The sequence below is a fragment of the Gayadomonas joobiniege G7 genome (assembly GCF_000300815.1).
GTDB classification, from domain to species: Bacteria; Pseudomonadota; Gammaproteobacteria; order Enterobacterales; family Alteromonadaceae; genus Catenovulum; species Catenovulum joobiniege.
Genome location: NZ_AMRX01000002.1, coordinates 1 through 110179 on the forward strand (window position 1 = coordinate 1; position 110179 = coordinate 110179).

The following is a 110179-nucleotide window of genomic DNA, read 5'->3' on the forward strand; positions in this document are numbered from 1 at the left end:
CATCGGCATAAAAGCTCGCACGATACTATTGCGCCTGGGCCACTGGCAATTGTGTTTGGTTGTTTTTTGGGGATTACCAGCGCCTTCGGCGGCGCTGAATTTATTTACTCTTTGCCCGTATATAGTTCAAATACCTGTTGTCCGGTAAGTTTTTCGGTTTGGTTGCTAAAGCTGTAATATGTTGGCTTTTCGTCGATGAAAATTTCGTTGGATAAATTAAAGTCTTGATCTTGAAATAGTCCTGCAGTCAATACGTACTCGTTATTTGGTTTTAAATAATAAAATAGATGAGTGCCGCAATGAGTGCAAAATGCTCGTTCGGCCCATTCAGAGGAGTCGTATCTTTTTATCGTATCGCCACTGATTGTAACATTTGATCCCGCGTGTACTGCGAACATAGGGCCACCGGACCATCGTCGACACATAGCACAATGACATAATCCTAGCTCTGTTGTTGTTTCAGTTTCAATTTCTATTTTTCCACACAAACATTTACCTTTCATTGTCCTTGCTCCAATTAAAAATAGATTAATTTCTATGTTGTTGAGTTAGTTTAGTAAAGAGTAATATGAGAGGCTAAAAAATAGACGTAAAAATAATTGACATGACAGAGGTTGATGTCAATAATTTTAGACAAATATTTTGATTTCTGTCAGCTTATTTTACATGTTACTAAATGTGGGGCGCGATTTTTTTATAACCTATTGATTTTTATTTGATATTTAATTGTGGCCTCTATTTTGCTTAATAGATTTAGATTGAAGTTAATTTTTGTATGGTGTTTCAAGGGGTAAACCATGATTAAATCTATTTGTAAGTCTTTATTTGCTGTTTCATTTTTCCTATCTTCTATTTCACATGCATCTTTACTGGTTGAACAGTATGATGACTTTTGGAGTACAGATGTAAACCAACTGATCAGCTATGCTCAAAATAATAACGCTGACAGCTTTGGCTATTACGATATCATAGATTTTACTGATGATCCCAGCGGATTTGCTGGTAACATAGCAGGTAGCAATCTATGGCCATCCGCTGGTCAGGCAGGTGTATCAGGCGTTAATCATGATCTAAATAACACCTTTTTTGCTCATATTACAGGCGACTTTTTTATCGACACGCAGGACACATATACTTTTAAAACATATAACGATGATGGCGTATTTGTTTTTGTTGACGGTAATTTAGTTATTAATGATCCGACTCTTCATGCTGAAAAACAATTCACAGGTAATATAGATTTGAATGTTGGTATGCATAGTATTGAAGTTTATTTTTTCGAAAATGGCGGTGAAGCCTCGTTAGAATTAACAGTTGCAGACACAAGTTTAGATTTTACCCACTTTGGTGATGAATCCGGTGTCACTCGACTGGCTAAGGTGCCTGAACCTGCAGGAATTGCCTTATTTGCACTTGCCCTTGTTGTTACGCTTTATCGTGGACGTAAAAGGATTTCAACCACAAAATAGGTCGTTCTAACGTATTTAATCACAACGCCCGTTTAAAGCGGGCGTTGTTATTTTAATTAGTCGCCTTTATGGTGAATAAAGTATCCAGATCTCGCAGCAGATACAATGCCAAACAAGCTGCCCACATGGGCCATGCTGCAAAAAATAGCATGTTGTCATACGGCTCTAAGTAGCGTGGGAATGAAAATAGTGTTGAAGCCCCATGTATGATAAAAATTAAACCATAACTAATACGTTTTTTTATACCTAATAAAAAGGCAAAAACTAAAACCGCCTGCAGCACGCCAATCGCATAAGTTAAAGTAATGCTTAAACCTTCAATCGCGTAAAATTTCTCAAAGATCGCAATATTATGTGCGGGATTGACAAATTTGTCGGTCATCCAAACAAACATGACTATAAATACGCCAAGTCTTAGCGCCAATAAACTAACTTGAAGTGATTTTAACTGATTTTTTGTTATGTTGGTTTCCATATTTAGTCCTATATTTTAAACAACTCTGAAGTAAGACCTTTTGATTTCAGATTTAATTTCGAGGAATAAATTTTTTCTGTGGTCTGGCCATGAAATAAATCCCGTATAAGCTCGGTCATCTGATAATAAGTGGCGGTACGTCAACACATAATAATGCCCATAGGATTGCAAGATGCAAAAAAAGAATAAAATTTTAGTGCTCTCAGCGTTGTCGTTTTGGATATCAGTTTCAGTTCAGGCACAATCAAAAAATGATACTTCCGAGCTCGAAGTTATTGAGGTATACGGCAGTGCAAGCTCGGCTTTAATTAATCAAAAAGATGCAGTTGTCGATGGCCCTTTCGGAGCCAATCTAAATGCACTGGAAATCCCAAGAGCCTTAACAAGTTTAAGCAGCGAAACCATGTCACAGCTAAATATCACTGATTTACATGATGTTTTAGCCGTTACTCCAAATAGTTATTCTGCGAGTGGTTTTGGTAACCCTAGTTTGCCAAGCCTCCGAGGGCAGCTAGGAGATCTTTTTCAAGATGGCATGCGCCGTCAAGCGGGCAATAATGGTTTTGGAGTCCCTATTTCGTTTAATGCTATTGAGCAATTAGACATTGTTAAAGGACCAGCCCCCGTTCTATTAGGTACAACCCAACGCAACGGTGGTTTTGTTAACCTGATATCTAAAAAGGCACATTTGAACCAGTCGTTTGGTCAATTTAATTTTACCGCCGCTCGCTGGGATCAATATACAGCCCAGCTGGATTATAGTCATGCTTTTATGCCAGGTGAGCAAGCTTTACGGGTGAGTTACGAACATCAAGATAAAGGCAGCTTCTACGACCATAGTGCATTTTATAGTAATAGTTTTTATATAGCTTATGCCAACCAACTGGATGCAGATACGATTTGGAATTTAAACTTTGAATATTATGATGTTGATTATACTGATAACGCAGGGATTAACCGCCCGACCCAAAAGCTAATTGACGATGGGCTCTATATTCAAGGTCAAGGTCGCCAAAGCAATGGCAGCTTGGTCCCAGGCGCAGGTGCAGTCATATCGCCAACAGGCATAGTTAAAATTGCACGGGATAATGTTTATACTCATCCTGATGACATTAATGATGCGAGTACTTACTTACTACATAGTGACTATAAAACTGTATTGGAAAATGGGCTTGCGTTTAGAAATTTAAGTTACTTTCAGTATCTGACGCGCGAAGAAATAGCGAACAATAGCTTTGTTGAAATTATTGATGCCGCTTATACATTTGAAAACAGAAGCGAAATAGACTGGCTTTGGGATGATAAAAATACCTCTACTTTTGCATTAGATATACGCTATAACGATGTTTTAGGTTATAGCCAGTTTACAACTGAAGCAGATAACCCAGTTGATCTAACGGGGCCTTTGTCAAATCGTGAAATAGCTTTAACGGAAACACAAATAAACCGCCTCATACAACTTCGTCCGGGCGTCTATGTGTCGCCCGGTGGGCAGTACGATTTGGATAATGATGGTAGTGGCGACTTTTCTTTGTCGGACACAACGGATTCGCGCAGCTTGCAGATCGGCCTTGTTTGGCAGCATCAAAGCCGCCTAAGCGAGAAATTAAAGTTAGATCTGGGTTATCGCAGTGACTTTTATGATGTGGATGCAAAAGATCCTATCGCACCGGACGGTGCATCGGCAGTCAGTGATTCAACTCAAGAGTGGTTACAGTCTTATCAGGCTAGCCTGAGCTATCAAATATCTCAATCTTTTAATAGCTACCTCAGTTATAGCCATAACGACTCTACCTCAAATAGTATGGCGGGCGGTCATTCATTAGGGGCTGATAACCTCATCAGCCGACAAAACTTTGCTACCGAAAACGAGCTATTTGAGGTTGGTTTTAAATATGCCCCAGAAAATACAAACTGGTATTTAGATGCGGCTTTGTTTGAGCAAACGCGTAGTTTAAGAAACCGTGATGGCAGCAATACTGGCATTATTACTCAAGGCGCGGAGGCACAGCTTTGGTATACCCATGAGAACTATTGGTTTAACTTAAGCTACAGTTATTTAGATGCGCGTTACGATGACTCAACGTCTGCGCAAGGGACTCGCCAAGTTGCCGATGCGTTCGACAACTCTCGCCCCGATATTATCCAAGGGACTAGTCAAGGCTCCCCCGCGTATACGGTTTTTGCTGCATCTAATAACAAGGTTCAAGGATTGCCACCCCAGATGCTTGGCTTAAATGGAGGATATTGGGTGACTGACAACTGGCAAGTCGGTGCGTCAGCTGTCTATACTAAATCCTATCCACTCGATTATCTTGCAACTGTACAGATACGCGATCAACATAGCTTAAACCTTAATTCTCAGTACAAAATTACCGCGCAGTCCAGTGTTCGTGTGGATGTTATCAATGCAACAGATCAAGATAATTGGCAACCGGTTTTTGAAGGTGGATATTTTGGCGCAACTTTAGTGATGCCGAATGAACCTGTACACGCCAAAATCAGCTATCAACATATATTTTAACCAATACACAAGAGCCCGATATGCTTAAAAAACTTTTTTTAATTTTACTCATAGCCGTTGCTGTATTTTGCTTCTTCCACTTTGACTTGCATACACTATTGACCCTAGATGGCTTAAAATCATCTATGGCTGAGTTTGATCAGTACAAAGCGCAAAATCCAATTTTAATTACCGCCGGTTTTTTCTTATTTTATGTATTGGTGACGGCACTTTCCCTTCCAGGAGCCGCCATATTAACCCTTGCCGCTGGTGCTCTATTTGGTTTATTAGAAGGGTTAATTATTGTCTCTTTTGCCAGCAGCATAGGTGCTTTATTGGCGTTTTTGGTCGCTCGGTTTATTTTAAGAGATACGGTTAAAAGCAAATTCCCAGAAAAACTTAAAGCAATCGACAACGGGGTGCAAAAAGAAGGTGCGTTTTATTTATTTACGCTACGACTGGTCCCTGTTTTTCCATTCTTTTTAATCAACTTGTTAATGGGGGTTACCGCAATACGTAGCTGGACCTTCTATTGGGTCAGTCAGCTAGGCATGTTGGCGGGCACAGTTGTTTATGTTAACGCGGGTACACAACTGGCCAATTTAGACAGTTTATCTGGTATTTTATCGCCTAACCTTATTTTATCATTTGTTTTATTGGGCATTTTTCCTTGGATCGCAAAAGCCATTTTCAGCTTTGTTCAGCGTAAAAAAGTGTATGCAGGTTATAAAAAACCAGCCAAATTTGACCGTAATTTAATTGTGATAGGTGCAGGTGCTGGCGGTTTGGTCAGTAGTTATATTGCGGCAGCCGTTAAAGCTAAAGTCACCTTGGTTGAAGCCGGTGAAATGGGGGGAGACTGTTTAAATTATGGCTGTGTGCCCAGTAAAGCTATTATCAAATCTGCCAAATTGGCTTATCAGCAAAAACATGCAGACAAATATGGTTTAACACCAACGGACGCAGCCTTCTCATTTAAAAAGGTAATGCAAAGAGTTCATCAGGTGATTGCTGATATCGCACCGCATGATAGTGTTGAACGCTATACCAAGTTAGGGGTTGAGGTTAAAAAAGGCTATGCCAAAATGCTGGACCCTTGGACGGTAGAAATCAGCTTAAATGATGGTGGTAAAGAGGTTTTAACCAGTAAAAACATTGTTATTGCAACAGGCGCGAGACCTTTTGTGCCACCATTACCGGGTTTAGAAGAAGTTGGTTATGTGACCTCGGATACCTTGTGGCAAAAGTATGCTGATTTAGAGAGCGTACCAAAGCGCCTTGTGGTATTAGGTGGTGGCCCTATCGGCTGTGAATTGGCGCAAGCATTTGCTCGGCTTGGCAGTGAGGTTAGCCAAGTAGAAATGGCCGACCGTATTATGTTGCGTGAAGATCCTGAAGTCTCTGAGTTTGCGACTGAGACGTTAAAAAAATCCGGCGTTAATATTTTAACAGGCCATAAAGCTAAATCTTGCCGTCTTGAAAATGGCACCAAATTGATCACCTTAGAAACGTCGAAAGGTGAAAAAGAAATAGAGTTTGACTCATTAATATGTGCGGTAGGGCGCTCTGCTCGTTTAGAAGGTTTTGGCTTAAAAGAATTGGGGATAGAAACAGGTCGCACTATTCATACCAACGAATATTTGCAAACTAAGTATCCAAATATTTATGCGGTGGGCGATGTCGTCGGGCCTTATCAGTTTACTCATGTCGCAGGCCACCAAGCTTGGTATGCGGCAGTGAATGCTTTATTTGGGCGTTTTAAAAAGTTTAAAGTGGACTATCGTGTGATCCCTTGGACAACTTTTATCGACCCCGAAGTTGCCAGAGTGGGTTTAAACGAAACCGAAGCAAAAGAAAAAGGAATAGAGTACGAGGTGACTCGTTTTGAATTGGCCGAGCTGGATAGAGCAATAGCTGATAGTGCAACTGCAGGTTTTATTAAAATATTAACACCTCCTGGAAAAGATAAAATACTGGGTGTGACTTTAGTCAGTGAATATGGCGGAGATATTTTGGCTGAATTTGTGCTCGCAATGAAACATGGTCTTGGGTTAAACAAAATATTGGGCACAATTCACGCATATCCAACTTGGGCTGAAATTAACAAGTATGCAGCAGGGGAGTGGAAAAGAGCCAATGCACCCGAAAAGCTGCTCACTTGGGTTGAAAAATATCACAACTGGGTGCGCCGATAATGCAGAAAAAATTTATCCTTATACTAAGTTTTATGCTCACCTTAGCGACTCAAAGTGCTGTTTTTGCGGGTGATAATATTCATAGGCTTTGGGACCAGGTGTTAACCGAAAATGTGATAACTTTGCCTGGTGGGCATGCCACTCAGTTTGACTATCAAGCGGTTAAGAAAAACCCCAAACAGTTAACTGATTATTTAGCTGCTTTATCCGCCATTAAAAAATCTGATTTTGATCGTTGGGGCAAAGATAAGCGTCTAGCGTTTTTAATTAATGCTTATAATGCCTTTACCGTAAAATGGATTATTGACCACTACCCAATAGATTCAATTAAAGATACCGGCAGCTTTTTTTCTTCACCTTGGTCAAAAAAGTTTATCTCTTTGTTTGGGCAAAAAGTCAGCTTAGATACGATTGAGCATGACTGGATCCGAGGCAGCGGAAAATTTAACGATCCTAGAATTCATTTTGCCGTTAATTGCGCCAGCGTTGGCTGTCCTGCGCTGCGCGAAGAAGCTTATACGGCGGACAAATTAGCGCAGCAGCTGGCAGCGCAAGCGACACGTTTCATGTCTGATCGCTCGAGAAATTATGCGGATAAGGATGTAATATATCTATCTGCTATATTTGATTGGTACGAAGAAGACTTCGAGCAAGGCTGGTATTCAATAGCTAGCCTTTATCAATTTGTTTTAAAACATAAAAAAGATCTTTCTTTAAATCAAAAACAAACTCAGCAGGTGGTAGATGAGTCTGCCGAGATAGATTTTTTAGAATACGATTGGTCCTTAAATGATATCAAATCGAGATAATTTAACGCTAAGCTCAGTTGTTAATGGTTTGATATTTGCCCTGTATGTCATTTTGCATGCAGCGGCTTTTGCTGAGCAGACCGTTTATTTTTATGCTTGGGGAGGGAGCCCTCAGGTAAATCAGTATTTGCAATGGGCCAAACAAGAGTTGGCGACCGAAAAAGGTATTCATTTGCAACATGTAAAATTAGCAGATACCAGTGATGCAGTCAGCCGTATCCTTGCCGAAAAAGCAGCTGGTAACCTGCAAAGTGGAAGCGTTGATTTATTGTGGGTTAATGGTGAGAATTTTGCTTCTATGCTCAAGCATAATTTATTAGCTGAACCCTGGGTAGATCAGCTAAAAAACTTTAGCTTAACTCGTCCAGAGAAAAACCCTGCAGTATTAAAAGACTTTGGTATTGCGACCGAGAAGAGAGAGGCGCCATGGGGGAAAGCGGCCCTCGTTTTTTATTATCACAGCGGGCGGGTAAACCAGCCACCAAAACAACTATCTCAGCTAATCCCTTGGTTAAAAAAATATCCCGCTCGTTTTACCTATCCAAGACCGCCCGATTTTTATGCAACAAGCTTTTTAAAATATGCGATCAGCGTATTAAATGAGCATCAAGCGGACTCAATCAAACAACAGCTATATCAGCCGGTAACTGAAAAAAGCTTTAACATATTAGCCGCGCCTCTATGGCATTTTTTAGATGAGCTGCATCCACTTTTGTGGCGGCAAGGCCGTTATTTTCCATCCAGCGGCGCACAAATGCAGCGGTTAGTAGATGATCAAGCCATCTATCTTTCATATACTTTCACCGCAGCCGAAGTGCCTGCTGCAGTGTCACAATATAACTTGCCCCCTCAAATTAGAACCTATGCTATGCAAGACGGAAGTTTAAGCAACATTCATTTTGTGGCTATTCCGTTTAACGCTAAGCATAAAACAGCTGCTAAGCAGGTCGCTGATTTTTTACTATCACCAAAAGCACAAGCAAAAAAACAACAGATAGAGGTGTGGGGCGATCAAACTGTGCTGGATATGAGTGCACTAAACAATAGTCAAAGGGCGATGTTCAATACCCTTCAAAGACACCCCTCAGCATTGCCCGCAAATACAGAGTTTAAACTTTTAAGCGAGTTGCACCCCAGTTGGGTAGACAAGCTCAATTCAGCTTGGTTACAACGTTACGGGGTGTTTTAGTGTCATTTTTATATTATTTATTGTCAGCCCTCAGCCGACCTGTATTGTTTGGCATTATTTTAGTCCCTGTTGTGGCTGGCTTGTTGGGCGTATTACTGCCGGCGTTTAATTATTTTCCAGCGTTGGGAAGCAGCCAATTTTCGGGCGCAGCATTTACTCAGCTTTTGGCCACACCCGGGCTACTTAAAATGCTGTGTTTAAGTTTATTTTGTGGTTTTTTGGCAACTTGGATTGCGTTTAAGCTAAATATAATGATTTTAGCGAGCTTTTATCACACGCCTTGGCTCAATCGAATTGAGCAAGGACTGAGTCCAGTATTAGCTGTTCCCCATGCCGCTGCGGCGATTGCGATTGCATTTATTTTAACTCCTTCGGGGTGGCTCAGCCGATTGCTTTCGCCCTGGTTAACAGGGTCAAATATGGTAGGTGACAGTTGGCTACCGAATGATCCTTGGGGGATTTCAATTATTATTGGTTTGGTTTTTAAAGAGTTGCCATTTTTGTTATTGATGAGCCTGAGTGTATTAAAACAAGCCAACCTGCGCGTTAGGTTATTGCAAGAATATAAAGTTGCAATCAGTTTGGGTTATCAAGCCGAAGCAGCTTTTATTAAAGTGATTTTTCCACAGTTATATCCATTAATTCGATTGCCTGTGCTGGCTGTTTTGGCTTATGCCACTGCCAGTGTTGAGATCCCTTATATCTTAGGCCCCAATAACCCAGCAACATTAGCAGTGACCATTTTAAATTGGTTTAATCACAGTGATTTAGAATTGAGGTTTGTTGCAAGTGCTGCTGCTGTATTGCAAATAGTGTTGAGCTTAACAGTTATTTTAATCTGGCTTGGCGGCGAATATTTGTGGCGACGAGCCCGGTCGTTATTCATGGCGATTAATTTAAATCCTTGGGCGCCTTTTTATCGATTTTGCACAGGGGTAACCCTAATCTTATTTGCCGTCATCCTTATTGTATCGCTTGGCGGCCTAGTTGTATGGTCGTTTGCTGGTTATTGGCCGTATCCAGCCGCATTGCCAAACAGTATCACAGGTCTACACTGGCAAAATGCCTTTACTCAACTCGCAGAGCCAATAAGCAATAGCTTATTGATGGCTGTGAGTAGTAGTTTATTAGCATTGCTGATCAGTTTATTCGCATTAGAAGCGGCCAGTTATCGCACCGCCACAAAATCTTGGTTAGAGTATTTGATTTATTTACCTTTATTAGTGCCTGGCGTTGCTTTTTTATTTGGTTTGCTCTGGTTACAGCAAGCCTTGTTCAGTGATGCAGTATTTTTACCTGTGTTAATTAGCCATCTTGTTTATGTTATCCCCTACGTTTATTTATCGCTTGCGGTGAGCTATCACAATTTTAATCCAGCACTTATTCGTGTGGCGGCTAGTCTAGGCGCAAAACCATGCAAAGTATTTTGGCGTGTTAAGATCCCCCAATTATTTGCGGCCATTATGGTTGCCTTTGCTTTAGGTTTGGCAATCAGTTTAAGTCAGTATTTGCCCACATTGTTAGCGGGCGGTGGACGTTACCCAACTTTAACCACCGAAGCTGTGGCGCTGGCTAATGGAGCCAGTCGAAGAACCAGTGCTGTGTATGCCATTATGCAAATGGTTTTGCCATTGCTTGGATTTATGTTAGCGGCTTGGCTACCTAAGTGGGTATATCGAAAAGCCCAAGCTTAAAGGATATAGAATGTCAGCTTTAGAATTAAAAAATGTGAACATTTTTCGAGAACAAACATTAATGCTCTCCATTAATCAGGAGGTTGAAGGTGGGCAAGTGCTTACTATTATGGGGCCGTCCGGTGTTGGTAAGTCGACTCTGTTAAATTATGTGGCCGGTATGCTACCCAAGGCCTTTACTGCGACAGGAGAAGTTTATTTACAAGGGCATAGAATAGACCAAATGCCAGCTTGGCAGCGCAAAACGGGTTTATTGTTTCAGGATGCACTGTTATTTAACCATTTAACCGTGGCAGAAAATATTGCTTTTGCGATGCCCAAAAGTGAAGGCAATCGTCGGCAAAAAAGAGAAAAAATTCAAATAGCATTAGAGCAAATGTCGCTGGCCCAATTGGGTGATGCAGCTGTGAGTCAACTGTCTGGTGGGCAGCAGGCTCGTGTGGCCTTGTTGCGGGTTCTGTTTAGTCAACCCAAAGCCATTTTATTGGATGAAGCTTTCAGCAAACTAGATAGTCAGCTAAGGCAATCTATCCGGCAGCTTGTATTTGAGCAAATAAAACAGAAAAACTTGCCCGCATTAATGGTCACGCATGATTTAGCCGATGCCAACGCTGCCCAAGGGCCAGTTATTGAGGTGCAATCTTTATGTTAGACGCAAAATTAACGCCTGTGGTAAAAAGCTTATTAACACCGTTAGTTGTGTTATTAAATAAGTGCAAAATAAGTCCAGATCAGCTGACCTTTATTGGCTTTTTGATCGGGTTATTAGCGCTGCCTTTGTTAGCCATGCAGCATTGGATGGCAGCGCTTACCGTGATTATTATCAACCGCCTGTTTGATGGTTTAGATGGCCAGTTAGCGCGTTATCAAAAAGTCTCTAGTAGTGCCGGTGGCTTTTTAGATATTAGTTTAGATTTTTTATTTTATGCCGCTGTACCACTGGGTTTTGCATTTGCTGATCCAGGCGGAAATGCACTGCCAGCCGCCATTTTGTTGGTTAGTTTTATTGGCACGGGAAGCAGCTTTTTGGCCTTTGCGATAGCCGCTGAAAAGTACCAAATAGATAGGCCTCAATTTAAATACAAGAGTTTTTATTACCTGCAAGGGCTCACGGAAGGCACTGAAACCATTTTAATTTTTATTGTATTTTGTCTTTGGCCTGAATATTTCCCGATTTTAGCTATCAGCTTTGCGCTCTTGTGTTTTATCACTGTCGTGATGCGAATTTATGGGGGCTATAACACCCTTAAACAACTCAAAGCTAAGTCGTCATGATGACTGAAGCCGCTTGGCGCCTAAGTATTTTTTTATTGGTGTTTATTGCGATGGCCGTGTGGCAAACGGTTAAACCCGCACGGCAGGCTCCGCTGCCTCGTTGGAGGCATTGGCGGGGTAACTTGTTGCTTTTATTAACAGCAGCCGCTACTGTGCGTCTGATTATGCCTGCGGGTTTGGCCGGGGTCGCTATAGTTGCGGATGAACGTCAGTGGGGGCTGTTTAATCAATTAGATCTATTCCCTAGTGTGACTCTTATACTCAGCTGTCTAATTTTAGATTTCGCTATTTATTGGCAGCATAGGTGGATGCATAAATTTCCGCTACTGTGGAAACTACATAAAGTGCACCATGCCGACAGTCAGGTTGATGTCAGCACAGGTTTAAGGTTTCATCCAATAGAAATTGTTTTAAGTTTGTTTTATAAGGCGGTTTGGGTCTTGGTATTTGGCATGCCAGTGTTGGCCGTTTTATTATTTGAAATTGCACTCAATGCGTTTGCTATTTTTAATCATGCAAATGTTCGTTTAACCAACAAGTGGGAAAAGTATGCCCGTTTTTTGGTCATCACCCAAAGGTTGCATCGTATTCACCATAGCCAAAAAAAATCAGAAATGAATAGCAACTTCGGCTTTAGCCTTGTTTGGTGGGATCGGTTATTTAGCAGCTATAGCGCGCAGGCTTCTGAAAACGACAGGCAGATTAAACTGGGTTTACGACAATCATTCGATGCAAACAAGAACGCCGATTTATTTAACATGCTGAAAATGCCATTTGCAAAAAAATAACCCCTATTCGGTGTGCCTGTTTGTTAGCTAAAAAGTTCGCTAAAATAGGTGAAATTCATTTCGGAGAAGCTGCTAATGTCTGATTGTTGTGCAATAGAAGCAAAAAATCGACGAGAACGTCAATTGCTGTGGACTGTGTTAGTTTTAAACGCGGTGATGTTTTTTGTCGAATTTACAGCCGGCTGGTTGGCACGTTCAAGTGGTTTGTTAGCCGATTCACTGGATATGTTAGCTGATGCTATGGTTTACGCCATTAGTTTATATGCCGTTGGTAAAGCGATTAAACAAAAAGCTAAAGCAGCGATGGCAAACGGCATTTTACAGTTTTCGCTGGGGATACTCATTTTACTTGATGTTGGTAAACGAATCTATTTTGATGAGTATCCAACGACCGAAATCATGACATGGATTTCGTTGCTGGCATTAACCGTAAATATCATCTGTTTTACGATGCTTTACCAGCACCGCCAAGGGGATATTAATTTGCGGGCCAGTTGGATTTGTTCGCGAAATGATATGATAGCTAATGTCGGTGTTTTGTTAGCCGCCGTACTTGTGGTTAATTTAAATAGTGCTTGGCCTGATCGTTTAATAGGGCTGTTCATCGCTGCGATTATTGTTCGCTCTGCTATCCGTATTATCAGTGATGCTAAATACGCGATTAAACATAACAAAGAATTTAGCTCAGATAGCTGTTGCGGTTAACAGATATCTGATATTGGCACCCGATATTTTTGCGCAGGCGGGTGCCATTGGATGAACTAATTTTTTATCAGCTTAAATATTTTACCTGTATCCCCATCAGGGCCAACATTTTCTGATGTGAGAACCAAAACATCTCCACTTGCTGTTTGCGCAAAGCCTAAAATTTTGTCCTTTAAGCTAGGCACCTGAAGCTCAGCAAAATCATTTTCACCAGTCAGCACAAATAAGCGACCGCGTGCTAGTTTGTGGCTCATCCATTCAGCGAAGATAAACTTATCTTTTAATGCGTTGATTGGGCCCTGATAAACATGACCCGCAATGATAGAAATACCTTCTCCTCGGTCGTATTCAACATTTGGATCAGTTAATCCAGCCGGTAAATCAGCTTTATCGGCTGGAAACACAAAGCCGCCGCCTGTACCATTCATGTCAAAAGCAAATGACCCTTCTTTTAGCGGCCAACCTAAATTTTCGCCGCCTTTAACTAGCGTCAGTTCTTCAACGCTATTTTGTCCAACGTCAGCAACATAATAGGTACCTGAGTGATGACTGATACGGTATGGGTTTCGCACACCATAAACAAAAATTTCTGGGATAAACCCTTTTTTATTTATAAATGGATTATCTTTTGGAATGCCATAGTTCTGGTTGCGGCCATCTTTAGCTAATGGATCAATACGTAAAATAGAACCTAATGGATGGCTTGGGTCTTGGCCATTACCACCTTCTACATGACCAGGTCCCTGATCATCGGCTCGACCGCCATCGCCCAGTGACAATAGCAGCATCTTTTGATCATCAAAAATGAGGGTGCCGCCATTATGGTTAAATTGAGGTTGGGCAACGCGTAAAATTTCGCGAGGTGCTTCTGTTTTGATTTTAATGCCAGTGGTTTTGTCTGGGCGGGTTTGCCACTCTTGAACAACACCATGATGGTTCGCTTTAGCACCGTCTTTTAACTCAAAATCAGCTTGGCCTTTAGTGGGCTGCGAGCTATAGGTATACATTAAACCATTACTCGAAAAATCCGGGTGAAAAGCCAAACCCAACAAACCTCGTTCGTCAAAACCACTGCGCATAGACACTAAAAGATCAGATAGGTCGGCAACTAGCGTCAGTTTTTCAGAGCTCAAATTTAAACTATACACTTTTCCAATTTGATCTAAAACGAATACAAAATTATCCAAGCCGGGTGCATAAGTACCAGTCACAGGTGAGGTTAAGCCAGATGCAATGGCTTTCATATCTAGTTTAATCTCACTGCTGGTGATACTTTTTTTAATAGGATCAGATAATTTTAGATCATCGTTCGCTAGACTAAATAGAGGAAGGGCTATCAACAAGCTGGTCGCGATTGGTTTTAACATAATAAATCCTTGAGCGATATAAAGGTCACATGAGTCGAGATAAACAAGTATTAGCATAACTTTGTGTGTTATTTGCTGCAATATGATTACGTAGTCAGTTTGCTTGTCGATCTTTTCTGCTGTATTGATAGTGGTGTTATCAATCTCGCTTTAAACCCCTTGCTTTAGGTATAATCGTTTATATCTATTGCTGAGCTTTTCCAATAAGGTTGATATTTTGCAGTGTCCCCTTTGCCACTATGATAAGTGTGAGTTTTTTTACCAAGATAAAAAACGAAGCTATGTACAGTGTACCCGCTGTGCTCTTGTATTTGTGCCTAAAACCTTTCACTTAACGGCAGAATTAGAAAAAGCTGAGTACGATAAGCATGATAATCAAAACGACGACATAGGTTATCGCCGATTTTTATCTCGCACGTTAGACCCGTTATTGGCACGATTACCATCAACTCACTTGGGATTAGATTATGGTTGTGGGCAAGGGGCTGTGTTAAGCAAAATGGCCGGCGAGCAAGGTGTGAAAGTGGATAATTATGATCTGTTTTATTATCCAGAAACAGCACCATTAAAGCGCTCTTATGGCTTTATTACAATGACAGAGGTATTAGAGCATATTGCAGATCCAGCAGCTTTGCTGCCGCAGTTAGTGGCCATGTTACAACCTAATGGTGTGCTTGCGATTATGACTAAACGGGTACTTAATGTGCAAGCCTTTAGCCGTTGGCACTACAAAAATGATCCCACCCATATTTGTTTTTATTCTGAAAGGACTTTTTGGTGGTTGGCTAAAAAGTACTCGCTCAAGTTGGAATTTATTGCTGCAGACGTTGTATTTTTAACTAAGCTTAAATAATTAACAGCAATCAGAATACAGAGTATGAAAAAAGAAACTTACCTTAAAGAACTCCATAAATTACAAATTGAGCTGGTCAAATGGCATTATTGGGTGAAAAAAGAAGGCTTAAAGGTTGTTATTGTATTTGAAGGGCGGGATGCGGCAGGCAAGGGCGGTATCATTAAAGCGATCACAGAGCAACTTAACCCGAGGCAAGTAAAAACTGTCGCTTTATGTACCCCCACAGAGCGAGAAAAATCTCAGTGGTACTTTCAGCGCTATGTGGCGCACTTACCAAGTGCTGGAGAAATTTGTTTATTTGACCGCAGTTGGTACAACCGTGCTGGTGTTGAAAAAGTCATGGGCTTTTGCTCTGAGCAAGAATATCAGAGCTTTTTAAAGTCCTGCCCACTGTTTGAAAACATGCTGTTGGATTCAGGCATTATTTTGCTTAAATATTGGTTGTCTGTCTCTCCGGAAGAGCAAGAAAAACGTTTTAAAAAACGCCTGACAGATCCGCGCAAGCGCTGGAAATTTAGCGACATGGATCTGGCTGGGCGGGAACGCTGGTCTGAATATACCAAAGCAAAGTTAGCTATGATGGATGCTACAGACACAGAACAAAGCCCTTGGTATCAGGTTCCCGCCGACAATAAAAAGCTCGCGCGATTAAATTGTATTAAACATATTTTATCGCAGTTTGAATATACAAAAGTGAGCTTTCCAGATATAAAATTGCCGGAGGTAACCGCCACAGGATATGAAAAAGAGCCAGCTGCACATATTCAGATCCCTCAATTTTACGAATAACTTTTTTAAGGTGCCTATCAGCATTAGAAACTGACTTTAAGGCACCCTTTTATAAGTTGTATAGCCGTGTTTAGCTTTGGTATCTGGTGCCAAAAACATAAAACTCTTGGCAGGCAAAGTGACTTGAATCAGTCCAGCTTTGATGTAGATCTGGCTGTGAGCACCAGTCAAACAGTTTATTAAACCACCCATGTTCATTAAACTCGAATTGCTTGTCATTAGATATTCGCTAACCGGTTGTTCTGAAAAGTTAAATAGGCAAAACACTGAATCCGCGACTTTGTCAGTATAGCGCTCAAAGGCAATTAACCTCTCACTGTTTATAAAGCGTATATCGCCAATTTTTAATGCAGGGTAATTGTTTCGCATGTTGATGAGCGCAGTGAGATCATGTAGGTGAGGATTGTCTGGGGTATTTAACTGCCATTGCATAGGGCCGCGCATCTCTGGATCTTCGCCGCCTTGCATGCCGAGTTCACTGCCGTAATAAATATTCGGTGAGCCTGGCAGGCTCATCATTAATGCCCGTGCCAGTTGTTGTACCGAATATTCAGGCAGCATAGTTGCTAACCTTGGGGTATCATGGTTATCTAAAACCAGCCAAGATTTGAGTAATTTTTCTACGCCAATTTCGTCTACCATTTGTGCCAACATAGCTTGTGCAATAGCGGGTTTAATTTGTTTTAAACAAGTTCGCCAAATGATTTCACGTACTGTAAAGTTCATGACCCCATCCACAGAACCTTGCAGCCAGTCGTTGGGGTAACACCAAATTTCGCCAACGATTAAAGCGTCTGGTTTTACTTTATGGGCCGCTTGTGTCAATGATTTTAGCAGCTCATAGCCAATGTCATGAGCAACGTCTAAACGCCAGCCATCAATGCCTTGTTTTAAATAGCTTTGCACCACAGAGTCGTCGTCTGACCAAAGATGGGCTTGCACATCTGGGTTGTCTAAATTTAGTTCAGGTAAATTCGCTGCATTATTCCAGCATCTGTATCCTTCCGGTAAAGTATTGTCAAAAATAAACCAGTTCCTATATTGGCTCGTCTTGTCGGCAAGTGCCTGTTGGAAAATAGGCGCATTGCGGCCCATATGATTAAACACACCATCAAGCACTAATTTCATATCAAGGGCATGAATTTTCTCGGCCAATTTTAAAAGATCAGAGCGCTGGCCGAATTCAGGTGAAACTTTATTAAAGTCCAAGCTGTCATATTTATGGTTGGTAAAACCCAAATGCACGGGGTTGAGGTAAATCACGTCCATCGATAAGTTTTTTATGTAGTCGAGTCGAGTTGCCAAGCTGGCAAAATCACCTCCCCAAAACTCTACCTCGTGGCTCCATAGCTTACTGTCTGCTAAGTAGTGGCCGTGCTGCGGCGTTTGCTGCCAATCTTTAAGCACTTTCGGTGCTTCATATAAATGCTGTTTAGCGGTGAGCTTGTCTGAAGGGACAAAACGGTCGGGTAAAACTTGATAAATTAGAGCGCCATTTCGCCAATCTTGTTGTCGTTGTTGATATTTTAGTGTTTTATTCACAGCTTCACCTTGATCTTTTTCTCTGTTGCAACCCAATATAACAGCAGTTAAATACAAATATCATCTACTGCATTTTAGACAGGAGCCAATATGAGCTTGCAGGATTTACATTTAAGCTTAATTAATTTACAAGAATCTGACTATGCTCAGGTAAAACAACTAATGGACATGGTTTATACGGATATTGGCGGCGCTTGGCCCAAAGAAACGATAAGCCAGTTGATTCATGACTTTCCGGAAGGTCAACTGGGGTTAATGGATGATGACACGCTGATTGGTATTGCGCTTTCGGTGCAAGTGTCTTACGACCGTTTTTCTAACCCCCATACTTATGAGGATCTGATCGACAATAGCGAAAAAATTATTAATAACGCAAACGGAGATGCCATTTATGGGTTAGATCTTTTAATTCACCCTGAATATCGTGGTTACCGTCTAGGTCGGCGTTTATATGATGCGCGCAAAGAGCTATGTCGACAACATAATTTTAAAGCTATTTTGGCAGGTGGCCGTATTACCGAATACCATAAATATAGTGATGAACTGACGCCGTCCCAGTATATTCGCAGCGTAAAACGAAAAGAGATTTATGATCCGATTTTAACTTTCCAGCTATCCAATGATTTTCAGGTTAAACGGCTGCTAAAAAAATATTTACCGGAAGACACTAAATCGGCCGGTTATGCCACATTATTAGAGTGGAGTAATATTTTATACGAACCAGACTCGTTAGTGGTTGATACCACACCGACCCAAGTACGTTTAGGTGTGGTGCAATGGCAAATGCGTAAAGTCGAAAGCATTGAAGAAATGATGAATGCGGTTGAATATTTTGTTGATGCTTTGTCTGAGTATGAAAGTGATTTTGCACTATTCCCCGAGTTTTTTAATGCACCACTAATGGGACTTGCCCCAGATCCGCAGCGTACTGAAGCCATTCGATTTTTAGCCAGCTATACCGAAGAGTTTAAGCAGCAAATGTCGCGTATGGCGGTTAGTTATAACATTAACATTATTACCGGCAGTATGCCGCTGTTAGAAAATAACCGCCTATTTAATATCAGCTACATCTGTCACCGTGATGGGCGTGTTGAGGAGCAGCGTAAAATTCACATCACGCCGCATGAAAAATGGGATTGGGTCATTGAAGGCGGTGATAAGTTAAACGTATTTGAAACGGATGCAGGTCGTGTCGGAATTTTAATTTGTTATGACGTGGAGTTTCCTGAGTTGCCGCGTTTGCAGGCTGAGCAAGGTATGGATATTTTATTCGTGCCATTTTGGGTTGATACCAAAAATGCCTATTTACGGGTACGCCATTGTGCGCAAGCCAGAGCGATTGAAAACGAATGTTATGTTGCGATTGCTGGCAGTGTGGGTAATTTACCCAGTGTTGACAGCTTAGATGTACAATATGCACAGTCTGCGGTATTTACCCCATCTGATTTTGCGTTTCCGCATGATGCCGTCCTATCAGAATCGACCCCGAATACAGAAATGTTGATGTTTGCCGATTTAGATTTGGCTGCATTAAAAGTTTTGCGTGCAGAAGGGGCCGTGACCAATACCAAAGATAGACGTCACGACCTGTATCAAATTAACTGGTTAAAATAAAAACCATTAAGAGGCGCTTTTAATGCGCCTCGTCCCAGTTCTCACCGTGACCAGCTTCTACTAACAGTGGTACATCTAACTGAGCTGCATTTTGCATCAAGGCTTTTATTTCGCTTTCTGCAATTGGTAAAAAGTCTTCTTTAACTTCGAATACTAATTCATCGTGAACCTGCATTAACAACCTGATATTGCCTTCTTGCTGTTGCTTTAACCAAGCATGTACTGTCAGCATGGCTTTTTTTATAATATCGGCTGCTGTCCCTTGCATAGGTGCGTTGATAGCGGCACGTTGAGCGGCTTTACGCACCGCACCATTGCGCGCTTTAATATCAGGCAAATGCAAACGGCGGCCAAATAAGGTTTCTACATAACCTTTGTCTTCGGCAAAGGCGCGGGTGTCTTCCATATATTTTAAAACACCTGGATAGCGCTCAAAATATAAATCCATATATTTTTGCGACTCATGGCGTGGAATACCTAGTTGCCGAGACAAACCAAAAGCAGACATGCCATAAATTAAACCAAAGTTAATGGCTTTGGCACTTCGTCTTTGTTCGCTACTAACGTCATCTAATGAAATATCAAATACCTCAGCGGCAGTGGCTCTGTGGATATCCTTGCCTTCTGAAAATGCTGTTAATAACCCTTTATCCTGCGACAAGTGGGCCATAATTCTAAGTTCTATTTGTGAATAATCAGCGGCCATAATTTTATAGCCCTGCTGCGCAACAAAAGCTTTACGAACTTTACGGCCTTCTTCGTTACGGATAGGAATATTCTGCAAGTTCGGATCGGTTGACGATAAGCGGCCGGTTGCTGTTACTGCTTGGTGGTAAGAGGTATGCAGGCGACCCGTTTGACTGTTTACCATGCTCGGCAGCTTGTCTGTATAAGTACTTTTTAGCTTAGCTAACCCTCGGTATTCTATGATGAGCTTCGGGAGCGGATAGTCTAAAGCTAACTCTTGTAAAACTTCTTCCGCTGTTGATGGGGCACCTTTAGGCGTTTTTTTAATCACAGGGTGGCTTAGTTTTTCAAATAAGATCTGCTGCAGTTGTTTAGTTGAGCTTAGGTTAAATTGCTCGCCCGCAATTTCAAATGCTTTTTCTTCTAGTTCTGCTAACCTTTGTTCGATATCACGGCTCTGGCTAGCAAGCTGATGAATATCAATATAAACCCCGGTTCGCTCTATCTCGCAGAGTACTTCAATAAGCGGTTTTTCAATATCTTGATACACGCTTAATAACTTTTTATCTTCTTCTAGTGCTCGCCACAGATGTTGATGGAGCTGCAGACAGATGTCAGCATCCTCTGCAGCATAAGGCGCCGCGGTTGCCAAATCGATTTGATTGAAGGTGAGCTGTTTAGCACCTTTACCCGCTATATCTTCGAACTTGGTTGTTTTACGGCCTAAATATTTAAGCGCCAAACTGTCCATATCATGACGGCTGCCAACACTGCTAAAAACATAAGATTCAAGCATAGAGTCATATGCAATACCGTTTAGTTCGATATTGTGATTTTTTAATACGTGGCGGTCGTATTTTAAGTTCTGGCCGATCTTTTGGTAAGCCGGATCTTCCAACAAAGGTTTTAGTTCACCCAAAACAAATTCTTCACTGAGTTGCTCTGGCGCATCTGGGTAGTCATGAGCAAAAGGCACATAAGCGGCTTTGCCTGGCTCTACAGCAAAAGACACACCAACGACCTTGGCTTGCATATAGTTAAGTGAGGTGGTTTCTGTATCAAAGGCAAAACATTTGGCTTCTTTCAACCGACCAACCCAAAGGTTAAATTCAGTTTTGTCTAAAATGCAGCTATATTCAGCGTCGCTGGCTTGGTTAACCTGTTGAGCGGTAGCCGTTTTTTCATTTGTCTCACCGCCTAGTACATCATTTAGCCAACGTTTAAATTCCATTTTTTGGTACAACTCAATTAAAGCCGTTTGATCAGGCGCTTTAATATCTAATTGATCGTGGCTTAATTCCAGCTCACAATCAATTTTTATGGTGGCTAGTTGATAAGAAAGTTGCAATTGCTCTTGGTTATCTTTGATTTTTTGTGGCATAGATTTCGCACCGCGAAAGCCTAGCTCGGCGACTGCATCAGGGTTGGCAATAATTTTATCTACACCGCCCATGCCAAGTAACATTGCCAAAGCAGTTTTAGGGCCAACACCAGGTAGACCCGGGATATTATCAACTTTATCACCCATCAGAGCGAGATAATCTATGATGAGGTTGGCCGGGATACCAAATTTTTCTTCAACACCGGCTTCATCCATTATGGTGTCTGTCATCGTATTCACTAAGGTCACATGAGGGTTAACCAGTTGTGCCATGTCTTTATCGCCAGTGCTTATCAGGGTATGGCGACCATCTCGGCTAGCCAACGTTGATAGGGTACCGATAACGTCATCTGCTTCTACACCCTCGATGCAAATAAGGGGCAACCCCATCGCTTTGATAATTTCATGCAAAGGGGCAATTTGGCTGCGAAGTTCATCGGGCATAGGGGGGCGATTCGCTTTATAATCAGCATACATATCACTGCGAAAAGTTTTTCCTTTGGCATCAAAAATAACAGCCATTTGACTTGGCTGATATTTATTGATCAGGCTTTTGAGCATATTTACAACGCCATAGACAGCGCCAGTCGGTTCGCCTTTAGAGTTTGTTAAGTGAGGTGGCGCATGAAAGGCTCTAAATAAGTATGATGAGCCGTCAACAAGAACGAGCGGGTTGTCAGGGATTTGCGTCATAGAAATACTTTGTGAGTTGGATAAATTTATTCTTATTATACTTAAATATCGGGCACAGGCCATCCTGAGAAATAAATCCCTGAAGCTGTGGATAAGTATGTTGAAAAACTTCTATTGAGCCTGTTAATAGCTTTGCTTTGAATACCCTGGTTTTTTATTAAGGGTTTGTTTTATATATTGTTTTTTCTTTTTCATTAAGCTCATTGAAAAGCTACTGCTGATGTGAATAAAACTGAAAAAAGCACATTTAAATACTTGCTATTGCAAAAACAGTGGCGACCAATTTACGCTGATCAAAAGTATTTGACCAGTAATTTTATAATCTAAAATTATCTTTATAAATAAAATATAGTTATATATACGATATCATAAGCGCTGCAGGGGCATTTTTAAAAAGTGTATATCAGTAATAAAGATTTTTTGTTGGGGTAGGTGCATGGTATTAGAGAAGTTTGACCATATTTATCAGCGGGCTGCAGAGCGCAAAGGGGGCGTAGCCCACTTAGAAGCTCTACTTGGCCAGCCCTTATCAGCTGCAGAGTTGGCCACACTGGGCGATGATCGGGTATTAGCACAGTTAACTAAAAAGGTATTTAAGTCGGGTTTTGTTTGGCGAGTTGTAGAACAAAAATGGCCGGCTTTTGAAACTTTGTTTTTTAACTTTGAAATTGAAAAAATACTCATGATGCCGCCTGATATGTTAGAACGCAAAGCATCCGATCCTGCGATTATTCGCAATGCACGCAAAGTTAAAACCATTTACGACAATGCGTTAATGATTAAAGACGTGCAAACGCAAACGGGGCACTCCTTTGCAAAATTTATCGCACAATGGCCGAGCAATGATATTGTTTCATTATGGCGATATTTAAAACAGCATGGCCAACGGTTAGGTGGAAATACAGGGCCTTATGCGCTGCGCAGTTTAGGTAAAGATACTTTTTTATTAACTCAAGATGTCGAAGTTTATTTGCGAGCTAATCAGTTGATTGACGGCGGCTTAATGAGTTTACGCAGTTTATCGCAAAGCCAGGACTATTTTAATCAATGGCAGGCTGAATCTGGCCGCAGTTTGCAAGCGATAAGCCAGATCATTTCATTTAGTGTGGGTGACAATCGTGTAGGGTTAAGTTAATGCAAACACCTATAATAAGTGCGACAACAACCCCATATCTAGAGCAAGTTGCCGCTGAATTTCAACTGCCTTTGTTAACTGAAAGCGATGCGCCTTATCAATTACACTGGTCGCAAGAAAAAGATACTTTAGCTTTAGTACAAACCGATTTGCCAAAGCAGACGGGGGTCAAAGTCGACTTTTTAGACGCCGCAGTCAATTACCGGCGAGCGAATATCAGTGTTAAAAACGAGTTGATCGCTCGCGCCTGTGGATTAAAAGGCCAACAAAGGCCTAGCATTATTGATGCGACTGCAGGGTTAGGGCGAGATGCTTTTATTTTAGCTGCATTGGGCTGCAAGGTGACACTGATAGAGCGCACGCCCGCAGTGGCTGCGTTATTATTTGACGGCTTGCGCAGAGCTAGGTTGCATCCTGATTTAAGCGACTGGATAAGTCAGCGGATGCAGTTAATATATGCAAATGCGTTACAGTTAAGCGAAATCAAACAAAAACGCCAGTTGAAAGCAGACGTTGTTTATTTAGACCCTATGTTTCCACACAAAAAAAAGTCAGCCGCGGTTAAAAAAGAAATGAAATCATTTCAAGGACTGGTAGGCGCTGATGCTGATGCTGACCTGTTACTGCCACAAGCAAAATCCTGTGCCTCAAAGCGGGTAGTGGTAAAACGACCCGGATATGCTAACTTCATTAATGATGAAACCCCAGACTTTAGTGTGAAATCTAAAAAACATAGATTTGATGTATATTTAACAATGACTGAGCAGGAGAATTAAATGGGCTTATTTGATGCAATTTTGGGCAATGCCAGTGAAGCGAATGTGGAAGAAGTCGCGGCTGAATTAGCGCCTATTTTGGCTGATGACGAAACACTTGTATACGCAGCTAAAGAGATTCGAGATATGTATGTATTCACTGACCGGCGTTTATTGTTGATTGATAAACAGGGCGTAACCGGCAAAAAAGTTGAATACCACAGCATTCCATACCGAGCGATTAGTCACTTTATTATAGAAACAACAGGCCACTTTGATTTAGACGCTGAGCTAAAGATTTGGATCTCGGGTAGCGATGAAGCCATCGAAAAAGAGCTTAAAGGTGGTGAAACAACGGTCGCCATTCAAAAAGCGTTAGCGAATTACGCATTAAAAAAATAGTAGGAGAAAATAAATACAATGCCATCATTTGATATTGTCAGTGAAATAAATATTGAGTCAGCGCGCAATGCGGCTGACAACGCGCAACGAGAATTATCGACTCGGTTTGACTTTCGTGGTGTCGACGCCAGTTTTGAATACAGTGACGGTGTTGTAAAAATGCAAGCCGAAGCTGAGTTTCAGCTCAATCAAATGCAAGATATGTTGCGAGGTAAATTAGCTAAACAAAATGTTGATCCTCGCTCTGTAAAACCGGGAAAATTAGAACACTCAGGCAAAACTTTCCGGCAAAATATCACTTTTGTGCAAGGCATAGATGCTGCAACCGCTAAGAAGCTAACTAAGTTGATTAAAGACAGCAAAATTAAAGTACAAACTCAAATTCAAGGTGAGCAGGTTCGGGTAACAGGTAAAAAGCGAGACGATCTTCAGCAGGTTATGCAGTTGGTTCGTGAATCCGACTTAGAACAAGCTTTTCAGTTTAATAATTTTCGTGATTAAACTCTTACCACTTAGCAGGTTGTACACCTGCTAAGTGGATTGTTACTGTTTAACTTTTATTCATAACCGCGGATTTTTCAGGCCGCTTTATACTGGTGTCATCAAGTACATTTTGCTGCATAGAACGGCAAGGCTCACTACATCTAGGTACGCCAACTTGTTTCGCTGGCACCCCCACCACAGTCGTATGAGGCTTTACATGGTTAAGTACTACGCTGCCCGCGCCCACTTTAGAGTTACAGCCAATCTCTATATTACCAAGCACTTTAGCGCCGGCACCAATCATGACGCCGCGACGAACTTTCGGATGGCGGTCGCCGGACTGATTACCTGTCCCCCCCAAAGTGACGGACTGTAAGATAGAAACATCATCTTCTATCACTGCAGTTTCTCCAACGACTATTCCTGTAGCATGATCAAACATAACACCTTTGCCGATTTGACAAGCGGGGTGAATATCAACTGATAATACTTGGCTATTTTTACTTTGAATGAATAATGCCAATTCACGCCTGTCTGAGTGCCATAAATGGTGCGCTAACCTATGTATTTGAATCGCTTGAAACCCTTTTAAGTGCAAGAGAACGGTTAAATAAGAATGAATGGCCGGATCGCGATCAAAAACAGCTTTAATATCGTAACAGACAATATCTAAAGTAGCAGGTTCTTCTTGATAAAAGGCGTAAAATAGCTGACTGAGCTTTTCTACTGGCATTACATCATCTGCCAGCTTTTGAGCAAAAATAAAGGAAAATGCCTCAGCAGCAGAATTGTGCGTTAAAATACATTGTTGAATATAAGCTGACAGCAGAGGTTCTTTCTGCGACATCTGTCGAGCTTCTGATTGAATTAGAGTCCAAACTTGGTTACTTTGCATAGTCTTAGTCATTTTTTCGCAGATTAAGAGTTCAGGATAGGTTCTGAAGCCGTTGATATCAAGTTTGTCATTAAAACTTATTCAGATAAACCGTGTCGCTAAGGGTGCAAGTTATGATAAAACTCGTCTTATCTATATCTTTATTGGTATCTATTATTGCAAATCTTGCACTTTATCAAGCATGGCAAGAAGCTCGTCAAGTGATAGTTGCAACGCCACCAGAAGTAAGTTATCAAACAATAAGTGCACAGGCAAAACAGGCTTTTGTGAATGCTGATTATTTAACGGCTAGCCAGTTAGCCGCCATAGCGAGTGACAAAAAAGCAATAGAGCAAGCTTGGTACCAGCAAGCGGTGAAGGCGCTGACTGATCAGCAGCCAGATTTAGCCAAAAATATCCTTGAAGCCACTGCTGGTAAAATAACCAGACCCTGGCTGGTCAGATTGGCCCTACGATATCACCTTGCACTACAAAAATACTCAGAAGCCGCTGACATTATATATTCTCGAAGCCAAGCAGAGTTAACCGACATCGAGTATCAAAGTGAGTGGTTATATTTCGAAGCGCAAATGCTCGCTGTTTATGATGATCTGAAACAGCAAGGTCATTGGGAAAAAGCAGCGAAAATATTTGAAACCTTGTATTGGTATCAAGATGATCATCCAAAATTTAGCTTAGCCTTAGCTGAAAGCTACTATCATTTAGGAAAAAAGTCACAAGCGGAACAAATTTTATTATACGTGGCCGCTGATCCCGATTATCAAAGCCAAGCTGAAGCGTTGCAGGCTAAATTGTTGCAAAAGACAGTTAAATATCCGCTAAACCGGACTGGGGCGCATTATATTCTTGCAGTGAAAATTGGTCAGCAACCAGCTAACTTGATGATAGATACGGGGGCGAGCATTACTTCATTAAGTCGCCAGTTTGTTGAGCAATATATCACTGATTACCAACATCTTGGGTATAAAACGGTTAGCACGGCCAATGGCTTAGCGGAAGCAGAAGAAATTCTAGTCGCCGAGTTTACTTTGGGCACATTAACCCTAAATGATTTTACTTTGTTAATATTGGATAATTATTTTTCTCACAATGATGGCTTGTTGGGAATGAATTTTTTATCCAGATTTAAATTTAATATTGATCAGCAAGCCAGTATGCTAGTGTTGACTGAGCGTAAATCGAGCGATTAATAAATTTAATTCGCTTTTGGCCTTTTAATGCTCGACCTTTTATTTAAAGGTTTGTATTTTGTACCTATGATAAGTGAATGATAGATTTCTAATGCAGATTAACTTTACAAAAATGCATGGGCTTGGCAACGACTTTATGGTTGTTGACAACGTCACTCAAAACGTTTTTTTCTCTCCTGAGCAGGTGGCTAAACTAGCTAACCGTAATTTTGGTGTCGGCTTTGACCAATTGTTAGTGGTTGAGGCACCTTATGATCCAGAAGTTGATTTTCACTACCGGATTTTTAATTCAGATGGCAGTGAAGTAGAGCAATGTGGTAATGGTGCTCGCTGCTTTGCACGTTTTGTTCGATTAAAAGGGTTAACCAACAAACAGAACATATCTGTCAGCACAAAAAGTGGCAAGATAATTTTGCAAGTCGAGCGAGATGGGCAAGTGACGGTTGATATGGGGGTGCCCAAATTAGCACCCAAAGAAGTCCCATTTATTGCAAATACAGAAGAAAAAACTTACATCTTGCAAAGCAAAGGACAAAATGTTTTAGCTGGGGTTGCTTCGATGGGAAACCCACATTGTGTATTGACCGTAGAAGACGTAGACACTGCTCCTGTTGAAACTTTAGGACCAGAGCTAGAAAGCCATGAAAGATTTCCAGAAAAAGCGAACATTGGGTTTATGCAGGTTGTTGATCGCTCAAATATTCGCTTAAGAGTGTATGAGCGCGGAGCTGGGGAAACTTTAGCTTGTGGCACTGGGGCTTGTGCCGCTGTGGTTGTTGGTATTTTGCAAGGTAAACTAAACAATCAGGTTGAAGTAAAACTGCCAGGGGGCAAGTTAAACATTATCTGGCCAGGCGAAGGGCGATCGGTCAAAATGACTGGCCCAGTTGCTCACGTGTATGATGGGCAGATAAATATATGAGTCAGAACACAGATAAACATAAGCTTACAGAGCAGGCCATAGCAGACTATTTGTTAGCTAATCCAGATTTTTTGCTGCAAAGACAGGATGTACTCGAGCAGTTAAAATTAGTGCCTCCAATTGCTGGCACAGTTTCTTTGTTGGACCGACAGCAAGCGCTATTGCGTAAAAAAAACCAAAAACTAGAATCTGAAATGGCCGAGTTGATCAGCACAGCCAAACGCAATGAAAATATCTATAAGATATTTATTAAATTGTATATGCAGCTATTGGAGTGTCCTGACAGTGATAATTTGTTGTATTTACTCAACCAAGTTTTGCTCGATCAAATAGAACTGGATGGTTTAAAGCTAATTTTGTTTATTGCAGGCGGGGATGAAAAAACAGCTGCACTCGTAGTACCACGCCAAAACTACCAAAAAATTTTGCATGATAGGCTAAAACAAACGGACTTTTATTTTGGCCGTTTGAATCGACAAGAGATGGCCATGTTTTTTGATCCTGAAACAGATATACGTTCGGTTGCGTTGATCCGTTTAGGAGGCAATAAAGAGATGGGAATTCTGGCATTTGGTAGTCAAGATGAATTGCATTTTCAAGGCGATATGGATACGCTTTTTTTAACGCCAATGGTGACTTTGATCAACCGTTTATTGTTGGATTTTTCGAAAGAAAATAGAGAACTAGGCTAACCTTATGGTGACGTTTGACGAAGCATTAGAAGCTTATTGGGCGTATTTAAAGTTTCAAAAGCAAGTCTCTGAAAAAACCTTAATCAGTTACCAAAAACAGTTTCGCCAAATTTTGCAACTGCAACCTGCAAGCCAGCTCACTGAGCTCACTGTTCGTTATGTGCGCTCGGTTTTATCCAGCTTGCAATCAAAAGGCTATGCAGCGAGTAGCATTGCACAGGCATTGGCAGCCCTGCGTAGCTTTTGCCGCTTTGCAGTAAAACAAAATTGGCTGACAAGTAATCCAGCCGAACTGGTGCAGGCGCCGAAAGCGCCACGTAAATTGCCTAAAAACCTTGATGTAGATGAAATTCATCAATTATTAGATAGCTATAACCCAGATGATACTGTAAGTAAAAGAACCAATGTGATGATGGAATTAACCTATAGTTGCGGTTTGCGGGTTGCCGAACTAAGCGGACTTGATTGCGGTGATATCAATTGGTCAGAAAAAACAGTCAGAGTGCTGGGTAAAGGTGAAAAAGAGCGCGTATTGCCGGTTACACAAGTGGCATTAAATAAGCTCAAAAGCTGGTTGAAAGATCGTTCGATATGGTTAAAACAAGACACAGAGGCACTCTTTATATCTAATCGGGGTAATCGTTTAAGCGACCGAGTGATCCGAGAACACATGCGTAAAGCGGCAGTTGAGCAAGGGTTAAGTAAACATCTGCATCCGCATAAGTTGCGTCATTCGTTTGCAACTCATATGTTAGAAGCCAGCCGTGACCTGAGAGCCGTGCAAGAGTTGCTTGGCCACCAAAACTTATCGACAACTCAAATTTATACGCATTTAGACTTTTCCCATCTAGCTAAAGTTTATGACGAGGCACACCCAAGAGCTAAAAAACGAGGTACTTCATGATACGTTTTTACCGCAAATTTAAGCGGCCCAAGGTGCTTAGTTTTGATTTGGACGATACACTTTACGACAATGTGCCTATTATTTTGCGTGCAGAAGAAAGCTTATTATCATTTATCAACGATGAAGTAATGGATAAGCCGCTCACCGCTCAACAATGGTCACTGCATAAACAAACTTTCAGTAAGCAAAACCCACATTTAAGTCATGATGTTTCTGCCTTACGACAAGCTTTTTTGGTGGATTTTATTGCAAAACAGTTGCCTAAAAGCGAGCCCGAATTGGCGGCAAAAGCTTACCAGTTGTTTTTTGAGCAGCGTAATAATTTTAGCGTCGCAGATGCGCAAGTTGACTTGTTGCTCAGTTTAAAAAAACGCTATTTATTGGTGGCGTTAACAAACGGCAACGCCAGCCCTGATATGATTGGGTTAGGTGGCATCTTTGATTTGCAAGTCAGGCCAAACGCAGCATTAAAAATGAAACCGGATGGAAGCATTTTTAAACATACAGAACATTTGTTAGAGGTTGCCTCTGCTGATATTTTACATATTGGGGATAGCCCGCTAACAGACGTTAGCGGGGCGATTATAAACCAGTGGCAAGCGGCGTGGTACAATCCGAACAATAGTGCTTTAAATGGCGCACCCTTACCGCATTTTGAATACAGTCAGAGCGATGATTTACGCGCTTTATTATGCTGAACGATGCACTCATAAGCTGCTTGAATATCTTGGGTTTTTTCTTTTGCCATCAACACCGCCTGTTGTGGTACGCCTTGTGCACTTAATTTGTCTGGATGATGCTGTGACATTAAACGCTTATAGGCCCGTTTAACCTCTTTTAAGCTGCTTTGTTCCACTAAACCTAACACTTGATAAGCTTGGCTGATTGTCATCGCGCGGTTATATTTAGCTGAGTTATGATACTGGTTTGCGGCCATTGCCTGTTGAATTAATTGGTCTAGTTGTGTTTTGTCAAACGATAAAATTTTGCCGGCGGCATATAATAATTCTTTCGCTTTAGGGTGTAATGTCTGGTTAGCCACTGCAGCTTGAATTTGTATTTCCATATATAACTGCATGAATTCGCGGCGGCCAAAACAATAAGCTTTAAAGGTTTTTACTGTATCAGAAAATGCAAAGTCAGTATTTTTCCCGGCCCGATATGCCTGTTGAGCTTCCTGACGAACTTCATCTTTTAATTGCATGCGGTCCATTAAGGCAGATGCTAACGCGATGTCTTTTTCGGTAACGCGGCCAGAAGCTTTGGCAATATGCCCCATCACCGAAAATAATGAATGGAAGAATATTGCGCGATTTTTTAATTTAGACGACGGACTAAAAAGTCCCGAAAATCCCCCTTTTTCTTTAAAGGCTTTTGCATACCCTTTATCAAAGTAGTGTCCCAATAACAGGCCTAAAATTAAGCCGGGCCACTTTAAAAACATAAAACCAAAAATAGCGCCTAAAATTTTTCCCCAATTGCTCATTCTTCGTTCGCTCTTTGTAAAAATTTATTTAATTGCGCAAGCCGTTCAGGTGTGCCTATATCAAACCAGTTACCCAAGTAGTTATGTACTAAAACTTGCTTATTTTGGATGGCAGTTTTCAGAACTGGGCCCAAGGCTAACGGAAAACTATCATAGCCTTCGAATAAACTGGGAGCGAAAACGCCAATGCCTGCGTAGGTGAGTTTATGCTCTCCCGTGAGTGTTGCCAACTGCCCATGCTCGGCAAAGTCTCCTTGAGGATTGTGCGGCGGATTATTCACCATTACAATTAATGCTTTATGATTGCCTAGACTAACATGGCGTAATGGCGAAAAATGCATGTCTGTCCAGATATCCCCATTGACCAAAATAAAAGGCTTTTTGCCTAATAAAGGAAGGGCTTTAATAATGCCGCCTGCTGTTTCTAAGGTGCCAGGCGTTTCAAAACTATATTGAATTTTGCAGTTATAGGTGCTGCCATCCCCTAAGGTATCGGCAATTTGTTGGCCGTGCCAGCCGCAATTAATGACAATGTTTTTAATGCCCGCTTTTACCAAATCATGGATGCGATACTCAATTAGGGATTGCCCTGCAGCTTTTAATAAAGGTTTGGCGGTATGATCCGTCAACGAGCTCATCCGTTTGCCGCGACCGGCGGCCAGTATCATAGCAGTATCAATTAAAGGATTATTCATATTTGGTTCCAAACATTTGGGTGAATAAAGTGTGCTGCTGAGCCAGTTCAGAGTATTTTGCTGTCACTTCTAGAATATAGGTTTTTACTAAAGGCAGATGTTTTAGGTAGCTTGTTTTACCATCCCTTTTAGCTAAACGAACAAAGATGCCTAAACATTTTAGGTGACGTTGCAAGCCAGTCAAATCAAACCAGTATTGCCATTGTGTATCGTCGATATCCGGATAATAACTTGCCCTATATGCTTGCGAGAGCATACAGACTTGTGCTGGTGGCCATTGTTGATAACAATCTTTTAATAGTGAAACCAGATCGTATGTGAGTGGTCCTTGCACAGCCCCCTGATAATCTATTAGGGTGAGTTTATCATTAAGGTCATACATAAGATTGCGGCAATGGTAATCTCTGTGAACCAAAACTTGTTTTTGTTCGGCAAATACAGTTTGTAAACGCTCGTTTAAATTTGAGAGTATCTCTAGGTCTTTTTTTGAAAGTGTGTAATTACTTACTTCGGGTAAATACCAGTCCATAAAGATCTTGAACTCGGTGGCTATCATGGCGTTGGAATAGCTCGGCAAACCTTGTTGGTTTGCATCCAGTTGTTGAATTTGAGCGAGTTGTTGAAAACACTCTTGGTAACACTCAGCATAATTGTGTGCGTTTAAACGATCGGCTAAGTGGATTTGCGGCAAGAACTCCTGACGCATAAACCCTTGCTCAAGGTCAGCTGAGAGGACTTGGCTCACACGAATGCCTTGCTGCGTAAACCACTGGCTGAGGCGCACAAATAATGCATTGTCTTCAGTCTCTGGCGGGGCATCAACGGCAACCTGTTTAGTTTGATCGTTAAAATCGATTAAAAAATAGCGCCTAAAGCCAGCATCGGTCGAAAGTGGCGTTATGCTAAAAGGTCTATCAAGTGACAATTTAAGCCAGTCAGTCATGGCCTGAATACGATTTTTTTTCTGTGACATATAAATCTATAGGTTAAAATTAGCCGATAGTGGCTTTTTGTTTTATCATAGCCGTTTCATAGGAGTAGGGTAACCCTGCAAACCTCTCTTGTAAAAATAATAAATTGGTTAATTAGATATAGTGATTCGTTATTTTACCGCCTTGCTGAGTTTTTTCTCTTTCACCGTGACAGCGGCAGAAATGGCATGCTACGCATCAGCTAAGGTGCATAATACTAACATCAACAGCCAACAAAAAGCTTGGCCCGAAGCAGCTGATGATGCTTTGCAGATATTGTCTGATAGTACTGAAGTTGGGGTGGATCAGCCTGCGCGATTCAGAGGGCGAGTCAGTATTATCAATGGCGAAAACAGGATCACTGCTGATTCTGCTCAAATTTCGGCCAACCGGGATACACTAACCGCCCAAGGCGGAATAGAATTTATTACCCCGAATGTCACCGTTAAGAGTGATTCGCTTGATGCCAACATGGTCAATAAGGTCCTGCAATTGCATAATAGTAATTATCAGCTAGATAATTTTATGGGTCATGGAAGCGCTGAGACGTTTAAGGTCGATCAAATAAAGCGGCAAGTCTCATTAGCTGATGCCAGTTTTACGAATTGTCCACCGCAGAATCGACCCGACTGGCAAATTAAATCTACAGAAATACGGCTAGATATTGAAGAAGAATGGGGGCAAGCTTGGCACAGTCGAATTGAAGTTTTTGAAGTGCCAATACTCTATTTACCTTATTTATCATTTCCGTTGAGTGATAAAAGAAAATCTGGCTTTTTATATCCTTCGATATCTACTTCTTCTCAGCGCGGTTTAGATATTTCAGTCCCTTATTACTGGAATATAAAAGAAAATTTAGATGCCACTTTAACAACCAGAACGATGACCGATAGAGGCGTGCAATTAGGTAGCGAAGTAAGATACTTAGGGCAGGCGTACAATGGTGAATTATATCTTGAGTGGATGCCACATGATCGCCAGTTTGCGAGTTTGACTGACGGTTCATCGGCACAGCGTAGCGCTATGACATGGCAGCACCAAAATTATTTTGCCAATGATTGGCTGTTTGATGCAGATTTAACCTTTGTTAGTGATGATTCGTATGTTTCTGATTTAGAGTTTCGTGATATTAATAGTGTTGATACTTATGTTGAACGTGAACTAAATTTGCAAAAAATTGCTAAAGATTGGACGCTAGATATCAGTATCCGAGATTTTGAAGTGTTTGGACAGCATGTAAAACCTTATCGTACCTTGCCAGAAGTCAGATATTGGTATGGTGGAATGGCGCAGGCTTCTGGCTGGTCGTTTGAAATGCCGGTGGAGTTTGCTTGGTTTCAGGCACGGGATACGAGTTTACCTGAAGCCATTCGTAGCCATATAGAACCAGAACTAAGCTGGTCTATCTACCAGCCAGCGTGGGACTTTAGAGCCGAAACTTCGTTGCCTGCAACCTATTATCGGCAGGAGCAAATGCAAGACGGAGAGGTATTAAAAGATAACTACCAAACCATTACACGCGTTCTGCCTAGGTTTAGAATGAATGGGCGTTTGGTCTTTGAGCGACCACTTGATTGGTTTGGCAATATGATGGTCCAAACTTTGGAGCCCAGGGCGCAATATTTGTATGTGCCGTATCGCGATCAGTCTGATATCGGTCTGTATGATACCGCTTTGCTGCAAGACGATTATTTGGGGTTATTTCGCGAAAATCGTTTTAGTGGTTTAGATAGGATCCCTGAGTCTAACCAAATTACATTAGGGGTCACCACTCGCTTGTTAAATGACGAGAGTCGAGAAAAGCTGCGATTGTCGGTGGGCCAGATACTATTTTTAACAGAATCAAGAACGGATTTTGTTGACTACCGAGAAACAACAGAGCGAGGTGAATCAGCATTAGCTGCTGAGCTGGACTTTGATATTCGTAAAACTTGGTTTTTACATTATGGTTTGCAGTATGATACCGAAAACCAAGAGACGAGCAAAAGTCAATTAACAATAGATTATTATGTCGATGATGCTCATATAGTCCAACTTGGGCACAGGTATGTTCGTGATGTTTCTGGTAACCAGATTCAGCAAGTGAACTTAACATCGTTATGGCAATTAAATAGTCAGTGGCGGGGTTATGCCAGTTATCATTATGATTTAGAATTAGACAGAACTGTTGAGTCCCGCATTGGTCTATTATATGAATCGTGTTGTTGGCAATTATCATTTGGCTGGCAAAGTAAGATTAAAAGTGACCTAACAGCAGACGATAGTCAGTCGTCGGTTGCGACCGAACAGAGAGACTCTGGAATGTTGTTAAGCTTTACGATACGTGGATTTGGCGCCAACAGTACCCAATCTGCAAAAATTCTCGATGGTGGCATTTTTGGCTACCGCAAACCCTATTTTTTAAACCAGTGAGTTGTGCATGCTAAAAAGAACAAAATTAGTCGTCTGGATGCTGTGTTTTGCGACCTTATTAGTCGCCAACAATGTGCGCTCGGCCGAGTTACTTGACCGAGTTGCTGTTATTGTCAACCAAGACGTTATTCTAGAAAACCAAATAGAAAAAGCGATTGAAAATCTTAAACAACAAGCCGCTAGAAATGGCCAAGAGTTGCCGTCAGACAAGGCGTTACGGGTGCAAGTTACCGAAAAACTTATTTTAAACGCATTGCAACAGCAAATGGCTGAGCGGATTGGTTTGCAGGTAAGTGATGCTCAGGTGCAGCAAGCTGCGCAAAATATTGCTAAAGAACAAAAAATGTCGTTGGCTCAATTTCGCAATACCTTGATTGCACAGGGTGAAGATTATGAAGCTTTTTTAGACCAACTCAAACAAGAGATAACAGCCAACGAAGTGAAGCGTGCTATGGTCTCACGTAGAGTTTATGTCTCTCAGCAAGAAATAGATGGTTTGGTGACCTTGTTAAAAGAGCGTGGGCAACAATCTGAAGAATACCACTTAGGTCATATTTTGATCGGATTACCATCTGAACCAAAAGTCGAAGATGTAGATGCGGCAAAGCTACGTGCAGAAAAGGTACTTGAATTACTTCAAGACGATAGCAAAGACTTTAAAAAAGTTGCGATTGGTGCTTCATCTGGTCCAAAAGCTTTAGAAGGTGGCGATTTTGGTTGGATGAATATTAATGAAATGCCTACTCTGTTTGCCGAGGCTGTCACAGGTCAGAACAAAGGCAGTTTGATCGGGCCGATTCGAAGTGGCGCTGGTTTTCATATTTTAAAGATTTTTGACATTCGTGGCCGTCAATCGGTCGAAAAGTTTGAGGTAAATGCACGACATATTTTGATCAAACCGAATGTGATATTAAGTGACGCTAAAGCAAAAAATATGCTATCGGCTTTACTTCAACAGGTCGAAGCGGACGAAGCTGATTTTGCCGAATATGCGCGCTTAAATTCTGATGATCCAGGTTCAGCCGCTAAAGGAGGGGAGTTAGGTTGGGCCGATCCTGAGATGTATGTACCTGCGTTTAAAAATGCGTTGGCTGAATTAGAGCCGGGTGAATATTCAGAACCTTTCAAATCAGTTCATGGTTGGCATTTAGTACAGTTGTTAGATCGCAGAACCAGAGATGCGACAGAAACGGCTTATGAGGATCATGCTTATAGAATGTTGTTTAACCGAAAATTTAACGAAGAAGCTGAAGCATGGCTGCGAGAATTGCGCGAGCAAGGTTATGTTGAGGTTTTGGGAAAGGATAATTAATGACATATCGAATAGCGATAACCCCAGGTGAACCCGCTGGGATAGGACCAGATTTAATACTGCAGTTGGCGCAGCAAGCTTGGCCTGCGCAGCTGATAGCGGTTGCGTCGACTCAATTATTACAACAACGCGCTGAACAGTTAGGCATAGATATTACTTTATTGCCTTATGATGAAAATGAAACCGCTTCACCACAGCAAGCAGGGACTTTGCATATTATAGATGTGCCGCTGCAAGTGCCTGTGGTTTGTGGTCAACTAGATGCACAAAATGGCCATTATGTTGTAGAGACTATGCGTATCGCCTGCGAAAAAAATATGACAGGTGAGTTTGCTGCTATTGTTACTGGGCCGGTCAACAAAGGCATAATTAATAAGTCGGGGATCTCTTTTAGTGGACATACCGAATACTTTGCGCAAGAGTCTAATACGGCAGATGTGGTAATGATGTTAGCAACTGAGGGGTTGCGCGTTGCTTTAATGACTACTCATATACCTTTGGCATATGTGTCTAAAGCGATTACTTATGACAGAGTTATCAAAGTCACAGAGATTTTACATAGCGAGCTAAAAAACAAGTTTGGCATAAGCAATCCTTGTATTTATGTTTGTGGGTTAAACCCCCATGCAGGTGAAGATGGTCATTTAGGGACTGAAGAAATGACCACAATCACGCCAGCATTGGATCACTTGCGTACGCAAGGCATGGATATTGTTGGACCCTTGCCAGCTGATACCTTATTTCAAGAAAAATACCTGAAAAAAGCGGATGCCGTTTTATCTATGTACCACGACCAAGGTTTAACCGTGCTCAAATACAAAGGGTTTGGACGGGCAGTAAATATTACCCTAGGTCTTCCTTTTGTGCGTACTTCTGTTGACCATGGCACAGCGCTAGACTTAGCAGGCACAGGCGAAGCGGACTGTGGCAGCTTTAGAGTGGCATTAAACGAAGCAATAAAATTAGCGGCAGAGCATAATAATGACTGATGGTATTCATTTGGGACACAAGGCCCGCAAGCGCTTTGGACAAAACTTTTTAACCGACGATAATGTAATTGATAATATCGTTCACGCTATCGATCCAGATGATAAGCATATTATGGTTGAAATTGGGCCTGGACTTGGTGCGCTGACGTTTCCGGTTTTAGAATATTGCTCGCACCTAAATGTGGTGGAGTTAGATAAAGACTTAGTTGCGCGTTTTGAAGAAGATGCTTTGTTAGCCAGAAAAATGACCATCTATCAAGCCGACGCAATGAAGTTTGATTTTTCTAGCTTGTTACAAGCAGATCGAAAGCTAAAAGTATTCGGAAATTTACCCTACAATATCTCTACCCCTTTGATGTTCCATTTATTTAACTACTGTGATCAGATTGCACAGATGCACTTTATGTTGCAAAAAGAAGTTGTTGATCGCATGTGTGCTGAGCCAGGCAGCAAAGCTTTTGGTAAGCTTTCTGTGATGACTCAGTATTATTGCCACAACGAGGTGGTGATAAAAGTACCACCAACAAGTTTTAACCCCCCACCCAAAGTGGACTCAGCTGTAGTGAGGTTAACGCCAAAAGCCGAGCGTGCTGATATTGAGCCGGCAATCCTTGAGCGAGTGGCTGCTGCTGCTTTTAATCAGCGCCGTAAAACCATTCGCAATAGCTTAAAAGAGTTAATCTCAGCCGATCAGTTGATCGCATTAGATTTAGACCCAACTGCTCGAGCGGAAGCTTTGCAGTTGGATGATTTTGTTCGCATTGGTCAATTTATAAGTCGTAATCAATCATGAATGAAGAATTAGCAAAGCAGGTAAATGTCAGTACTGAAGTGCATTATATTGACGATCAGTCCGATCCTGAGCAAAATCGTTATGTATTTGCTTATACTATCAGTATTACTAATGAGAGTGAGGTTGCTACCCAGCTTAAATCTCGCGCTTGGGTGATCACAGACAGCAATGGTAAAGTTAGCGAGATTAGTGGTGAAGGCGTAGTCGGTAAACAGCCAGTGATAGCGCCTGGGAAAACTTTTGTGTACACAAGTGGCGCAGTGGTGGAAACGCCCGTTGCAACCATGCAAGGAAAGTACAATATGCTTGATACAGAGATAGGTGTGGGCTTTGAGGTGGATATTCCAGTGTTTCGTCTAGCGCAGCCTAATATTTTAAACTAATGGCACATTATTTTGTTGGCGATATACAGGGCTGTTATGACGAACTGAATCGTTTGTTAGAGCAGGTGCGTTTTGATCCAGCAAAAGATATTTTGTGTCCGGTTGGTGATTTAATTGCTCGCGGCCCAGCCTCAGAAAAAGTGGCTGATTTAATGCTGCAGCTAAAAAGTTCTGTGCTACCTGTGCTGGGTAATCACGATATTCATTTTTTATCGGTTTGCCACGGACTTTTTAAATTAAAAAAGAAAGACGGCTTGGCTAAGTTATTTGACTCAGCTTGGCGTGATGAATACACCCGTTGGCTCGTGCAGCAGCCCTTGATCCGTTACTTTCCACAGTTTGATCTTTATATGAGTCACGCGGGTTTACATCCTCAAGTCGCTTATACCCAGCAAATCGAGCTGGCTGAAGAAGCTATGCAGAATTTGCGAGGGAAACAGCAAAAAGAATGGCTTAGCCGTATGTACGGGGCTAAAACAGGATCTTATAACGAGCAACTGGGCAGAGCAGAGCGGTTTCGTTTTATTATTAATGTGACAACCCGGATGCGTTATTTACATGAAGATGGTTCGTTGGAGTTTGCCCATAAAGATGCGCCTGACAATACCCCTAATTTGGTACCCTGGTTTGATTACCCACAAAAGCATAATAATAACAGCCGCATAGTGTTTGGTCATTGGGCATCTCTGTTAGGTCATACACAAAGAGACGACAGGCTTGCGTTAGATACAGGCTGCGTTTGGGGCAACAAATTAACCGCCTATTGCCCCGAGCACAATAGATATTATTTTCAAGCATCGGCCAGCGGCTAAATTAATAACCATGAAGCTGTGCCGAGAAATGCAAAAATACCCACGATATCTGTTACAGTTGTTAATATTACACCGCCGGCTAATGCAGGATCTATTTTAAATTTTTTCAAAATAAGTGGCACAGCAACACCTGAAATACCTGCGGCTAACATATTCATCAGCATCGCAAACGCGATGACGCATGCTAACAAAACATCCTGTTTCCAAATCCCGACAATGCCGGCAATTAAAATGGCCCATATCATGCCATTTAACATCCCAATGGTGATCTCTTTTAACATTAAACTTCGGGTATTACTGCTGGACACATGGCCCAAAGCAATTGCGCGGATCACCAATGTTAGCGTTTGGTTTCCGGCAACTCCGCCCATGCTAGGGACTATGGTATTTAATATAGCTAATACTGCTAATTGACTTAAAACATCTTCAAATAAGCCACTAACCATAGCGGCAAGCAAGGCCGTGACTAGGTTAACAGCAAGCCAAATAGAACGTTTTTGAGTACTCTGTACAACAGGTGCAAAGGTATCTTCTTCATCGTCTAGACCCGCCATACTCATCATTGAATGTTCTGCGTCTTCACGAATAATATCCACCATATCATCGATCGTAATTCGGCCAAGCAGGTGGTTACGTTCGTTCACAACTGGGGCTGAAACCCAATTATGACGTTCAAACATCTTTGCAGCTTCTGTTTCTGATAAAGTTGCGGGAATGGCTAAAATATCTTGCTCCATTAAATTTGCAATTTCAGTTTCTGGCTGCGCGGTTAATAAATCACTTAAGGCGACTCGACCAATTAATACATCATCCTTATCAACCACAAATAGGCTATCGGTATCATTGGGTAATTTAGCGCGCATACGCAGATATCTCAGCACAACTTCTACCGTCACATCTGGCCTGATAGTGACAGTGTCGGTGCTCATAACCGAGCCGGCGGTAAACTCGTCATAAGCCAACGCCAGCTCTGCGCGATGTCTATCTTGGCTATCTAACGAGTTTAATACTTCTTGGTAGAGGTCATCAGGTAAGCTTCTCAGTAACTCAGCTAAGTCATCAGTCGCCATGCCTTCGGTTGCTTCAGCAACAGCTTCGGGCATCATTTGGCTCACAATGCTATTACGAACTTCTTCACTTAGCTCTTCAAGGATCTCACCATGAAACTCAGAGTCAATGAGTTGCCAAAATGCAGATCGGGTTTTAACCGGTGAAGATTCAAGGATGAAAGCAACATCACCGACCGGCATATTGTGGAGGGCATTACGCACGTGCACAAACATACCGCGGTTGAGGGCTGCGGTTAGTTCATGCAAGGTGTTACTGGAAAGAGTTTGCTCGTAAGCTTCAGACATATAACTGCCTTATTCCGTTGTGCAGTGAAATAATTGCAGATTAGTTTAACCAAAGTATTGGTAATTACCAGTTAATCTGCCTCATTAAATCCCGCTTCTATGAGCTGCTGCACAGCTTGCATGGCCGATTCAGCATCTGTGCCGGTGCAGCGAACCAGAATCTCACTGCCAGTGGCACCTGCCAGCATTAATAACGCCATCACACTATTTGCATTTGCTTTTTTATCACCACAAATAATTAAAACTTCACTTTGATAAGATTGTGATAATTGCACGAGTTGAGTGGCTGCTCTGGCGTGTAGTCCCAGTTTATTTTTAATATAAAGTGTTTTTTCAACAGTTCGCATTTGGTTTGTATTTATCTTCTTCTCGATGGATGGTTGAGACATCCACATTGTTATAACGCCCGTTAAAGTGCTTACCAAGTTGATCTGCAATATAAACAGATCTGTGTTTTCCACCAGTACATCCGATAGCCACAGTGACATAGCTGCGGTTATTTTGCTCTAACATGGGCAGCCAGGTTTCAATGCAGTCGGCTACTTTTTCAATAAAGTCGGGTACTTCTTTATGGCCAGATAAAAATGCCTGTACGTTTGCATCTAATCCTGTATTCGCCCTCAATGATTCATCCCAATGAGGGTTGGGTAAAAAGCGAGCATCAAATACATAATCAGCATCTGACGGTAAGCCAAATTTAAAACCAAATGATTGAAAAACTAACCTTAAATGACCTGCTCTTTTATTTAATACTTTTTGGGTAATTATCTTATTTAGGTCATGAATACTCAGCTCACTGGTATCTATTAATAAATTGCTAATTTCTTTAATCGGTGTGAGCAGCTCTGCTTCTTGACGGATAGCTTCTTCTAAATTTAGGCCTGCTTGTAGTAACGACAGAGGATGCACACGGCGTGTTTCTGAATATCTTTTCAGAAGCGATTTATCACTTGAGTCCATGTATATTACATTCACATCGTAGGACTTTTGTAAGCTAGTTAAAGTGCCTGTTAAATCATGCCGCCAATCTGAAAAGTTTCGGATATCTAGGTTTAATGCAACTCTAGGATACTTATTGTGCAGGGCCTCTGGTAAAAACTGAAGCAATTGAATTGGTATATTGTCAATGCAGTAAAAACCTGCATCTTCAAGTTGATCCAAGGCGGTTGATTTTCCCGAACCTGAGCGGCCGGAAATGATAACAAGTTGCAGCATGGCTTATTCCGTGATGGCGTTATATAACTCTTGGTTAGTTTCTGCACATCTTATCTTTTTTATTGTCTGTTTGTCAGATAATTTTTGCGCAACTGCAGCAAGTGACTTGAGATGGGCATTACACTCGCCATCTGGCACTAAAAGGGCAAAAAAAACATTCACTGGTTGGTTGTCTATCGCATCAAACTCAATGGGTGACTCTGTCGTAACCAAAACAGCAACAGGTTGACCTGCATTTGGCAAACGGCCATGCGGAAGTGCAATGCCATTGCCTATGCCTGTACTGCCGACACGCTCTCGATTTAACAGGGCATCTAAAATTTCTTGCTCGGTTAAATTGCTAACATGTTGAGCAGCGATTTGGCTCACGTGTTCGATGAGGCGTTTTTTACTAGAAACCGGCACTGCACACTCAGTGCAGTCCGGTGTAAGAAAAGATTTGATATCCATTAATGGCGTTTCATTTTTTCTTTATGTTTAATAACCTGGCGATCTAGCTTGTCGATTAAAGAATCGATAGCTGCATACATATCGTTGTGTTCAGCGTTGGCAAATACTTCACCACCGTTTAAATGCAAAGTTGCTTCGGCAATTTGATTGAGCTTCTCAACATTGAGGATGACATACACATTATTTATGTGGTCAAAATGACGCTCAAGCTTTGCAAACTTAGTGTCCACATAGTTTTTTAATGAGTCTGTAATATCTACATGTCGACCGGTTAAATTGATTTGCATAGGCTGTTTCCTTCTGGTTAAGACCTTCAAAGAAGGCTTTTACGTTGATTAGATGGCGGAATTGATAGCGACTCGCGGTATTTGGCAATGGTCCTTCGGGCCACCTTAATACCTTGATCGGCTAACAAATCTGCTATCTTACTGTCACTTAAAGGTTTTGCTGCGTTTTCAGCAGAAATCAATTTTTTAATTAACGCTCGAATTGCGGTTGATGAACACTCACCGCCATTTTCAGTACTCACATGACTTGAGAAAAAGTATTTCAACTCAAAAATGCCGCGTGGCGTATGCATATACTTTTGTGTCGTCACCCGTGATATGGTCGACTCATGCATTTCTACTTCTTCTGCAACGTCATTTAATACTAAAGGTTTCATAGCTTCATCGCCATGCTCAAAAAAACCTTGTTGTTGTTTTACAATACACCTTGCTACTTTTAACAGAGTTTCATTGCGACTTTCAAGGCTTTTTATAAACCATTTGGCTTCTTGCATGTGACTGCGGATAAATTGACCGTCTGCACTATTGCGCGCCGTTTTACTCAAAGCAGCATACTCAGAGTTAATTTTAAGTCTAGGAACACTGTCAGGGTTCAGCTCAACAACCCATTCATTTTTATTTTTAAAAACAGCGACATCCGGCACTATATATTGTGCTTCTTCGGCCACAACGGCATTGCCTGGGCGCGGATTAAGTGAATGAATTAATTTCATCACTTCTTTTAGGTCACTTTCTTTTAGTCTAGTCTTCCTTGCCAAAGTTCGATAGTCCCGATTGGCTAAAAGATCGATAAAATTTGCGATAATGTGTTTGGTTTCAGCTAGAAAAGGGGTTTCAGGTACAAATTGATTCAATTGTACTAATAAACATTCTTTTGTATCACGTGATGCAGCGCCAATTGGATCAAACATCTGAATACGTTTTAGAACCGCTTCAACTTCGTCTAACTCTATTTCTTCGTCACCTAAGCTGGCTAAAATATCTTCAATGGGGATGGTTAAATAACCTGAGTCGTCCACTGCGTCTATGATAGCGGTTGCAATACAGCGATCCGTTGGGCTAAAGGGAGTTAAATCCATCTGCCAAGCAAGATGGTCTCTGATCGAGGTAATGGTTTCACCTTGGTAAACTGAGTCATCATCTGGCATCACACCACCGGCAGCGCTGCTGCTACCTGAACTAAAATGGTCGTCCCAGTTACTGTCAGTTGGCAGGTCCTCGGGAATATCTTCGCGTGATATTTCGTCTCTGCTATCAGATTGTTTATCTATTTCATTGTCGTTATTAGCTTGTTTTTCTAATTTTTCTTGTTTTGCACTTAATGCATCAAGCGATTCAAATTCTTCGCTGTTTTCTTCGTTTTCTAACATTGGGTTGGCGTCTAGCGCCTCTTGAATCTCTTGCTGTAAATCCAATGTCGACAACTGCAGCAAGCGGATAGCCTGTTGCAGTTGTGGGGTCATTGTTAAGTTTTGACCAAATTTTAGTTGAATCGATTGCTTCATGAATGACTGCTTTTTATAACTTAAATTGTTCGCCCAAATAGACGCTGCGAACCTGCTGGTTATTTAACACGTCTTTTGGACTACCCGATGCAATAAGTTGTCCTTGACTAACTATATAAGCTTTTTCACAGACATCCAATGTTTCTCTTACGTTATGATCTGTGATCAGCACCCCTAAACCACGATCTCTTAAATGCGTGATGATCCTTTTTATATCTATTACTGAGATAGGATCAACGCCGGCAAAGGGTTCATCCAATAAAATAAACTTTGGATCCGCTGCTAATGCGCGGGCAATTTCAACTCGGCGACGTTCACCACCAGATAATGCCATTCCCTCACTATCTCTTATATGGGTGATATGAAACTCTTCAAGTAGTTCTTCCATTTTTGCTTGTTTTTCTTTTTTGTTTAGGTCTTTTCGCATCTCCAAAATGGAGTACAAATTTTGCGTGACGGTCAACTTGCGAAAGATAGAAGATTCTTGCGGTAAATATCCAACCCCTGCCCGAGCTCTTTCATGCATAGGAAAGTAGGTCATATCAACGTCGTTCATCAAGATTTTGCCTGCATCGTTTTCCACGAGGCCAACAATCATATAAAAGGTTGTCGTTTTACCAGCACCATTGGGCCCTAATAATCCAACAATGCTGCCGGAATCTACTTGCAAAGATACGTTTTTAACGACTTGGCGCTTTTTATAAGATTTAGCGAGGTTACTTGCGCTTAACGTAGCCATTATTCTTCCTGTTTACGAGGGGTTAATACGGTTCTAACTTTCTCGCCTGATTTTTGTTTACTAGAGGCAACCAGTTTTTGCTCATTCAGCTGATATTCAATTTTTTCACCGCTTATGTGACTGCCTGGTTGGCTTAATTTAGCTTGGCCGGTTAGCGTTAATATACGGGCCCCCACTTGGTAATGAATAGTTAGCGCTTCTGCGGTTAACTGCTCGCCATTATCTAATGTTTGGCGATAAATGGCTGGGGTGCCAGTTGCAATTAAAACATCTTGGCCTTGTTCTTCATTATCGGCTTTAATCACCTCTAACTTAACAGCTTGCATGCTGAGTGAGCCTTGTTGTACTTCTACTTCGCCGCTAAAAGTTAGGGTATTACTTTTAATATCCAGCTTTTGCTCATTCGCATCGATGACTATGTTTTGGTTAAAATCGCTTTGTACTGCGTAGCCGGGTAGAATATTCAACAAACACAGGATTAATACAAGTTTTTTATTCAACACTATATTGCGCCTTAACATTATTTTTTAGTTCAAACTCTTTAGTTTTTAAGTCACCCGTTAGCCCTTGGCCAGTAAAGGTAAGTCGTTGGGCTGTGCCTTTTACTTCAGACGTCGTGGATATTTTTTGGTTGTTTAAGTCGATCACCAAACGCTTAACATATAGGGTATCAAACCAAGGCGTAGGGGTTTGCGCAGCGACTTGTACATTACCTTCTAACTCTAATTTATTGTTTTCATAAATCACACTTTCATCTGAACTTATCTGCCAATTGTCTTTTTGCTGTTGCGAATAGAGAAAATATACTGGCTTTTTAAAATAGGTAAATTTTAGCTCTTGGTAATGCTCTAATGAGGCGGCACTAAGTTGCCTGAGTGGGGTACCTGATTCACTATATTCGCGCCGTGTTAGCTTTTCTAGTTTATAATCCGGTTGCACCACTTCTTCTTGTCGGTTTTGTTCCTGTTGCGGTTCACTCCAGCTTCGCCAAAAATATTGGCTAATTGCAATTATGATGACGACTGAAAGCAGTAACTGCTTCATACACTCATTCCTTGCGCCTGTAATAGTTGTCCACGGCTTTCTAATAATAAATCACAGATTTCACGAACCGCGCCAAAGCCACCACGTGTTTCGGTGGTATATTGACTTATGCGGTTAATGATTGGGTGCGCATCGGCCACGGCGATGGCAAGTCCAACCTGTTGCATGACCGAATAATCTGGCATGTCATCGCCAATATAAGCAATGTTTTGATCTTCTAGTTGGCAGGCTTGTTTGAGCTCGTTATAAGCAGACACTTTGTTTTCTTGACCTTGATAGATATGTTGAATGCCTAAACTATGCATTCGTTTTTCTACAATGTTAGATTTTCGCCCGGTGATCACTGCTACTTGTATACCCGCGTTAATAATTGCTTTTATACCAAAGCCATCGCGGGTGTGAAAGGCTTTAAGCTCTTCACCTTGATTGCCCAGATAGATACGACCATCTGAAAACACACCATCAATATCACAGATCAATAATTTTATATGGCTTAGCTGTTTAAAAAGTTTTTCTTCTATTGGTCCGTAAAGTGTATTTTTTATCATAGTTATCCCGCCTGATTAAAAAGTAAAAATTGGTAACCGACAAAACAAGCAAACAAGACACCACCTTCAATTCGGTTAATTTTTTTTACACCACGGTCAAACCCAACTGCAAGAATAATCAGCAGCAAAGTAACCCCTAACATGATCACACCGTCACGATTGACGGCAGCCGGGTCAATTGCACCTGGTGCAATAATGCCGGGTATGCATAACACTGCTAAGGCGTTAAAAATATTTGACCCAACTATATTTCCAAGGGCTAAGTCATCTTCGCCCTTTAAGACACCTGCAATCGAAGCAGCTAATTCAGGCAATGAGGTACCAATGGCAATAATAGTTAAGCCAATCACTAAATCGCTAATACCAAAATACTGGGCGATGAAAACAGCAGATTCGACTAAATAATGACTGCTGGCTAATAACAATATTAAACCAAATACAAGCCAAAAAATTGCCCTTGGCAAGGGCACATTGTCAGGTACTTCTTCGTTAACATCGCTGGCAAACTTATCTTCTGCTGTTTGTTTTTGCGCGCGAATCGAAGAAATGGCCAGCCAGCTCAGTGTGATGATAAACAAAACTGCCAAGCTAAAACCTTCAAACCGAGTAAAATTTAAGTCCCAAATACAATAAACGGCTATTATCGAAGTTAGCATTATGATTGGAAGTTCGCGGCGAATGGTCTGAGAACCCACTAACATCGGTTTTAACAAAGCGGTTGCACCTAATACTAAGGTAATATTTGTGATGTTGGAGCCAATCACATTACCTATCGCTGTATCTGGTTTGTCGGCTAAAGCAGCCGCAGCGGCGACCATCATTTCTGGGGCCGAAGAGCCCATAGCTACGATTGTTAAACCTATGATAAGTGGCGATAAACCAAAGTTACGGGCGAGTGCGGCAGCACCGTATACAAATTTATCGGCACTCCAAACTAAAATAGTTAAACTAATAAGCAGTAAAACAACGTTTAAAAGCATGCTGGTCCGTAATGATACAAAAAAAAGGGCTGTGCTGGCTATTATACTGATAACGCCAAGACTTGCATTAAATCTGTTTCCGGTACTTGCTCACAAAATCATTTGAAACTTTTAGCACTAAAAAGGGTTCTAGATATTTTAGCTTATCAGTAGGCTGCTTTTTGGTAGAATGCTGCCATAATTAACTTTTATTCATGTTCGTTAGGGAAATTGAATGTCCGCAGATAATATTGTCGAATTAAAAAAGGTCACTTTTTCACGGGGTGAGCGTGTTATTTATGATGCCATAGATCTGCACATTCCGCGGGGGAAAGTGGTTGCGGTAATGGGCCCTAGCGGGATAGGTAAAACAACCTTATTAAGACTGATTGCGGGTCAAATTAAACCAGATCAAGGGTCAATAAATTTTGATGGTCAGATTATTAATAAAATGTCTCGTCCTGAATTGTACGAAGCCCGTAAAAAAATGAGCATGTTGTTTCAATCTGGCGCTTTATTTACTGAAATGAATGTGTTCGACAATATTGCTTTTCCGATCCGTGAACATTTTGATTTGTGTCCTGATGTTTTGCAAAGCATGGTGTTAATGAAACTCAACTCAGTCGGTTTGCGTGGCGCTGCTGAGCTGATGCCAAGTGAACTTTCCGGTGGTATGGCACGCCGCGCCGCACTGGCTAGAGCGATAGCACTGGATCCCCAACTAATTATGTACGATGAGCCGTTTACTGGCCAAGATCCCATCTCTATGGGTGTATTATTAAAATTGATTCGACAATTAAATGATGCGTTAGGGTTAACCTCAATTATTGTCTCGCATGATGTCAGTGAAGTGATGAGCATTGCCGATTACGCTTATATTCTGGCGAATAAAAAAATTATTGGCCAAGGCACTCCAGACAAATTGTTCAAATCAGAATCACCCTTGATCCATCAGTTTTTAGCTGGTGAAGATGATGGGCCGGTTCCCTTTCATTATCCTGCTCAGCCGCTTGAGCAGCAACTCAAGGAGATTTTTGACTAATGCTAGGTAATGGGTTAGCAGCGCTCGGGCGCAATGGTACTAATATCATAATGGCATTAGGCCAATCGGGTTTGATGTTATTTAATGCAATTTGGGCGTTACCAAACTTTTCGAAAAATGCCCCTTTAGTGATTAAACAATTGTATGTGGTGGGGGTACAGTCACTGGCCATTATTCTGGTTAGTGGTTTGTTTATCGGCATGGTTTTGGGGTTGCAAGGTTATACCATTTTAATTGGGTATGGCGCTGAAAACAGCTTAGGACCAATGGTGGCATTGTCGCTATTAAGAGAGTTGGGGCCTGTGGTAACCGCATTGTTGTTTGCCGGTCGTGCCGGTTCAGCGTTAACAGCCGAAATCGGTTTAATGAAAGCGACAGAGCAGCTATCCAGTATGGAGCTAATGGCAGTGGATCCACTAAGACGAGTCATAGCGCCTAGATTTTGGGCTGGTTTTATAAGTATGCCCATTTTAGCATTGCTGTTTAGCTCAATCGGCATCATAGGTGGTCATTTAGTTGGTGTCGAGTGGCTAGGGGTGGATGTTGGTAATTTTTGGAGTGTCATGCAGGCTGCGGTAGATTTTCAGGATGACGTATTAAACGGTGTGATTAAGAGTTTAGTGTTCGCCTTTGTTGTGACTTGGATTGCGGTGTTTAGAGGGTATAGCTGTGAACCAACCTCCGAAGGCATCAGTAAAGCCACTACACAGACTGTTGTTCATGCATCGCTGGTCGTTTTGGGTATGGACTTTGTATTAACCTCTTTAATGTTTGGAGAATAAAGCAGGATGAATAACCGTAAAATTGAAATTTTGGTAGGTGGTTTTATCTGTATCGGGCTTGCAGCCTTGCTGTTTTTGGCGCTAAGTGTAGCCAATACCAGCTCGGTAACGAATGGTGAAACGTATCGTTTGTATGGAAAATTTGACAATATTGGTGGCTTAAAGGTGCGATCTCCCGTTAAAGTGGGGGGCGTAGTGGTCGGTCGTGTCACGGATATTTCGCTTGACCAAGAGTCTTATCTGGCAGTGGTATCTATGGATATATCGGGCCGATATAAAGGGTTTCCTGAAAGCAGCACGTTAAGCATTTTAACCGCAGGTTTGTTGGGTGAACAGTATTTAGGGTTAGAACCTGGATTCATTATGCCAGGCGAAGATCCCGAAAGTCAGATTTTGACCGATGGTGATACCATCCAAGATACCAAGTCGGCGTTAGTTTTAGAGGAACTAATTGGGCAATTTTTATTTAGTCAAAGCAGTGAAGATTAATAGGTATATTTATGCAGAGGTCAGCTAAGTTTTGGTCGTTCAATTGGATGAAAGCAGTATGTTTAGTACTTGCAATAATCGCGTATCCAGTCCGTAGCGAAACTATCGAACAAACAAACCCTTATCTGTTGTTTGATAAAGTAGCTCAACAGGCCTTTGTTCGTTTTAAACAAGAATGGCCTAAAGTAAAACAAGATCCAGATTATTTAAAAACCATCATCAAAGAAGAACTTATGCCTTATGTTGATCATGAATATGCAGCGTTTAAGGTGTTAGGTAAATATGCTCGTTCGATAAAAGCCGAAAAAAGACGTGAATTTGTTGATGTGTTTGAAGGGTATGTCGTGTCAGTGTATGCGAATCTATTTGCCCAATACCGCGAAACTCAAACGGTCCAAGTGGATACTTCTCCGGCAATGCCGGATGGGCGAATTGCCGTAGTGAGAGCTAAAATTGTTGAACCTGCGCGCCCAGATATCGATTTGATATTTAAGTTAATTAAACGAAACGACCGCTGGCGAGCGTTTGATATGGAGGCTGAAGGTATTTCAGTGTTAAATAATAAACGTAAAGAAATCGCGAGTGCCTATCGAAGTTTAGGGATTGATGGCATTATCAAAGATCTAAAAATGAAAGCAGAGCGTTCAATTACGTTAAAAGATAATGAAGGATAAACCATGGTCATTCAACTGACTGAGCAAAAGGTTGATCATCATTTCTGGAAAATGACTGGCGATTTAACCATTAAGAACAACCTTGAAACAATTCCAGATCTGCCTTGTAAAGAAGCTTGTAATATTGAAGTTTCTTTGCAAGAAGTTGGCAAAATTGACACTGCAGGTTTAGCTTACCTGATCAAATTAAAATTAAAGTTATTATCCCAATGCGATGTGAAAATTCGCTATATCCATGGAAAGGAGAATATTATCAATTTGGCAAAATTATACGGAGTATCAGAACTCCTGGAGTTAAATTAATGAACTTAGAAGTAATCAAACAATTAGTTGGTGACGCCATCGAGCACGATGAGTTAATTGTTGAGCACGAAGATAACTATTATTTAAACATTACGATAGTTTCACCCTTGTTTGAAGGTTTACGATCAGTAAAACGTCAGCAGATGGTCTACCAGCCACTAAATGACATGATTGCCGATGGCACAGTGCACGCAGTAAAAATTAAAGCTTTTACCGACGCAGAATGGCAAAAACACAAAAAGCTTAATTTTTAACTGGGGTTAGTGTTTTAGTATGGATAAATTTGTTATTCAAGGTGGCCGAGCGTTAAATGGCTCTGTGCGTATATCTGGCGCAAAAAATGCCGCGCTACCTATTTTGTTTGCCGCCATTTTAAACCCAGAGATAGTTGAGTTAAGCAATTTGCCGCAGTTGAAAGACATAGGCACCACAATCGCGTTGTTAAATGAGCTGGGTATTAGTAGCGAGTGTCAGGATGGACGATACCTGTTTAATGCCAGCAAGGTGACTTCTACAACGGCACCCTATGATTTGGTACGCAAGATGCGAGCCTCAATCTTAGCTCTAGGGCCTCTGGTTGCGCGCTTCGGTGAAGCAAGAGTTTCATTGCCAGGCGGCTGTGCCATTGGTGCTCGACCAGTAAATTTGCATATTAAAGGTTTGCAAAAAATGGGCGCTCAAGTTGAAGTTGAACATGGTTATATTGTTGCAACAACTAACGGGAAGCGTTTGCAAGGTGCGCACATCTTTTTTGATACAGTGACAGTTACAGGGACAGAAAACCTGCTAATGGCTGCTGTATTAGCAGACGGCGAAACCGTGTTAGAAAATGCGGCCCGCGAACCCGAAGTTGTCGATTTAGCCAACTGTTTAATCGCAATGGGGGCTAATATCAGTGGCGCTGGAACAGATACTATTGTTGTACAAGGTGTTGAATCTCTGCACGGCTGCCATCATTCGATCTTACCGGATCGCATTGAAACTGGTACTTTTTTAGTTGCGGCTGCAGTCACTGGCGGGCATATTAAGTGCACCCATACTAATGCTAAATTATTAGATGCGGTATTGGCAAAATTGACGCAAGCGGGGGCAAAAATAACCTGCAGCGATAACGAAATTAGCTTAGATATGCGCGGTCAGAAGCTTCAGGCTGTTAATGTTAAAACCGCACCTCACCCGGCTTTTCCAACAGATATGCAAGCGCAATTCACCGTGCTTAATTGTGTTGCGGAAGGTACAGGTACCATTCACGAAACGATTTTTGAAAATCGTTTTATGCATGTGCCTGAGTTGCATCGGATGGGCGCCGACATCGAATTAGAAGGCCACACGGCCATCGTTCGTGGTGTCGACAAGCTGACTGGCGCCGAGGTAATGGCTACTGATTTACGAGCTTCGGCCTGTTTAGTGATAGCTGGGTTGTTTTCAGAGGACGAAACCACCGTCAACCGTATCTATCACTTAGACCGAGGGTATGAGCAGTTGGAAGTTAAGCTGGCGGGTTTAGGCGCCAATGTTAAACGCGTTGCCGGGTAGCTCTAACACGGTCACTTCAAACTCAATTCTTACGCCTTGCCGAACAACCACAATGGGGACTATCGTACCTGGGGTTGTTTCGGCAATCAGATCTAATGTTTGAGCGCGGCTAGTCACTGACTGGCCATTAATCTCAACAATAATGTCATTGGGCATAATGCCTGACTGGGCTGCTGGGCCACCAGATTCAACACTGGTGACTAAAATACCCACAGGTGTGACTTGTTCGTTGCTGGTTTGAATAAAGGTTTCTTTGCCTGAAATACCCAAATAACCCCGAACGACCCGACCATCAGTCACAATTTTTTTCAACACAGTTAATGCGAGTTTTGCAGGAACCGCAAAAAAGATCCCTTGCGCTTGGTTATTTCGCCGAGCTGAGGCGTAGTTAAATGAGTTTATGCCAACTAAATAGCCGTCGCTGTCAACTAAAGCGCCACCAGAATTTCCATCATTAATGGCAGCGTCCATCTGAATAAAATCTGCATAATTAGAACTTAAACCAGCGCGTCCAGTAGCACTTACAATGCCTTGGGTAATGGTTTGGCCTAGGTTGTAAGGATTGCCTATTGCCAGCACTAGATCGCCTGGCTGCGATGTTAAATTGGGATCTATGGGGGCAACTGGCAAGTTATTGCTCTGCACGTATAACACGGCCAAATCTGTATAGGGATCGCTGCCAATCAATTGAGCTTCAAACTGACGGCCATCTTGCAAGGCGACTAATATTTGGTCTGCATTTTTGACTACATGTTCCGCGGTTAAAATAAAACCCCGTTTCGATACAATAACGCCCGAACCTAGGGTTCTTATGGTTCGTTTACTATTATAAAAACGCTCGTCTATTTCAAAACTCTGGGTATAGATATTAACCACCGCTGGGGCTGCGCGAGCGACCGCATGGGCAAATGAAACAGGTTTGCGCGTCGTTTGATCAGTGCCAACCAGATTTTGCCACAACAGGTTATTTTGCCGCGCTTCTGGAAAGAGAATAAATAAAATGAGGGTTAGGACGATGGCCAACGCCGAGGTATTAATAACAAATTGAAATAGTTTTAGGGGGTTTAGCTTCATGGGCTGACCTTAAAAAAAAGTGGCACCAAATGATGCCACTTTTTTGCCCTTAAATTCAAACCTTATCAGCGAATAACTAAATAAAGTTGAGTATTACCACGCATCACATTCAGCGCAATGATGCCATCTTTATATTCTTCTAATTTATCTCGAAGGACTGCGATATTAGTCACACGCTGGCGATTAACGCCAATGATCACATCACCATCTTCTAACCCGATAGACGCAGCTGCTGAACGCGGTAACACTGACTTAACGAGAACACCCGCGTCGCCTGATTGGGTTTCGCCATTTTCTAGTTCGGCACCTTTAAACGCTGGATGCATGCTTTCAGCGGCAACGGCTGAGCCTTTGGCTTCACGCAGAACGACATCCACTTCAATGTTTTTACCGTCGCGAATAATCCCTAAGGTCACTTTATTGCCCGCACCCATAGTGCCAATCTTGGCTCGCAATTCAAAGAAGGTTTGTACTTTGCGGCCGTTGATACTAATGATGGCATCACCCGGTTTAATGCCAGCTTCAGCTGCTGCTGTATTTTCAAATACTTGACGGACGATTGCCCCTTGCGAGGTTGGCAAATCAAACGCTTTTGCCATCGCCGCATCAATGTTTTCGCCTGAGATGCCCAAAATGCCACGTCGTACTTCGCCGTATTCTAAGATTTGGTCAACCAGGTTTTTCATCATATTACTTGGAATCGCAAAACCAATGCCTACATTACCGCCATTAGGACCTAGGATTGCCGTATTAATACCAATTAGTTCGCCATTCAAGTTGACTAAGGCACCACCTGAATTGCCACTATTAATCGCAGCATCCGTTTGGATGAAGTTTTCGTAACCTTCAATACCTAAACCGCTACGGCCCAAAGCACTGACAATGCCTGAGGTGACCGTTTGACCAATAGCAAAAGGGTTACCGATAGCGACAGCAAAATCACCTACTCTTAATTTATCAGAGTTGGCGAGTGGCAAGTCGGTAAGATTCTTGGCATCGATTTGAAGTAACGCGATATCGCTTTCTTTATCATGGCCTAGTTTGTTTGCTTCAAACTGACGGCCATCTTTTAGCGTGATTAATACTTCGTCGGTATCAGCGATTACATGATAGTTCGTTACTACGTAACCTTTTTCAGCATCAATAATCACCCCTGAACCCGCAGTCTGAAATGGCTGTTCTTTGACTTGGTTGTTTGGGCCATTAGGGCCAAAAAAATATCTAAAGATTTCTGGAACTCGCTGAGTATTTTGCTTCATCCCAGTTGCGGAAATATTAACCACAGCAGGGGTGGCTTTTTCCAGCATAGGTGCGAGCGTTGGTGTTTTCTGTTGGTCATCATTACCAAACCAAGGCAGCGCCGAGTTTGCTTGCAATGGAACTAGGGTAAGGCAACTAGTTAACACTGCAACTTCAAAAATTTTTTTAACTTTATTTTTCAATGCATGTCTCCTGAATTGACAGAGCTTAACAATAGTTATGTTTTCTAAAGACTGGTTGAAGCTTTATAAAGTTCACTTCTGTTTTTTCTCTTGTTCGCTAAAAATGCCCATTTTGTCATCAGAATAATCTAATGGTGCTGCTTCTGACGGGGTTTCTGTTGCACTTTTAGTTTCGCTTTGAGCTGGTTTAGTATTTTTCAACAGGTGCTCCGTATCGCCACCAAAATACGCTAAACCTTCATCTGCTTCTTCGGTTTTGGCATGATGCAGCTTCAATTGTTGTTTTTTTGCGTCTTCAGCAGCCATGCTGGCTTTTTCTGCAATGTCTGTCATGGTTTGTGCGTATTTGTTCAAACAACCTTCCATATCTTCTTTTAGCTGAGTTGACGCAGTTTGTTGCTGTTTTAGTTCGTTTGCTAATTGATAATGTTTGCCGCCGATCATCGGAGAAAAACGTGTGACTAACCAGCCTAACAATAAACCAGCTGCAAAAATACAAAGTCCAATTATCCATGTCATGGTGAATTACCTCGAAAAAAAGTTTAGGATTAATAGCATTATAAATTAACTATACGTGTTTTTGGCCAACAATGACCACCCCATTACAACAATATCAGGCAGATGTGAACTCGGGCAAACTATTACCTGATGCCGCGCAGGCGGCTGCGGTTGATGCGTTAGAGCGTCTTTATCATCAGCTTGTTGCATTACAAACGCAAAAAAATAGTATTTGGTCCAGATTTAAATATTTGTTTTCCGACGTAAAAAATCAAGCTCCACTCGGACTATATTTTTGGGGTGGGGTGGGAAGAGGAAAAACCTATCTGATGGACCTCTTTTATAGCCAGTTGCCTTTTGATGAAAAAATGCGCGTTCATTTTCATCGTTTCATGCATCAGGTTCACAGCGAACTTGAAGCGCTTAAACAGCAATCGGACCCTTTATTAGTGATTGCGGACAAGTTGGCGGCCAAGACCAAAATCATCTGCTTTGATGAGTTTTTTGTCTCTGATATTACAGATGCAATGATTTTAGGCGGATTGTTTGAAGCCTTGTTTGCCCGCGATGTGGTGTTGGTTGCAACTTCTAATATCGAACCGGAAAATTTATATAAAAACGGCCTGCAACGAGCCCGCTTCTTACCAGCAATTAAATTAATTCAAGCTCGTTGCGAAGTGATTAATGTGGATGCGGGCAAAGACTATAGATTGCGCCAATTGACCGGGGCAGATATTTACCATTGTCCACAGACCGCAGAAATTCGTGAGCAATTGGAAAATGCTTTTTTGCAAATGTCGGTGGGTGAGGTATCCAACCATACTTTTGTTGAGGTTAACAACCGCAAAATTGAAGCATTAAAAATTGCTCAAGACCTTGTTTGGTTTGAGTATTCTGACTTATGTGAAGGGCCGCGCAGTCAAAATGATTATATTGAATTAAGCCAGTGTTTTCATACTGTGTTTTTAACGGGCGTTAAACAGATGGGAGAAAAGAATGATGATGCAGCGCGTCGTTTTATTGCTTTAGTGGATGAGTTTTACGAGCGACATGTGAATTTAATCATTGCCGCAGAAGTTCCGCTAGCAGAATTATACAGCCATGGCCGACTGACATTTGAGTTTCAACGTTGTTTGAGTCGTTTGCAAGAGATGCAATCAAAAGAATATTTAGCGAAACCACATTTATCTTGAACACAAATTAACCGTCCTGTATACTGCGCGCCTCCCAAACCCGGTTAGGCTGAAAGAGTGCCTTTGTTTCAGAGTCTCGAAGGGGTCTTTGACATAAACTAGGGGAGGCAAATGCCTCTGAAATGTGGAATTTTTTTGTATTTAGGTCAAATTCGAAATGAAAACTTTCTCTGCAAAGCCTGAATCTGTAAAGCGTGACTGGTTCGTAGTTGACGCTGACGGTAAAACTTTAGGTCGACTGGCGACTGAAATCGCTCGTCGTTTACGTGGTAAGCATAAACCAGAATATACACCTCATGTAGATACTGGTGATTACATCGTTGTTATTAATGCTGAAAAAGTAGCGGTTACCGGTGCTAAGCGTAGCGACAAAATCTATTATTCTCATTCTGGTTTTCCAGGTGGTTTGAAGTCAATCAGCTTCGAAAAACTGCAAGCGAAAAAGCCTGAGATGATTATCGAAAGCGCTGTTAAAGGCATGCTTCCGAAAGGTCCTTTAGGTCGTGAAATGGCGCGTAAATTAAAAGTTTACGCAGGTGCTGAGCACAATCATCAAGCACAACAACCTCAAACTTTGGACATCTAATTCGGAGACAAGACTATGGCAGAAACTCAATACTATGGTACCGGTCGTCGTAAGAGCTCAACCGCTCGCGTCTTTTTAAGACCAGGCACAGGTAACATTACAATTAACAAGCGTTCTATTGAAACTTATTTTGGCCGTGAAACTTCTCGTATGGTTGTTCGTCAGCCATTAGAATTAGTTGAAATGGTAGAAAAGTTTGACTTATATATCACTGTCGCTGGCGGCGGTACTACAGGTCAAGCGGGTGCAATTCGCCACGGTATCACTCGTGCTTTAATGGAGTTTGACGAAAGTTTACGTCCTGCTCTACGTAAAGCAGGTTATGTGACTCGTGATGCACGTCGTGTTGAACGTAAAAAAATCGGTCTTAAGAAAGCGCGTAAGCGTCCACAATTCTCAAAACGTTAATACGTTTAGTACCGATTTTATTAAAACCCGGCTTAAGCCGGGTTTTTTATATGTGAAAAATAGTCGGGATAGTTTGATCCCAAGCAAAAATATTTGTCTTTTTAGCCTTTTTTTGCCCTTTTTGGGGGATTTCCTTGTCAGTTATCCGGTTTTTTTTATATCATTCGCATTATTTTTATTACAAGTCAGAGATACATAACAGACTTGCCTTTTTATAAATCTAGTCTCGGAGAAGATTGAATGAAGAATGCGCCTGTTGATAACGGTCGCCGTCGCTTCTTAACCGTCGCAACTTCGGTTGTTGGTGGGGTGGGTGCTGCCGGAGCAGTTGTTCCTTTCATCGCGTCCTGGAACCCGAGTGCCAAAGCAAAAGCTGCGGGTGCGCCGGTGGAAGTGAATATCAGTAAAATACAGCCTGGGCAAATGCTGCGCGTTGAATGGCGGGGTAAACCTGTCTGGATCGTGAAGCGAACTCAAGCTATGTTGGATGAGTTAGCTAACCACGAAGACCAGCTACGTGATTCAGAATCAGAAGTTGAGCAGCAACCAGAATATGCAAAAAACCGCTATCGCTCAATTGAACCTGAAATATTTGTTGCCGTGGGTATTTGTACTCACTTAGGTTGTTCACCTCAGTATTTACCAGATTCATTTTCTGGTCAGATCCAAGGGGTTGCATCTGGCTTTATGTGTCCTTGCCATGGTTCTAAATTTGATATGTCTGGACGTGTTTTCCAAAGTGTTCCAGCGCCAACTAACCTGGTGGTTCCACCTCATAAATATCTTGATGAGAAAACAATTCTTGTCGGTGATGACTCGGGAGTTGCATAATCATGTGGAAAAACTTACTTGATTGGATCGAATACCGCATTCCTATGATGCGCGTAGCAAATATGCATGCGCTGCAATATCCAGCACCCAAAAATATGAACTTTTGGTATGTGTTTGGTTTTATTGCAACAGTTGTATTAGTGAACCAGATCTTAACCGGTATTTGGTTAACCATGAACTATGTTCCGAGTGCCGAAGGTGCATTTGCATCAGTTGAATATATCATGCGTGATGTCGACTATGGTTGGGTATTGCGTTATATGCACTCAACAGGGGCGTCAGCCTTTTTTGTTGTTGTTTATCTACATATGTTCCGTGGCATGATGTATGGCTCTTACCAGAAACCTCGTGAGCTTTTATGGTTATTTGGTATGTTTATTTACCTAGCCCTGATGGCTGAAGCTTTTATGGGGTATTTATTACCTTGGGGGCAAATGTCATATTGGGGGGCTCAGGTCATCATCTCATTGTTCGGTGCTATTCCTGTTATCGGTGATGACTTAACCTTATGGATCCGAGGTGACTATGTTATTTCTGGCGCAACTCTAAACCGCTTTTTCGCCCTACATGTTATCGCGTTACCTTTAGTGATTGTGGTGTTGGTATTTTTACACATTGTTGCTCTGCATGAAGTGGGCTCAAATAACCCACAAGGGATTAACATCAAACATCCTAAAGGATCGTTAAAAGAAGAAGAAAAAACTAAGTATAAAATCCACGAATATTATACTGAAAAATACGACATCATTGACGATGTAGTGCCTTTTTTCCCCCATATAGTGTTGAAAGATCTGGTGGCATTTACATTGTTCTGTGCAGCTTGTGCTTATGTAATTTTCTTTAACCCAGCCATGGGCGGTTTATTCCTTGAGCCACCTAACTTTGAGCCGGCAAACCCGTTAAAAACACCAGAGCATATTGCACCTGTTTGGTATTTTACACCTTTCTACGCGATCTTGCGTGCGGTACCTGATAAGTTGTTAGGGGTTATCGCTATGTTTGGTGCGATTGTTATGTTGGCCTTGTTGCCTTGGATCGACCGCTGTAAAGTACGCTCGGTTAAGTATCGCTGTGGTTTCCATAAACTAAACTTGGCCATGTTTGTGGTTGTATTTGTATTATTGGGATGGTTAGGTCTTAAACCTGCAACACCAACTTTTACCTTGATGTCGCAAATTTGTACCTTGCTGTATTTCGGCTTCTTTGCTTTCTTATGGTTATACAGTAAGAACGAAAAAACCAAACCTTTACCAGCGAGAATTTCGAAATGAAAAAACTGATAATAACTTTTTTCGCCTTGTTACCGAGTCTAGCAGTGGCCGCAGGTGGTGGTTTTTCTTATCCTTTAGAAAAAGCCAATATCGATTTGCATGATAAAGCGTCTCTGCAACGAGGTGCCGCTTTGTTTGTAAACTATTGTTTGGGCTGTCACCAAATGCAGTACCAGCGCTATCAGCGAACAGCTGAAGATTTGGGCATTCCTGTTGATATTGCTAAAGACAACTTGATTTTTAGCGACCAAAAAGTGGGTGAGCAAATCACTAACGCAATGGAAAAAGAAGATTCGGCAAAGTGGTTTGGTAAGCAGCCACCGGATTTAACTCTGGTTTCACGCGTGCGTGGAGACGATTGGGTATATACTTATTTAAAAACCTTTTATGTTGACCCAAATAAAACATTTAAAGTAAATAATGCTGTGTTTAAAGACGTGGGTATGCCACATGTGCTTGAGCCCCTACAAGGAACTCAAGAAGCAGAGATGGTATATGAAACTTTGCACGGCGAAAAGGTACTTTCTGGAATAAAGCTGACTCAAAAAGAGCCTGGTGCATTGAACCCAGAAGAATATGATCAAGCGGTTCGCGACTTGGTTAACTTTCTAGCATATGTTGGTGAGCCTTCAAAGTTAGAATCGCATCGAATTGGTACTTGGGTGTTAGTCTTCTTGGCCGTATTTTTTGTTTTCATCTACTTGCTGAAAAAAGAATACTGGCGCGAAGTACATTAAAACAAATACCTAATTTGCTTTTTAAATGGGGGGCTTTATGCCCCCATTTGTCGTATATTATGGTCTGTAGTTTGGATCGGCCAATAAATCGATATTGGCATTTATAGTAATCTTTGGAGGAAATTCATGGCTGTTGCTGCCAATAAACGTTCGGTAATGACATTGTACGCAGATTCAGTGTCATTACACAGTCATCAGGTCAGAATTGTTTTGGCCGAAAAAGGGATCAGTGTTGAAATTAAATTTATTGATCCGACCAATAAACCTGAAGAATTGTTCGAGTTAAATCCCTATGGAACCATTCCAACGTTATTAGATCGCGAGCTGGTTCTTTATCAGTCTAATATCATTATGGAATATTTAGACGAAAGATTTCCTCATCCACCTTTAATGCCGGTTTATCCTGTTGCGAGAGGTACAAGTCGCTTGATGATGCATCGCATTGAAAATGATTGGTACAAACATGTTGTTACTATAGAAAATGGTACCTCAGAGCAAGCAATACAAGCACGTAAAGAGTTACGCGAAAGCATTTTGGCGATTGCCCCAATTTTTCAAGAAACGCCTTACTTTATGAGTGAAGAATTTAGCTTGGTCGATTGTGTCTTAGCTCCTTTATTATGGCGTTTACCAAAACTGGGTATAGAGCTGATTGGACAGGGCAGCAAAGAAGTTAAAGAGTATATGAGCCGTGTTTTTGAACGAGAATCTTTCCAAGCTTCATTAACCGATGACGAAAGAGAAATGAGAGGACAGTAAGTGTTATGACAGGCAATGATCTACAGATGACAAATTGTAAGCCTTATTTATTGAGAGCGATTTATCAATGGATTGAAGACAATGCCTGTACGCCTTACTTGTTGGTGGACGCCAACTATCCGGGCGTCCAGGTTCCGTTTGAATACGTTAAAGATGGCCAAATTGTTTTAAATGTTTCTAGTAGTGCTACGGGCAATTTTGTTATTGGCGACCAAGACGTTGAGTTTAATGCACGTTTTGGTGGTACACCTCGACATTTAATTGTTCCGGTTGCGGCTATTTTATTTTTATACGCTAAAGAAAATGGCGAAGGTATGCCATTTGCGCCGGAAGCTTACCCAGAAGCATCAGCGGATAAAAATATCTCTTTGCAACAGGTTGACAGTGGCTCTGATATAGAACAAGGCGATACAGAAAAATCAGAGACGGCTAAAAATAATAAAGTGTCTCATCTTAAAGTAATCAAATAATTGGGTTTATCTGAGCGGCGTTTGCAGTATTTAAAAATACTGCTACAGGCCAAGCTTTTGTTAATTTTTAGGATATGATTGTGGACACGAAAGCTCAATATGGTTTTTACCATGAAGTTGCACAAAGTTTTTGTTTATTTACCATAGTGGATGCTGCTGGCATTCCAACCCCAGCAAATGAAGACGGGCAAAAAACCATGCCGTTTTGGTCTAATGAAGAAAAAGCGCAAGCATTTATTCAGGCAAATCCAGACTTTGCTGGGTTTCAACCTTTGCGTGTTGACTGGGCGGTATTTGAAGACAAGTGGTTCGCTGGTATCGTGGCCGATGATTTAGTGGTGGGGTTGAATTGGTTAGATTATCAAAATGAAAATTTAATCATTGAAGTTGAGACGTTGCAAAAAGAAGTCCACAACATTATTAAAACTCAACCTCTTAAAAAGTAATTTAAACGAGTCCTTTTTTAATTAAATATTGAAAGGGACGAGTGTCTGTTTGTTTGGCTAACAAACTATGATCCATGAAACGACAAAAGCTTGGAATATCACGCGTTGTCGATGGGTCATCAGCCAAAATTAACAAAGTTTCGTTGTCTTGCATTTGTCGAACAGCTTTGCGCACCATCATGACTGGCTCAGGACATAATAGGCCACAAGCATCTAAGCGGTGATCTGGATTATCAAAAATAGACATAAACTCAACTCTTAATCTAAACAGGCAGCTAGTTTAGCAAAAGCTTGCCTTGAATTTAATTTTTTATGCAGCAACTTCTTGTTATTGGAACTGTTTGGCCCGAACCTAATTCTACGGCAGCTGGCCAGTATATGATGACTCTGCTGAGTTACTTTAAGCAGCAAGGGTATCGGATCACATTTGCGTCTAGCGCAGCGCCTAGCGCTCATAGTATAGATTTATCCGCACTTGGCATCGATTGCCAAGCGATTCAATTAAACTGTAGCAGCTTTGATGACTTTGTCGCAGACTTAAGGCCAGATATAGTGCTGTTTGACCGTTTTATGATAGAGGAGCAATATGGTTGGCGGGTGCAAAAATATTGTCCAGACGCCGTCCGTATTTTAGATCTAGAAGATTTACATGGTCTTCGTCAGGCACGTCACCAAGCGCATAAAGCTGGTCGTACAGTCGCAGCCAAAGATTATTTAAATGATACCTGCCTACGTGAAATTGCGGCGATTTGGCGCTCAGATCTGGCGCTCGTTATTTCAACCGCCGAGCTTAAAATTTTGCAAGACGTGTTTGCCGTTCCAGCAGAAAAATGCTGTTATTTGCCATTTGTATGTTCGCGACACCGGATTGCACAAATAGAACAGCAACCCAGCTACGAAGTACGCGAGCATTTTGTGACGATAGGGCACTTTAGACATGCTCCGAATTGGGACTCAGTCTTATTTTTAAAACAGCAGATTTGGCCTAAAATCCGAAAGCAACTCCCTTCGGCAGAGTTACACGTGTACGGAGCCTACCCAAGCAAAAAAGTTGTTCAACTGGATTGTATAAAAACAGGTTTTCGTATCAAAGGTTGGGCCGAAGATGCTTATCAAGTTATTCGCCAAGCTAGGTTGATGTTAGCACCACTAAGATTCGGGGCGGGTTTAAAAGGCAAGTTATTTGATGCTAGCTGTACGAATACACCTTTTGTCACGACAGATATCGGCGCAGAAGGCCTCTTGCAGCAAGGTTATATTGAATATTCTCAGCAAGTTGCAAATGATGCATCTGAGTTTGCCACTAAAGCTGTCCGTCTATATCAAGATGAAGTGCTATGGCGGCAAGTGCAAAATAGCCAATTTAAGAATTTAGTGGAGAATTTTGACCAAGCGGAACACCAACAAAGGTTAACTGAAACACTCCAACAGCTTAAACAAAACCTAGTCGATCATCGCCTGAAAAACTTTACCGGTGCAATGTTAATGCACCATACAATGAAAAGTACTCAATATATGGCACAATGGATTGAAGCTAAAAACAGGTCTTTGTGAAAGTAAAGCAGTGATGGCCCTTTGGGGCCATTTTTTGTTATGTTCGGTCAATTTCAATATTGTCTATTAAGCGGGTAGAGCCCATAAAAGCGGCAGCTAACAAGACTAAATGTTTATCTTCTTCATTGGCTGGTTGCATAGTGTCTCGGTTAGCAAATTCTATATAATCACAATCGAAACCCGCACTGGTTAGCTGATCTTTGATATAGCTAGTAGCTGTGCTTAACGTCCAGCTTTTTTCTTTAACTTGATCTGCCCCCCGACAGAGTGCTTTGTACAATAATGAAGCTTGCTCTTTCTGATCTGCTGAGAGGTAGCCATTGCGGCTACTCATGGCTAAACCGGAAGCTTCTCTGACAGTATCTACACCAATGATCTTTATGGGCATGCATAAATCTTCCACCATAGTTCGGATCACTTGTAATTGTTGGTAATCTTTTTTACCAAACATAGCATAGTCTGGCTGCACCAGGTTAAACAATTTATTAACAATGGTGGCAACTCCCCTAAAATGCCCATCTCGCGAAGCACCACAAAAGTGAGTTGAGATGCCTGGTACTTCAATATAGCTCTGATCGCTAAGAGGCTTGGGATAAATATCATTGGCTTGCGGGGTAAATAAAATATCTACAGCTAAACTCCTTAGGGCCGCTTCATCTGCTTCTGGGGTATGTGGGTAAGTATCAAGATCTTCGCCTGCGGCAAATTGCATGGGGTTAACAAAGATGCTTACAATCACTATATCCGCACGTTGTTTTGCCGCTTCAACTAATCTTAAGTGGCCTTTATGTAAGTTGCCCATGGTGGGTACAAAAGCGATAGTTTTTTGCACGACTTTTAGCTCGTGAACTGCTCTGCGAAGTTCACTTGGTTGGCTAATTTTTAACATCATTCACCTGTTATCAGAGTTTAGTTAAACCGTTTTTCGGGAGTTGCTTACAGAGATCACCAAGTCTAGTGCCACATGGCAAAATGAGTTCAGCGGCAAGTTCAGATAAGGGGTAAATCACAAACTCGCGAGTTTTCATTCCATAATGCGGCACTGTCAAGCGATCCGTTTTAATTATCTCATTGCCGAAGAGTAGAATATCTATGTCGAGGGTGCGAGGTCCCCAGCGTTCTTTTTTTCTAACCCGACCTTGAGAGTGCTCAATCTTCTGAGTGGCATCGAGTAGTTCGATTGCGCTTAACTGATAATTAAAGGCAACCACTGCATTGACATAGTCGGGTTGATCTTGCGGTCCCAGAGGTTGACTGGCATAAAAAGATGAAGCGACCAAATCGCTGACACCTGTTAAATTGCTCAGGGCCATTATTGCAGTGTTTAATTGCGTTAATGGCTCAGCTAAGTTACTGCCAAGACCAAGGTATACTTTAACCATATTATTCTGTTTTTACGTTTTTCCCAGCAGGTCGGCGTCTACGTCGAGGTCGACGTTTAGGCTGCTCTGCTTGAGCGGGTTTTACTGTTGGGTTATCTTTTTGTACTTGCGTCCACCAATTCGCCAATTCGGTTAAATCTGGTTCTACTTCGGCTCGTAATAATAAAAAGTCGTAAGCCGCTCTAAACCTCGGGTGCTCTAAAGTTTTTAAAGCCTTATTACCTCGGGAAAATTGTAATCTTAATTGTAAAATCCAGATTTCTCGGATGGTAGTAGCAAAGCGTTTAGGGATGACCACATTATAGGCACCTGAATCTAGAACAGCAGAAATTGCTAGATGGGCGGCATCCTGGTCGGGTAAAGCCTGTTGTTGATAATGGGCGAAAGCTTCTTGGTATTGGTACCATAATAAAACGGCAAAAATAAAGGCTGGGGTGATTCTAAGCCCTTGTTTTAAGCGTAAATCAGTGTTTTTCAGTGCTTGCTCAAACAACCGGCTTGTGGCACTTTTATCATTGTCAAGTTCTGGCAGGTTAGGAAATATCTGCTGAAATAATTGATAAAACATCAGCATCTTATATGTTTCTAAGCCTTGGCCAGACAACAACAGCTTTAGACACTCTTCAAACAAGCGCGCTTTGGGGATATTTTGTAATAAAGGTGCTAACGATTTAATTGGTTTAGCGGTGCGTTCGCTGATCTGCATTTCCAGCTTTACAGCAAAGCGGACGGCACGTAACATTCTTACCGGATCTTCACGGTAGCGTGTTTCAGGATCGCCAATTAAATCGAGATTGCGTTGCTCAATTGCTTCAACACCGCCCCAATAATCATAAATACTAAAATCAGCAATGTTGTAATAAAGCGCATTCGCGGAAAAGTCCCTGCGTTCTGCATCTTCATCTATGCTGCCGTATACGTTGTCAGAAAGAAGCTGCCCATGGTCCGATTGATTTTTACCTGCTGAGTCTTCGCTATGGTGGCCCCGGAAAGTTGCAACTTCAATGATTTCAGGCCCAAATACAATGTGGGCTAAACGAAAGCGTCGGCCAATTAAACGACAGTTACGAAATGTTTTTTTTATTTCTTCTGGCGTGGCATTGGTCACTATATCAAAATCTTTCGGTGCCAGGCCGAGTAAAATGTCACGGACACCACCGCCCACTAAGTATGCTTCGTATCCAGCATCTTTTAGACCATAGAGCACTCTGAGTGCATTTTTACTCAGATTTTTACGGGATATATTGTGCTCGGAGCGGGGAATTATGCGTAACTGAGGTCGCTCTGAGGATTTTCCCAGCGCCTTTTTACACAGTTTTATGACTTGGCGAATAATGTTGGTTTCCTTTAACTAACAAAACTCGCGCTATAATAACTCAAAAGATGTCAAATGGGTATATTAGCGCGTATTGGTGACTGTGGGTAATTGCCAGTTTTCCAGTGCCCAAGCCAACTGTTGGCTCGGTGACTCTATTTTTAATGCGGTAGGCGGGGCCAGTTGTAACGCATTTAAAGCGGCAAAACAGGTCTGTTTTGCATCTTGTGGACGTATACCTGGTGCACCGTTTTGTTTACTTAGTTTACGTCCACTCGCGTCGATAATAACAGGGATGTGTGCGTAGTTAGGCACAGGTGTGTTTAATGCTTGATATAAACTGCGTTGCCATAGAGTGGTTTCAAGTAAATCACTGCCGCGCACTATATGACTAATTTGTTGTGCGATATCATCCATAACCACAGCGATTTGATAGGCAATAAGACCATCTTTTCTGCGAATAATAAAATCTTGTCCCGCTACGTCCGCTGCCAAATTGACCTGGTTATAAATTCGATCAAAAAAGTGAGTCTCTTGTATGGTATTTTTGAAACGTACAGCTGCACCCTGTTGAGGGCGTTGTTTGTCTCGGCAGTAGCCATCATAAATATGCTTAAGCGATTTTAAGCGTTTGCGAGGGCATTGGCAGTAATAAGCTTGCCTATTTTGCAACCAGAGCTCAACTTGTTGCTGATAACTCGCTAAGCGATCACTTTGAAACGTGACAGCTTCATCGGATTGCAACGAGAGTGCAGCCAACTGCTCTAGGATAATGTCGCTGGCGCCTTCAACTTCTCTAGGCGGATCTATATCTTCAATACGAATTAGCCAATCACCATGCTGAGATTTAGCATCCAAATAACTGGCGATTGCAGTCACCACTGAACCGAAATGTAAAGGCCCCGATGGAGATGGGGCAAAACGGCCTCTATAACGCATATTGACTAAGCACTAATGATGAGCGCCAAGCTTTAAAAACCTGCGTTTTGTTTTTCTTTAATTTCGGACAAGGTTTTGCAATCAATACATAAGTCTGCAGTGGGACGAGCTTCTAAACGTCTGATACCTATCTCAACACCACACTCTTCACAATAACCGAACTCTTCATTTTCGATTAACTGAAGGGTTTTTTCGATCTTTTTGATGAGTTTGCGCTCGCGGTCTCGCGTCCGTAACTCAAGACTGAACTCCTCTTCTTGTGAGGCTCTATCAACTGGATCTGGAAAGTTAGCCGCTTCATCTTTCATATGGTGCATCGTTTTATCAACTTCAGCCCGAAGCTGGCTGCGCCAGGTTTTTAAAATTTTACGGAAATGCTCTAATTGAGCTTCATTCATATACTCTTCATCAGCTGAAGCCTGATACGGCTGTAATCCAGCCTGAGCTATAATGCCAGTTGCTTTGTTTTTTGTGCCAGCGGGCATTTCATGTCTCCTAAATTTCGCCAGCTTATTGCTAGGCGGCTATCTATATCAAAAACCATTAATAAGCGCAATTAATAAAAGTTTAAAAACTGAAATATTATCACTTATTTCACAGTTCAACTGTAAAGTGAACAGTCAATATGGGGACAAATTATGGTATTCAAATAGTTTGGCAGAACTTTTTTATTTTGCGAATCGAAATTGGACAAAGACGGTGTCAATAAAGCCCCTAAAAATAAGGGGCTGAAGAGCATCGGGGAAACGGACATCACTTATTGACGGATCCCTTCAACGTGTAGATGCAAATAAACGGTTTGCGACGCAGGGCCTAAATCTTTGTTGATAGAAAAGTCTTTTAGCTTGAGCTCGGTCGTACCACTAAATCCTGCACGGTATCCCCCCCATGGATCTTTCCCTTCACCGATTTTTTTTGCATTGATGACAATATCTTTAGTCACACCATGTAAGGTGAGTTTGCCATGGATGTTAAACTTTTCATTTTCTAGCGGTTCAATTTTAGTGCTGATAAATGTGGCTTTGGGATAATTTTTAACAGCTAAAAAATCATCGCTGCGCAGGTGTTTATCGCGCTCTGCATGATTAGAGTCAATACTGGCTGTATCTATGGTTATTTTAACCGAACTCTCTGCAAGCTTGCCATCTTCATAACTAAAATGGCCTTCAAAGTCGTTAAAGCGGCCAGTTAGCCAACTGTAACCTAAATGCTGAATCTTAAAATTAACGGCTGCATGAGCGCCTTTATCGTTGTCGTCGATAATGTAGTTTGCGGCATTAGCAGCGCCGCTCACTAAACACAAAGCGATTGCTGTTTGAGTTAAAAATTTCATTTTAAACCTCTATACTTAGATTAAATAATGCGTTTGAAGATAGCGTCTTTGTCAATAAAATGATGCTTAAGCGCGCCTATTGCATGCACCAATACTAACGCGATCAGGCTGTACGCAAGGTATTTATGCATAGCGCCAGCTAAATCAGCCTGCTCTGGTATCTCTGTTAATAACGCTGGCACCTCTATTAAATTAAACCATTGTATGCCTTGGCCTTTAGCAGTAGAAATTAAATAACCACTAAAAATAATAAAAAACACCAATAGGTATAATAAAATATGAGTGGCTGTTGCAGTCCTTCGTTCCCACTTTGCGCCAATGGGGGGAGGGGATTTAAGTATTAATTTGGCAAATAAACGTACCAGCATAACAACGAATAATACTAACCCAAAGTTTTTATGTTGTGCGGGGGCTTCATGGTACCATTCGCTGTAATAGCTCAGATCGACCATCCAAAAACCCACAGCAAAAAGCCCGATAATTAAAAAGGCGGCTAGCCAATGGCATATTTTTATTAGTTTTGGGTATTGCATAAATTACAGGTACCTTTTTTAAAAATTTATTTGATTTAATTAAGCGGTTAATTAATTGTTAGGTCAAGTACCTTTACAAAATTGACATAAACTATAGCTGGAACTTATTTTGCATAGTTCGCCTTTGTCATTTTGTGGTATTCGATTTTTTACAGGTTGATCGTTAAATTGACATAATTAGTAATAAGTCTAAATTTAATAAAAAATTTATTCCATGGGTCTTGAGTTTCGGCTGAGGTCGGAGCATTATTTTAAACCAGCCGATAAAGGCTGCTTCTAACGGTAAAAAAAGGAAACCAAGTATGGTTAAAAAATGTTTATTCCCCGCCGCTGGTTACGGTACGCGCTTTTTACCCGCGACTAAAGCTCAGGCGAAAGAGATGCTACCAATCGTTAACAAGCCTTTAATCCAATATGGGGTTGAAGAAGCGCTTGAAGCAGGTATGCAATATATAGGTTTTGTAACGGGACGTACTAAGAGAGCAATTGCTGATCACTTTGATATTTCTTACGAATTAGAAAACGAAATATCGGGCACCAGCAAAGAAAAGTTCTTAGAATCAGTTCGTTATGTTATGGATAATGGTATCTTTTCTTTCACTCGTCAGCCAGAGATGAAAGGTTTAGGTCACGCTATCTTGTGTGGTGAAACCTTAATGGGGAATGACGCATTCGGTGTCATTTTGGCTGATGATTTATGTTTGCCAGAAACACCAGGCAGTGACGGTGTTATGAAGCAAATGGAAAAAATTCACGCAGAAACTGGTTGTTCTGTGGTTGCGCTAATGGAAGTGCCAAAAGAAACTATTTCTAAATACGGGGTCATTGCCGGCGAAGATTTGGGCGATGGACGTTATCAAGTTTCTGATATGGTTGAAAAGCCAGCAGTCGAAGATGCACCTTCTAATCTAGCCATCATTGGTCGTTATATTTTAACACCCGATATTTTTGACATCATTCGTAATACACCACCAGGCAAAAATGGCGAAATCCAGTTAACTGACGCTCTGTTAGCTCAAGCACGCGAAGGTAAAGTAATAGGTTATAAATTTAAAGGACGACGCTTTGACTGCGGTAGCGTGAAGGGGTTTGTTGAAGCAACTAATTATGTTTATGAAAACATATATGAAGAAAAATAAAAATTAGTGGCGAATGAAACAGTGCAATACCAAGCGTTTTGCACTGTTTTGGTTCACTGTATCTGATAAATTAAGTTAAGCGAATGATCCTCTTTATTGATAGTGCAGCTAGCGCATAATGATTCGATCAATTTAAGTCCCCAACCAAAACAATCTTGATTATTCAAATCGGCTAAGTTTTTTGGCAAATCAAAACCGGTGCCAGAGTCTTTTACGGTAATAAAAAGCTGCTTTTGGTCAGCTTGATAGCGAATTACATAATTGACATAAGCAGACGATAAGTTCGCCAATCTTTGTTCTCTTTGCTGATAATAATATAACAAACCATCAGCTTCATTTTTAAGTTCTGAGTTGAGTTTTAGAATGCCGTGCTCAAGCGCATTATTATAAGTCTCAATGAGTATTGTATAGATAATAGAACGCTCGTTTTGCAGTTCAGGTGTTCGACATATTTGCTCAAGCAGAAAATCGATAGGATGTGTTTGGCGCATATCTGCTTCGTTAAAAGAAACTTCAATCGTAAAATTGACAGAAATTGCAGTATCACCATATTTTTTTTTATTGCTCATTAATGCAGGGTTAATTTGCAGGACAGAAATATCATCACAAGACATCTGGTTTGGAAAGTTATGTTGCATTTTTTCAATAATGTCTTGTGGTCCCATAGTGGGTTGCTCTACGATAATTTTTGCGAGATGTTCATCTGCAAAAAAGAGCTGTTCGGAGTGGGCTCTTTCAATTAAACCATCGGTATAGAAGGTAATTGTATGATCCGAGTTGGTGACAAAATTTTGTACACTTGCATCAAACGAGTGCTCGGGCAGTATGCCTAAAGACATGTGCTGGGCAACAATTTTATCCGTTTTTTGTTGCTGAGTATGGTAGATGATAGCGTTTGGCATACCGCCTGACCACAAAGTTAAATTCCCAGAGCCTGCGGCTAACTCTATGATGGTCGCAGCACAAAAGCGATCATTCGGTAATAGCTCTAATAAGCGACGGTTTAGGGTGGCTGCAATTTTTGCAACAGACTCGGCTTTGCTGGTGGCATCAAAAAAGCACTGGGCGACCGGGAGAATACCGATAGCTGCTGCTAAGCCATGCCCAGTAAAATCACCTATTAATAAATATTGATGACCGTTTGGTGCGATATCTGCGAGGATTAAATCGCCGTTAAAGCTCGAAGCGGCTTGCAAAGTAAAATTTACAACATCTGGATAATAGCGGTTTTGCTGATATAAATTGGCAAATACTTTTTCTACAATGGCGTGATCGCGCTCAACTTGTTTGCGGTATTGTGATAACTGCCGGTTTTGACTTCGGGTTTTTTCAGACAGCTCTATAGTGCGTTGTAATACTTTTATTTTGGCCGATAAAATCGCCATGTCATAAGGTTTACTTAAAAAATCATCGCCACCAGCTGCTAAACAATCTAAAGTGGATTGTTGATCATCTAACGACGTTAAAAAGATGATAGGTAAAAAGCGATCACCAGCGATTTTTTTAAGCTCTGGTGCGGTTTCTATGCCATTTTTTATCGGCATCATAACGTCTAATAAAACGATATCAAAAAGGCTCTGCTGAGCTTTGTCAATCGCCACAAGACCATTTTCAGCTTCAGCTACTGTATGGCCTTGAGATTGCAACATAGTCGCTAAAATATTGCGATTGATTGCTAGGTCGTCAACAATCAGAATATGCATTTAGCGTTTTATTCAACGTCAAACAATTTATCAAAACGCGCGATTTGCAGAATTTTTTTAATTTGAGGTTGAGCTCGGGTAATCAAAATACTGTCTACTTGGTTTTTGGTGTTTTTTTGCAGATTTAACAGCATACCCAACGCAGAAGAATCTATGTAGTCGGTATTATGCAAGTCTATCTCAATGGTTTTAACTGAGGTTGGTAAATCTCGGTAGGCTTCCCGAAAATCCTGGACCAGATTAAAATCAAATTTTCCACTAATTTGAATATCCAGTTTGTCTTTTAGATTAGACATTTCTTTTTTTAAAGTCATCGGCTTATCCCTAAAATGCAAGGTACTAATGCAGTATACTATTGCAAGTGTAACATGTTTTTTAATTTAGGTAGTTTTTTGCCACTTGAAAAAATATTTTTTTTGTTTTGAGGCAAATCTAAATGGGTGATAGAATATGCCGCCCTTTAATAAGGGGGTCGAGTTTTTGTTTTGGTCGCGAAGCAAAAACATATATTTAATTTATTGGAGATAACCATGTCTACTAAAATCGAATTATTAGCTAGCCTGCGTAGCGAAATAGGGAAAGGTGCGAGCCGCCGCCTACGTCACGCAGATAAAGTTCCTGCAGTTTTATATGGCGCAGGTCAAGATGCTGTTGCCTTATCATTAGATCACAATAAAGTTATCAAAGCGCAAGAAGAAGAGCAATTTTACTCTCAAATCATTAACTTAGTGGTTGATGGCAAGCCTGTTGATGTTATCGTGAAAGACATGCAGCGTCACCCGTTTAAGCGCAAAGTCACTCATATTGATTTTCAGCGTATTGTTGCTGGTGAAGAAATTCACACGACTGTTCCAGTTCACTTCATTAATGAAGATACTGCACCTGCGGTTAAATCAGAAGGTGGTGTTGTTTCTCACTTAATTAATGAAATTGAAATAAGCTGCTTACCAAAAGACTTACCAGAATTCATTGAAGTTGATGTCTCTGGTGTTGCTTTAGGTAGCACTTTACATTTATCTGACGTTAAATTGCCAGCAGGTGTGTCTTCTGTTGAATTGGCTAAAGGTGAAGAGCATGACGTAGCTGTTGTGTCTATCGACTTACCTAAAGCAGCCAAAGATGAAGACGAAGACGGCGGCGAAGAAGAAGCTTCAGAAGAGTAATTGAGCATTATCACTGATGAGTGACAAGGTTCAACTCATTGTGGGCCTGGGTAATCCAGGCTCACAATATGTCAACACCCGCCACAATGCAGGTGAATGGTATGTTCGTTCACTAGCAGAGTACCATCAAGCCCAACTCAAGTTCGATAATAAATTTTTCGGTTTTACCGGACTCGCACAAATTTCAGGTCAAGACGTTCGTTTATTAATCCCCACTACTTTTATGAATAAAAGCGGTCAAGCGATTGCCGCGCTAGCAAACTTTTATAAAATTCCACCTCAATCCATATTGGTTGCCCACGACGAGTTAGATATGCCGCCTGGGGTTGCTAAGTATAAAAAAGGCGGTGGCCATGGGGGACATAACGGCTTGCGTGATACGATTGCCCGCTTAGCCAATAATAAAGAATTTTTGCGGTTGCGGATAGGCATTGGTCATCCGGGACACAGTAGTCAAGTGACTGGTTATGTTTTGGGTAAAGCACCGCAGTCAGAGCAGGCATTAATAGATGCGGCTATTGATGAAGCGGTACGCTGCAGTGAAATTTTAATCAAAGACGGTTTATTGAAAGCCACAAACCGACTTCATAGTTTTAAAGCATAGGATAATCAGTATGGGTTTTAAATGTGGGATAGTAGGTTTGCCAAATGTTGGTAAATCAACCTTATTCAATGCCTTAACCAAAGCAGGAATCGAAGCGGCAAACTTTCCGTTTTGTACAATTGAGCCTAATACCGGAGTTGTGCCTGTTCCTGATATGCGCTTAGACGCATTAGCTGCAATTGTTAACCCGCAAAAAACAATAGCGACCACGATGGAATTTGTCGATATTGCTGGTTTGGTTGCAGGCGCTTCAAAAGGTGAAGGTTTAGGTAATCAGTTTTTAGCAAATATTCGTGAAACCGATGCAATCGGCCATGTGGTTCGCTGTTTTGAAAACGAAAATGTTGTGCATGTAGCGGGCAAAGTGGACCCAGCAGAAGACATTGATGTTATTAATACTGAGTTAGCTTTGGCAGACATGGACACGGCAGAAAAAGCCATATTAAGAGCCACCAAAAAAGCTAAAGGTGGCGACAAAGATGCAAAAGCCGAATTAGCTGTATTAGAAAAAATCAAACCTGCGTTAGACGAAGGCCAAATGCTCCGCTCGGTCGCTCTAAGCGATGATGAAAAAAAAGTGATCAGCCATTTTAACTTTTTAACCCTTAAGCCAACCATGTATATAGCTAATGTGAGCGAAGATGGTTTTGAGAATAATCCATATTTGGATAAAGTTAGAGCGATTGCAGAGCAAGAAAATGCCGTTGTTGTGCCTGTTTGTGCCGAGATAGAGGCTGAGCTGGCCGAGTTAGACGAAGAAGAGCGCACTGAGTTTATGGCTGATTTGGGTTTAACAGAACCAGGTTTAAACCGAGTGATCCGCGGTGGCTATCAACTATTAAACTTGCACACTTATTTTACCGCTGGTGTTAAAGAAGTCCGCGCGTGGACCATTAAAGTGAATTCTACGGCGCCACAAGCAGCTGGTAAAATTCATACGGACTTTGAAAAAGGGTTTATTCGTGCTGAAGTCATAGGTTATCAGGATTATATCGACCACCAAGGCGAAGCGGGTGCAAAAGACGCAGGTAAATGGCGTTTAGAAGGTAAAGACTATATTGTGAAAGATGGCGATGTCATTCACTTTAGATTTAATGTTTAATAGCTCTGGCTTAAAAATAGACAGTGTTTGATGCTTTTTTGACTGCTTAGATTAAAAATCGCATCAAATGCATAAAAAGTTTAAAAAAGGGGTTGACGCGTAAACCCCATATCAGCATAATACGCGCCACTCGCTGAGGCGAGGTTTAAAAAGTGGCTACATAGCTCAGCTGGTTAGAGCACAGCACTCATAATGCTGGGGTCGCAGGTTCGATTCCCGCTGTAGCCACCATTTTTTATGCGGAAGTGGCGGAATTGGTAGACGCGCTGGATTTAGGTTCCAGTACCTTCGGTGTGAGAGTTCAAGTCTCTCCTTCCGCACCAATGCTGGGGTATCGCCAAGCGGTAAGGCAGCGGGTTTTGATCCCGCCATTCCCAAGTTCGAATCTTGGTACCCCAGCCATTTTTTATACTATCCCTTTGCTGGGGTATCGCCAAGCGGTAAGGCAGCGGGTTTTGATCCCGCCATTCCCAAGTTCGAATCTTGGTACCCCAGCCATCTTAATTATCGAATTAACTTTCTAAAAACCGTTTTCCGAGCAATTAATACAATCACTAACATCCCAGAGAATGCAGTTAAATAACGCAATTCTAGGTAGATATCTGGATTAAACACAGTGCTTAGCAGTTCAAGGCTAATTATCAAATAGATAAAACGGCGCAAAAGGTTCTCGTTTAAACGACTCAACACATAACCACCTAATGGCGCACCCACAGCGACCACTAAACAAGAAGCCCACCAACTTTTTACAACGAATGCAGATAATGGCTGCGGATCTAAATAGACAAACCATAAACTGGCATACAGGGCGTTAAAAGCCATGCAAAAGACAGTGGTTGGAATGGCCTCTTTGATAGAATATTTTAATACATAGACCAAAACAAAAAAGAGTAATACATCGGCACCAGAGCCGATATTGGCCGATAAAAAGCTCCCGGCGGCACCCGCGACTAGTAGAATACTGATACGTCCAGGGTGCATATGGCGGCGTGCATGCAAGGTGTGGTTGCACAACCATATCACCCAAGCTGTTAATAAGATAAACTCGCTAAATAAAAATTTTAAAATCGCACCTTCAAGCGTCGTATAATTTAGTGCCAGCGGGATAACAAGCAAACTGATTGGTAAACAATATTTAAGCTCATGCCATAATAAAGGGATCCGGCGAGCAATAAAAAATAAGCTCGCAAAACTCATCCCAACGGCTTGAATGGCTAAGCTAAATAAACGTGCATCAGATGCATCGACAGCGAATAACTTAGTGAATACAGGGAAGGCGACAGCACCACCGCCAAGTGGCGTTAAACCAGCGACAAAAGAACCAAATAACATGGTTAAAGCTGAACCCCAATAATTTGAGTATAATTCAATTATTGCGTCTATCGGCCATTTAGAGAACCAGAATACAAAAAAAACCGATAAACAAAAAATATAGAGGTATGGCATTAATCTCAATGTGGAATCTTCCCAATAGCAAGCTTGAGTATTAACTGTTGTAAAGGTTTTATTTGTGCCGTGGTATTAAATAATATACTGCGTGCCGGTTTTAAAAAGGATAACTCCGGTTGGTTGCTGTAATATAATAAATCCATAGTGCTTGCCATGCTCTGCACGTCAAACCAACGTTTTACATTATAACTTAGCTGAAGATGCGTACGTTTGATGCCCTCTAAACCATGCTGTTTGATGAGCCGTATAAATTCTGCCGTATCTCTAAAACCTAAATTGACACCTTGGCCCGCTAATGGATGAATACTGTGTGCTGCATCGCCAATGACTAACGCTTGATTTTGCCACGGCGTTTTAACTTGGTATCTGTGTAATGGAAAGCTAGCCGCTTGAACAAAGTCAAAAGCTGGCAGGTGGTGCGTAAAAAGTTTGTTTAAGTATTGGCTTTGCTCAGCTTCACTCGATTGTTTAAGTTGTCTGACCTGTTCGGCGCTGCGATATAATATAAGGCTGGCATAGTTATCAAATAAAGGCAGTAGAGCGTGCGCGCCAGTGTTTGTAAAGGTTTGCCAAGTGTGGTCATTGACTGGGGCTGACAGCTTAACCAGAGCACAATAACAGCTCTGTGGATACTGATTACCTATACCGGCAAAACCGAGCTTATCTCTGAGATTGGAGTTAGCGCCCTCGGCAATCACCAAAAAGTCGCAGCTGAGGCTATTAAGTTCTGTTGTTAACTGCCATTGACCGTCTTTAAATTGGCTCGTTTGAATACGAGCCGGACTGACTTCTAATTCAGGCTGACGCCGAGCTGCGTCGGCAAGGTGCTGGTTTTCAACAAAACAGCCTAAATAGAGTTCATTGATGCTGGACGCATCAAACTGGCAATCACTACCCGCAACATCGCGTACACTAAGCACATTATAATATTTTAATCTTTGTGGTGTTAAGCGTTGCCATACGCCTTGTTGCTGCAACCATTTGATAGATGACAGTGAAATCGACGAGACCCGCATATCAGGTGTTTTAGCATCCATTTTAAATGGAGCGTTTTGAGGATCTAATAATAAACAGGTGTAACCAAGTTGATGAAGGGCGGCTGCTAAACTCGCACCAACCATGCCTGCACCTGAGATAACAAATTGATAATGGGATTTTTTAAAAGTCACTAAAAACCTACTGAGTGGGTTATTATGTATTTATCATAACACGCTTTTTATTTATAGGTTATGGAGGTTTTGCAATAAACGGTCCATAGCTCTATAACTAAGTGATTGAGCTAGATGGCTTTTTTTAACATCTTTTTGGCCTTCTAAATCAGCAATTGTACGAGCGACTTTGATAATTCTATGATAAGCGCGAACAGATAAAGCTAACTTTTCAATTGCTCGTTCGACAAAATCAGCATCAGACGGCGCAAGTTTAGCATGAGTGCTTAATTCACGGTTGTTTAACTGAGCATTCAATTTACCTTGCCGTGTCAATTGCAATTGATGTGCAGCCAGCACTCGTTTACGGATCACAGCGGAGCTTTCTCCTCTAAGTTTGTCGTTTTGTAGACTACCTTTGGCTAATTTAGGCACTTCGATCTGGATATCTATTCGGTCTAACAAAGGCCCCGATAACTTATTCAAATAGCGTAAGATCTGATCGGGCGTTGAGCGCATTTTTTCATCATTATAATGACCACAAGGGGAAGGGTTGAGGGCTGCAACCAACTGAAACTTGGCTGGAAACTCAACTTGACGAGCGGCTCGGCTAATTGTAATGCGAGCATTTTGTAGAGGCTCGCGCAATACCTCAAGCGATTTACGATTAAATTCGGGTAATTCGTCTAAAAATAATACGCCGTTGTGAGCTAAGGATATTTCGCCAGGTCTAGGATTACTTGAACCACCGACCAAAGCTACCGCAGAACAAGTATGGTGGGGGCTACGAAATGGTCGTTGGCGCCAATTAGTTGGGTTAAGTGTCGCCCCACAAACTGAATGTATGCTGGCACAGCTTAGTGCCTCTTCTTCGGATAATGGTGGCAAAATACCCGCTAGTCGTTCTGCCAGCATGGTTTTACCGGTTCCAGGAGGGCCCATCATTAAAATATGGTGTTGCCCGGCAGCCGCAATTTCAAGCGCTTTTTTGGCGTGCTGCTGGCCAATAACATCCATAAAATCTAACGAGGAAGATAGCCCTTGCTCTTGCTCAGGATCTTGATGTGGGAGTGCTTGCAGAGCTGGGCTCTGAGCTAAATGTTGGCAAACCTGTAATAAAGACTCAGCGCTGTAAACTTCTACGTGTTTAATGCAAGCAGCAGATAAAGCATTGCTCGGTGGTAAAATAATTGCTTTGTGGTGTTCGCGTGCAGCTATCGCGGCAGGGATCTCACCGACTATGGGTCTAAGCTCTCCTGAAAGCGCCAATTCGCCCATTAATTCGTATTTAACAATTTGGCTACTGTCAAGCTGCTCACTCGCGCCTAAAATGCCAACCGCGATGGCCAGATCGTAGCGGCCACCTTCTTTTGGTAAGTCTGCGGGTGCTAAATTGACAGTAATACGCCGATCAGGAAACTCAAATCCAGAGTTGATAATGGCACTGCGGACGCGATCACGTGCTTCTCTAACACTTGTTTCGGGTAAACCAACGATAGTAAATGCCGGCAAGCCATTCGATATATGAACCTCTATGGTGACAAGAGGTGCTTCGATAGCGACCCGGGCACGACTGTAAACTAGAGCTAAAGGCATAATCCAATTCAGCGTATCTATTTTGTATTGTTTTAAGTGTGGTCGTAAGTTGTTTAATTATCAATCTGAACTGACTGAGTATATGGCTTGCAAGCGGCTGATTGATATGCCCTAATAGAGATATACCAATTAAACAATGGAGTTAATGTGAAATTCAGCAAACCTATTCCAACCAACCTGATCACAGGTTTTTTAGGGGTTGGAAAAACGACTGCAATTAAACATTTGTTAAAACATAAACCAGAACAGGAAAACTGGGCCATTTTAGTAAATGAGTTTGGCGAAATTGGCGTTGATGGCAGCCTGTTAGAAAGTTCTGGTGCCGCGATTAAACAAGTCCCAGGCGGTTGTATGTGTTGTGTGCAAGGCGTGGGTATGCGAGTTGGTTTGAATGAGTTAATAAAACTAGAACCTGACCGCATATTGATTGAACCCACAGGCTTGGGTCACCCGAGACAGATTATGGACACTTTAACCGGTGAATATTTTGCTAAATACTTAGAGGTTAGGGCGACTATTACTATGCTTGATCCAGAGACTTTGCTGGATGAGCGTTATACTGAAAATGAAAACTTCATCGCGCAGGCCGAAATTGCCGATATGCTGGTTGCAAATAAAATAGAACAGGCCAGTGAACAAGCGATCGATGCTTTTTTAGCTTGGAGTACTCAGTACCCCAATGCGACTCAACTGGCGCAAATTAGTTTCGGTCAAATTGCGCCTGAGTGGTTAGATAGACCGGCCGAAGCTAAAGTGAACAATGTTGCGCTGAGTGCGCAACATACCCCAGAAGATAATCCAGAAATTCAAGCACTTGAACTACCAGAGCAACAAAACTGGGTAATGCGTTCGCATTTTTCCGATGACTTTTGGAGCTATGGTTGGTTGATTAGTGACAAGGTAGAATTCGAATTTAACGATTTATTAGATTGGATCACCAGTATTAAAGCCGATCGTGTTAAAGCTGTGATTAAAACAAATAAAGGGGTATTGCAAATTAATGCGGTTGGCCGCGACGTAAGATTTGAACCCAGCCAGCTTAACGGGCATGCGAAATTAGAGTTAGTGGTTCGCCGTCCGATTGACATACCCGATTTAGAGCTTATGTTGGCATAAATTAATAAAGTTATAAAAAAGTAAAAAATGTTGTTTTTAAAACTACCTTTTAATGTTTAAACAGGGTATGTTTGCCTGCAAACTGGACTGAGCGTGAGTAAATAAGTGTATGGTAGAGTCATTATTTTTGATGATCGTTAAACGCCCAATATGGTGCATTTTGTGTTGTTTATTACTTGTTTGCGGGCTCACTCTGGGAGCCAAAGACTTAGTATTCAGAGGTGATTACAAAGTGTTTTTTGCCCCAGATAATAAACAGCTTGCAACTTTTGAGCAAATGGAGGCTAGATTTAGTAAAAATGATAATGTTAGCATTATTATTGTCCCTCAGTCCGCAAATGTTTACACACCAGAAAGCTTAGCGATTATTCAAGAGGTTACTGAAGCTGCTTGGCAAATACCATTTTCTACTCGGGTCGACTCATTAACTAATTTTCAGCATACCGAAGCCGAGCAAGATGATTTATTAGTACGCCCGTTAGTGGATGAGTTTCAAGAGCATGAGATTAGTGTACAACAGGCCAAGCAGATTGAACAAATTGCACTAAATGAACCTAGTTTAATCAACCGGATAGTAGCACCAGATGGGAGTGCGAGCATGGTCAATGTGACCGTGCACTTGCCGGATGATTTGCAAAAAACTGCAAATATTATTCAAGTGGCCGAATTTGCTCGTGGTTTAAAATCGAAAATAGAAAAAAAATATTCAGACCATAAAGTGTACTTATCTGGCATAGTGATGCTGAACAATAGCCTATTTGAAGAAGCTTTAAAGGATATCTTTACCCTAGTTCCCGTGATGTTTTTATTAATCATGGTCTTGCTAGTGATTTTGCTGCGTTCTTTGTGGTTAACCTTGGCGACAGTGACAGTGATCACCTTTGCTGTGTTCTCTACAATGGGCTTTGCTGGCTGGATAGCCATCCAGTTGACGATAGCCACTATTAGTGTACCAACGGTCGTTATGACTCTGGCCGTTGCCGATAGTGTTCATGTTATTGTTTCGACACAGTATTTTTTAGCTCAAGGGAAAGATAAAACGAGCGCCATTCTGGCGGCGTTAAAAAGTAATTTAAGCCCTATTTTTATCACCAGTGCAACCACCGCGGTGGGCTTTTTAACCTTTAATTTTTCCGACGTACCTCCGCTGGTTGATCTGGGTAACTTGGTGGCCCTTGGGGTGATGTTAGCGTTTATTTTTTCGGTGACAGTGTTGCCCTCACTTTTATATTTTATTCCAATTGATAGCGCCAAAAGTAGCCAAGTTCGCCAGCAAAATTTGTGGATGCAAAAATACGCACAATGGGTTATTAAACATTATCGTCACCTATTGCCAGTGACTAGCATTGGTATTCTAGCGTTATCTGGGCTGATTTTTTTAAATCGAATTAATGATGTGCCAACGGATTATTTTGATAAAAATATAAAATTCAGGCAAGCCGCTGATTTTTCAGATGAGCATCTGACAGGGATGACGATGTTAGGCGTGGCGTTAGATACTGGCACTGGTGGTGGCATTAACAGCCCTAATTTTTTGGCAAAAGTTGAGCAGTTTGCAATTTGGATTAGAAAGCAACATGACGTCGACCATGTAGAAACACTTTCAGATACATATAAAAGACTCAATAAAAACATGCATGGTGATTTGGACGAATATTATCGTTTACCAGAGAGCCAGCCATTAGCGGCGCAGTTTTTATTATTATACGAAATGTCTCTGCCGTATGGTTTAGATTTAAATAACCAGCTAAACATAGATAAATCATCGATCCGGTTAACCATAGCGATGGACAACCTTGGTTCAAGCCGCATCCTAGAGCTAGAGTCTATGATTCATCAATGGTTTAAAACTAATGCACCTGAAGTAGAAGTAACTACTTCGAGCCCGTCATTAATGTTTGCCCATATAGGGCAAGCCAATATGCAAAGTATGTTGGTCGGCAGCGTATTAGCACTGGTTTTGATTTCTGTCTTGCTCATATTTGCGCTTAAGTCGATCCGTTACGGTTGCATTAGTTTGATACCTAATTTAGTGCCTGCAGCAATAGGTTTTGGTATCTGGGGATTGTTTCACGGGCAGATTAATTTAGGTTTATCTGTGGTGACAAGCTTATGTTTGGGCATAGTTGTTGATGACACCGTCCACTTTTTAAAAAAATATAAATTGGCCCGCGATCAAGGAAACAATGCTCAGCAGGCGGTTGAATTTGCGTTTGCAAGCGTAGGTCGTGCGCTTTGGATCACAACCTTAGTGCTTGCGAGTGGATTTTTTGTGCTTGCTCAATCAGACTTCGCATTAAATGGCGACATGGGGCTATTGACAGCACTGATTATTGTTATAGCGCTTGTGGTTGATTTTATATTTTTACCGGCATTTTTATTATTGTTTGATAAAAAACATGCAGCATCTGAGGTATCCGATTATGCAACAAATAAATAGAGCTTTGAGTTTTGCTAAATTCGTTTTAGTGAGCTGTTTATTGACTAGTTTTTCAGCACAAGCTGAAACTCCAGAAGAAAAAGGCTTACGGATTGCGCAAGAGCGTAAAGCCAGTGATCAAGGTTGGGGCAACTCTGAATCTCACACTTTGATGATTTTACGCAATGCAAGTGGAGATGAAAGCGTGCGCGAGATGCGCATCCGGGCTCTTGAAGTTTCCGGCGATGGCGATAAAGGGCTGACCATTTTTGATAAACCTAGAGATGTTGCTGGTACCCTTTTTTTGAACCACTCGCATATTAATGAAGCGGATGATCAATGGCTATATTTACCGGCGCTCAAACGTATTAAACGCATTGCTTCACGTAATAAATCAGGCCCTTTTATGGGAAGTGAGTTTTCGTATGAAGACTTAGTTTCTTTTGAAGTGGAAAAATTCACCTATAAATTTTTACGTGAAGAAGACTATCAAGTCTTTAAAACAGACGTGGTTGAGTCGATACCGACTGATAAGTATTCTGGTTATAGTAGGCAAATTAGCTGGATAGATCAAAAACATGCAAGAGTTCATAAAATTGAATTTTATGACCGTAAAAACGCGCTATTAAAAACCTTAACATTCTCTGATTACAAGTTATATAAAAACAAATTCTGGCGTGCCCATTTATCTAAAATGGTTAATCACCAAACCGGCAAAAGCACAGACTTGGTCACCGAACAGATTTCTTTTGATGTTGGGTTAGATGAAGCTGATTTTGCCCGCAATGCTTTATTGCGCATTCGCTAATGAGCTTAGGAGAAACCCATGTCTAGGATCACTACCATTATAGCAACGCTGCTGTTTAGTCAATTAACGCAAGCTGACGAATTTGATATTCGTGGTTATCTGGGTATCGAACAAAGGGTTTTTTTTGAAGACGCTGTGGTTGATGGTAAAACTCAATATCAATCGTCGATTAATGCTGAACCTGAGCTGTATTGGGCTTGGGATAGAGATAACAGTGTTACTTTTAAACCATACTTTCGGTTAGACAGCGCAGACAGTGAACGAACGCACGGTGATGTACGTGAGCTAATGTACTTGCATGTAAACGATGGCTGGGAGCTTAGAGCTGGGATAGGTAAAGTTTTTTGGGGGGTGACAGAGACAGTTCATTTGGTTGATGTGATTAACCAAAATGATACGGTTGAAGCGATTGATGGTGAAGATAAGTTAGGCCAACCTATGGTGCAGCTTTCGCTGTTAAAAGATTGGGGAGTATTGGACCTATTTGTTTTACCTGGCTTTCGCGAGCGTATTTTCCCCGGCCGTGACGGGCGACTTGCTGGTCAAGTGCCGATTAATCAAGATGCGGCTCAATATGAGTCAGATGAAGGGCAAAACCACATAGATTTTGCGGCCAACTGGCGCTACATGTTTGACGATGTTGACGTGAGCTTGAATTGGTTTAACGGAACGTCACGGGAGCCTTATTTGTTATTAAATGAGTCTCCTGAAGTTGGCCCAGAAGGCGAGCTAATCCCATTTTATCCGCAGATCACCCAGTTTGGCGCAGTCGCTCAGTATGTTTATCAAGATTGGTTGTGGAAACTAGAATCAGTGAATCGAGCGGGTGATTTTATTGATGATCATAATGCGATTGTTGGTGGATTTGAATACACTCTCGTTGGGCTTGCCGGCAGCTATTTAGATTTAGGTTTAATTGCCGAATATGCTTGGGATGAACGAGGCGCCGATAGCTTTCAGGTGGTTGCACAAAACGATATTTCGGTGGCAGCACGGCTAACCTTTAACGACATTGATTCCAGCGAATTGTTGTTAGGTTTTACTCAAGATCTGGATCGCAGTGGCAGTTTGGCGTTATTCGCCGAAGGATCTACACGCATTGGAGAGTCTGGTAGCTTAAATATAGACGTATGGCTATTTAGCGCCGATGATCTTAGCGATCCTGTTTATGCCTATCGCTCAGATGACTTTCTGCAGATAAGCTACCAGTATTATTTTTAATTAACTTTTTTTAGCGGTGTAATGTTTTTTTCGTCGTCTGCAGGTTCAGCAAAATCAAGTTTGCTGAGCTCTTCTGTTTTGCCTTTAAAGGCTTTTGTGAAGAGATCTTTATTGCGGGCAATAAGACGACCTATATCGTCTAACTTTTGCTCTTCGATGTCAGCTATATTTTCACCGATAGCCGCAGCAATGGCTTCGGCCAGCTCTAACATCTGATCATGCGCATCTGCTTCTTTTTTACTGGTAAACATTTTTCCGTCCCGATCACATTGCCAAAGTGCTTTAACACCCATGATTGCCTCCGATACTGGTTAAATTTACAGTTATCTTATCGGTAGGTTTTGCTTTTGTACAGAGATTTATATTAAAGTGAAGAAAAAAACAGCGTTTTGTCAAAAAAATATCTCGTAAGCAAGACATAAGGCGTAAACTTAATTAAAGTGCGCGCTTCAGCGTTTAGGTATAATTGGAAAGGTCAGTGAAAGCCGAACAAAATAAAGTAGCGAAAGCCGATTTAGATGCTCTGCATAGAATATTTACCGTGCCAGAAGCTCCAGATTCAACACTGGGTAAAATAGAAGCCGAGATTTCTGTTAATCTTGCTGGTTTTTTAAATGAACGCTTAGTCGCTAAAGCTATTTCGTTAGCAGATATAGAAGAAGATTTTAAAAAAGCGGTGATCCCAGAACAGCCTACTTTTGTTTCTGAACACACTCAATTTTTGCTCGATAAGCTGGTTGCACAGTCGGTGCACACAGCAGCGCCAGGGTTTATTGGTCATATGACGTCAGCGTTGCCTTATTTTATGTTGCCGTTATCAAAAATCATGATTGCGTTAAACCAAAATCTGGTAAAAATTGAAACATCTAAAGCGTTTACACCGTTAGAACGGCAAGTTCTTGGCATGATGCACGCGCTTATTTATGAGCAACCTGAGGCGTTTTACCAAAGTTATATGCACTCTGAAAACCATTCATTGGGGGCTTTTTGTTCGGGTGGTACCATTGCCAATATTACGGCTTTGTGGGTTGCTCGAAATCGTTTATTTCAGCCAAGCAAGGACTTTGCTGGAGTGGCTCAGACTGGTTTATTTAAAGCCATGCGCCATTTTGGTTACCAAGGTTTAGCCATTTTAGTATCGCGCCGGGGCCATTATTCTATCAGCAAAGCGGCCGATTTATTAGGAATTGGGCGTGATGAATTGATTGCAATTGACGTGGATGAAAACGACAAAGTGCTCGTTGAGCAAATGCGAGATAAAGCAAAACAATTAGAGCGTGACAATATTAAAGTCATGGCGATTGTCGGGGTTGCTGGTACCACAGAAACTGGTAGTGTGGATCCGTTAAATGAGTTAGCCGAATTGTCTTGCGAACTCAACTGCCATTTTCATGTTGACGCAGCTTGGGGTGGTGCCACCTTGTTTTCAAATAAATACCGACATTTATTAGCGGGTATTGAACGAGCTGATAGTGTGACCATAGATGCTCATAAACAAATGTATGTGCCTATGGGGGCGGGTATGGTGCTATTCAAAAGCCCGAATTTGGCCCGTGAAATAGAACACCATGCCGAATATGTGTTGCGTAAAGGCTCAAAAGACCTTGGCGCGCACACACTGGAAGGGTCGCGACCTGGCATGGCGATGCTGGTATTTTCAGCATTAAATATTTTAGGTCGAGCCGGTTATCAGTTATTGATCGATAGAAGTATCGAGCAAGGCCAATATTTTGCCGAGTTGATACAAAAACATGATGACTTTGAGCTTATTTCAGCACCAGAGCTGTGTATTTTAACATACCGCTACGTACCGTTTGAAGTACGACATTTATTAGAAACCGGGCCGCAAAAGTTGGTCGAGCAGCTAAATGTTCAAATAGATGACTTGACTCGCTTTATTCAAAAACGTCAGCGTGAAGCTGGGAAGTCGTTTGTTAGCCGTACCCGAATTAATGTATCTAGGTATGATGGCCAAGTGGTTACAGTATTTCGGGTCGTTTTGGCCAATCCGTTAACGACTCAGAAAATTTTAAATGATATTCTGATCGAGCAAAAAGCATTAGCAGAACAAAGTGAAATCGCCCTGCCAAATATCTATAAGTTGCTTGCTGAAAGCCAGAACGGCGAAACAGGGCGCAGGCAGATCAAACAAACAGGATAGCGAATGCAGTTTCACCCATTATTACAGGTGCGTTTAAATCAATATATAGAGCAGCAGAGTGCACCAGTGAGTTATGTTCAATTGTGCCAAGATATGGCTATTCAAGGCTTAGAGGCAGAAGCCGAGTTACAGGCTTGTTTGACGCATATGCAAGCTGAAGGCGAAATTTTATTAAATCGTAATAACGAGTACGCAACGCCAGCAATGGAAGGTTTGTTCGTTGGCGAAGTGATAGGTCACAGGGATGGGTTTGGCTTTTTAAAATTGCCCTATGGTAATAAAGACCTTTATATCCCAAATTCACAAATGCATTTAGTTTTGCATGGTGACAGAGTATTAGCCAAGCTCTCTAGTCGAGAAAGTCGCGGGCGTAAAGAAGCTAAAATTATCCGTGTATTAAAACCACGAAACCAGCCGATAGTTGGCCGCTTTTATAAAGAGCATGGGCTTGGATTCGTGATCCCAGACGATAGCCGGATTAATCAAGAGATAGTGATAGAGGAAGCTGACAACAAGGGTGCTCGTAATGGCCATATGGTGGTGGTTGAGATTAAGTCCCGTCCTTCGCGCTCACGAAACGCTTCAGGTGTTATCAGCGAAGTGCTAGGGGAACATATGGCGCCTGGTATGGAAATTGAAGTGGCAATGCGAAAATATGAAATTCCGCATGAATGGCCTAAAGCTGTTACAAATTACGTTGAAAAATTATCAGACGAAGTGCCAGAATCAGCTAAATCAAACCGTGTAGACTTGCGAGATTTACCCCTAGTGACCATTGATGGCGAAGATGCGAGGGACTTTGATGATGCGGTTTACTGCGAGAAAAAAGCCGCAGGGGGATGGCGCTTATGGGTCGCAATTGCCGATGTGAGCAGTTATGTAAAAAAAGGTTCAGCGTTAGATAACGAAGCTGAGTTGCGTGGCACTTCAGTTTATTTTCCAGAACAAGTGGTGCCAATGCTGCCAGAAAAATTGTCGAATGGATTGTGCTCAATAAACCCGCAAGTTGATCGTCTATGCATGGTGTGTGAAATGACGATTAGTGCGCGAGGCCGATTATCCGGTTATCAATTTTACCAGGCCGTGATGCGCTCTCATGCTCGCCTAACCTATACCAAGGTTGATCGCATGTTACGGGGCGACGAAGCATTGATTGAACGATATCAGTCTTTGCATCCACATATTGTTGAACTGCATAACATGTACCAAGCGCTAAAAAAAATGCGCTCTGAACGAGGTGCTATTGAGTTTGAAACCCCTGAAGCTAAATTTATTTTTAATGCACAGCGTAAAATTGAATCAGTTGAGCTAGTTGTTAGAAATGATGCACATAAAATTATCGAAGAATGTATGATTCAGGCGAATGTATCTGCGGCTCGCTTTTTAGAAAAAAATAATGCGCAGGCACTTTTTCGTACTCATGATGCACCAGGCGAAGAAAAACTTTCACAACTGGTTGGCTTTTTAGCCGAGCTAGGTATCGAAGTACCGTTTAATAAAGCAGTTAAACCCGCTGATCTAAAGGCTATCGCAGATAAAATTCAAGGGCGACCCGATCAAGAGCTCATTGAAACCATGATCTTACGCAGTATGAAACAAGCCATTTATAGCAGTGAAAACAGTGGCCACTTTGGTTTGGCTCTACCTGCGTATGCGCATTTTACATCGCCTATTCGCCGTTATCCCGATTTAGTAGTGCACAGAGCTATTAAATCTGTCCTTAAAAAACAAGGCGCGTTGGCGAAAAAATCGGGTGAATACGCTTATAGTGAAGAGGAAGTTGACGAGTTAGGCATACATACGTCAATGACAGAGCGTAGAGCCGACGAAGCCACCCGTGATGTTGCGAGTTGGTTGAAATGTGAATTTATGCAGGACCATATCGGCGAAGTTTATATGGGAACAGTATCCGCGGTGACCAGTTTTGGTTTTTTTGTGCGTTTAGATGAGCTGTTTATTGAAGGTTTGGTTCATGTGAGTAATTTAAATAAAGACTTTTATATTTACGACGCGACCAAACATCGCCTAATCGGTGAGCATAAACGAAAGGTATATAAATTAGGTGATCGGCTTAAAGTGCAGGTGGCTAGCGTTAATCTGGAAGATAAAAAAATCGACTTTAATCTTATGGATGGAGATTCTGCGCCAGGCGATCAACAGCAAAAACAAAAACCAGCAAAAACGACTCGTGGCAGTAAAACTCAACAGATGATGGAAGCTGAACCTAAAACTGCGCCAAAAGGCGTCAGCGGTAAAAAGAAACGATCCAAAAATAAACCTAAAGCAGCTAAAAAAGCCGCTCGAAAATCCAATAAACCCTCGCGTGCAGCGCGTAAAAAAGCGAACAAATAGTGGAGTAGACTTTGAGTAAATCTGAACAAATTTATGGCATTCATGCGTTAGAGGCCATGTTAGTGAATTCGCCTGAACGAGTGATAGAAGTCTTTTGTTTAAAAGGTCGCAATGATGACAGAGTCAACCACATTATTAACCAACTGAGAAAAAACGGCATTTCGGTTCAATTTTGTCAACGTAAAGCGTTAGACGATAAAAGTCGTGGAGAACAGCATCAAGGGGTTGTTGCTAGGGTCAAAGCAGCGCCTCAGTTGACTGAAAATGATTTGTCTGAGCTGTTAGAATCACTTCAGCGACCCGCATTTTTGTTGGTGTTAGACGGGGTAACAGATCCACACAATATAGGTGCCTGCCTGCGAACTGCAGATGCCGCCGGTGTTGATGCAGTCATTGTCCCGAAAGATAAATCTGGTGGGCTGACTGCGGTCGCTAAAAAAGTAGCTTGTGGTGCAGCTGAGACAGTGCCTTTTATTCAGGTTACCAATTTGGCTCGAACCTTAAAAGATATTCAACAGCAAGGCGTTTGGGTCGTTGGCACTGCAGGTGAAGCCACTCAAACCCTTCATGAATTTAAATTTACCGGTGCCACAGCTTTAGTCATGGGAGCTGAAGGCAGTGGTATGCGTCGGTTAACACGAGAGACCTGTGATGAGCTCATTTCTATCCCAATGGCCGGACAAGTTTCAAGTTTGAATGTGAGTGTTGCAACTGGCGTTTGTTTATTTGAAATGCGTCGGCAGCTTGATTTAAGTTAAATTTTGATGGCGGCGCAGTATTATCGCAATGGTCCAATTCACCGCCGAGGTAATGTCGATTTTTCGATATTGCGGAAAAAGTTTTTGTTTCGAAGTATTCAAGTTGGGCATTGGGTACAGCCTGCTGAACGCATTAAAGCCGCAAATTTGATTTATGATGCGTTATCTGACCTCCAGCTCATTTTAGGCGTACCCAGTGAAGTGATCTCGTTGCGCGGCAATTTAAGCTTAGCTTATGGCACAGGTGGGCAATTAGGTGTGCAAGCGCATTATGAGCCCGGGCGTCGTTTGTTAGCTCTGGCCAAAAATGCTGGTGGTGGTGCTCTGGCACACGAGTGGTTTCATGCTTTTGACCATTATATGAGCGATAAAATGTTTATTTTGCCTAAACATGCTTTTGCTTCGCACGCATGGTTGTTAGATAGTCAGTTAATAAAGCACCCACTCAATGTCAGCTTAGCTAAAGTGTATCAAACAATATTTTTGCAAAACGACAGTGGTGAAGTGAGCGAGTTGTTTACTCGCTCCGCCACCATTGATCGTCGATTAAAACAAGTTTATTTTGCCCGTCCCGAAGAGATGTCAGCGCGCTGTTTTGAAGCTTGTATACAGGGGCAATCATTAAAAAACTCCTTTTTAGTCAGCGGCACTATGCAAAGTGAACCGGCAAAATTGGGGCTTTATCCTGACGCTACCCACCGCCAGCAGTTAGCGAAGCAATTCGTAGCTTACTTTTCTGCTTTAGGGACTGAGCTTAAGGCAGCTATAAATGTGTCGTAAGCATGCGTTTTGTCTATCCCCAACAGCTCCAGATAGCTATGCAGGTTAGTGGATTTTGCAGTGGCCTGAGTCGAGTTTTTTAAACTCGCGTATTGGTTAAAAAATTGGCAAATAAGAGCTTGCTCATGACGTTCAAATACCAGTTCAGCTTGTAGTAGGCTTTGTTTACCCGCGCTATCCGGCGGTACGTACTGAGCGCACCACGCCCGTCTTAACATTCGCTGAGGTTGGGTAAATTGAGACGAAAAAGCGGTAATTTGTTGATGTAATTGTTCAACTTTAGCCGCAGGTAATTGGTAGCTCAAGGTATCCAACCAACTTAATAATAATAATAAGTTAACATTCGCTTGATGGGCGTCTTGCCAACTTAAACAAATCTCTTTTATTTGCTTTTTGCCATAAATGGCTAAACTGTATTGCCAAGCGTCTGTGACTAAAAAGGTTAACTGTGGCATTTACTCCTCGTCAAACTCTGTTTCTGCTTGTTGAATAGCCTCTTCCGCTTCCATCCAATCATTTTCGAGTGTTTCTATACGGTTTTTTAGGCCCGCTTGCTGCTGAATTAAGTCGGTTAGCTGTGTTTTGTTCTCATCAGTATATAAATTTGTATCTGCAAGTAATAGCTCAATTTGTTCCATTTTTGTTTGTTCTGTCTCAAGCTGTTGCATCAATTTTTCAGCTTTTTGTTTTAGTGGCCTAAGTTTTTTTCTTTGCTCAGCTTGCTGGCGTTTTTGTTCTTTGCGGTTTTGTGCTGAATGTTCTTTAACTGCTTTGTTTTCGCTTTCGCTTGGATTGACTTTTTGTTGTTCTTTTAACCAGTTTTCGTAATCGTCTAAATCGCCGTTAAATGCCTCAACTTTTCCTTCTGCAACCAGATAAAATTCGTCACAGGTGCTGCGTAAAATATGACGGTCGTGCGATACAATTAACATGGCTCCGTCAAAGGTTTGCAGTGCCATACTTAGAGCATGACGCATATCTAAATCAAGGTGGTTAGTGGGTTCATCCAGGAGTAATAAATTAGGCTTTTGCCATACGAGTAATGCCAGCACTAGACGGGCCTTTTCGCCACCGGAAAAAGGGCCTACAGGGTTATCAGCCTGCTCTCCTGAAAAAGCAAAACTTCCTAGGTAGTCACGTAATTTTTGCTCACTTTCAGTTGGACTTAAGCGTTGTAAATGGAGTAGTGCGCTGGCGTTTTCATCTAATTGTTCGAGTTGGTGCTGCGCAAAATAACCTAATTTTAAACCGGCACTGGCAACCACTTCACCTTGCAACGGGTTAAGATCTTGGGCCAGTAATTTAATCAAAGTTGATTTACCAGCGCCATTGCGGCCTAATAAACCAATCCGGCTGCCAGGTACTAAATTAAGGTTAATTTGTTTTAATACTGGTGAGCTTATGTCATAGCCGGCTTGGGCTTGCTCTATTCTTAATAGAGGGTTAGGCAGCTTATCGGCTGCACGAAAACTAAATTTAAATTGCGAGTCACTATGTGCAGGTGCAACTTCTTCCATGCGTGCAAGTGCTTTGACGCGAGATTGGGCTTGTTTGGCTTTGCTGGCTTTGGCTTTAAAGCGATCGATAAACGCTTGCATATGAGCTTTTTCTCGTTGTTGTCGCTCAAACTGGGCCTGCTGCTGAGCCAGCTTTTCCGCTCGTTGTTTTTCAAATGCACTGTAGTTACCGCTATAGCTATGAATCTTTTGATTTTCGATATGCAAAATATGACTGCAAACCTGATCTAAAAAATCTCTATCGTGAGAAATTGTAATTAAAGTACCTGGGTAGCTGATTAAAAATCTGGCCAACCAGATCACGGCATCTAAATCTAGGTGGTTTGTAGGTTCATCTAACAATAAAAGGTCAGAACGACATAAGAGTGCTTGAGCTAGATTTAGACGCATTCGCCAACCACCAGAAAAGTCTTTGACTGAGAAACTTTGCTGCTCAGTGCTAAAGCCAAGTCCATTAAGCAGTTGGCCAGCTCGCGCATAAATACTATAACCCTGTATTTGCTCCATTTTACTGTAAAGCTCTGCTAACTTTTCACCTTGTTGAGCCTGTTCTGCTTGTTCAATTGCTCGTTCTAATTCGCGATATTCTTGATCGCCGTCTATTACATATTCAGTTGCGCTTTTATTTAGTGCGGGGGTTTCTTGTTTAACGTGGGCTTGTACCCAATGCTGTGGTAATTGTGCCTCACCGGCATCTACTTGCAAGTGCCCTTGCAAAAGCGCAAATAAACTGGATTTTCCGCACCCATTTCGTCCGACTAGGCCGACTTTTTGCCCAGGCTGTATTTTGGCTGAGGCTTGCTCAAATAAAAACGATTGACCACGTTGTAATGAAAAATGTGTTAAGCTGATCATAAAATAACTGTTAGAAAGTGATGCCCTTATCATACAGAAGAGGCAAACAACTGGGTATATATGCGACAAAAAAAACGTTTTATTGCGGGGGCTGTCTGCCCAAAATGCAAACAACAAGATACCTTGATGCTATTTTTTGAGCAGGGGGTTGAGCAAATTGAGTGTGTTGAATGTGGCCATCAGCAAAGTCAAACATCCAATGAGGTTAAACAAGCTTCAGGCGCTCAAAGTCAAGTGATTGGTTTGTTCAAACCTGAATAAGATGCTTTTAATAATGAGGCGGTGGTGGCTCCATTGCTTGTGGCATAAGGGCTTCTGGTTGAGCATCTTGTAGTTTTTTGGCAATTAATTCAAGTTGTTTATTTAATAAACTAATCTGTTTCTGCTGCGAAACTAACGCTTGGTTTAACGCTTGAATAGTATCTTCTTGAAATGCCAACTGGGCTTCGAGATCGTCAATTTTTATTGATAAAGTTTCATTGTCCATTCGGTACCTGCCAATATTCTGTTAAACCTGTGGTGCTAGAGGTAACTATTAAAGTTTCGCCATTTTGTTGGCTGAACGCGAGTGAGTTGACTGTTGCACCATCGTAATAACGGTTGTTTTTTGCACTAACCGACCAGTTTTTTACCAGCTGGCCATCTTCTGTGCGCCATAATAGCACTTTTCGGTTAGCAGCGCTGGCGGCAAGCCATTTTTGATTGGCAGATAGCCTGACATCGGTAATAAATGCTTTTTGTTCTGGCAGCGGCAGTGTTATTGCATTGGTTTTGAAGCTGAGATCATATAAATACCCCTGTTGTAACGTGAATACGGCAAAGTATCGATCGGAAATGAACTGAGCCCGTTTGATAGGCCCCTCTAGCTGTAAGTGATAGTGTGTTTTTTGTGTCGCTAAGTCAATTATGAATAAGTTTTGATCTTGGCTAGCTGTGATTAAAAATTGGCCATTTGCACTAAAACTTACGCTAGTGACTGCAGAACTGTGATTTTTTAAGTATAAAGTTTTGTTTTTATTAATATTAAGAAGTAGAACTTGACCATCATCTAAGCCAACAGCAAGCCATTGAGCCGCTTTTGAAAGGCTTATATCACGAATATTTGAATCTTTTACTTGCCAGTAACCCAAATTTTTGCCACTGTGCACATTCCATAACGCGAACTCAGTCTGCGAGGCTGTAACAGCATAGTTTTTATGGATAGAAATATCGGCAAGAATCAGCGGAGTGTTTGGTTCTGAACTTTGTTGCCAAAGGTAAGTCAAACTGCGAGATGGTATCTGCCATACAGCAGCTTTACCTGATGGTGTCAGACTGATCAGCCATTCTGCTTGCTGCGATAGGTGACTATTTATTTCACCCTCGCTGGCATGTTGAAAGTGAACCAGCGGCTTGGATTCTGGTTGACTACAGGCGCTCAAAATAAAAAGAACGAGTACTTGTAGCCCGGATGTCCCTAGGTTCAATGCTATTTTCATCGATTTGTAGTTGTTAATCGCTTTGATACCTTTAGTATAAAGGCTTTGGGTCTTATTATGAGCCAAGGTAGTTCAGATAACAATATGGATCCGGGAACACTGGATAATTCTGTTTAATTAAAGCCTGTTGCGATGATTAAATAGTACAAAGCAAATTGGAGTTTTATTTTTATGCAAAAATTAGGCGTTATGAGTGCCCTGGCAGCCGCTTTAGTATTAGCAGGTTGTGGTCAAGAATCACAAAAACCTGCAGAAGAAGTGTCTGCGACTCAGCAAACTCAACAAGAAGAGGCAGTTAAATTGCAAAACTTAGTAGAAAAACAGGCTTATGGTTTAGGTGTAAACTTTGGTAGCCAATTAAAGTCAACTATTGAACAAATTAATGCAGCTGGTATCGCATTAGATAGTGAGTTGGTTCAGCAAGGTGTTAAAGACGCGATGGGCGGTGAGCCAGCGTTAGAAATGGCTGAAATTCAATCAGCATTGCAAGAATTGCAAAAAGAGCATCAAAAGTTAGAAGCTGCTAAGCGCGAAGCTGAAGGTGCAGAAGCGCGCCAAGAAGGCGAAACTTTTTTAGCTGAAAATGCCAAAAAAGACGGTATACAGGTAACTGAGTCAGGTTTACAGTATGAAGTGATTACTGAAGGCGAAGGTGATAAGCCAGCGGCTACAGATACAGTAACTGTTCATTACACTGGTACTTTAATTGACGGTACTAAATTTGACAGCTCAGTTGACCGTGGCGAACCCGCTCAGTTCCCGTTAAACCGAGTGATTCCAGGTTGGACAGAAGGTGTTCAGTTAATGAGCCCTGGTGCTAAATACCGTTTTTATATCCCTTATAACTTAGCCTACGGTGAGCAAGGTGCAGGTAGCATCCCTCCATTTGCAACTTTAGTCTTTGATGTTGAGCTGATCAGTATTGACGAAAGCTCAGAGGGTTAATTTAACGCGTTTTTAACGGTTAAAATTAAAAAAGGGGCTATGAGCCCCTTTTTTGTCTGTGTCACTCAGTAAGGCCGCTCGGCAACAGCCTTAGCTATTAATTGTTATGCGACCTCGGTATGTTTAGTTGCGAGTGCATGAATTAACTCATCTTCATAAGCAAATCTATCTTCCAGTGTTTGTCCTAGGGTCGATAAGTCTTTATCAAAATTATCCCAGTTGCCATCATCTGTTATTTCGGCATAAGTATCGTCAAACGTTAGCGCCCAGTCCGTCGTTTTATTAATTTTAGGCCATAAACTGTCTGCTAACTTTTTGCTTTCTTCGCCGTTTTTAGTGCATTGAGAGACAATATTGTCATAAATTTCAAAATGGCCGGCTGACAAATAGTCAACTAATACTTGGCAAAAACGGCGTACTTCCTCGGCAGAAGGTAAACAACTTTTATCTTTTTCGTAAGGTGGTAAACCTGCTAGTGTGCAGTAAGAGGCTAATAACTCGCGTCTTTCTGCCAACCACTTGTCTATTGTCGCATTCGTCCCACCATATTTCTGCTGAGCTTTTTTTACATCGGTCAACATAATAATTCCTCACCTTCTTTGGCTCATTTGCTTTAACACTATATAACGACATCAGCCTGCAAATTGCAATATTTACCTGAAAAGGAATCCAAAAATTGTTAGTCTGTAGGCTATTTTTTGCTAAAACTGGCTTTTTATTAGTATGTTAATTTCTCCTGCTGATACTGACTTCAGCCAAGCTGCTTATTGGCTAGTGACTCGAGGTGATCAACTTTTGTTGGATGCAAACAGGCAACTTCCGTGGATGCCAGCGGACGAGTTGTTTGTCAGTTATTATGAACGTCGAGTGATCTCGCTTGGTAAACTTGGTGGGCAACCTGTATTTATGGTAGATATTAGCCAAGTTGTACTAGCACCAGAACAACCAGTGAATTATTATTCGCTAATGGACATTGTGAAAGAGTTTGATTGGCCATTAGAGACCACTGCTTACGCTGCTAAAGCTGTCCAGTTTCAACATTTTTTACAAACCCATAAATTTTGTGGGCGCTGTGGTAAGCGCATGCAAGCGATTTCTTGGGAGATCGCTATGCAGTGTAAGCCTTGCCAGCATAGGTGTTACCCTAAGGTTCACCCGTGTGTCATTATGGCGGTGGTAGATGGCGATCGGATATTGTTAGCACGTAGCAAGCGCAATAAAACGGGGCTTTATTCAATTCTTGCCGGTTTTGTCGAACCCGGAGAAACTTTAGAACAAGCTGTTGCCCGCGAGGTATTTGAAGAGGTGGGCGTTGAGGTTAAAAATATTCGTTATTTTGGCAGTCAGCCTTGGCCTTTTCCGCACCAGTTGATGGTAGGGTTTGTAGCAGATTATGCCGGTGGCAAGATTACAATTGATGAAAAAGAAATTTCGCAGGCAGCTTGGTATAATTTAGCCGATTTACCAGCGACACCAGGCTACTATTCTATTGCAGGGCAAATAATAGAGTCTTTAATAAAAAAACAAGCCTTACTAGGTAAGGCTTGAGAATAATTTAACCGAGCCCTGCTGGGCTTCTAATAATATGAGCTTTAAAAAAGCGTATATTTTATAACAAATTAAATTAACCAAAGCAAATCTAATTTAATAATTTTGTAACAATGGGTTTGCGTTTATTTTTACATTTTGGAATTGATACTTTTATGACTGAGCTTAAAAATACTCGATATTTAGACACCTTAGCTAAGCGTCCTGTTGATCGAACGCCTATTTGGATGATGCGACAAGCAGGTCGGTATTTGCCTGAATATCGGGAAGTGAGAGCACAAGCGGGCGACTTTATGTCTCTTTGCAAGAATGCAGAGCTTGCTTGCGAAGTCACCTTACAGCCCTTGCGTCGATATCCGCTGGATGCTGCTATTTTATTTTCAGACATTTTAACCATCCCTGATGCAATGGGTATGGGTTTATATTTTGAAGCTGGCGAGGGGCCTAAGTTTAGTCATACTTTGCAAAACATGCATGACATTGCAGCATTGCCAATTCCAGACCCTGAAAAAAGTTTAAAATACGTTATGAATGCAGTTTCGACCATCCGCCGTGAGTTAAAAGGGACTGTGCCGTTAATCGGTTTTTCTGGTAGTCCTTGGACGTTAGCGACTTATATGGTTGAGGGAGGAAGTAGCAAAACCTTTTCAAAAATTAAACGTATGGGTTTTGAGTCGCCGGAAGCTTTGCATCTATTATTAGATAAGCTGGCTGACTCAGTTATCGAATATTTGAATGCTCAAATTGATGCTGGTGCTCAATCGCTCATGATATTCGATACTTGGGGGGGGGTATTGTCGCCACGCCACTATAGAGCATTTTCACTCGATTATATGGCTAAAATAGTTGCTGGACTTAACTTAGAACAAGCATCAGGTCGAGTTCCTGTCACTTTATTTACTAAGGGCGGTGGACAATGGTTAGAGTTAATTGCAGAGACTGGATGTGACGCCATCGGGGTTGATTGGACAACCGATATTGGTGAGGCACGTCGGCGTGTAGGCGATAAAGTTGCGTTGCAAGGCAATATGGACCCAAATACACTATATGCTCCGGCTCATGTGATACGCGAAGAGGTACAACTGATTTTAGATAGTTATGGTAGTGGCCCAGGCCACGTATTTAACCTAGGCCATGGCATTACACCAGACGTAAAACCAGAAAACGCGGAAGCTTTTATCAAAGCCGTAACTGAGCTCAGTCCTATTTATCATCAAAGTATCTAAACAAGAGGCGGAATGCGCCTCTTGTTGTTGATTTATGAAAAACGTTCAGGATGCGGAAAACAGTACAAGTTACTGTTTTCCGCTTTTAAAAAAGTCGGTTGAGTCCGTTGAGTGCTGCAACTCGATAAGCTTCTGCCATGGTTGGGTAGTTAAATGTGGTCGTAATAAAATATTCAACCGTATTGGCTTTGCCCTTTTGCTGCATTATTGCTTGCCCGATGTGGACAATTTCAGAGGCAGCGGTACCAAAACAATGAATGCCTAAAATCTCTTTGCTATCTGGATGGAATAAGATTTTTAAGCCACCTATGGTTGAACCACCGATTTGAGCACGAGCCAAATGTTTAAATTGTGCTTTACCCACTTCGTAAGGAATTTTGGCTGCAGTTAACTCTTGTTCGGTTTTACCGACAGAGCTGATTTCTGGAATGGTATAAATACCAGTAGGGATATCTTCAATAAGCTTGCTTTGGGCAGTGCCTTCTGAGATGGATTGTGCGGCAATGCGGCCCTGATCATAAGCAGCACTGGCTAAGCTAGGGTAGCCAATCACATCACCAACGGCGTAGATATTATCCACTTCGGTTTGGTAGTTTTCATTTACTTTAAGTTGACCACGGCCATCCGCCTGAATGCCGACTGCTGCTAAGTTGAGCTTATCTGTGTTACCAGTTCGACCATTTGCAAATAATAAACAATCCGCTTTAAATCTTTTACCTGATTTAGTTTGTAAAATGACACCGTCGTCTACTTCTTTGATGTTTTGATATTCTTCACTGTTGCGAATAACGGCACCATTGTAAGTTAAGTGGTAGCTGAGTGCATCGGAGATCTCGTTATCTAAAAAAGATAGCAGCCGTTCTCGCGTATTAATTAAGTCGACCTTAACGCTTAAGCCTCGAAAGATACTCGCGTACTCAGAGCCAATAACACCGGCACCATAGATGATGATGCTACGAGGGTCATGTTTAAGCGATAAAATTGTATCACTGTCGTAAATCCGACGGCTATTAAAGTCAACGTCGCTTGGGCGATAAGGTCGCGATCCTGTCGCTATCACAATTGTTTTAGCTGATATTTTTTGTGTTGAACCATCAGCATGGGTAACTTCAATAGTGTGCTTATCGATAAAAGCAGCTTCACCTGTGAGCAGCGAGACTCTATTTCTATCGTAAAAACCGGCTCGTAGGCGAGTTTGCTGCCGGATCACCCCTTCAGCATGGCCTAAAATCTGTGGAAAGGTGAGTCTTTTATCCCTGCCGGCTTCGCTAAATAAAGGGTTAGTATTAAAGTGTATTAACTGAGAGACTGATTGCCTTAGCGCTTTTGATGGAATTGTTCCCCAGTGAGTACAGCCACCGCCAACAGCGCTGTGGCGCTCAATGACGGCCACTGACATGCCTGTTTTAACCATGCCCATGGCGGCACCTTCACCGCCTGGACCTGTGCCAATGACGATGGCATCAAAATCAAATTGCGTATTTTCAGTGACTGTATCCACTGTGTTTGCTGCTGCGTTTGCCACGAGTTACCTTCCTGTGTTATCCAACTTAACTCCATTCTAACGCAACATAATGACACTTCTAGATAAATTTACAATATAGTGATAACTGAGTGTTTTAATAATGCAATTTACGCATCTGATAGAGTGAGTTCAAAGTTTAAAAAGTTCCTTTGTTTAATTTCAAAACGCACTTTTAAATCTTGTACCTGATGATATAGGTCTGTTTTTTTATAATCTTTGACAATTTTTTTACGTTTTATGTCTAACAAGCGTTTCTGCGCAGCATAAAATGCATTCATGTGTTCAATGAGTAATTCATATTCCTGTTCGAGCAATGCTAAGATGTCAGAATGTTTATCATCTTCAGATAATTTTGATTTTATACTGTTTAAATGCTGGGCGACACGCACTCTTTCGATGCGGTCATCTGGTGTTACTCTGAGTTTGCTTGTCAGTCCAAACCAGCTTGCGGCTTTGATAAACCACTTGGTTGGATCAAATTGCCACCATTTAATGCCATTACGATAGTCGTATTCAAAGGTATGGTGAAAGTTGTGATATCCTTCTCCATAAGTTAATAATGCCAGCCAATGATTATCCCGAGCTGTGTGTTTTTGCGAGTAGGTCTGTTTCCCCCAAATGTGTGCGAGCGAGTTGATAAAAAAGGTAAAGTGATGACTTAATACCAGTCTTAATAAACCAGCCAGTAAAAACATCGCCAACATATTGCCTGAGATTAGGCCTAATAATAAGGGTATGCCAATATTGGTTGTGAATACTAAGGTCAGATAGTGTTTATGCTGCCACATAACAATTTTATCTTTTTGCAGATCACGTACGTTGTCATAGTTCCGGTAGTTCTCACCTTGGTATTCCCGTAACATCCAGCCAATGTGTGAAAACCAAAAGCCTTGTTTGGCAGAATAGGGATCTTTGCCATTAACATCGACATGTTTATGATGATTTCTATGATCAGAGGCCCAATGTAATATGCTGTTTTGCAATGCAAAAGCACCACCTATTGCATAAAAAAAGCGGATCACAGCATGTGCCTGGTAAGTTTTGTGTGACCATAGCCTATGGTAACCTGCGGTAATGGACATGCCCGAGTAGCCAAGGCAGAGAATACCGGCAATTATTTCGCCGCCAGTAAAACCATAACGGATGGCGTACCATGGAACGAGCGTGGCAGCGAGTAAAAAAGAAACAGAAAAAACGAGCACATTGACCCATACTATCGGGGCTTTGTTCATTAATAACCTCTAAAATCAAGAGTGAATAATTACAGCGTACACTTGTGCGCTCGATTTTAGGGGATTAATGTATAATATCAAGTTTTTTAAGTCCTTTGTTTGGAGAATGTTAAAATGGGGATTAGAGCGCTGCAAAAAGAGCGAACGCGCAGAGCTATCATCCAAGCTGCCTTTGCACAATTATCAGCGGATAAAAATTTTTCTAATTTAAGTTTACGTGAGGTTGCTCGAGAGGCTGGTATAGCACCCACTTCATTCTACCGGCATTTTAAAGACTTAGATGAGCTAGGTTTAACTTTGGTGGATGAGGGTGGTCTGTTGTTACGCCAATTGATGCGACAAGCCCGCCAGCGTATTGCGGAGCAGGGTTCTGTGATTATTACCTCAGTGGATACCTTTATGGAGTTTTTGCAAACAAATGAAGGCGCTTTTAGAATTTTGTTGCAGGCTCGCAGTGGCACATCGGCCGATTTTCGACTGGCAGTATTACGCGAAATCGAACACTTTATCGCTGAGTTAGCTGATTATATTTGTCACTCTCAAAAATGTACTAATGACATTGCAGTTTTGCAGGCCGATGCTATGGTTAAGTTGGTATTTAACGCAGGAGGTGAAGCAATTGATCTGAATGCGGTTGAGCGCGAAAAGATTTCTCAGCGTTTGTATCTGCAATTAAGGTTTATTGTGATGGGCGCACGCACGAGCACCGTAAAGGCTCAAACTGAAACCTTGGTTGTTAAATAAACAGAGGTCAGACACAGCAACCTAGTGTAAAAGTTAACCGAATGAGCAAGGAATATGTTTCTCCAAATTTCAGCCTCACAAATTCATCTATGTAAACCACAGTATATTATTGGCGCCATTTTCAACGGCTACTTATGCTTAATGGCGTATTTACTAATAAATCTGAACCCTAGTGAAGGTAGCCTATGGCATTAAGTATGGGCCGGTCCCGTTAGTAATGGCCGTCGGACTGGTTAAAAAAGCAAGGCGATGATAAAAGTCACCATCACCTAAATATGCGGCACGACTGATTTTGATTTAGTTCACTTTATTATTTAATACGACTAAGACAAACCCCAGTTTCGATATGGTGCGTGTAAGGAAACTGGTCAAAAAAGCATAGGTTTTCTATTTTATGGGTCGCGCAGATTTGCCTTAGGTTGTCTGCTAAAGTTTCTGGATTACAAGAAATATAAATGATCCTGTCAAAACGACTCACCAGTTGAATAGTTTCTTTGTCTAAACCTGCTCTGGGAGGATCGACCAAAATTGTTGAGAACTGGTAACTATTAAGCTCAATACCTTTTAGCGACTTAACGCTCTTTCCTTCAAAATATGCAGCTGAAAAATCTTCGGCCGATGATTGACCAATCACCACATTGTTAATTTGATTTTCAGCCAAATTTACATTGGCTGAGCGCACCGAAGGTCTAGCAATTTCTGTAGCCAATACACGATTATATTTATCGGCGAGCGCTAAGCTAAAGTTGCCATTGCCGCAATAAAGTTCTAATAAATCCCCATCAGCGTTGGCACTCATCTCACGAGCCCATTGCAACATTTGCAAATTAATATAGCCATTGGGTTGAGTGAAGGTATTTTCAATCTGTTGATAGCGATAGTGTTTACCATCTAAACAGAATTGCTCTGTAACATAATCTTGATCCATCACGAGTTTCTGTTTGCGTGAGCGACCGATAATATGAGTGGGGGCAACTGTGTTTAATTTGGCTTTGAGTTCAGCAGCAGCATCTAACCATGCTTGTTCGAGCTTTTTATGGTAAATCAAACTGACAAGCGCTTCACCGCTGAGTGTTGTTAAAAAATCAACTTGGTATAATTTGTGTTTGAGTTGCGGTGTTTTTAAAACAAATGCTTTCACTTCTTGCATTAAGCTATTGAGTAAGGTGGCCCCGGGTAAATAATAGTCTACTCGAAATTTTTCTTTGGTTTTAGGATCAAACATAATGTAATAACAATCATCGTCCTGATGCCAGACTCTAAACTCAGCACGCAAGCGGTAGTTTTCACAAGGTGACTCAACGATTTTGGGGGCAGGTAGCTCCAAGCCACCAAAATAAGTCAGCGTTTTTGAAATTTTGTCGTCTAATAGAGGGCGATACTGGCTTGGGTCAATTTGATCTACACGCATGCGGGGTTTCTACCAAAAACTTGTATTGTACTTTATTTTGACAGAGTCCGACAATTACAAAAAAAAGGCTAAATTTTAATCAGTGCTGTCCGATAACGATAATATACAACTACCCTTGGAGGAATCAAATGTGGACATACAAAAGTTAGACGGATTAACAAGTGATGTCAAATGGCCGACTAAACGTTCAGAACAGGCTAGCCAAATCGAAGCAAAAAGTGTTGAACAAGATGTTGCAAACCTAAGTGATTTAGCGGTTTATCGATATGCACAAAGAGTGCTTCAAGAAAGTATTAGTGGTCAATTTGAAACGCCGAGTCGGGCCGAGATGCCAGATCCAGAAGCTATCAAAGAAAAGAACGAAAGCTTATTTGATTTTGAAGCTGTGATCGATAATGTTATGAGTTTTGTAGAATCTCGTATTCTAGCGGCTAAAGAGAGCGGCGCTCAAGATGATCAATTGTTAAAAATGCTCACGCAAGCTCGACAAGGGGTGGATGATGGCGTAAGCCAAGCTAAAAAGATATTGGGTGTCAAAGATGATGAGGAGTCAGATCTTGCGCTTGGCATCAAACAAGCACATAAAGGACTTTTTGAACGCATTGGTCATTTAAAAGAAAAATTATTTGGCGAAACAGTGGAACAAGGTGAGGTATTTAACACTATTTCAAAACAGTCTTCGGTAAGTAAGTTTGAATTAGTGACTAATGAAGGGGATAAGGTTTTTGTATCGCTAAGCCAGTTTACTCAATTAGAGTACCAAAATGCCGCTTTGGCTGACGGTCAGTTAACTCAGACTGGACGGCAAACATGGGGCAGTTTGTTTCAGCTGACAGTCGAAGGTGATTTGAATGACGAAGAAAAAAGTAGCATTGAATCTCTGTTTAAACAAATGAATGAAATCGGTCAGTCTTTTTGGGATGGAAACTTAAAAAATGCGCTTGAACAAGCTAAAGCGGTCGGTTTAGATGAGTCGCAAATAGCGTCTGCTAATTTAGCTTTTAGTACCAAAAGCGTATCAGTGAGTGCATATCAACCAAAATCAATGGTACCGGATGGAATAAAAACAGAAGTTAAAGAATATTTGGATAAATTAACGGATGTAGTTAGGGGATTAGACAAAACCTTTGACAAAAATCAGAAAGAGCAGTTAGTGAGGCATTTGTTTGCAGAGCAGTTTGATTTGAAAGGGAATGAATTAATTGAAGCTGTGAACCATTTTAATCATTTTAATGGTCAATTATTAGAGCGTCAGTCATAGTTAGACGCTCTAACTACCTGAAACTTAATCACCATCTCTAGTTGCGCGAGTACGAGCTTCGCGAACTTTCAACGTGCGCTGTTGAAATTCAGTATCATTCAACTTCGCAATAGCGTCGTCGGCTCCGTTCTCTTCCATTTCTACAAAACCAAATCCTTTTTTCTTACCAGTATTTCTATCGCGGACTAAACGAACTGTTAATACTTTACCAAAAGCAGAAAAGACTTCTTTTACTTCGGCCTCACTGGTGCGATATGGAAGATTACCTACGTATAAAGTTTTAGCGTTTACTAAATCTGCTTCTTTTTCACTAAGGCTGTCGGTGGATTCACCGCTAGGCATAAATATACAGATTAAGCCACCAAGGATAACCCCGAGACTAAACAATATGTGACTTTCTATTTGTAAAGATAAAGCGGGGAGTGCAAAAAAACTGACTAATACAACAAGAGTCAGTACCGTAGCTTGTTTAACAATGTGATTTGACATGCGTACCTCAAACAAAAATTTATACTTTTCTTTTTTATGAAGAATTTCTGACGAATGAGTAAAATACAATAAAATGTTTAGTTATTGTACATTTAATGCAAAAACAAGCCGAAAAAAGCACTTGTAAGGTTTTAATATAGCGAATTTGGATGGTTTTTCATCCAAGAAAAACTTTTTTAAAAAGAATTCTAAAAAATGGTTGACGCTATGAAATATCTCTCTATAATGCGCCCCCACAACGCAGCGACACGGCAACAAACGCCGAGAAGCAAAGCGACGCAAGTTAAGCCCAATCGGCTCAAACTAAAAAGTTTTAAACGATTGAAAATAAAGGCTTGACAAGCAACTTGAGAAGCGTAAAATGCGCGCCTCACTTGAGCAGTTTAAAACAAGCGCTCAAGCAAAATGTTCTTTAAAAATTTGGTAACCTTATTTATCTGTGTGGGCACTCGCATCATTTGAATAGACAAAAAATTATTCAGTTGATTGAGTGACTAAACAGTCAATTCAGTACGATTGAAGCAAAGATTAAAACTTTTTTTGAAGAGTTTGATCATGGCTCAGATTGAACGCTGGCGGCAGGCCTAACACATGCAAGTCGAGCGGAAACGAGAATAGCTTGCTATTCGGCGTCGAGCGGCGGACGGGTGAGTAATGCTTGGGGATCTGCCTCGTTGTGGGGGATAACCATTGGAAACGATGGCTAATACCGCATAATACCTACGGGTTAAAGAGGGCTTAGGCTCTTGCGACGAGATGAACCCAAGTGAGATTAGCTAGTTGGTGAGGTAATGGCTCACCAAGGCGACGATCTCTAGCTGGTTTGAGAGGATGATCAGCCACACTGGAACTGAGACACGGTCCAGACTCCTACGGGAGGCAGCAGTGGGGAATATTGCACAATGGGCGCAAGCCTGATGCAGCCATGCCGCGTGTGTGAAGAAGGCCTTCGGGTTGTAAAGCACTTTCAGCAGTGAGGAAAGGGTGTTGGTTAATACCCATCATCTGTGACGTTAACTGCAGAAGAAGCACCGGCTAACTCCGTGCCAGCAGCCGCGGTAATACGGAGGGTGCGAGCGTTAATCGGAATTACTGGGCGTAAAGCGCACGTAGGTGGATAGATAAGCTGGTTGTGAAAAACCGGAGCTCAACTCCGGCCGTGCATCCAGAACTGTCTGTCTAGAGTAAGGGAGAGGGGGGTAGAATTTCAGGTGTAGCGGTGAAATGCGTAGAGATCTGAAGGAATACCGGTGGCGAAGGCGGCCCCCTGGCCCATTACTGACACTGAGGTGCGAAAGCGTGGGTAGCGAACAGGATTAGATACCCTGGTAGTCCACGCCGTAAACGATGTCTACTTGCTGTGTGTGTCTTTAAGACGTGCGTAGCGCAGCTAACGCGATAAGTAGACCGCCTGGGGAGTACGGCCGCAAGGTTAAAACTCAAATGAATTGACGGGGGCCCGCACAAGCGGTGGAGCATGTGGTTTAATTCGATGCAACGCGAAGAACCTTACCATCCCTTGACATCCACAGGAGAGCGTAGAGATATGCTTGTGCCTTCGGGAACTGTGAGACAGGTGCTGCATGGCTGTCGTCAGCTCGTGTTGTGAAATGTTGGGTTAAGTCCCGCAACGAGCGCAACCCTTATCCTTAGTTGCCAGCATTTAGTTGGGGACTCTAAGGAGACTGCCGGTGATAAACCGGAGGAAGGTGGGGACGACGTCAAGTCATCATGGCCCTTACGGGATGGGCTACACACGTGCTACAATGGACAGTACAGAGGGAAGCGAACTTGCGAGAGTAAGCGGATCCCTTAAAGCTGTTCGTAGTCCGGATTGGAGTCTGCAACTCGACTCCATGAAGTCGGAATCGCTAGTAATCGCAGATCAGAATGCTGCGGTGAATACGTTCCCGGGCCTTGTACACACCGCCCGTCACACCATGGGAGTGGGCTGCAAAAGAAGTAGGTAGCTTAACATTGGGCGCTTACCACTTTGTGGTTCATGACTGGGGTGAAGTCGTAACAAGGTAGCCCTAGGGGAACCTGGGGCTGGATCACCTCCTTAACGATGCTATTTAAAGTGCTGAGTGTTCACACAGATAAATAATGGGTTACTAAATATAAAGCTATTGATATCAGCGCAAAGTGAATGTTAATCATTTTGCAGTGATATCAATCACCTGCTCTTTAACAATCTGGATTGTAGTAAATATCTCTAATAGAGAATTAAATTTGTTCAATTTAAAACTGAAACGAGTTTGATCAAGCAAGACCAAGTATTCAATAAACGATGGTGCTTATTGTATAACCTGATAAACATTCGGGTTGTATGGTTAAGTGACTAAGCGTGCACGGTGGATGCCTTGGCAATTGGAGGCGATGAAGGACGTGTTAATCTGCGATAAGCTATGACGAGTCGATAAAAGACGCATGAGTTATAGATTTCCGAATGGGGCAACCCACCCTTTTAGGGTATCTTAATGTGAATATATAGCATTAAGAAGCGAACCGGGAGAACTGAAACATCTAAGTACCCCGAGGAAAAGAAATCAACCGAGATACCGAAAGTAGCGGCGAGCGAAATCGGTGCAGCCGATAAGATTAAGTCCAGCAGAACATTCTGGAAAGTTTGGCCATAGCAGGTGACAGCCCTGTATGCGAAAGACTTAAGCTTACATATTAAGTAGGTCGGGACACGTGATATCCTGACTGAAGATGGGGGGACCATCCTCCAAGGCTAAATACTCCCAATTGACCGATAGTGAACCAGTACCGTGAGGGAAAGGCGAAAAGAACCCCTGTGAGGGGAGTGAAATAGAACCTGAAACCGTGTACGTACAAGCAGTGGGAGCTCTTCGGAGTGACTGCGTACCTTTTGTATAATGGGTCAGCGACTTATATTTTGTAGCGAGGTTAACCGAATAGGGAAGCCGTAGCGAAAGCGAGTCTTAACTGGGCGCTTAGTTGCAAGGTATAGACCCGAAACCCGGCGATCTACCCATGGGCAGGTTGAAGGTTGAGTAACATCAACTGGAGGACCGAACTCACTAACGTTGAAAAGTTAGGAGATGACTTGTGGGTCGGAGTGAAAGGCTAATCAAGCCGGGAGATAGCTGGTTCTCCCCGAAAGCTATTTAGGTAGCGCCTCGGACGAATACCACTGGGGGTAGAGCACTGTTAAGGCTAGGGGGTCATCCCGACTTACCAACCCTTTGCAAACTCCGAATACCAGTGAGTACTATCCGGGAGACACACGGCGGGTGCTAACGTCCGTCGTGAAGAGGGCAACAACCCAGACCGCCAGCTAAGGTCCCAAATACCAATTAAGTGGGAAACGATGTGGGAAGGCTTAGACAGCTAGGAGGTTGGCTTAGAAGCAGCCACCCTTTAAAGAAAGCGTAATAGCTCACTAGTCGAGTCGGCCTGCGCGGAAGATGTAACGGGGCTAAATTGGTAACCGAAGCTGCGGATTTAATCTTAGATTAAGTGGTAGGGGAGCGTTCTGTAAGTGGATGAAGGTGTGTTGTAAAGCATGCTGGACATATCAGAAGTGCGAATGCTGACATGAGTAACGATAAAGCGGGTGAAAAACCCGCTCGCCGAAAGACCAAGGTTTCCTGTCCCATGCTAATCAGGGCAGGGTAAGTCGGCCCCTAAGGTGAGGGCGAAAGCCGTAATCGATGGGAAACGGGTTAATATTCCCGTACTTTTATTGACTGCGATGGAGAGACGGAGAAGGCTAAACTGGCTTGGCGATGGTTGTCCAAGTGAAAAGTTGTAGGTTGAGGGCTTAGGCAAATCCGGGCCCTTAAGACTGAGAACTGAGACGAGTATCTACGGATACGAAGCAGTTGATGCCCGGCTTCCAGGAAAATCTTCTAAGCTTCAGGTCAATAAAAACCGTACCCCAAACCGACACAGGTGGTCAGGTAGAGAATACTAAGGCGCTTGAGAGAACCCGGGTGAAGGAACTAGGCAAAATAGTACCGTAACTTCGGGAGAAGGTACGCCACGTTATTGTGAAAGGCTTAACGTCTGGAGCGAGAGGTGGTCGAAGTAACCAGGTGGCTGGAACTGTTTATTAAAAACACAGCACTCTGCTAATTCGAAAGAAGACGTATAGGGTGTGACACCTGCCCGGTGCCGGAAGGTTAATTGATGGGGTTATCCATATGGAGAAGCTCTTGATCGAAGCCCCGGTAAACGGCGGCCGTAACTATAACGGTCCTAAGGTAGCGAAATTCCTTGTCGGGTAAGTTCCGACCTGCACGAATGGTGTAATCATGGCCACGCTGTCTCCACCCGGGACTCAGTGAAATTGAACTTGCTGTGAAGATGCAGTGTACCCGCGGCTAGACGGAAAGACCCCGTGAACCTTTACTACAGCTTGGCAGTGAACATTGAACCTACATGTGTAGGATAGGTGGGAGGCTATGAATCAGCGTCGCTAGATGTTGTGGAGCCATCCTTGAAATACCACCCTTGTATGTTTGATGTTCTAACCTCGGCCCATCATCTGGGTCAGGGACACTGCCTGGTGGGTAGTTTGACTGGGGCGGTCTCCTCCCAAATAGTAACGGAGGAGCACGAAGGTTGGCTAAGTACGGTCGGACATCGTACGGTTAGTGCAATGGCATAAGCCAGCTTAACTGCGAGACAGACACGTCGAGCAGGTGCGAAAGCAGGTCATAGTGATCCGGTGGTTCTGAATGGAAGGGCCATCGCTCAACGGATAAAAGGTACTCCGGGGATAACAGGCTGATACCGCCCAAGAGTTCATATCGACGGCGGTGTTTGGCACCTCGATGTCGGCTCATCACATCCTGGGGCTGAAGTCGGTCCCAAGGGTATGGCTGTTCGCCATTTAAAGTGGTACGCGAGCTGGGTTTAGAACGTCGTGAGACAGTTCGGTCCCTATCTGCCGTGGGCGTTTGAGAATTGAGGGGGGCTTCTCCTAGTACGAGAGGACCGGAGTGGACGAACCTCTGGTGTTCCGGTTGTTCTGCCAAGAGCATTGCCGGGTAGCTAAGTTCGGAATCGATAACCGCTGAAAGCATCTAAGCGGGAAGCGAGCCCCAAGATGAGTTTTCACAGACCCTAGAGGTCCTGTAGGGCCCTTGTAGACTACAAGGTTGATAGGTTGGGTGTGTAAGTGCTGTGAGGCATTGAGCTAACCAATACTAATTGCCCGTGCGGCTTAACCATACAACGCCAAATGTTTATTGGGTTAAACTCGAAGCGAAAGCGAAAAACAGAATAAAGCGAACAAATTTAAAACTACAATCAAGATTGTGACCAGTTTATGCCTGACGGCGATAGCATTGTGGAACCACCTGATCCATTTCGAACTCAGAAGTGAAACACAATAGCGGCGATGGTAGTGTGGGGTTTCCCATGTGAGAGTAGCACACCGTCAGGCTTCTCCTTCGAAGCCCTGAGTGAATACTCAGGGCTTTTTTTATACCTGC

109 protein-coding genes, 4 tRNA genes and 3 rRNA genes are annotated in these 110179 nt (G+C 41.9%); 70 read left to right on the top strand and 46 right to left on the bottom strand.

From position 1 onward, the window contains the following. Window positions 1-104: 104 nt before the first annotated feature. Window positions 105-503: a GFA family protein gene (locus tag C727_RS0103430; RefSeq protein ID WP_017444226.1), complete on the bottom strand. Its 399-nt coding sequence runs from the start codon at window positions 501-503 to the stop codon at window positions 105-107. Between the two features lie 294 nt (window positions 504-797). Between C727_RS0103430 and C727_RS0103435 the strand changes: the two genes are divergently transcribed. After that, window positions 798-1469, top strand: a complete 672-nt coding sequence (locus tag C727_RS0103435; protein WP_017444227.1) for a PA14 domain-containing protein — start codon at window positions 798-800, stop codon at window positions 1467-1469. A gap of 52 nt (window positions 1470-1521) precedes the next feature. Here the strand turns inward: C727_RS0103435 and C727_RS0103440 are convergent, their stop codons facing one another. Then, a complete protein-coding gene (locus C727_RS0103440) occupies window positions 1522-1944 on the bottom strand; it encodes a hypothetical protein (protein ID WP_017444228.1) in 423 nt (140 codons plus the stop codon). A 172-nt stretch (window positions 1945-2116) separates the two neighbouring features. Between C727_RS0103440 and C727_RS0103445 the strand changes: the two genes are divergently transcribed. From C727_RS0103445 to C727_RS0103485, 9 genes are all read left to right on the top strand, one after another. Continuing rightward, a complete protein-coding gene (locus tag C727_RS0103445) occupies window positions 2117-4468 on the top strand; it encodes a TonB-dependent receptor (RefSeq protein ID WP_017444229.1) in 2352 nt (783 codons plus the stop codon). Window positions 4469-4488: 20 nt separating this feature from the next. Then, window positions 4489-6642, top strand: a complete 2154-nt coding sequence (locus C727_RS0103450; protein WP_017444230.1) for an FAD-dependent oxidoreductase — start codon at window positions 4489-4491, stop codon at window positions 6640-6642. Beyond that, entirely contained in the window at window positions 6642-7451 is an 810-nt protein-coding gene (locus C727_RS0103455) for a DUF547 domain-containing protein (RefSeq protein WP_017444231.1), read from the top strand. The genes C727_RS0103450 and C727_RS0103455 overlap by 1 nt, the downstream gene beginning before the upstream one ends. Then, entirely contained in the window at window positions 7432-8640 is a 1209-nt protein-coding gene (locus C727_RS0103460; protein ID WP_017444232.1) for an ABC transporter substrate-binding protein, read from the top strand. The genes C727_RS0103455 and C727_RS0103460 overlap by 20 nt, the downstream gene beginning before the upstream one ends. Then, the gene (locus C727_RS0103465; protein WP_017444233.1) at window positions 8640-10334 is read left to right on the top strand and encodes an ABC transporter permease; all 1695 of its coding nucleotides are present in this window, start codon (window positions 8640-8642) and stop codon (window positions 10332-10334) included. Before C727_RS0103460 ends, C727_RS0103465 begins: the two co-directional genes overlap by 1 nt. 10 nt (window positions 10335-10344) lie before the next feature. Beyond that, window positions 10345-10986 carry an ATP-binding cassette domain-containing protein gene (locus C727_RS0103470; RefSeq protein ID WP_017444234.1) on the top strand — a complete coding sequence of 214 codons (642 nt, stop codon included), beginning with the start codon at window positions 10345-10347 and terminating at the stop codon, window positions 10984-10986. Next, on the top strand, window positions 10980-11609 hold the full coding sequence (locus C727_RS0103475; protein ID WP_017444235.1) for a CDP-alcohol phosphatidyltransferase family protein: 630 nt from the start codon (window positions 10980-10982) through the stop codon (window positions 11607-11609). The genes C727_RS0103470 and C727_RS0103475 overlap by 7 nt, the downstream gene beginning before the upstream one ends. After that, window positions 11606-12397, top strand: a complete 792-nt coding sequence (locus tag C727_RS0103480) for a sterol desaturase family protein (protein WP_017444236.1) — start codon at window positions 11606-11608, stop codon at window positions 12395-12397. The genes C727_RS0103475 and C727_RS0103480 overlap by 4 nt, the downstream gene beginning before the upstream one ends. A 75-nt stretch (window positions 12398-12472) precedes the next feature. Further along, window positions 12473-13102: a cation diffusion facilitator family transporter gene (locus C727_RS0103485; protein WP_017444237.1), complete on the top strand. Its 630-nt coding sequence runs from the start codon at window positions 12473-12475 to the stop codon at window positions 13100-13102. 56 nt (window positions 13103-13158) lie between these two features. On the opposite strand, the gene C727_RS17895 is transcribed toward C727_RS0103485, so the two are convergent. Next, complete coding sequence (locus C727_RS17895) at window positions 13159-14469, bottom strand: PQQ-dependent sugar dehydrogenase (RefSeq protein ID WP_017444238.1); 1311 nt, start codon at window positions 14467-14469, stop codon at window positions 13159-13161. Window positions 14470-14686: 217 nt separating this feature from the next. Between C727_RS17895 and C727_RS0103495 the strand changes: the two genes are divergently transcribed. Both C727_RS0103495 and ppk2 read left to right on the top strand, forming a co-directional pair. Next, the gene (locus C727_RS0103495) at window positions 14687-15322 is read left to right on the top strand and encodes a class I SAM-dependent methyltransferase (protein ID WP_017444239.1); all 636 of its coding nucleotides are present in this window, start codon (window positions 14687-14689) and stop codon (window positions 15320-15322) included. A gap of 24 nt (window positions 15323-15346) precedes the next feature. Continuing rightward, complete coding sequence (gene ppk2 / locus C727_RS17900; RefSeq protein WP_017444240.1) at window positions 15347-16114, top strand: polyphosphate kinase 2; 768 nt, start codon at window positions 15347-15349, stop codon at window positions 16112-16114. A 36-nt stretch (window positions 16115-16150) separates the two neighbouring features. Here the strand turns inward: ppk2 and C727_RS0103505 are convergent, their stop codons facing one another. Continuing rightward, on the bottom strand, window positions 16151-17656 hold the full coding sequence (locus tag C727_RS0103505) for an alpha-amylase family glycosyl hydrolase (protein WP_155949167.1): 1506 nt from the start codon (window positions 17654-17656) through the stop codon (window positions 16151-16153). Between the two features lie 90 nt (window positions 17657-17746). On the opposite strand from C727_RS0103505, the gene C727_RS0103510 reads away from it, so the two are divergent. After that, the gene (locus C727_RS0103510) at window positions 17747-19270 is read left to right on the top strand and encodes a carbon-nitrogen hydrolase family protein (protein WP_017444242.1); all 1524 of its coding nucleotides are present in this window, start codon (window positions 17747-17749) and stop codon (window positions 19268-19270) included. A 19-nt stretch (window positions 19271-19289) separates the two neighbouring features. On the opposite strand, the gene polA is transcribed toward C727_RS0103510, so the two are convergent. Further along, complete coding sequence (polA, locus tag C727_RS0103515; protein ID WP_017444243.1) at window positions 19290-22031, bottom strand: DNA polymerase I; 2742 nt, start codon at window positions 22029-22031, stop codon at window positions 19290-19292. A 436-nt stretch (window positions 22032-22467) separates the two neighbouring features. Between polA and C727_RS0103520 the strand changes: the two genes are divergently transcribed. From C727_RS0103520 to C727_RS0103535, 4 genes are read left to right on the top strand one after another with little or no spacing between them, the layout of a single operon-like run. After that, window positions 22468-23166 carry a DNA-3-methyladenine glycosylase I gene (locus C727_RS0103520; RefSeq protein ID WP_017444244.1) on the top strand — a complete coding sequence of 233 codons (699 nt, stop codon included), beginning with the start codon at window positions 22468-22470 and terminating at the stop codon, window positions 23164-23166. Next, a complete protein-coding gene (locus C727_RS0103525; RefSeq protein WP_017444245.1) occupies window positions 23166-23942 on the top strand; it encodes a class I SAM-dependent methyltransferase in 777 nt (258 codons plus the stop codon). The genes C727_RS0103520 and C727_RS0103525 overlap by 1 nt, the downstream gene beginning before the upstream one ends. Beyond that, entirely contained in the window at window positions 23943-24323 is a 381-nt protein-coding gene (locus C727_RS0103530) for a PH domain-containing protein (protein ID WP_017444246.1), read from the top strand. An 18-nt stretch (window positions 24324-24341) separates the two neighbouring features. Further along, window positions 24342-24824: a YajQ family cyclic di-GMP-binding protein gene (locus C727_RS0103535; protein WP_017444247.1), complete on the top strand. Its 483-nt coding sequence runs from the start codon at window positions 24342-24344 to the stop codon at window positions 24822-24824. Between the two features lie 49 nt (window positions 24825-24873). On the opposite strand, the gene cysE is transcribed toward C727_RS0103535, so the two are convergent. After that, the gene (cysE, locus tag C727_RS0103540) at window positions 24874-25713 is read right to left on the bottom strand and encodes a serine O-acetyltransferase (protein WP_237742311.1); all 840 of its coding nucleotides are present in this window, start codon (window positions 25711-25713) and stop codon (window positions 24874-24876) included. Window positions 25714-25814: 101 nt separating this feature from the next. Here cysE and C727_RS0103545 point away from each other — a divergent pair, with 101 nt between their 5' ends. The 5 genes from C727_RS0103545 (at window position 25815) to C727_RS0103565 (ending at window position 30107) form a co-directional block, all read left to right on the top strand. Then, a complete protein-coding gene (locus C727_RS0103545; RefSeq protein ID WP_017444249.1) occupies window positions 25815-26891 on the top strand; it encodes a TIGR02281 family clan AA aspartic protease in 1077 nt (358 codons plus the stop codon). A 91-nt stretch (window positions 26892-26982) separates the two neighbouring features. Continuing rightward, a complete protein-coding gene (gene dapF, locus C727_RS0103550; RefSeq protein WP_017444250.1) occupies window positions 26983-27813 on the top strand; it encodes a diaminopimelate epimerase in 831 nt (276 codons plus the stop codon). After that, window positions 27810-28505, top strand: coding sequence for a DUF484 family protein (locus C727_RS0103555; RefSeq protein WP_017444251.1), 696 nt, complete (start codon window positions 27810-27812; stop codon window positions 28503-28505). Before dapF ends, C727_RS0103555 begins: the two co-directional genes overlap by 4 nt. A 4-nt stretch (window positions 28506-28509) precedes the next feature. Next, window positions 28510-29409: a tyrosine recombinase XerC gene (gene xerC, locus C727_RS0103560; RefSeq protein ID WP_017444252.1), complete on the top strand. Its 900-nt coding sequence runs from the start codon at window positions 28510-28512 to the stop codon at window positions 29407-29409. Next, window positions 29406-30107 (top strand): HAD family hydrolase, encoded by a 702-nt coding sequence (locus C727_RS0103565; RefSeq protein WP_017444253.1) that lies wholly within the window; start codon window positions 29406-29408, stop codon window positions 30105-30107. Before xerC ends, C727_RS0103565 begins: the two co-directional genes overlap by 4 nt. On the opposite strand, the gene djlA is transcribed toward C727_RS0103565, so the two are convergent. From djlA to C727_RS17905, 3 genes are read right to left on the bottom strand one after another with little or no spacing between them, the layout of a single operon-like run. Continuing rightward, entirely contained in the window at window positions 30074-30895 is an 822-nt protein-coding gene (gene djlA / locus C727_RS0103570) for a co-chaperone DjlA (RefSeq protein WP_017444254.1), read from the bottom strand. The genes C727_RS0103565 and djlA overlap by 34 nt on opposite strands. Then, window positions 30892-31590, bottom strand: a complete 699-nt coding sequence (gene murU, locus C727_RS0103575; RefSeq protein ID WP_017444255.1) for an N-acetylmuramate alpha-1-phosphate uridylyltransferase MurU — start codon at window positions 31588-31590, stop codon at window positions 30892-30894. Before murU ends, djlA begins: the two co-directional genes overlap by 4 nt. After that, entirely contained in the window at window positions 31583-32563 is a 981-nt protein-coding gene (locus C727_RS17905) for an aminoglycoside phosphotransferase family protein (RefSeq protein WP_017444256.1), read from the bottom strand. The genes murU and C727_RS17905 overlap by 8 nt, the downstream gene beginning before the upstream one ends. A gap of 181 nt (window positions 32564-32744) precedes the next feature. Between C727_RS17905 and C727_RS0103585 the strand changes: the two genes are divergently transcribed. The 6 genes from C727_RS0103585 to C727_RS0103610 are packed head-to-tail and all read left to right on the top strand — an operon-like array spanning window position 32745 to window position 39262. Next, the gene (locus C727_RS0103585) at window positions 32745-34973 is read left to right on the top strand and encodes an LPS-assembly protein LptD (protein ID WP_237742312.1); all 2229 of its coding nucleotides are present in this window, start codon (window positions 32745-32747) and stop codon (window positions 34971-34973) included. A gap of 7 nt (window positions 34974-34980) precedes the next feature. Continuing rightward, entirely contained in the window at window positions 34981-36285 is a 1305-nt protein-coding gene (surA, locus tag C727_RS0103590) for a peptidylprolyl isomerase SurA (RefSeq protein WP_017444258.1), read from the top strand. Further along, window positions 36285-37274, top strand: coding sequence for a 4-hydroxythreonine-4-phosphate dehydrogenase PdxA (pdxA, locus tag C727_RS0103595; protein ID WP_017444259.1), 990 nt, complete (start codon window positions 36285-36287; stop codon window positions 37272-37274). Before surA ends, pdxA begins: the two co-directional genes overlap by 1 nt. Further along, window positions 37267-38067, top strand: a complete 801-nt coding sequence (rsmA, locus tag C727_RS0103600; RefSeq protein WP_017444260.1) for a 16S rRNA (adenine(1518)-N(6)/adenine(1519)-N(6))-dimethyltransferase RsmA — start codon at window positions 37267-37269, stop codon at window positions 38065-38067. Before pdxA ends, rsmA begins: the two co-directional genes overlap by 8 nt. Beyond that, a complete protein-coding gene (gene apaG, locus C727_RS0103605; RefSeq protein ID WP_017444261.1) occupies window positions 38064-38450 on the top strand; it encodes a Co2+/Mg2+ efflux protein ApaG in 387 nt (128 codons plus the stop codon). The genes rsmA and apaG overlap by 4 nt, the downstream gene beginning before the upstream one ends. Further along, window positions 38450-39262: a symmetrical bis(5'-nucleosyl)-tetraphosphatase gene (locus C727_RS0103610; protein WP_017444262.1), complete on the top strand. Its 813-nt coding sequence runs from the start codon at window positions 38450-38452 to the stop codon at window positions 39260-39262. Before apaG ends, C727_RS0103610 begins: the two co-directional genes overlap by 1 nt. On the opposite strand, the gene mgtE is transcribed toward C727_RS0103610, so the two are convergent. From mgtE to C727_RS0103665, 11 genes are all read right to left on the bottom strand, one after another. Further along, on the bottom strand, window positions 39259-40617 hold the full coding sequence (gene mgtE, locus C727_RS0103615; protein WP_017444263.1) for a magnesium transporter: 1359 nt from the start codon (window positions 40615-40617) through the stop codon (window positions 39259-39261). The genes C727_RS0103610 and mgtE overlap by 4 nt on opposite strands. A 71-nt stretch (window positions 40618-40688) precedes the next feature. Then, the gene (locus tag C727_RS0103620) at window positions 40689-40964 is read right to left on the bottom strand and encodes an HPr family phosphocarrier protein (RefSeq protein ID WP_017444264.1); all 276 of its coding nucleotides are present in this window, start codon (window positions 40962-40964) and stop codon (window positions 40689-40691) included. Beyond that, on the bottom strand, window positions 40951-41829 hold the full coding sequence (rapZ, locus tag C727_RS0103625) for an RNase adapter RapZ (RefSeq protein WP_026052541.1): 879 nt from the start codon (window positions 41827-41829) through the stop codon (window positions 40951-40953). The genes C727_RS0103620 and rapZ overlap by 14 nt, the downstream gene beginning before the upstream one ends. 6 nt (window positions 41830-41835) lie before the next feature. Beyond that, window positions 41836-42282 carry a PTS IIA-like nitrogen regulatory protein PtsN gene (ptsN, locus tag C727_RS0103630; RefSeq protein WP_017444266.1) on the bottom strand — a complete coding sequence of 149 codons (447 nt, stop codon included), beginning with the start codon at window positions 42280-42282 and terminating at the stop codon, window positions 41836-41838. Further along, complete coding sequence (gene hpf / locus C727_RS0103635; RefSeq protein WP_017444267.1) at window positions 42282-42569, bottom strand: ribosome hibernation promoting factor; 288 nt, start codon at window positions 42567-42569, stop codon at window positions 42282-42284. Before hpf ends, ptsN begins: the two co-directional genes overlap by 1 nt. A gap of 26 nt (window positions 42570-42595) precedes the next feature. Further along, the gene (locus tag C727_RS0103640; protein WP_017444268.1) at window positions 42596-44074 is read right to left on the bottom strand and encodes an RNA polymerase factor sigma-54; all 1479 of its coding nucleotides are present in this window, start codon (window positions 44072-44074) and stop codon (window positions 42596-42598) included. 13 nt (window positions 44075-44087) lie between these two features. Further along, entirely contained in the window at window positions 44088-44813 is a 726-nt protein-coding gene (gene lptB / locus C727_RS0103645; RefSeq protein ID WP_017444269.1) for an LPS export ABC transporter ATP-binding protein, read from the bottom strand. Continuing rightward, window positions 44813-45316 (bottom strand): lipopolysaccharide transport periplasmic protein LptA, encoded by a 504-nt coding sequence (lptA, locus tag C727_RS0103650; RefSeq protein WP_017444270.1) that lies wholly within the window; start codon window positions 45314-45316, stop codon window positions 44813-44815. Before lptA ends, lptB begins: the two co-directional genes overlap by 1 nt. Continuing rightward, the gene (lptC, locus tag C727_RS0103655) at window positions 45306-45857 is read right to left on the bottom strand and encodes an LPS export ABC transporter periplasmic protein LptC (RefSeq protein ID WP_017444271.1); all 552 of its coding nucleotides are present in this window, start codon (window positions 45855-45857) and stop codon (window positions 45306-45308) included. The genes lptA and lptC overlap by 11 nt, the downstream gene beginning before the upstream one ends. Continuing rightward, on the bottom strand, window positions 45854-46405 hold the full coding sequence (gene kdsC / locus C727_RS0103660) for a 3-deoxy-manno-octulosonate-8-phosphatase KdsC (RefSeq protein WP_017444272.1): 552 nt from the start codon (window positions 46403-46405) through the stop codon (window positions 45854-45856). The genes lptC and kdsC overlap by 4 nt, the downstream gene beginning before the upstream one ends. A 2-nt stretch (window positions 46406-46407) precedes the next feature. After that, entirely contained in the window at window positions 46408-47385 is a 978-nt protein-coding gene (locus C727_RS0103665; RefSeq protein WP_017444273.1) for a calcium/sodium antiporter, read from the bottom strand. Between the two features lie 214 nt (window positions 47386-47599). Here C727_RS0103665 and C727_RS0103670 point away from each other — a divergent pair, with 214 nt between their 5' ends. Genes C727_RS0103670 through murA form a run of 7 tightly spaced genes read left to right on the top strand, consistent with a single transcriptional unit; the run spans window position 47600 to window position 52190 of the window. Then, a complete protein-coding gene (locus tag C727_RS0103670; RefSeq protein ID WP_017444274.1) occupies window positions 47600-48406 on the top strand; it encodes an ATP-binding cassette domain-containing protein in 807 nt (268 codons plus the stop codon). Beyond that, window positions 48406-49188 carry a lipid asymmetry maintenance ABC transporter permease subunit MlaE gene (gene mlaE, locus C727_RS0103675; RefSeq protein WP_017444275.1) on the top strand — a complete coding sequence of 261 codons (783 nt, stop codon included), beginning with the start codon at window positions 48406-48408 and terminating at the stop codon, window positions 49186-49188. The genes C727_RS0103670 and mlaE overlap by 1 nt, the downstream gene beginning before the upstream one ends. A gap of 6 nt (window positions 49189-49194) precedes the next feature. Next, window positions 49195-49677, top strand: a complete 483-nt coding sequence (gene mlaD / locus C727_RS0103680; protein ID WP_017444276.1) for an outer membrane lipid asymmetry maintenance protein MlaD — start codon at window positions 49195-49197, stop codon at window positions 49675-49677. An 11-nt stretch (window positions 49678-49688) separates the two neighbouring features. Continuing rightward, complete coding sequence (locus C727_RS0103685) at window positions 49689-50351, top strand: MlaC/ttg2D family ABC transporter substrate-binding protein (protein ID WP_155949168.1); 663 nt, start codon at window positions 49689-49691, stop codon at window positions 50349-50351. A gap of 3 nt (window positions 50352-50354) precedes the next feature. Next, on the top strand, window positions 50355-50654 hold the full coding sequence (locus C727_RS0103690) for a hypothetical protein (protein ID WP_017444278.1): 300 nt from the start codon (window positions 50355-50357) through the stop codon (window positions 50652-50654). Further along, window positions 50654-50908, top strand: a complete 255-nt coding sequence (locus C727_RS0103695) for a BolA family protein (RefSeq protein WP_017444279.1) — start codon at window positions 50654-50656, stop codon at window positions 50906-50908. Before C727_RS0103690 ends, C727_RS0103695 begins: the two co-directional genes overlap by 1 nt. A 19-nt stretch (window positions 50909-50927) precedes the next feature. Then, the gene (gene murA / locus C727_RS0103700; protein WP_017444280.1) at window positions 50928-52190 is read left to right on the top strand and encodes a UDP-N-acetylglucosamine 1-carboxyvinyltransferase; all 1263 of its coding nucleotides are present in this window, start codon (window positions 50928-50930) and stop codon (window positions 52188-52190) included. On the opposite strand, the gene C727_RS0103705 is transcribed toward murA, so the two are convergent. The 3 genes from C727_RS0103705 to C727_RS0103715 all read right to left on the bottom strand — a co-directional run bounded on the left by C727_RS0103705 (window position 52158) and on the right by C727_RS0103715 (window position 55225). Next, window positions 52158-53264 (bottom strand): trypsin-like peptidase domain-containing protein, encoded by a 1107-nt coding sequence (locus tag C727_RS0103705; protein ID WP_017444281.1) that lies wholly within the window; start codon window positions 53262-53264, stop codon window positions 52158-52160. The two genes, murA and C727_RS0103705, sit on opposite strands and share 33 nt — an antisense overlap. 65 nt (window positions 53265-53329) lie before the next feature. Continuing rightward, on the bottom strand, window positions 53330-54706 hold the full coding sequence (locus C727_RS0103710; RefSeq protein ID WP_017444282.1) for a DegQ family serine endoprotease: 1377 nt from the start codon (window positions 54704-54706) through the stop codon (window positions 53330-53332). 72 nt (window positions 54707-54778) lie between these two features. After that, a complete protein-coding gene (locus C727_RS0103715) occupies window positions 54779-55225 on the bottom strand; it encodes a ZapG family protein (RefSeq protein WP_017444283.1) in 447 nt (148 codons plus the stop codon). A gap of 71 nt (window positions 55226-55296) precedes the next feature. Between C727_RS0103715 and zapE the strand changes: the two genes are divergently transcribed. The 9 genes from zapE (at window position 55297) to C727_RS0103760 (ending at window position 61905) form a co-directional block, all read left to right on the top strand. Continuing rightward, window positions 55297-56397, top strand: coding sequence for a cell division protein ZapE (gene zapE / locus C727_RS0103720; RefSeq protein ID WP_017444284.1), 1101 nt, complete (start codon window positions 55297-55299; stop codon window positions 56395-56397). Window positions 56398-56554: 157 nt separating this feature from the next. After that, a complete protein-coding gene (gene rplM, locus C727_RS0103725; RefSeq protein ID WP_017444285.1) occupies window positions 56555-56983 on the top strand; it encodes a 50S ribosomal protein L13 in 429 nt (142 codons plus the stop codon). A gap of 15 nt (window positions 56984-56998) precedes the next feature. Next, the gene (gene rpsI, locus C727_RS0103730) at window positions 56999-57391 is read left to right on the top strand and encodes a 30S ribosomal protein S9 (protein WP_017444286.1); all 393 of its coding nucleotides are present in this window, start codon (window positions 56999-57001) and stop codon (window positions 57389-57391) included. A gap of 240 nt (window positions 57392-57631) precedes the next feature. Further along, window positions 57632-58222, top strand: a complete 591-nt coding sequence (gene petA / locus C727_RS0103735) for a ubiquinol-cytochrome c reductase iron-sulfur subunit (protein WP_017444287.1) — start codon at window positions 57632-57634, stop codon at window positions 58220-58222. Between the two features lie 2 nt (window positions 58223-58224). Then, a complete protein-coding gene (locus tag C727_RS0103740; protein WP_017444288.1) occupies window positions 58225-59493 on the top strand; it encodes a cytochrome b in 1269 nt (422 codons plus the stop codon). Then, entirely contained in the window at window positions 59490-60230 is a 741-nt protein-coding gene (locus C727_RS0103745) for a cytochrome c1 (protein WP_017444289.1), read from the top strand. Before C727_RS0103740 ends, C727_RS0103745 begins: the two co-directional genes overlap by 4 nt. A 126-nt stretch (window positions 60231-60356) precedes the next feature. Beyond that, complete coding sequence (sspA, locus tag C727_RS0103750; protein WP_017444290.1) at window positions 60357-60989, top strand: stringent starvation protein SspA; 633 nt, start codon at window positions 60357-60359, stop codon at window positions 60987-60989. Between the two features lie 26 nt (window positions 60990-61015). After that, window positions 61016-61459: a ClpXP protease specificity-enhancing factor gene (locus C727_RS0103755; RefSeq protein WP_026052544.1), complete on the top strand. Its 444-nt coding sequence runs from the start codon at window positions 61016-61018 to the stop codon at window positions 61457-61459. Window positions 61460-61533: 74 nt separating this feature from the next. Continuing rightward, window positions 61534-61905, top strand: a complete 372-nt coding sequence (locus C727_RS0103760) for a DUF2750 domain-containing protein (protein ID WP_040459160.1) — start codon at window positions 61534-61536, stop codon at window positions 61903-61905. A gap of 1 nt (window position 61906) precedes the next feature. On the opposite strand, the gene tusA is transcribed toward C727_RS0103760, so the two are convergent. Then, window positions 61907-62152 carry a sulfurtransferase TusA gene (gene tusA / locus C727_RS0103765; RefSeq protein WP_017444293.1) on the bottom strand — a complete coding sequence of 82 codons (246 nt, stop codon included), beginning with the start codon at window positions 62150-62152 and terminating at the stop codon, window positions 61907-61909. Window positions 62153-62217: 65 nt separating this feature from the next. Between tusA and C727_RS0103770 the strand changes: the two genes are divergently transcribed. Then, window positions 62218-63459: a glycosyltransferase gene (locus C727_RS0103770; RefSeq protein WP_017444294.1), complete on the top strand. Its 1242-nt coding sequence runs from the start codon at window positions 62218-62220 to the stop codon at window positions 63457-63459. Window positions 63460-63496: 37 nt separating this feature from the next. On the opposite strand, the gene panC is transcribed toward C727_RS0103770, so the two are convergent. The 7 genes from panC to C727_RS0103805 form a co-directional block, all read right to left on the bottom strand. Beyond that, window positions 63497-64348, bottom strand: coding sequence for a pantoate--beta-alanine ligase (gene panC, locus C727_RS0103775; RefSeq protein ID WP_017444295.1), 852 nt, complete (start codon window positions 64346-64348; stop codon window positions 63497-63499). Window positions 64349-64361: 13 nt separating this feature from the next. After that, window positions 64362-64841 carry a 2-amino-4-hydroxy-6-hydroxymethyldihydropteridine diphosphokinase gene (gene folK, locus C727_RS0103780; RefSeq protein WP_017444296.1) on the bottom strand — a complete coding sequence of 160 codons (480 nt, stop codon included), beginning with the start codon at window positions 64839-64841 and terminating at the stop codon, window positions 64362-64364. Between the two features lies 1 nt (window position 64842). Next, window positions 64843-66156 carry a polynucleotide adenylyltransferase PcnB gene (pcnB, locus tag C727_RS0103785; RefSeq protein WP_081579175.1) on the bottom strand — a complete coding sequence of 438 codons (1314 nt, stop codon included), beginning with the start codon at window positions 66154-66156 and terminating at the stop codon, window positions 64843-64845. 84 nt (window positions 66157-66240) lie between these two features. Continuing rightward, complete coding sequence (gene gluQRS / locus C727_RS0103790) at window positions 66241-67095, bottom strand: tRNA glutamyl-Q(34) synthetase GluQRS (protein WP_017444298.1); 855 nt, start codon at window positions 67093-67095, stop codon at window positions 66241-66243. Window positions 67096-67127: 32 nt separating this feature from the next. After that, a complete protein-coding gene (gene dksA, locus C727_RS0103795) occupies window positions 67128-67580 on the bottom strand; it encodes an RNA polymerase-binding protein DksA (protein WP_017444299.1) in 453 nt (150 codons plus the stop codon). Between the two features lie 272 nt (window positions 67581-67852). Further along, window positions 67853-68428, bottom strand: a complete 576-nt coding sequence (locus C727_RS0103800) for a YceI family protein (protein WP_017444300.1) — start codon at window positions 68426-68428, stop codon at window positions 67853-67855. Between the two features lie 20 nt (window positions 68429-68448). Then, on the bottom strand, window positions 68449-68961 hold the full coding sequence (locus C727_RS0103805; protein WP_017444301.1) for a cytochrome b: 513 nt from the start codon (window positions 68959-68961) through the stop codon (window positions 68449-68451). 302 nt (window positions 68962-69263) lie between these two features. Between C727_RS0103805 and galU the strand changes: the two genes are divergently transcribed. Further along, window positions 69264-70100, top strand: coding sequence for a UTP--glucose-1-phosphate uridylyltransferase GalU (gene galU / locus C727_RS0103810; RefSeq protein ID WP_017444302.1), 837 nt, complete (start codon window positions 69264-69266; stop codon window positions 70098-70100). 53 nt (window positions 70101-70153) lie between these two features. On the opposite strand, the gene C727_RS17910 is transcribed toward galU, so the two are convergent. Both C727_RS17910 and C727_RS0103820 read right to left on the bottom strand, forming a co-directional pair. Further along, entirely contained in the window at window positions 70154-71803 is a 1650-nt protein-coding gene (locus C727_RS17910) for a SpoIIE family protein phosphatase (protein ID WP_017444303.1), read from the bottom strand. Between the two features lie 8 nt (window positions 71804-71811). After that, on the bottom strand, window positions 71812-72117 hold the full coding sequence (locus tag C727_RS0103820; protein WP_017444304.1) for an STAS domain-containing protein: 306 nt from the start codon (window positions 72115-72117) through the stop codon (window positions 71812-71814). Between the two features lie 216 nt (window positions 72118-72333). Here C727_RS0103820 and C727_RS0103825 point away from each other — a divergent pair, with 216 nt between their 5' ends. The 7 genes from C727_RS0103825 (at window position 72334) to C727_RS0103855 (ending at window position 75170) form a co-directional block, all read left to right on the top strand. After that, a complete protein-coding gene (locus C727_RS0103825) occupies window positions 72334-72966 on the top strand; it encodes a 50S ribosomal protein L25/general stress protein Ctc (protein ID WP_017444305.1) in 633 nt (210 codons plus the stop codon). A 16-nt stretch (window positions 72967-72982) separates the two neighbouring features. Then, a complete protein-coding gene (pth, locus tag C727_RS0103830) occupies window positions 72983-73570 on the top strand; it encodes an aminoacyl-tRNA hydrolase (protein ID WP_017444306.1) in 588 nt (195 codons plus the stop codon). 10 nt (window positions 73571-73580) lie between these two features. Next, window positions 73581-74672, top strand: a complete 1092-nt coding sequence (ychF, locus tag C727_RS0103835; protein ID WP_017444307.1) for a redox-regulated ATPase YchF — start codon at window positions 73581-73583, stop codon at window positions 74670-74672. Between the two features lie 154 nt (window positions 74673-74826). Next, window positions 74827-74903: transfer RNA gene (locus C727_RS0103840), tRNA-Met, on the top strand. Window positions 74904-74911: 8 nt separating this feature from the next. Continuing rightward, a tRNA-Leu gene (locus C727_RS0103845) sits at window positions 74912-74995 on the top strand. A gap of 4 nt (window positions 74996-74999) precedes the next feature. Then, window positions 75000-75074 (top strand) — tRNA-Gln (locus tag C727_RS0103850). A 21-nt stretch (window positions 75075-75095) separates the two neighbouring features. Beyond that, window positions 75096-75170: transfer RNA gene (locus C727_RS0103855), tRNA-Gln, on the top strand. Window positions 75171-75176: 6 nt separating this feature from the next. On the opposite strand, the gene C727_RS0103860 is transcribed toward C727_RS0103855, so the two are convergent. The 3 genes from C727_RS0103860 to C727_RS0103870 are packed head-to-tail and all read right to left on the bottom strand — an operon-like array spanning window position 75177 to window position 78865. Next, window positions 75177-76118, bottom strand: coding sequence for a sulfite exporter TauE/SafE family protein (locus C727_RS0103860; RefSeq protein ID WP_017444308.1), 942 nt, complete (start codon window positions 76116-76118; stop codon window positions 75177-75179). A gap of 5 nt (window positions 76119-76123) precedes the next feature. Next, on the bottom strand, window positions 76124-77290 hold the full coding sequence (locus C727_RS0103865) for an FAD-dependent monooxygenase (RefSeq protein ID WP_017444309.1): 1167 nt from the start codon (window positions 77288-77290) through the stop codon (window positions 76124-76126). A 51-nt stretch (window positions 77291-77341) separates the two neighbouring features. Next, the gene (locus C727_RS0103870; protein ID WP_017444310.1) at window positions 77342-78865 is read right to left on the bottom strand and encodes a YifB family Mg chelatase-like AAA ATPase; all 1524 of its coding nucleotides are present in this window, start codon (window positions 78863-78865) and stop codon (window positions 77342-77344) included. A 147-nt stretch (window positions 78866-79012) separates the two neighbouring features. Between C727_RS0103870 and C727_RS0103875 the strand changes: the two genes are divergently transcribed. The 4 genes from C727_RS0103875 to C727_RS0103890 all read left to right on the top strand — a co-directional run bounded on the left by C727_RS0103875 (window position 79013) and on the right by C727_RS0103890 (window position 84429). Then, on the top strand, window positions 79013-79981 hold the full coding sequence (locus tag C727_RS0103875; RefSeq protein ID WP_017444311.1) for a CobW family GTP-binding protein: 969 nt from the start codon (window positions 79013-79015) through the stop codon (window positions 79979-79981). Window positions 79982-80213: 232 nt separating this feature from the next. Continuing rightward, window positions 80214-82421 carry an efflux RND transporter permease subunit gene (locus C727_RS0103880; protein ID WP_017444312.1) on the top strand — a complete coding sequence of 736 codons (2208 nt, stop codon included), beginning with the start codon at window positions 80214-80216 and terminating at the stop codon, window positions 82419-82421. Next, window positions 82405-83208: an outer membrane lipoprotein-sorting protein gene (locus C727_RS0103885; protein WP_017444313.1), complete on the top strand. Its 804-nt coding sequence runs from the start codon at window positions 82405-82407 to the stop codon at window positions 83206-83208. Before C727_RS0103880 ends, C727_RS0103885 begins: the two co-directional genes overlap by 17 nt. An 18-nt stretch (window positions 83209-83226) precedes the next feature. Continuing rightward, entirely contained in the window at window positions 83227-84429 is a 1203-nt protein-coding gene (locus C727_RS0103890; protein ID WP_017444314.1) for a hypothetical protein, read from the top strand. Here the strand turns inward: C727_RS0103890 and C727_RS0103895 are convergent. After that, window positions 84426-84722: a YebG family protein gene (locus tag C727_RS0103895; protein WP_017444315.1), complete on the bottom strand. Its 297-nt coding sequence runs from the start codon at window positions 84720-84722 to the stop codon at window positions 84426-84428. The two genes, C727_RS0103890 and C727_RS0103895, sit on opposite strands and share 4 nt — an antisense overlap. Window positions 84723-84907: 185 nt before the next feature. Here C727_RS0103895 and panP point away from each other — a divergent pair, with 185 nt between their 5' ends. From panP to C727_RS0103915, 4 genes are read left to right on the top strand one after another with little or no spacing between them, the layout of a single operon-like run. Beyond that, a complete protein-coding gene (gene panP / locus C727_RS0103900; protein WP_017444316.1) occupies window positions 84908-86590 on the top strand; it encodes a pyridoxal-dependent aspartate 1-decarboxylase PanP in 1683 nt (560 codons plus the stop codon). Window positions 86591-86593: 3 nt separating this feature from the next. Then, a complete protein-coding gene (gene rnr, locus C727_RS0103905) occupies window positions 86594-88942 on the top strand; it encodes a ribonuclease R (RefSeq protein ID WP_017444317.1) in 2349 nt (782 codons plus the stop codon). Between the two features lie 11 nt (window positions 88943-88953). Beyond that, window positions 88954-89700 (top strand): 23S rRNA (guanosine(2251)-2'-O)-methyltransferase RlmB, encoded by a 747-nt coding sequence (gene rlmB, locus C727_RS0103910; RefSeq protein WP_017444318.1) that lies wholly within the window; start codon window positions 88954-88956, stop codon window positions 89698-89700. Window positions 89701-89706: 6 nt separating this feature from the next. Next, complete coding sequence (locus tag C727_RS0103915; RefSeq protein ID WP_017444319.1) at window positions 89707-90480, top strand: CLCA_X family protein; 774 nt, start codon at window positions 89707-89709, stop codon at window positions 90478-90480. Here the strand turns inward: C727_RS0103915 and C727_RS17915 are convergent. Together C727_RS17915 and C727_RS0103925 are read right to left on the bottom strand one after the other, a co-directional pair. Then, window positions 90429-90935 (bottom strand): TIGR02444 family protein, encoded by a 507-nt coding sequence (locus tag C727_RS17915; protein WP_017444320.1) that lies wholly within the window; start codon window positions 90933-90935, stop codon window positions 90429-90431. The genes C727_RS0103915 and C727_RS17915 overlap by 52 nt on opposite strands. Then, window positions 90936-92852 (bottom strand): ATP-binding cassette domain-containing protein, encoded by a 1917-nt coding sequence (locus C727_RS0103925; RefSeq protein ID WP_017444321.1) that lies wholly within the window; start codon window positions 92850-92852, stop codon window positions 90936-90938. It lies immediately after the preceding gene. A 60-nt stretch (window positions 92853-92912) separates the two neighbouring features. Between C727_RS0103925 and C727_RS0103930 the strand changes: the two genes are divergently transcribed. Then, on the top strand, window positions 92913-93113 hold the full coding sequence (locus C727_RS0103930; RefSeq protein ID WP_017444322.1) for a YheV family putative zinc ribbon protein: 201 nt from the start codon (window positions 92913-92915) through the stop codon (window positions 93111-93113). Window positions 93114-93120: 7 nt separating this feature from the next. Here the strand turns inward: C727_RS0103930 and C727_RS0103935 are convergent, their stop codons facing one another. Both C727_RS0103935 and C727_RS0103940 read right to left on the bottom strand, forming a co-directional pair. Further along, entirely contained in the window at window positions 93121-93339 is a 219-nt protein-coding gene (locus C727_RS0103935; protein ID WP_017444323.1) for a SlyX family protein, read from the bottom strand. Then, on the bottom strand, window positions 93329-94330 hold the full coding sequence (locus C727_RS0103940) for a WD40 repeat domain-containing protein (protein ID WP_081579176.1): 1002 nt from the start codon (window positions 94328-94330) through the stop codon (window positions 93329-93331). The genes C727_RS0103935 and C727_RS0103940 overlap by 11 nt, the downstream gene beginning before the upstream one ends. A 171-nt stretch (window positions 94331-94501) precedes the next feature. Between C727_RS0103940 and C727_RS0103945 the strand changes: the two genes are divergently transcribed. Continuing rightward, window positions 94502-95275 carry a BamJ family beta-barrel-assembly machinery protein gene (locus tag C727_RS0103945; RefSeq protein ID WP_017444325.1) on the top strand — a complete coding sequence of 258 codons (774 nt, stop codon included), beginning with the start codon at window positions 94502-94504 and terminating at the stop codon, window positions 95273-95275. A gap of 104 nt (window positions 95276-95379) precedes the next feature. On the opposite strand, the gene C727_RS0103950 is transcribed toward C727_RS0103945, so the two are convergent. Next, on the bottom strand, window positions 95380-95856 hold the full coding sequence (locus tag C727_RS0103950) for an Rsd/AlgQ family anti-sigma factor (RefSeq protein ID WP_017444326.1): 477 nt from the start codon (window positions 95854-95856) through the stop codon (window positions 95380-95382). 142 nt (window positions 95857-95998) lie between these two features. Between C727_RS0103950 and nudC the strand changes: the two genes are divergently transcribed. After that, window positions 95999-96823: an NAD(+) diphosphatase gene (gene nudC, locus C727_RS0103955; RefSeq protein WP_017444327.1), complete on the top strand. Its 825-nt coding sequence runs from the start codon at window positions 95999-96001 to the stop codon at window positions 96821-96823. Window positions 96824-96978: 155 nt separating this feature from the next. Further along, complete coding sequence (gene hemE / locus C727_RS0103960) at window positions 96979-98049, top strand: uroporphyrinogen decarboxylase (RefSeq protein ID WP_026052546.1); 1071 nt, start codon at window positions 96979-96981, stop codon at window positions 98047-98049. Window positions 98050-98134: 85 nt separating this feature from the next. Here hemE and sthA read toward each other — a convergent pair whose 3' ends face one another. Together sthA and C727_RS0103970 are read right to left on the bottom strand one after the other, a co-directional pair. Next, entirely contained in the window at window positions 98135-99574 is a 1440-nt protein-coding gene (sthA, locus tag C727_RS0103965) for a Si-specific NAD(P)(+) transhydrogenase (protein WP_017444329.1), read from the bottom strand. Between the two features lie 107 nt (window positions 99575-99681). Next, complete coding sequence (locus C727_RS0103970; RefSeq protein ID WP_017444330.1) at window positions 99682-100806, bottom strand: fatty acid desaturase; 1125 nt, start codon at window positions 100804-100806, stop codon at window positions 99682-99684. Between the two features lie 114 nt (window positions 100807-100920). On the opposite strand from C727_RS0103970, the gene fabR reads away from it, so the two are divergent. After that, entirely contained in the window at window positions 100921-101550 is a 630-nt protein-coding gene (fabR, locus tag C727_RS0103975) for an HTH-type transcriptional repressor FabR (RefSeq protein WP_017444331.1), read from the top strand. 310 nt (window positions 101551-101860) lie between these two features. Here the strand turns inward: fabR and trmA are convergent, their stop codons facing one another. After that, window positions 101861-102961 (bottom strand): tRNA (uridine(54)-C5)-methyltransferase TrmA, encoded by a 1101-nt coding sequence (gene trmA / locus C727_RS0103980; protein ID WP_017444332.1) that lies wholly within the window; start codon window positions 102959-102961, stop codon window positions 101861-101863. A gap of 130 nt (window positions 102962-103091) precedes the next feature. On the opposite strand from trmA, the gene C727_RS0103985 reads away from it, so the two are divergent. Beyond that, the gene (locus tag C727_RS0103985; RefSeq protein WP_017444333.1) at window positions 103092-104222 is read left to right on the top strand and encodes a DUF5610 domain-containing protein; all 1131 of its coding nucleotides are present in this window, start codon (window positions 103092-103094) and stop codon (window positions 104220-104222) included. A gap of 24 nt (window positions 104223-104246) precedes the next feature. On the opposite strand, the gene C727_RS0103990 is transcribed toward C727_RS0103985, so the two are convergent. After that, window positions 104247-104711 (bottom strand): RNA recognition motif domain-containing protein, encoded by a 465-nt coding sequence (locus C727_RS0103990; RefSeq protein ID WP_017444334.1) that lies wholly within the window; start codon window positions 104709-104711, stop codon window positions 104247-104249. Between the two features lie 537 nt (window positions 104712-105248). Between C727_RS0103990 and C727_RS0103995 the strand changes: the two genes are divergently transcribed. The 3 genes from C727_RS0103995 (at window position 105249) to rrf (ending at window position 110130) form a co-directional block, all read left to right on the top strand. Then, window positions 105249-106776 (top strand): 16S ribosomal RNA (locus tag C727_RS0103995). 266 nt (window positions 106777-107042) lie between these two features. Further along, a 23S ribosomal RNA gene (locus C727_RS0104000) occupies window positions 107043-109916 on the top strand. A 100-nt stretch (window positions 109917-110016) separates the two neighbouring features. Next, window positions 110017-110130 (top strand): 5S ribosomal RNA (gene rrf, locus C727_RS0104005). Together the 16S, 23S and 5S rRNA genes form the textbook arrangement of a ribosomal RNA operon. Window positions 110131-110179 lie beyond the last annotated feature (49 nt).

Excerpts from the sequence above, each read along its gene's own strand:
- C727_RS0103860 (WP_017444308.1), bottom strand. The coding sequence starts at position 76,118 with ATGCCATACCTCTATATTTTTTGTTTATCGGTTTTTTTTGTATTCTGG.
- C727_RS0103545 (WP_017444249.1), top strand. The coding sequence starts at position 25,815 with ATGATAAAACTCGTCTTATCTATATCTTTATTGGTATCTATTATTGCA.
- C727_RS0103705 (WP_017444281.1), bottom strand. The coding sequence starts at position 53,264 with ATGAAGCTAAACCCCCTAAAACTATTTCAATTTGTTATTAATACCTCG.
- C727_RS0103450 (WP_017444230.1), top strand. The coding sequence starts at position 4,489 with ATGCTTAAAAAACTTTTTTTAATTTTACTCATAGCCGTTGCTGTATTT.
- rpsI (WP_017444286.1), top strand. The coding sequence starts at position 56,999 with ATGGCAGAAACTCAATACTATGGTACCGGTCGTCGTAAGAGCTCAACC.
- C727_RS17915 (WP_017444320.1), bottom strand. The coding sequence starts at position 90,935 with ATGCCACAGTTAACCTTTTTAGTCACAGACGCTTGGCAATACAGTTTA.
- xerC (WP_017444252.1), top strand. The coding sequence starts at position 28,510 with ATGGTGACGTTTGACGAAGCATTAGAAGCTTATTGGGCGTATTTAAAG.
- rsmA (WP_017444260.1), top strand. The coding sequence starts at position 37,267 with ATGACTGATGGTATTCATTTGGGACACAAGGCCCGCAAGCGCTTTGGA.
- C727_RS0103945 (WP_017444325.1), top strand. The coding sequence starts at position 94,502 with ATGCAAAAATTAGGCGTTATGAGTGCCCTGGCAGCCGCTTTAGTATTA.
- C727_RS0103745 (WP_017444289.1), top strand. The coding sequence starts at position 59,490 with ATGAAAAAACTGATAATAACTTTTTTCGCCTTGTTACCGAGTCTAGCA.
- ychF (WP_017444307.1), top strand. The coding sequence starts at position 73,581 with ATGGGTTTTAAATGTGGGATAGTAGGTTTGCCAAATGTTGGTAAATCA.
- C727_RS0103445 (WP_017444229.1), top strand. The coding sequence starts at position 2,117 with ATGCAAAAAAAGAATAAAATTTTAGTGCTCTCAGCGTTGTCGTTTTGG.
- C727_RS0103990 (WP_017444334.1), bottom strand. The coding sequence starts at position 104,711 with ATGTCAAATCACATTGTTAAACAAGCTACGGTACTGACTCTTGTTGTA.
- C727_RS0103740 (WP_017444288.1), top strand. The coding sequence starts at position 58,225 with ATGTGGAAAAACTTACTTGATTGGATCGAATACCGCATTCCTATGATG.
- C727_RS0103695 (WP_017444279.1), top strand. The coding sequence starts at position 50,654 with ATGAACTTAGAAGTAATCAAACAATTAGTTGGTGACGCCATCGAGCAC.
- C727_RS0103510 (WP_017444242.1), top strand. The coding sequence starts at position 17,747 with ATGAGCTTGCAGGATTTACATTTAAGCTTAATTAATTTACAAGAATCT.
- C727_RS0103715 (WP_017444283.1), bottom strand. The coding sequence starts at position 55,225 with ATGACATGGATAATTGGACTTTGTATTTTTGCAGCTGGTTTATTGTTA.
- C727_RS0103485 (WP_017444237.1), top strand. The coding sequence starts at position 12,473 with ATGTCTGATTGTTGTGCAATAGAAGCAAAAAATCGACGAGAACGTCAA.
- C727_RS0103820 (WP_017444304.1), bottom strand. The coding sequence starts at position 72,117 with ATGACTTTAAAAAAAGAAATGTCTAATCTAAAAGACAAACTGGATATT.
- rnr (WP_017444317.1), top strand. The coding sequence starts at position 86,594 with ATGCAGTTTCACCCATTATTACAGGTGCGTTTAAATCAATATATAGAG.
- C727_RS17910 (WP_017444303.1), bottom strand. The coding sequence starts at position 71,803 with ATGCATATTCTGATTGTTGACGACCTAGCAATCAATCGCAATATTTTA.
- C727_RS0103640 (WP_017444268.1), bottom strand. The coding sequence starts at position 44,074 with ATGAAGCAATCGATTCAACTAAAATTTGGTCAAAACTTAACAATGACC.
- C727_RS0103525 (WP_017444245.1), top strand. The coding sequence starts at position 23,166 with ATGCAAACACCTATAATAAGTGCGACAACAACCCCATATCTAGAGCAA.
- C727_RS0103950 (WP_017444326.1), bottom strand. The coding sequence starts at position 95,856 with ATGTTGACCGATGTAAAAAAAGCTCAGCAGAAATATGGTGGGACGAAT.
- C727_RS0103480 (WP_017444236.1), top strand. The coding sequence starts at position 11,606 with ATGATGACTGAAGCCGCTTGGCGCCTAAGTATTTTTTTATTGGTGTTT.
- zapE (WP_017444284.1), top strand. The coding sequence starts at position 55,297 with ATGACCACCCCATTACAACAATATCAGGCAGATGTGAACTCGGGCAAA.
- galU (WP_017444302.1), top strand. The coding sequence starts at position 69,264 with ATGGTTAAAAAATGTTTATTCCCCGCCGCTGGTTACGGTACGCGCTTT.
- pth (WP_017444306.1), top strand. The coding sequence starts at position 72,983 with ATGAGTGACAAGGTTCAACTCATTGTGGGCCTGGGTAATCCAGGCTCA.
- folK (WP_017444296.1), bottom strand. The coding sequence starts at position 64,841 with ATGGTTAAAGTATACCTTGGTCTTGGCAGTAACTTAGCTGAGCCATTA.
- C727_RS0103925 (WP_017444321.1), bottom strand. The coding sequence starts at position 92,852 with ATGATCAGCTTAACACATTTTTCATTACAACGTGGTCAATCGTTTTTA.
- C727_RS0103935 (WP_017444323.1), bottom strand. The coding sequence starts at position 93,339 with ATGGACAATGAAACTTTATCAATAAAAATTGACGATCTCGAAGCCCAG.
- tusA (WP_017444293.1), bottom strand. The coding sequence starts at position 62,152 with ATGTCTATTTTTGATAATCCAGATCACCGCTTAGATGCTTGTGGCCTA.
- murA (WP_017444280.1), top strand. The coding sequence starts at position 50,928 with ATGGATAAATTTGTTATTCAAGGTGGCCGAGCGTTAAATGGCTCTGTG.
- pdxA (WP_017444259.1), top strand. The coding sequence starts at position 36,285 with ATGACATATCGAATAGCGATAACCCCAGGTGAACCCGCTGGGATAGGA.
- gluQRS (WP_017444298.1), bottom strand. The coding sequence starts at position 67,095 with ATGCGTTATAGAGGCCGTTTTGCCCCATCTCCATCGGGGCCTTTACAT.
- C727_RS0103440 (WP_017444228.1), bottom strand. The coding sequence starts at position 1,944 with ATGGAAACCAACATAACAAAAAATCAGTTAAAATCACTTCAAGTTAGT.
- sspA (WP_017444290.1), top strand. The coding sequence starts at position 60,357 with ATGGCTGTTGCTGCCAATAAACGTTCGGTAATGACATTGTACGCAGAT.
- C727_RS0103870 (WP_017444310.1), bottom strand. The coding sequence starts at position 78,865 with ATGCCTTTAGCTCTAGTTTACAGTCGTGCCCGGGTCGCTATCGAAGCA.
- hpf (WP_017444267.1), bottom strand. The coding sequence starts at position 42,569 with ATGCAAATCAATTTAACCGGTCGACATGTAGATATTACAGACTCATTA.
- C727_RS0103755 (WP_026052544.1), top strand. The coding sequence starts at position 61,016 with ATGACAAATTGTAAGCCTTATTTATTGAGAGCGATTTATCAATGGATT.
- murU (WP_017444255.1), bottom strand. The coding sequence starts at position 31,590 with ATGAATAATCCTTTAATTGATACTGCTATGATACTGGCCGCCGGTCGC.
- ptsN (WP_017444266.1), bottom strand. The coding sequence starts at position 42,282 with ATGGATATCAAATCTTTTCTTACACCGGACTGCACTGAGTGTGCAGTG.
- C727_RS0103460 (WP_017444232.1), top strand. The coding sequence starts at position 7,432 with ATGATATCAAATCGAGATAATTTAACGCTAAGCTCAGTTGTTAATGGT.
- polA (WP_017444243.1), bottom strand. The coding sequence starts at position 22,031 with ATGACGCAAATCCCTGACAACCCGCTCGTTCTTGTTGACGGCTCATCA.
- C727_RS0103805 (WP_017444301.1), bottom strand. The coding sequence starts at position 68,961 with ATGCAATACCCAAAACTAATAAAAATATGCCATTGGCTAGCCGCCTTT.
- C727_RS0103770 (WP_017444294.1), top strand. The coding sequence starts at position 62,218 with ATGCAGCAACTTCTTGTTATTGGAACTGTTTGGCCCGAACCTAATTCT.
- C727_RS0103555 (WP_017444251.1), top strand. The coding sequence starts at position 27,810 with ATGAGTCAGAACACAGATAAACATAAGCTTACAGAGCAGGCCATAGCA.
- surA (WP_017444258.1), top strand. The coding sequence starts at position 34,981 with ATGCTAAAAAGAACAAAATTAGTCGTCTGGATGCTGTGTTTTGCGACC.
- C727_RS0103885 (WP_017444313.1), top strand. The coding sequence starts at position 82,405 with ATGCAACAAATAAATAGAGCTTTGAGTTTTGCTAAATTCGTTTTAGTG.
- C727_RS0103520 (WP_017444244.1), top strand. The coding sequence starts at position 22,468 with ATGGTATTAGAGAAGTTTGACCATATTTATCAGCGGGCTGCAGAGCGC.
- C727_RS0103825 (WP_017444305.1), top strand. The coding sequence starts at position 72,334 with ATGTCTACTAAAATCGAATTATTAGCTAGCCTGCGTAGCGAAATAGGG.
- C727_RS0103690 (WP_017444278.1), top strand. The coding sequence starts at position 50,355 with ATGGTCATTCAACTGACTGAGCAAAAGGTTGATCATCATTTCTGGAAA.
- apaG (WP_017444261.1), top strand. The coding sequence starts at position 38,064 with ATGAATGAAGAATTAGCAAAGCAGGTAAATGTCAGTACTGAAGTGCAT.
- C727_RS0103930 (WP_017444322.1), top strand. The coding sequence starts at position 92,913 with ATGCGACAAAAAAAACGTTTTATTGCGGGGGCTGTCTGCCCAAAATGC.
- dapF (WP_017444250.1), top strand. The coding sequence starts at position 26,983 with ATGCAGATTAACTTTACAAAAATGCATGGGCTTGGCAACGACTTTATG.
- C727_RS0103970 (WP_017444330.1), bottom strand. The coding sequence starts at position 100,806 with ATGAACAAAGCCCCGATAGTATGGGTCAATGTGCTCGTTTTTTCTGTT.
- rplM (WP_017444285.1), top strand. The coding sequence starts at position 56,555 with ATGAAAACTTTCTCTGCAAAGCCTGAATCTGTAAAGCGTGACTGGTTC.
- kdsC (WP_017444272.1), bottom strand. The coding sequence starts at position 46,405 with ATGATAAAAAATACACTTTACGGACCAATAGAAGAAAAACTTTTTAAA.
- fabR (WP_017444331.1), top strand. The coding sequence starts at position 100,921 with ATGGGGATTAGAGCGCTGCAAAAAGAGCGAACGCGCAGAGCTATCATC.
- C727_RS0103895 (WP_017444315.1), bottom strand. The coding sequence starts at position 84,722 with ATGGGTGTTAAAGCACTTTGGCAATGTGATCGGGACGGAAAAATGTTT.
- C727_RS0103455 (WP_017444231.1), top strand. The coding sequence starts at position 6,642 with ATGCAGAAAAAATTTATCCTTATACTAAGTTTTATGCTCACCTTAGCG.
- C727_RS17895 (WP_017444238.1), bottom strand. The coding sequence starts at position 14,469 with ATGTTAAAACCAATCGCGACCAGCTTGTTGATAGCCCTTCCTCTATTT.
- djlA (WP_017444254.1), bottom strand. The coding sequence starts at position 30,895 with ATGAGCAATTGGGGAAAAATTTTAGGCGCTATTTTTGGTTTTATGTTT.
- C727_RS0103475 (WP_017444235.1), top strand. The coding sequence starts at position 10,980 with ATGTTAGACGCAAAATTAACGCCTGTGGTAAAAAGCTTATTAACACCG.
- lptB (WP_017444269.1), bottom strand. The coding sequence starts at position 44,813 with ATGGCTACGTTAAGCGCAAGTAACCTCGCTAAATCTTATAAAAAGCGC.
- C727_RS0103610 (WP_017444262.1), top strand. The coding sequence starts at position 38,450 with ATGGCACATTATTTTGTTGGCGATATACAGGGCTGTTATGACGAACTG.
- C727_RS0103535 (WP_017444247.1), top strand. The coding sequence starts at position 24,342 with ATGCCATCATTTGATATTGTCAGTGAAATAAATATTGAGTCAGCGCGC.
- C727_RS0103800 (WP_017444300.1), bottom strand. The coding sequence starts at position 68,428 with ATGAAATTTTTAACTCAAACAGCAATCGCTTTGTGTTTAGTGAGCGGC.
- hemE (WP_026052546.1), top strand. The coding sequence starts at position 96,979 with ATGACTGAGCTTAAAAATACTCGATATTTAGACACCTTAGCTAAGCGT.
- C727_RS0103760 (WP_040459160.1), top strand. The coding sequence starts at position 61,534 with ATGATTGTGGACACGAAAGCTCAATATGGTTTTTACCATGAAGTTGCA.
- C727_RS0103530 (WP_017444246.1), top strand. The coding sequence starts at position 23,943 with ATGGGCTTATTTGATGCAATTTTGGGCAATGCCAGTGAAGCGAATGTG.
- trmA (WP_017444332.1), bottom strand. The coding sequence starts at position 102,961 with ATGCGTGTAGATCAAATTGACCCAAGCCAGTATCGCCCTCTATTAGAC.
- mlaD (WP_017444276.1), top strand. The coding sequence starts at position 49,195 with ATGAATAACCGTAAAATTGAAATTTTGGTAGGTGGTTTTATCTGTATC.
- C727_RS0103470 (WP_017444234.1), top strand. The coding sequence starts at position 10,345 with ATGTCAGCTTTAGAATTAAAAAATGTGAACATTTTTCGAGAACAAACA.
- lptC (WP_017444271.1), bottom strand. The coding sequence starts at position 45,857 with ATGAAGCAGTTACTGCTTTCAGTCGTCATCATAATTGCAATTAGCCAA.
- dksA (WP_017444299.1), bottom strand. The coding sequence starts at position 67,580 with ATGCCCGCTGGCACAAAAAACAAAGCAACTGGCATTATAGCTCAGGCT.
- mlaE (WP_017444275.1), top strand. The coding sequence starts at position 48,406 with ATGCTAGGTAATGGGTTAGCAGCGCTCGGGCGCAATGGTACTAATATC.
- C727_RS0103665 (WP_017444273.1), bottom strand. The coding sequence starts at position 47,385 with ATGCTTTTAAACGTTGTTTTACTGCTTATTAGTTTAACTATTTTAGTT.
- C727_RS0103430 (WP_017444226.1), bottom strand. The coding sequence starts at position 503 with ATGAAAGGTAAATGTTTGTGTGGAAAAATAGAAATTGAAACTGAAACA.
- C727_RS0103890 (WP_017444314.1), top strand. The coding sequence starts at position 83,227 with ATGTCTAGGATCACTACCATTATAGCAACGCTGCTGTTTAGTCAATTA.
- mgtE (WP_017444263.1), bottom strand. The coding sequence starts at position 40,617 with ATGTCTGAAGCTTACGAGCAAACTCTTTCCAGTAACACCTTGCATGAA.
- cysE (WP_237742311.1), bottom strand. The coding sequence starts at position 25,713 with ATGACTAAGACTATGCAAAGTAACCAAGTTTGGACTCTAATTCAATCA.
- C727_RS0103435 (WP_017444227.1), top strand. The coding sequence starts at position 798 with ATGATTAAATCTATTTGTAAGTCTTTATTTGCTGTTTCATTTTTCCTA.
- C727_RS0103915 (WP_017444319.1), top strand. The coding sequence starts at position 89,707 with ATGGCGGCGCAGTATTATCGCAATGGTCCAATTCACCGCCGAGGTAAT.
- C727_RS0103685 (WP_155949168.1), top strand. The coding sequence starts at position 49,689 with ATGCAGAGGTCAGCTAAGTTTTGGTCGTTCAATTGGATGAAAGCAGTA.
- C727_RS0103940 (WP_081579176.1), bottom strand. The coding sequence starts at position 94,330 with ATGAAAATAGCATTGAACCTAGGGACATCCGGGCTACAAGTACTCGTT.
- C727_RS17905 (WP_017444256.1), bottom strand. The coding sequence starts at position 32,563 with ATGTCACAGAAAAAAAATCGTATTCAGGCCATGACTGACTGGCTTAAA.
- petA (WP_017444287.1), top strand. The coding sequence starts at position 57,632 with ATGAAGAATGCGCCTGTTGATAACGGTCGCCGTCGCTTCTTAACCGTC.
- C727_RS0103565 (WP_017444253.1), top strand. The coding sequence starts at position 29,406 with ATGATACGTTTTTACCGCAAATTTAAGCGGCCCAAGGTGCTTAGTTTT.
- C727_RS0103620 (WP_017444264.1), bottom strand. The coding sequence starts at position 40,964 with ATGCGAACTGTTGAAAAAACACTTTATATTAAAAATAAACTGGGACTA.
- nudC (WP_017444327.1), top strand. The coding sequence starts at position 95,999 with ATGTTAATTTCTCCTGCTGATACTGACTTCAGCCAAGCTGCTTATTGG.
- C727_RS0103585 (WP_237742312.1), top strand. The coding sequence starts at position 32,745 with ATGGCATGCTACGCATCAGCTAAGGTGCATAATACTAACATCAACAGC.
- ppk2 (WP_017444240.1), top strand. The coding sequence starts at position 15,347 with ATGAAAAAAGAAACTTACCTTAAAGAACTCCATAAATTACAAATTGAG.
- C727_RS0103670 (WP_017444274.1), top strand. The coding sequence starts at position 47,600 with ATGTCCGCAGATAATATTGTCGAATTAAAAAAGGTCACTTTTTCACGG.
- panC (WP_017444295.1), bottom strand. The coding sequence starts at position 64,348 with ATGTTAAAAATTAGCCAACCAAGTGAACTTCGCAGAGCAGTTCACGAG.